The organism is Cyclobacterium sp. L-R (genome assembly GCF_056859355.1).
In genome coordinates, this window is record NZ_JBSXOH010000075.1 from 57,672 (window position 1) to 141,809 (window position 84,138).

An 84,138-nucleotide genomic window follows, 5' to 3' on the forward strand; every position below is an offset into this window, starting at 1 on the left:
CATAACCTCTCTTGGCTATGAACTGGATATGTTTCAGTCTAAATTAAAAGGGAGTGTTTTTGGGAAGCGTTACAACCAAGGTATAGCAAAAATGGATCCCTTGTTGGTAGAAGAAAATGGTACCACAACTCGCGTGGAGGACCGAGCCAATAGTAGTAGAAGTACGAGTGGCTACGGAGCTGCTTTTTCATACAGGATTATCAGACCTTTGACTTTGCTTGCTTCAGCAGAAAAGGCGGTAAGGATGCCTTCTGAAGGAGAAATTTTTGGTAGCCCAGGTGATAATATTGTTGAAAACCTTGGTATTCGACCTGAAATAAGCAATAACCTGAACCTAGGTTTTATACTTGGTGATTTTGAATATCAGGCTCATACTTTTTCTTTTTCAGGCACAGGCTTTATCAGAGATACCAAAGACAAAATTATCCAACAGATAAACCCTAGGATCAATGATGCTGTTCAGACCAATCCATTTGAAAATCTGGGCAAAACCAAATCCATTGGTTTTGAAGGACAAGTGAAATATGCCTATGGCAATTCATTTAGGGCCATAGTGAATGTTTCTAAATTCAACTCCCAATTCAATACCAAGCTTGACCCTAATGGAAATGTCTTTGCCAATTACGGACAGCAGATTCCAAACGAGCCCTTCTTTACTATAAATAGCTCATTGGACTATACTTTTAGAGATGTGGTGAAGCATGGTTCTTTGCTAAGGTTGTCCCATTATTTTGGGTTTGTTGATAGATTTTACACAACCTGGTTGGAAATTGAAGATTTCAGAACGCCAAGGCAATATATCAATGACATAGGTGCTACCTATACTTTTCCTGACAGGAGGATGGCAATAAGTGTGGATCTGCGCAATGTATTCGACAAGCAGGTTTATGACAATTTTGCGGTGCAAAAACCAGGAAGAGCATTATATGTCAAGTTCAATTATACAATAGGAGATTTCAAATAGATAATGTTATATAAAAGAAGTACTACAACGATGTTTAGAAAAATCAATACAAGCAACAGGTTCTTGGCTTTTAGTTTAGCAATTGCGATGATTTCAATGGGATCATGTGTTACAGATGAAAATGAAGTACCTAAGGAAGAGGAAGAATTAGAGGATGATCGATGGGTAACTCTCGTTGGCGCATTTATGGGAGATGCTCCTGGAGATGGTAACGGTGGTACCAATATATATGCGATTAGCTACGAAGATGCCATAGACCCTGATAAAGAATTTAATGTGTTTGATGATGGCACACCCGTAAAATCAAACCGTACTGCTAGATTACAGGTTTCTGAGGATGGAGGTACTTTGTTTAATATTGCCTATTCAGGTGAAAATGGAGGTGAATATGCCAAGTTTGACATCCGTGGAGGAAGCAATTATGTTCAGGAAGATGTTACGGTTAATATTTCTCAGTATGCAGGAACTTCTCCAAGGTGGAGTAAACTTTATAATGGGGATAAAAATGGTATCGCCGTAAATGTAGCCAATATAGTAGCAAACAATGCTGAGGATGCCACTGCTGATTTTCAGTATTACAGAGGTACCGCCACTGTATTGGATTTGGATTTACAAGAGACCCTTATCTCCAATTACAAAACTTACGAACTTCCTTTATCAGTGGAAGAAGAGCTAGCTGGTCATACCATCTTTAGACTAGATGCCCCTGTTTTAAACCAAGCAGGAAACAAATTACTTATTGGAACATGGATGAGGAAATACGATCCTGCTACAGGCTTGACTGAAAGTGATTTTGACAGATTGGGTACCAAAACTGTTGTTGTGGATTATCCTTCATTGGAAAACCCTACCATTATTACTTCCACACAGGCTGATGGCGATTGCTCAGGATATAGAAGCAATGTGAACCAACTTGCTGATGATGGTTACATTTATCAGGCTACCACCAGAAATAGCAATGGCTCTCATATTTTGAGAATTGGATCTAATAATGAATATGACAATACCTATGCTTTGAGTCTTGATGATGCTCTTGGGCTTACAGACACTTATGTAGATGCTTGGAAATATGTGAGCAATGGTATTGGGTATGCTTTGATCCGTCATGGTGAAGAAGACCAGGGATATGTTGTTCGTATGGACCTTAAACAAAAAACAGCTTCTATTGTACAGGGGGTTCCAAATGATCCTGATGTAAGGTTCAACCAGTTTCAGGGATTCTTGGTAAGTGGAGATGATTTGCTTTTGCCTATTTCACCACTTGGACAAGATGGAAACATTTACATCCTTCACAGTCAAACCAATGAGGTATCTATAGGTGCCAAAATAATCAACAAACCAGGAAATCACTTTATCGGTGTATTCTAGGAAAAACAGCACTATTTAGAAACCCCTGCATTTTCTTTAAGGAAGTGCAGGGGTTTTTTGTTTAAGCCAGATGCTAGTACTTCGGAAAAACCAACAAAAGGCAACGTACAGAATCACGATTTCTCATTCTTTACCTGATGTACACCAAGTCCTACACCAAGCCCTAAAGGGGCACAATAAATCAGCCAAGGGTGCCAGCCCTTGGTAAGGAAGATTATACACATCTTGATTTTGTCAGCATTGTTGCCATATTTCTGCAACAATGCCGACAAAATCTTCTTAGTTATACTTTCTTTACCTATGTAAATGTATGCCTGAATAAACTGTATTTTCTTTGTGCTATGCTATCACTAAAACTAAAGAAATGAAAAACGACAAAAATACTTTTATCAACCCAAAAGGCTTATTCAATCCATCAAATAACGGATTTTCCCATATCGTTAAGGTGGAGGAAGGAAAATCCCTATACTTTTTTTCCGGACAATGGGCATCTGACGAAAAGGGACAGCTTGTCTCCCAAGACTTTGAAGAACAGGTTCATAAAATGGTGTCCAATATTAAAACAGCAATGGAAGCAGCAGCTGTGACTATAGATGATGTCGTAAAACAAACCGTTTATATAGCAGATTTTACACAAGAAAAAAAGAACATTCTAATAGAAGTGACTTCTAAAGAATGGCAAACAGAGAATTTTCCTGCAAGTACCATTGTTCCTGTGCCACTATTAGCCACTGCCAAAGATTGTCTAATTGAGATTGAATTCATTGCTGCCAAGTAAAAATTTAAATTAGCCCAATTCAGGTTCACATTAATCTATATGGTAGTCAAGGGTGAACGATTATACACATCTTGATTTTGGCGGTATTGTTGCTCTTTTCTGAAACAATGCTGACAAAATCTCTTTTGTTATTTTAGTTGAGAGTAGAGGGGTAAGATGAAAAGTGTGCTTTATTTGAAGATTGTATCCTATTGGAAAACAGATAACTAACAATTGGGCAGTTGAATATCCCAATTTGGGATATTTAACTGTCTTTTGTATATTTGCACAATGAGAATCATCGCGTTTAGAACGATAAGAGCGTTTTTCGAAAACCCAGAATACGCTGACTCTGAGGTTTCCTTGAAAGCTTGGTATCACGATGCTAAAACTGCAGATTGGAAAAACTCAAATGAATTAAAAAAACAATATAAAAACGCAAGTATTGTTGGTGATGGAAGAGTAGTTTTTAATATAAAAGGCAATGATTACAGATTAGTAGTTGCAATTGATTATGAATTTCAGGTGATTTTCATAAGATTTATTGGGACACATAAGCAGTATGATAAAATTGATGCAAAAACGATTTGATTATGGAAATACGTCCAATTAAAACAGAGCAAGATTATGATTCTGCCATAGGTAGGATTGAAGAATTGTGGGGAGCAAAAAAAGACACTCCAGAAGGTGATGAGCTTGATTTATTGGTGACTTTAGTTGAATCATATGAGATGAAACATTATCCTATTGCTCCACCTGATCCAATTGATGCCATTAAATTTCGCATGGAGCAAATGGGAATGACAAATTCGGATATGGTGAAATATTTGGGCAGTCAAAGTAGAGTTAGTGAGGTGCTTAATAAAAAAAGAAAGTTGACCTTAGGAATGATTAAATCACTTTACAAGGAGTTAAAAATACCAGCAGAGATATTACTAGCTTAATATACCCTGAAAAATCCATTTTCCTGAAATAATTTTTACTGACAAATTCAGCGGTATTCGAAGAAGCCTATAGGGCTTCATAAATTATAACCGTGCGGTGTCAACCCACGGAAACTGGAATAAAAGTGAGTCGATTTTGGCGGTATTGTTGCTCTTTTCTGCAACAATGCTGACAAAATCACTACCAACCCATTCCCCATAGAAGACGCAAATAAAGTCTTATGATATCACCAAGCCCCACCGGGGCTCAATATCTCAGCCAAGGGTGTCAGCCCTTGGTAAGGAATATTATCCACATCTTGATTTTGGCGGTATTGTTGCTCTTTTCTGCAACAATGCTGACAAAATCTTCTCGATTAATTTATATCAGGATAGGCTTATCCTCCGTATTTAATCAATTAAAAGGTAAAAAAAACAACCTTTTCATGACATACCTACCTATTCACTTCTGAAATCATAAAAACTTAGTTATTTTTAGAGTGTGTTAGTCGAATAAAGCGCATAATGTGCATTGTTTGTAGGTTAGTGATAATATTAAATGAGACTCTTCGACAAAAATAAAAATATCATCAAAACCGATCCAAATCTTAAACCATCCGTAAGATTTGAAAAGGTTTTGTTACATACACTTGAAAAAGAAGGGTATCAGCATATTAAGTCAAAACATGAATTTGTTCAGGGATTTGAACATGGGAAAAGAATCATAAGTCTTACTTATAACAAATCATTCGGTTACATTTCAACTGTTCAGTACTTCATCCATATAATTTTCAATGATTTGGAAATGGCTTTTAAAAAAGTTTACCCAAACTATAATTGGACAAATTGGACAATTCATGAAAACTTACATTGGACTGAAAGTTCTTTGTATGACGTTATATCGGACAGCTACTCGGACAAGTCTATAAACAAATTAGCGGATGAGTTTTTTCATCATATTAAACCAAATATTGATGCTACTTTTTCAAAAATTAAAGATTACCAAAGCTTGAACGCAGTTTATAATTCAAATCCAAATGTGTTCAACGATTACCTTCCACATTCACGTCTTGAAAAGAGGGTGATTAATGGGCTTATTCTTGTCAAAAACACTGAACCCGAGAAATATGAAATCGTAAAAGACCAGTACTTAAATCTCTTAGATAAATACAAGGGTAATGATCTCGAAGAAATTAGAACTGAAGTAGAAATTGGATTGAATTTCTTAGATGAAAATGAATTAAAATTAAAAAATACGGTTAAAAATACCTAAGAAAACATGTAAAGGAAGTACTGAAAGCAAGCATAGGACTTCATAGTTTGTCAGGGTGTAAAAAACGTATTTTGAAATCCTCACTTATCTTAGCTAAACCGCTGACATTAATAATGACGAGATACATAGGAATTGCAATGCTTACTATCGGAGTTGGACTACTTGTATACTCTTCGACGTTTGACCCATTCGCGGACATGAACGGATTTTACGAAAAAATGGAGTCTGTAATGGGAGAGGAAAGCAGATCTCAGAAATTTCACGAAATAAGAGATTCCTACTTGACTCCAAAATTTGACTTGGAGGACTACGGACTTATTTGCGTTATTCTTGGTTTATACACGTTGGTTTTACTTCCAAAAAAATGGCAACACTTTAAAACACCAAAATATAAAGCGGTAATCATATTAATTGGCGCGTTAGCTGTTTTGTTAACCATTGGAGGTTATGTTGGTGATTTGTTTTTAGAAATGACTAGGGACAGATACCCTCCATGGGCTGACTCTTTAGTAATACCACTAATGGCAGTTCCAATGCTATTCCTCATTTTTTCAGGATGGTTTGCCATTAATCTTATAGGACTAAAAAATCCATTTAAGACTTCTGTTTCAATTATGGAATTGGATATAAAATCAATAAACTACTGGTATTTGGCTTTAGTTATTTTAACCATAATCCTAACGCTTATTATGATTTATGAAGGGGATTTTTGGTTGACTGCCGCAGGGGTTATGTGGGTGTACTTCTACATAATACTTTTGCTTGGACAACAGAAGAAAAAAATTAAAAATCATCCTAAAATAAAAACCACAAGGTTTCATTAAGAGCCACTATAGATAAGAAAATAGGTCCGACTTAATATCCCCAAACACCTATCCCCAAACCCCACAGGGGTACTTCAGAAGTACCCCCTTGCCCTTTTTAACTCCAATTTACTGACAGAGAACTGCTCCGGAGTACCTAAAACTGACAAGCTTGAATGTTTTTTATGGATCTTTGCAGGTAAAACCTTATATTTTCCACCTCCAACCTGATAATTTCGACCAAAAACTGACAATAAAAAGCCCAAAAAGTGGAAAATATGACAAAATTTCAGGAAAAGTCCGTAGATAGGCTCAAATTTTTGGTGTTCGGAAGTGGGCTGGGGTACTTCTGAACTCGATGATTTCAGCTTTTTTATTCAAGCTTCCACCTTTTTGCCGGAAATTATTAGGTTTTAACTGATAATTATTAGGTTTTTGCCGAAAAATTCCACCTTTTTGGCAGCTTTTTTTAAGTTTTAGCTGATCAATTCGACCAAAAACTGACAAGAATTGACCTTTTATTCAAAACATTTTACAAATAGTCCGAAATAAAAATGTTCAGAGGTCGGAATTAAATGATTTTCGGTGCAATTTTTCATGTTTCCGAATGTTTTAAATATCGTTCCGGTGAGCTTGAGATATACAATGATGCGCTTTTGCTTTAGCCGACTTTTATGCCCTCTATTAATTGGAGTAGAGTAAGATTATATTTCAAAATTTCACAACACTTCATCCGGGGTATCCGTAATTAGCTGAGCATAAACTTTTCTGTTAATGTTTAAAAGGAATTGTTTACCTTTTGTAACAATATCCCGCATCGTCCAAAAGGATTTTCGGGAGATAGCTAAAGGTTAGATAGTCAGGTTGCTTGAGGTGGTTTCAGCAAGAAAACCAAGCGTTTTTGCCTATATAGTGGTTAATCGGGGAAAGTAGTGTAGTCAAGCATAAATAGGATCCATGAAATTAAATTTTCGTAAGGCCGGTTCAGGAGACCTGGAATTTCTCCTGAACCTTGAGAGGGAATCATTTCCTGAATTCCAGCAAACCTCCGCTTCAAACCTCAAAAAAGGACTGAAAAGTTCTTTTCAGGAGCTGATTATTGCTGAGAATGCAGCGGACAATCAGCCTGTGGCTTCGGCTGTGCTGTTTAAGTACAAGCACATGCTTCGCTTGTATTCTATCAGTGTAGCACTTCAATACAGAAAGGAAGGTATAGGCAATGCAATTATGGAATACATCAAGGCTTTTGCGCTTTCTAATAACTTTAGGAGTATTACTTTGGAAGTGAGGGAAAGCCAAAGCAAGCTCACCGACTGGTATATGTCCAAGGGGTTTGAAGTGATCAAAACATTGAAGAACTATTATCAGAACGGTGAAGATGCCTTGAAGATGGGAATGAAAATTAGGACAGAAGCAATAGATAAGGGAAACAAAAACCTGATCGTGATCGACCAGCCCTACGTCTGGCAAAATACGGGGCTAAAAGCCACTATAGTATCTGTAAAAGAGTATATCAATAATCCTTTGTATCAAAACAATGCCAATTTCAGGATTTTTAATCTCTGTAGTTCTTACAAATACCAAAGTTATGGTTACTATGTCTCTCTTTTGGCGTCCGCTCGGGGACAAAGGGTGATACCAAGTACTTCTACCATCAAAGATGTGCAAATTGCCAATGTGGTGCAGGCACTTTCCTATGAGTTGAATGAACAGGTAAACCAAATCCTCAGCAAAGAAAAAGGCACTAGCCTGTCTCTTGATTTGTATTTTGGACAAACGCCGCTGAAGGCTTACAAGGTGTTGGCTGCCAGGTTATATCAGGTTTTTGAAGTGCCCTTATTTACCATTAACTTTATTAAGGTAGATAAATGGATCATAAAAAATATTAAGGTGCTGACCTTCAAAAACCTGGATGAGGCACAAAAGGAAACCTTGTTTTATGCTGCAGAGCGGCACTTCAACAAAAAACGGTACAATTTCCCCAGGCTTAATAATTACAGGTATGACCTGGCCATATTGATCAATCCCTTTGAAGCCAATCCGCCTTCAAATAAGGAAGCCCTTGAGAAATTCCGTAAGCTTGCCAATAAAAAAGGGGTGTACGTTACTTTTATCGGCAAAGAAGATATCAATAAAATCAACGAATTTGATGCTTTGTTTATCCGGGAAACCACCAATGTCAACCATTATACCTATGAACTCTCCCGCCTTGCTTTTGCTGAAGGCCTGGTGGTGATAGATGATCCCTGGTCTATACTGCGCTGCTCCAATAAAATTTACCAGCATGAATTGTTTAAGAAAAATAAAATCCGCACCCCTAAATCTTTCACTTTAACCAAGAACATGTTTGAAGACAAGCTGCTGGACAATATCAGGTACCCAGCAGTCCTCAAACAACCCGATAGCGCTTTTTCTCTCGGGGTGATAAAGGTAAACAATAAGGAGGAGGCAAAGCGTGAACTGAGCTTGCTCTTCAAGAAAACCGATATGGTAATTTGCCAGGAGTTTTTGTATTCTGCCTACGATTGGCGGATAGGGATACTGGACAATAAACCAATTTATGCCTGCAAATATTACATGACGCAGGATCACTGGCAGATCTATAACTGGAACAGTGATGCGGAAGATAAATCCGGCAACCATGAGACAATAGCCATAGATCAGGTGCCGGAGGAAATAGTAAGCCTGGCAGTGAAAGCTTCTTCCCTGATAGGTGACGGACTCTATGGAGTGGACCTCAAATTTGTGGAGGATAAAGTATATGTAATTGAAGTCAATGACAACCCCAATATTGACTATGGTGTGGAAGATCAGGTGCTGGGAGATAAACTATATCAGCTGATCATCGATTCCCTGATCAACCGCATAGAGATTATGAAAAATATCAGACACATCAACCTGATCAATAACAAACAGATCAATACCGGTAATCAGAATAAATAATGGATAAGCCAAACAGGCTGCGGTCTCAAAGCTTTCAACCGCAGCCTAAATAACTTTTGGGTGATACAAGCAACTTTTTTTTACTACCTCAAATCCGCAAACCTTACAGGTTTTGTCGAAAATAAACCGGACCTTAAAATTTGGCGGGTGAAACCTGTAAGGTTTTATCGCTATAAAAACCAATAGATTAAAGAAATAAGCTGCGGAATATAGGAGTTAGCCTTCGGCTTCACCGGATGTTCTGGATTTTTGAAAGCGCTGTTTGAGGTCTTCATAGATGATTTTGGCATCGGCCACATTTAGTTTGGAGGCGTATTTTACAGAATTATAATAACTCAGCGCACCCAAATAGGCTTCAGACCCAGCCACCATCACCGTGTCGTTGAGGTTGCTTTCTAATTGCTGTATATCCCTAAGCATAGGGACCAAGTGCTTAACCGCATTCCAGTCTTTATGGACTTCATCCAAATCAGTATAGGGAGGAAGAAACTGTGCGTCTTCCCGTGCATAGTCCATGGCTTTTTCCACAAAGGGAATGGTGCCATCACTCATTTTGGGTACCGCCTGCCGCTCTGCAGGAGTAATGGCAATCAAGTAAGGAGAGAGCTTGGTTTTTAGAGTAGCAATGGCATTATTAATTTCCGTTAGATCTTCTTCCGGAATGTCGATCGAAACTGAGTTCATAGAGCTCATATCAAATAAGTTTTTGGGTTATATATTAATGACTACAATGAAAATACTTTTTAGTTTTATAAAATGCAAATTTTATCATGTAAAAAACACTAAATACTTAATTATTGAACTGTATTGGTCGTTTTTGGCCAATTTTAAGGTGTTTTGTTGGTGTAAGTTGTTTATTGGGGTTTTGGTTGATGGATATGTATGCGAATACCTATAGTTTGATAGGTTATTTGTTGATTTGATAATTATTCAAAATATAATGTAGTGTTATTCTGTCAAACACTTTCTTAATCATAAAAAATTAGTTAGTTTTGGAGAATTATTGTAAATGATGTGTGAGGTGGGCTCTATTGATGTATTTTAAAAAATAAGATGAAAGAAGGAATTGATAGAATATACTCAAACCGTAATGACTTTTTAGTATTGGGTTTAACTGGTAGAACTGGTTCTGGTTGTTCCACAACTGCTCAGGAGTTATCGTTGGATAAAAATGAATTTAGGTTTCCTCCAATTAACTCTTTTAAGTTTGAAAATAAAAACGAAGAACGTAAATATAAAATAACTTTAAATTATGCTAAAAATAACTGGGAGCCATTTTACATAATACGAGTAAAAGATATTATTACTGCTTTTATTTTAGAACATACCTATAGTGATTTTTGTAAATATTTAAATACTTTAACCCCGGATTGTGATTACCTAAAAAGTTTATCAGAAATAAAAAATGAATTTGAAAAATTACATTTAGTAAGAATAGAATTAAAAAAAATAGATGATAAACATAATGATATTTATGATTTTCATTTTAGAAAAATTAATCTTTTTACGGAAAAATTAAAACTTCAATTGTCTAAATATAATAATTCTTATACAAGTATATATCAGATAATTGGGAATAATATCAGGTCATGTGGAAAAGCCATTTGTGGTAAGTTAGATAAAGGAAGTGATAATACAGACGCTTTGGTTAAAAAAGTTAATAAATTCATTAAGTTAATTAGAATTGTATCCAAAAATCAAGAAAGAAAAAGCTTTATAGTAATTGATGCTTTAAGAAATCCCTTTGAAATATCATATCTTAAAGAACGATATTCCGCTTTTTATATGTTGGCTATCAATGTGAATGATACAGACAGGAAAGAAAGACTTCAAAATAATAATTATACAAAAGAGCAAATTGAAAAATTAGATAATCAAGAATATCCTGATAAGCTACATGGTATTGATTTGTATATTTCTCAAAATATTCAACAGTGTATTGAACTGTCAGATATTCATATTCATAATTCAAGTACTAAGAATGAAAATTTTAGTGGTCTTATAAAACAATTAATTCATTATTATTCTTTAATATTAAAGCCAGGAATTGTTCCTCCAACGTCTATAGAACGAGTTATGCAACTTGCTTATACAGCTAAACTCAATTCAGGTTGTTTGTCTAGACAAGTTGGAGCGGCAATTACAGATAATGGTTTCTCAATTAAATCAATTGGGTGGAATAATAGTCCTCAAGGTCAAGTGCCATGTATACTAAGAAATACACAGGACTTAATAGATTCAGCTGATATGGATGCGTATAGTGATTATGAAAAAAATGATTCAAAATTTCGATCTTATTTTAAGTCAGTTTATGAAAATGATGAAATAAGAAAATTGAATAATTGTGGTCATAATAGCTCTTATTGTTTTAAAGAGATTCAAAATAATTTAGAAAATGAAAAAAATCAAGTTCACACTCGGTCACTTCATGCCGAAGAAAATGCATTTTTGCAATTGACTAAATACGGGAGTCAAGGTATAGAAAATGGTGTTTTATTTACAACTGCAAGTCCTTGCGAATTATGTTCTAAGAAAGCATATCAATTAGGGATTACCAAAATATATTTTATTGATCCTTACCCCGGTATTGCTACATCTCATATTCTAAAAGGAGGAGATAATAACCCGAACTTAATTTTGTTTACTGGTGTAATTGGGAAATCTTATTTTCAATTATATCAGCCATTATTATCATATAAAGATGAGATAAAGCAGCGAGTTGATTTGGTTTTTCCAAAAGTAAAAGAAAGTGAACTTGAAAAAGCTAAGTTAGAAATAGAACGATTGAAAAATAGGATTTTAGAAATAGAAAATGATAAATAAATTTTTCCACTTATGATTATAAGTGATGCATTTTTTTTGTTTTATGTTTACTTGTAGAGTTAAGTGCTATACTTATGCAATTACTAATATTCAAGACTAAGACTATTAATCTCATTAAATTAAACGAGTCAATATTTTACAATGCTTGTAACAAAAAGTAGTCTTTGGAACGCAGATCAATCAGATATTTCTAAATATTTCATTGAGCGAATTTTACAACTAACTGATTTTAATGAGATAATAACCAACAGACACAAAACAACCAATGGATATATCTTACTAGCTGAGATTAATGAAATTACTAGGCTTGTTTTAAACAGAGAAAAATCTATCCACAGATTCAATTCTATTTTTTCCGAAACCCTTTCTGTCACGCTTTCATCAAGTCTAATTAATGATGTTATATTGAAAAAATATCATAATGAAATTATTACCTATTATAAATCTCTTGATGTAAAAGAGATTTCAAAAAACGAAAAAAAAATTAAAAGCCTTCAAACTAGAACTAGAGTTTTTCTAAAAAAATTAAATCTTGATTACTACGATAATCTCAGATTTGAAATTGAATCTCTAATTAATAACGATAGTCTGAATTACCGGACTATTCAAAAGAAATTAGATCCATTAATAGGTATTTTAATACCGTTTTTAGTGTTCAAAGGTTACTCTGTAGAGAGTATATCAAAAGTTGCTCTAAGTATGACCTCAAAGAACACTACGACTTCCTTTAGATTTTTTTTTAGTGTACTTAATCTAAAACCTAGGAATTACGAGTTTATTCTCAATAAAAGTAATGATGTATTAACCAACTCCTATTTGACAAGGTATTTAGATGATAGACAAATTGAGTATACTACCATTTCTTCTAAAAATATATGTGATAATATTGATCAGTTTACTGTTTTATCTGATGAACTTATAATATTTGAAACTCAAACCCTTGATCCGAATAATTTCATAAGAGATACTTATGACACTTTTATAAAAGATTTTATTATTTCTAGAGAAAGAACATCTCTTGAATATTTTTTGGATTTCTTTGATAAAACGCATTGGCGATTAACTAATAGACGAGATGCTGGTTATAAAAAAAGTTCTGCTAAACATGATCCTATAAATGTTGTGTCGAGAGATAGTACATTAAGAGAAACACTTAAACAAGTGTCTGAAAACTATAAATTTGAATTTAATGATAGTACATTCCTGCATAAAATAGATGCAATTGCTGAATCTATTTACTTCTATAATTTAGCTTTAGGTTCCAAATCAATTGAGAATAGTCTAAATTTACTTTGGACAGCCCTCGAAACTTTAATCCCCTATGATAAGTTAGGTAATGATATTTCAAATATTCAATACTTTTTCCCAAAGTTTTTGTCTGCTGGTTCTATCGGTAGAGAATTATTATCGTTTATACTAAGATTTGATCAAGCTAATCACTCAAATGATTTTTGTTTAAATAGTATTAAAGTAAAAGTAGACTTCAACAGGCCTTTTGTTCAAACTAATTTGATTAAGTGGTTAAATTTTACTCTTGAAACACATGATGAGGCCAATGATCTTTTTGATGAATTAAAAAGATGCAGTGAGCTTTTGTGTACTCAGTATTGCAAAATAAATGAAAATTGGGGCGAAACTCTTGGTGATTTCCCCAAGCATGGTAAACTTTCATTATGGAAAAATAGAATTGAATCGTCAAACCTTGCTATAAAGCACCAACTTGACAGAATATATTTGCATAGAAACCAGATTGTACATACTGCAAAGTTCATTAATGAATACTCGAATCTCTGGGCACATTTAGAATGGTATGTAGGTAAAATACTTTCTTATTTCTATATTAAATCCTTTCAGGTACAAAAAGCACCAATTGATAAAAAAGACGTTTTATTGGAGTTAGAGGGTGAATGTGAAATGATAAACAAACTTATCGAACGTAACGTGTCAAAAAATATTAAAGATTTAACATTTGATGAAAAAATGAAAATTTTCTCGCAAGTTTGGCAGTTTTCATAAAGGAAGATATTATACTGAATATAATAATAATGGGTTGGTTGTATAAATGGAATTTTTTTGTTCTTACCTCCGGTTTATATGGGTGCATTCTTTTGAACTCTAACTTCACAGTTTTAAATAGGATATATTTTATAAGAGGAGAGTTAATGTGCCGTATATTTGATGTTATAAGTCATTAATTAACTTTGTATATTTAATTTTTTGCAAAAGTTTTTCCCTGAAGCCTTGTTTATTCATATTAAAAATTGATAATTCCATTAATTATTATAAAGAAGTGTATCGTGTTTTCCAATACTAACTTTTTCTAGATTTTATTCATTTCCACCTCCAAAAACATTTCACATTCCCCCTCCCTCCAACTAGTCATAAACACCTCTTTATGAGTAGTAAAAAGAAAAAGTTATGCAAAACAAGATATTTTCCAGCCTCTTTCTGGCATCGCTAATAATCATAAGTTCCTGTGGTCAAAAAAGTACTTCTGCTGAAGTACAACAAACCGAGGCCAAAACCCCGGCCAATTGGGCTGAAAGATTGGGTTATCCGGAAGGGAAGAAAGTAATTATGCTGCATGCAGATGACATTGGTATGAGTCCTGAAGCCAATACCGCAGCCATAGAAATGCTGATGGCCGGAGATATCCAATCTGCCGCAGCCATGCCTCCTTGTCCTAATTTTGAGGAAATCATTGCCTGGGCCATAGAACATCCCGAAATAGACCTTGGCTTGCACCTTGCCTTGACCAGTGAATGGAAAACCTGGCGTTGGTCTTCTGTTGCTCCGGCGGAGGAAGTACCCGGGCTTATTGACGATGAAGGGATGTTATGGCGCTCTGTAGAAGAGGTGGTTGCCCATGCTTCTGCCGAAGAAGTGGCCACAGAAGTTAGGGCGCAGATCGAAAAATCCCTTGCCTTGGGCTACCGTCCTGATCATATCGATACCCATATGGGCACCTTGTATGGCGATCCCAAATATGCCATCGTTTACCTTAAAATGGCCATGGAATACGGTATTCCTGCCAATGCCATTGACCTTTCAAACCCTGAGGTGGTGGAGATTTTTAGACAGGGAGGTTACCCCATCACCGATGAAGTGGTAGATTTTATGGCTACTTACACCTTGCCCAAATTGGATTTCTTTACCAGTGCACCAAAGGCAGATACCTATGAAGAGAAAAAGGAAGCTTTTAAAGAATTGATCCGCTCACTGAAACCCGGATTGACAGAAATCATTTTCCACCCTTCTGCAGATACCGAACAGTTGAAAACCATCACCGGCTCTTGGCAGCAAAGGATTTGGGAAGCGGAAATGTTTGCTGATCCGGATTTGAAACAATTCTTCGAAGAAGAAGGCATCATCTTCACCGATTGGAAAGAAATTATGAAGCGCTTTAATTCCTAAGTCAATTTGCCCTTCACATGGTACCAGTCCCTACCATTTTCAATTCGAGTCTCAAAACATGTACAACTATATTAAAATCAATGGGCTAGGTCTTCTTATGACTGTTATGGCCATGGGCTGTGGAAGAATCACTGAAGCAGACCATGTTCCTGAAAAGAAGGCGACAAGCCATACTGATACTGCCTTTGTACAGGAATACCATGAGGGATTTCTGGTGCATAAGGATATTGCCGCTGCCAATGATGTGCGTGCCATTCACCTTTCTCCAGATCAAAATGTTTGGATTGCTACCGGGCATGGTGTTTACAAAAAGTCCAAACCAGCGGGCGATTGGGAACAAATGCTTCCTGAAGAAAATATAGGACCTGCCTATGACTTGGATTCAGACGCTACAGGAAAGGTTTGGCTGGCCTCATGGGATGGGGTCTATGCTTTGGAGAACAATACACTGTTGCAAGTTCCCGGACCAAAACCTCCTATCGCCAAGGTGCTTAGTACGGACCAAGGTGTCTATGCATTTGGTCCTTATGGAATTTGGCTGTACAGCAATAATCAATGGGAGCCCAAGAATTTCACCAATGCCAGAAGTATTCGGGCAGTACTTTCGGACAAGAATGGAGGGCTTTGGTTGGGGACCGATATAGGATTGTACCATTGCAAAGAAGAGCAAACAATAGCCTATCAAAAAAATGAAGACCTAATCAGTGCCTATGTCAAGGGGCTGGATTTTGATGAGCAAGGTAACCTATGGGTTGCAGGACTCGGGGGTGTCACCATAAGAAATGGAGACAGGGTAATCGATAAAAAAGAGCCGGCCGATGGCATTACCAATATCCATGTGAATTTTGTGAAAAAAGCCCCTGACGGTAAAATGTGGGCAGGAACTGATTATGGGATTACCCGCTTTCAGCCGGGAGAAAGTGACTATTCTGTCCGTTTAAGCCAACGTTGGCTAAGGGCTGATGAGGTTAGAGACATTGATTTTGATGCCAAAGGAAATGCCTGGGTGGCAACTGCGGATGGGGTCAGTGTGATTCGGAGAAAGAAAATGAACCTGGCCGAAAAGGCGGATTATTTCTATGATCAGTTGATTACAAGACATGTTAGAGAACCCGGGATAGTGGCAAGGTTTAAACTGGAAGTGCCCGGAGATACCAGTAGTATAGTTGCTGATGATGACGACAATGACGGGGAATATACGGCCATGTACCTGGCCATGGAGTCTTTCCGCTATGCCGTCACCAAGTCTGAAGAGGCAAAAAAACGGGCAAAGAAAGCCTTTGACTTTTTGCATCTTTTGCGGGAGGTTACCGGCAGGGATGGCTTTTTTGCCCGGACAGTTGTTCCTATAGATTGGGAGAGGCCGATGCACGACATGAACAGAACCTATACGGAGAGGGAATTGACAGAAGCCATCATCGATAATCCAAGGACTAAGCCTGTTGAAGTTCGTTGGCATCCTTCAGCGGATGGCAAATGGTTGTGGAAGGGGGATACCAGTAGTGATGAATTTGCCGGACATTTTTTTGGGTATTACTGGTATTATTTTCTTGTGGCTGATGAGGCCGAAAAGAAAAGAATAGCAGCCCATGTGGAGCAAATCATGGATCATCTTTTGAGAAATGACTTCTATTTGGTTGGCGTAGATGGCAAGCCCACCAAATGGGGTGTTTGGTCACCAAAAAGCTTGAGCGATGACCCTGAATGGTTACCGGAGAAGCCCTTGAATTCACTGGAGATACTGTCCTTTCTTAAGTTTGCCCATGCTATTACCGGAAAAGCAGCCTTTCAAGAGGCTTATATAAAGTTAATCAAAGTGCATGGGTATTTGGAAAATGCCAAGCAATTGTATACGACCAATCCGGCGTTTGAAACCTATTTTGATATATACATGGCCCTGTATGTTTATCCACCACTAATTAACTTGGAAGAAGATCCTGAACTAAAGGCCGAATACCGCAAGCATTTGGACCAATGGTTTGCTAAATTTAAAGCTACCCAAAGTCCATTGCTTAATTTTACCTACAACCTTTTGACAGGGGAGACTGAGGAGCTGGGGGCTTCAGTATTTTTCCTTCAGGATGCCCCCTTGAGTTTGGTGGATTGGGCTATTGACAATGGCCGTAGAGAAGACCTGCATTTGGTAAGATCGCCGATTTTGGAAGAGATTCAGGTAAATGAATTGAGACCGCCCAGCGAATACCGCACCATGCGTTGGGATAGAAACCCCTATTTGGCAGTTTCAGGTGATCCTTCCCAAGAGAAAGAACCGGTTTACTGGCTTTTGCCCTATTGGATGGGAAGGTATCAGGGGCTAATCAAGTAGCCGTAATTGTTTCCATTTTTCCGCAAGAATGCTGACAAAATCCCAACGTCAATTGATTACCGAAAACGTGGATTAAATTTTGAGAATTGTTCAAGGACGGGGCGGAATAAATCAGCCAAGGGTGTCAGCCCTTGGTAAGGAAGATTATACCCATCTTGATTTTGGCGGCATTGTTGCTCTTTTTGGCCACAATGCTGACAAAATCTTCTAACTTTTAGTCGTGTTTATTCGGCATCGGGTTAATTTTATTATTGTGCTTTACAATGGTTTGTACCTGAAATAAATTACCTGTTTTAAAACGCAATTACTTTTATGTGCCAAATGTTAATAAATTATTAGTTAGTTTTAGCGTGTAAAATGCACTAGGAACGAATTTCTATGCTCTACACAATTTTATAAACGAGAAAGAATTTTATTCTAAGAGGAGTTTCGGTAAATGTGCAGGTCAGATGAAAGTAGACTGCTGAAATTACAAAGCAAAATAGGCAGTTTCAAAAATAATAAAAACACATGAAAAGTAGCGTATTGAGTTATTTACCAATGGTTCTCTTGTTAATAGGTTCCCTATCCATCTCTTCTTGTAGTCTATTCGAAAAAGATGCTTGCGCCGAGCTTACATGTCAAAACGGAGGCATATGCAATGATGGCATTTGTGACTGTCCAATCGGTTATCTCGGGTCAAGTTGTGATTCATTTGATCCGACTCAAGTCCAAACATTATTGGATGGAGGTCAAACGCCAAAGAAATTGTTTGATGGGGGAATTCTCTTAGATAGTCTGTACGGCAAGACTTATAAAGAGGGATTAATCTTCTACCTAAACACCACTGATGGAACGGGAATGGTAGCAGCTAAGACAGATCAGAGTGAGGCTTCAGAATGGGGATGTCACCGAATAGATTTTGAAGGGTTAAATAACGTAGAGAGCGAGCCTAAGGATAGCGATGCAGAAACAATAGAAGGAGCAAGAGTAGGTGATGGGATGGCTAACACAATGCAAATTAAATGCGATAATATGGAAGGTACCGCCACAGATGTATGTCGAGCCCTTGGCACCGAGTGGTTTTTACCATCACGGGCTGAGTTATATTTGATGTACACTAATCTTCATGTAAATGGATATGGTGGTTTTGCTGCTGATTATTACTGGAGTTCTACTGAGCAAAATGGCTATACTGCCTGGGCCCATGGCTTCGAAAATGGACATCAGGCAATTGGTAGCAAGTCCATCAAAACGTATATTCGTGCTGCTCGGGCTTTTTAACCAATTTCAATACAACCGTTTATTTCTGAAAGGATCGATTTTAATTTTACTATCATAAATTAACCTTTAAGGCTTTCTAAAAAATGGGCACGAGCTGCCAAATCACAAACGGATATTAATCACAACGGAACTGGTCTTTACCGAAAACACGTATTAATCCTTACGCCAACAGAAAACCCCTTCAAGGGTGATATTTTTGTAGCCAGTGGCATCAGCGACTGGATTGGCGAAATTAACGTCATAGATTATGGCGGTATTGTTGCCATTTTTCCGCAACAATGCTGACAAAAATCATAACGTCTATTTCTTATAAAAAAACGTACATTAAGTTCTAAAACACATCACCAAGCCCTAAAGGGGCGCAATATCTCAGTCAAGGGTGTCAGCCCTTGGTGAAGAAGATTATACACATCTTGATTATGGCGGTATTGTTGCTTTTTTCAGCAACAATGCTGACAAAATCATTCTGATGACTTTTTTCCATTTCATGAATTGGCCTTAATACCTAGGTTTTACGGAGATGGGGTGATTTTTCTGGATATCCACTGTTCATTTTTTTCTTGATAAAAAAACGAACCAAAAAAATCAAGGCTGTCAAATCTTATTTCAAATGATGGACAAGGTTTATGGAAAATATTTCATTTACATTACCATCATTTGATTTTTGGTGCTGGACTCTAGGCTAAAAATGAGTGGATCTCCTTTTTGGAGCTAACTCATTTTTTTAACGCCTTCCATCCAGCACCAAAAACCATAATCTTTGAAGGCCGAAAAATGTCTAAAATAACATGCTGTCGTAGATTTCAAGTCTACCGAACCAGCAATGTACTGACTGAACCCTTAAACCATAAATTACCAATTCTTAATCAAAAACGCGCACCAAGTCTTAGGATTACACCAAGCCGTAAAGGGGCGCAATATCTCAGCCAAGGGTGTCAGCCCTTGGTGAGGAAGATCATACACATCTTGATTATGGCGGTATTGTTGCTTTTTTCTGCAACAATGCTGACAAAATCTTTTTAATGCAGGCTATATATCTGATCAGGATAGTGCACGAATTGTCCGGTAGCAATTATTGTTGGCATTTGTGCTCCGGTCTCTTTCAATAACTTTGTCATCAATTCAGCCATTTCTTTGGTTTTAATCTTATTGGTATTGCTTAGCTCGGTGGATTCACCGATATCATCCTTTAAATTGAACAATTCAAATTTTTGATCCACATGGTAGTAGATCAGCTTCCAGTTTCCCTTTCTAACCACACTATAAGGTGGGCTAAAATAGGTGTTTGGGAAGTGCCATAGTAGTGCTCTGTCTGCGGATTTAGAAGGCTCCCCTTTTAAAATAGGAACAAAGCTTTGACCATCTATGCTTTTATTTACCAGGCTATTCAATCCTGCCATTTCTAAAAAGGTTGGGAAGATATCTTCAATGATAATACAATCCTCTGAAACTGTTCCCGGAATGGTTACAGTTGGCCACTTGACCAACAGGGGTACCCTGATACCTCCTTCATATGGACCTAATTTATGTCCTCTCAAGGGTAGGTTCTGAGGTACCTGCGGATGGGGTCCGTTGTCTGACATAAAAACGACAATTGTATTGTCATTCACACCGAGTTTTTCCAGATGATCCATAATGTCTCCCAAGGATTTGTCCATGCCTTCAATCATTGATGCATAAGTGGCCTCCAATTCATTTAGGCCTTGATCTATGTAATTTTGGTAAAAGCGTTCATCCTTTTCCCGAGGCGGGTGATTGGCATAATGTGATAGGTACAGGTAAAAAGGTTTGTCGTCTTCAACCGCCTTTGATACAGCTTTTAGCCCTTCTCTGGTCAGTGCTTCAGTTAGGTAAATGGCTTCACCATGGTAAGCTTCCAAGCCGGGTAAATCCAATAAAGGGTTGCCAGAACCTTTCCAGGCTGCGCTGAAATTATGAATACCTAAATAGCTCCCGGGGCCACCTGCCGCATTTCCACCAATGTTAAGGTCAAAACCCAAGTTTAATGGATCCTCTCCTGGAGTACCTATGGCCCCAAAATGTGCTTTCCCTATATGAATGGTCCTATACTCATTTTGACTCAATAGCAGGGGTAAATTTTCTGGATGAAAGAAGGTATGAGGAATATTTGGGACTGGGCTCAGGCCGTTTAGATTCCAATCGGGAGACTTTACCACTTCGTGATCATTATCAGGGGATTCATCTTTTATTAAGGTCCAGTTGGTAACCTTATGTCTGGCAGCATTTACCCCTGTCATTAAACTTACTCTGGAGGGAGTACAGACTGCACTGGCATAAGCTTGGGTGAATTTCATTCCCTCTCGGGCCAATCTCTCCAAATTCGGAGTATGATACCTTTCATTAAGTGCAGTCACCTCTTTATAAAATGGCACCGAAGTATCTTGCCAGCCCATGTCTCCTACAAAAAAGAAGACGATATTCGGTTGTTTTTTCTTTTCAGGAATATCCGATCCATGTAGTGCGCCGAAAGACACTACAAATAGAACGCCTAATAGGGTGATTTTTAATGGTAGTTTTATCATTGTTCAATAGCTATACGGTTGGTATAATAAGGATATGCAAGTTTTGGCCTTTCCTTCCATACCATGAAAGGTGTTGATTTTTGAATGGATACGCATCCAATGCTTATTTACCATCTCAGCCTTTTGAACTGGGCTCTGTTCGGTACTGGATACATTTAAGATTTCACTGAATTCAATGGATCCGTCATACCAATATAGAAAAGTTAACTATCCCAATACAATGTTTTTAAATACATTTTAATATTGAACATTTTCTATTACAGGAATGGTAACAATAAAGGATTCATTTTCCATCTTGCCGTCCAGGCCCAATACCTTTACGATCCCTTTTTCTTAGTACACAAAAGGCCTTTTCATCCTGTCGGGCTTCATATTTTCCCTTGCAGGGTAGGGATGGTTTTAGTCATAATCTCAAAATCTTCCATTTTTTACCAGTGAATACCATTCGTAGCGCTTACCAAACCTATAAAAATATGGGGCTTTTAGCTACTGCAATACCGGTATTTTGTTTTTGACGAAGAATTCCCCAGTTAGAGAGTAATTGAAAATTACTCCTAGATGAAGATCAAAATCCCAACTTCCATTCCTTACCAAAATCATACACCAAGTCCTATGATTACACCAAGCCCTGACGGGGCGCAATACCACAGCCAAGGGTGTCAGCCCTTGGTGAAAAAGATTATACACATCTTGATTTTGGCGGTATTGTTGCCATTTTATTGCAACAATGCTGACAAAATCCTAACGTTTATTTCTACCAAAAACACACATCAAATTTTTTGACATTACCAAGCCCTGACGGGGCGCAATATGGCAGCCAAGGGGGTCAGCCCTTGGTGAGGAAGATTATACACATCTTGATTTTGGCGGTATTGTTGCCATTTTTTTTGCAACAATGCTGACAAAATCTTCAAGACAAGAGCAAAGGGGATAATAACAATCCATCACTACGCGAACCCAATATGGGAACATTTGTTATATTTGTATTGTTTATGAGGGTAATTGCAGTAAATACAATACGAGAATATTGGGTGGAGTACCCAAATACTGAGCAAGCACTTAAATCTTGGTTACAAGAAATAGAACAATCCAATTGGGAAACACCTCAAGATTTAAAGGTAAAATACAGAAATGCATCAATAATAACTGGAAAGAGAACTGTCTTCAATATTAATGGCAATAAATATAGATTGATTGTAGACATAGAATATCGCTTGAAAATTGTATTTATTGTATGGTTTGGTACGCATGCTGAATATGATTTAATAAATTCAAAAACTGTAACATATGTTAAAGCCAATAAAGACCAGTAAAGATCATGACAATTACCTTGCTCGTGCATATGAGCTAATGCAATTGGACTTAAAACCTAATTCTAAAGAATCCGATGAATTGGAAGTTCTAAGTATTCTTATAGAAGCATATGAAAAAACAAAGTATCCGATTGAATCTCCAAATCCAATCGAAGCCATATTGTTTAGAATTGATCAATTAGGAATGTCGAAAAGTGAACTTAGTAAATTACTTGGTTCAAGAAGTAGAGCGAGTGAAGTATTAAAGGGAAAGCGGAAATTGAGTATTACAATGATCCGAAAGCTCAATCAAGAGCTTGGGATTTCAGCCCAAACACTAATTCAAGACTATGAAATGGTTGATGGTTGAGTAGCTAGTGGGCCCAACCACTGGTTTAGTGATCTAACGTGAATCGATTTCGGTGGTATTGTTGCCTTTTTTCGCAAAAATACTGACAAAATCTCCCTGATTATCTTTTATGTTAACCCTATTTTTAAACCCTTGTGTATTCATCCAAGCGGTTTGATTATATTTTGGAATAATGACCTGTGCGTAATAACTTTGTAATTACGCACAGGTTTTGAATTATGGAAATATCAGTGATAAAAATAGGTAATTCTAAAGGGATTAGACTTAGTAAAACGCTTTTAGAGCGCTATAATATTAAAGATAGGATTGATTTAATTCTTGAGAAAGATCAAATTGTTCTAAGGCCATTAGCTACTCCTAGAAAAGGCTGGGAAAAGTCTTTTAAAGAAATGAATGAAAATGGAGACGACAGCCTACTGATTAATGATGTCTTTGAAGACGACCACCTAGACGAATGAAAATAGAACAATATCAGATCATCTTGCTGAATCAAGATCCTACCATTGGGAGTGAAATAAAAAAGACCAGACCTTGTGTTATCATCTCTCCCAACGAGATGAATAAATACCTCAGGACCCTTGTTATTGCGCCTATGACAACGTGTTCCAAAAACTATCCCACCAGAATTGAGGTAAAACATGACAATAAAATTGGTTGGATTGTTCTTGACCAAATTAGAACAGTTGATAAAGGACGAATTGTAAGACCTTTGGGCCGGTTATCAAAAACAGAAATTAAAGAGTTGAAAGCCATTATCAAAGAGACTTTCGTTGACTAAAAGCAAACCAAGCCTACCAAAGTTAAAAATGGATCGAACTTCATTTAAGCTTAAAAGTATTTACTTCGTAGCAGTTGGATGCCATATCTGACCTTTGCTATATGCGAATTTCCCGTTGACTAATAGGGTATTTCCAATGCTAGCACAAGTAAGATTTTCTGAGATGATTTAGATTAGTCCATTACAAATGGCTTTTTAAAATGACTTTTCTAAAGTTCATAGCTATTGATATAATGGTGTAATTGCAAATTACACCTAGATGAAGATCAAAATCCCAACGTCCATTCCTTATCAAAATCATACACCAAGTCCTATGATTACACCAAGCCCTGACGGGGCGCAATACCACAGCCAAGGGTGTCAGCCCTTGGTGAAGAAGATTATACACATCTTGATTTTGGCGGTATTGTTGCCATTTTTTTTCCGCAACAATGCTGCCAAAATCTCCACAGAATTTAGCCTCCTATAAATTACCAACTTTCCCCTATGCCTCCTGATTCTTAATGAAAATCCACCCCTTGATGGAAATGTTTGCCCTATAATTGTAAATTGGCCTACCAAAGGAAAAGGACAATGAATCATATGAAAATTAGTAGTGCTATTGGATTATTATTGGTTTTTCTCATATATGTTACCCCCATGGCCTATGCAACAGCAAATCAGGTCAAGGAAAATGGGCGCACAATCTATGTGGCTCCAAATGGAGACGATAAGAGTGAAGGAACGATAGACCAACCATTGGCCAGCCTTATAGGTGCTCGTGATTGGATCAGAAAACACAAAAAGAACAATGTGGCTACTGGCCCGGTTACCATCCTGATAAGAGGTGGAGAATACGAGATGTTGGCACCTCTGGAATTGAATCCAGGGGATGGTGGTTCCGAAGAAGCTCCAGTGGTGTACAAAGCCTATCCAAATGAAAAACCAGTGTTCAGTGGGGGGAAAAAACTATCAGGATTTAAGGTAAATGAACTGGGCATTTGGGAACTTGAACTCCATGAAAGCCGGTATTACAAATGGCGATTTGACCAATTGTATGTCAATGGGAAAAGGGCAACTCTGGCGCGTACACCCAATGAAGGCTTTATGCACATAGGCGCAGTGAAGCAAAATGATTGGATAAAAGGTACAGGAAGGGCAGTAGAAAAAGCCCAGCATGTGTTCTCTTTCGACGAAGAGAATTTTTCCCATTTAAAAGGGATTGCCGATGAGGATTTGGAAAATGTTCGACTCAGGGCTTATCACAAGTGGAATTTCACCATGCGGTATCTTGATAAATTGGATAAGGACAGTGCACAGGTATATACTTCGGGTGGAGGAATGCCACCTTGGAACCCAATCAAAGAAGGAGGGCGGATTGTATTCGAAAATTTTGCAGCAGCATTGGATGAAGCAGGAGAGTGGTATTTAAATTCGAAAGGAATCTTGTATTATATTCCTCTTCCAGGAGAGCATCCAGAAAATGCGGAAGTAATTGCTCCGGTGCTGGATAATCTGGTGTTGGTCAAAGGGGATGCTGCCAATGGTAAACCGGTTGAACATGTTCGTTTTGAAGGCCTTTCTTTTATGCATTGCCATTATGCGGTTCCTCCTTCCGGTGCTGAACCCAGTCAGGCAGCAACAATGATCAATGCCGCGGTAATGCTCGAAGGGGCCAACCATGTTGATTTTGTGGATTGTGAAATTTCTAAAACTGGCCAGCATGCTCTTTGGTATGGCAAAGGCTGTCATAATTCTACGGTCGAGCGCAGTTATTTACATGATCTTGGAGGAGGGGGGATTTACCTTGGAGAGACCAAGGCGCATGAGGGTGCGAATCATACCTCTCACATCAAACTGCACAATAATATCATACAGACCGGAGGTTTGGAGTATCCTACAGCTGTGGGAGTCTGGGTAGGCCATAGTTCAGACAATGAAATCAGCAATAATGACATCGGTAATTTTTATTATACAGGAATTTCTGTTGGATGGGTTTGGGGATATGCCGAAAGCAATGCCAAAAGGAATAAAATCACCAATAACCATATCCACCATTTTGGCTGGACGCTACTTAGTGACATGGCAGCGGTTTATACCTTGGGAAAATCTGAGGGCACGGTGATCAGTAACAATAAGGTCCATCATGTGCATGCTTATTCCTATGGGGGCTGGGGTTTGTATACCGATGAAGGCTCTTCTGATATTGTGATGGAAAACAATTTGGTTTACAGTACCAAGACAGGCGGTTTTCACCAGCATTACGGTGCAAACAATACCATTCGAAATAATATCTTCGCCTATGCCAAAATGTACCAGGCCCAGTGTACAAGGGTGGAAGAGCACAGGTCTTTTGATTTCATGAACAATATTATCGTCTTCAATGAAGGCGCTGTATTGCAAGGGGCCTGGGAAAAAATTGACATTGCCATGGATAATAATATGTATTGGAATACGGGAGGAGAGAAATATGATTTCAATGGAAAAACCTTTGCAGAATGGCAAAAGATAGGGCATGATAAAAATAGTGTGATCAGAGATCCTCGATTTGTTGATGCAGAAAATTTCAACTTTAATTTTAAAAACAAGAGAGCTGTTAAGCGGATTGGTTTTGAGGTTTTTGACCTTGATAATATTGGTGTCTATGGAGACGCGAGTTGGAAACAAAAAGCCAAATTGCCTTCAGCTATATTGGAAGCATTTGATGCGCAGGTAGCGAAGAATATGGAAAAGGAATAGAAAACCTTTAAATAATTGTAAGCAATATCAATTTCTAATCCTAGCTTATTCAATTGGAATGATGTTAAGCCATAGGGTTTCCTGACCATACTGTGGGAGTGTTGCAATCGCAAGAAAATCAGAATTTATGGGGGTGGCATTGCATCGTTTTGGTGTGATTGGAAACTGCAACAAAGTGGCTAATTTTGGAGTGTTTTCATCTAATAAGTTGTCGATTGCTTGTTTTAGGTTAAACAACCTATGTCTTATGGAAGGGTGTTGAATAAACTGAAATTAATTATTGAATTGAGCCCCTTCATCAACCCGGAACTACTTTCTGGTCATAATGTGGGACAAGTTTTTTTTACAAAAATTCCTTTTCGACCTCAGTCTATATAAAATAGTGTCGTGAAATTGAAAAATACCGGTTTATATTTGCGGGCTGTTTGCCATTAGCTTAATGTACTTACATTATCGTAAGTAGATTTTTAAAGGCTTCACTACTATTAAAAAACCTAACAATAACCCTTTTGTAATAATGCATTCAATACACTGTAAATCACTGTTTTTAATTTTAGCAACAATTTTTCTTGCCTCTTATTCTTTTATTCAAGAACCTGCCTTGTATTTAAGTGATGGGAATTACCGGTTAAAAGTGGAGCTTATCGGTATGAAAATGGAAATTCAGGACCGATTAGGGACAGTTAAGGTTCCTAAGGATCAAGAATCAGGACTTTTTCTCAATGGCCATCCGGTCATTTCGTCAGAGGTATTAAAAAGCAGTTCAAAAAGTGCAAAGCTAAATGTGAGCTTGTCCAATGGAGCTTACGCACAGGTTGACTTGATTTTTAAAGAGGGGCGAATTACTTTAAATGTGTCTCCCCAAAATGATAAAATAAATACAACTTCTATAAGGTTTGGAGGGATGCCTGTGGCTTATGGTTTAGGGGATGCCGGAGGTTGGAACAAGACCTTTAACCTTATTGCTGAAAATGAAAAACGCTTTCGGCTCATCAATGATGGCGCGAGGAATAGGTGGGTGAGCTCATTTTGTATCTTTCCGAAAAACGATTTTGCCGGCGTTTTCTTCTCTCAAGGGAAAAAATCGGTGACTTTGTCAACAAATTCCTATCACCAGGAAATAGAGGGCAAAGGGGCTTCATCCTTCTATCTGTTCGTTGGTAAAGTGCCTGAGCTTTACAAGCATTATAAAGATGTCCGGGAGGACAATGGCTATTCAGAAGTAAAGCCAAAGTTTACTTTGTTTGAATTAGGCTGGGAATCCTGGGACGCTCTGGGATGGAATACCAATGAAGAAATAGTGAAAGGAATTTTGGCAAAGTTTCTAAAAGAAGGATACCCCATTAAATGGGCAGTAACTGGATCCGGCTTTTGGGATCAAGGAGGCACCACTACTAGTTTTGGTCGTTGGGGAGAAAAATTCCCGGAGCCTCAATCCCTAAAAAATTGGATGGGTGATAATGATATTCACTGGATGATAGGGTTAAGGACCAACTTTATACCTCAAGGAGGACCCTATTTCCCAAAAACGACCAAGAGAGATAAGAACTTGAAAGTGAATTCATTTTATGGTAATGAACTCTCAGAGGTTGGCTTAAACAAGGGGTATTTTGTTAAAGATAAAGAGGGAGTTCCTTTTAGTATAACTTCCTCTATTTTCCCCATAGTTCCAAGTTATTTGCTTGATGGCAGGAATAAAAAGGCTGCAAAATGGTATGGGGCTTTGTATAAAAAATGGGAAGTAGCGGGAATAAAAGAAGACACCATGATGGATCTTGATTCTTTAATTGGGATCTTCAACCAACCGATAAAAAACATAAGTGATGATCGTGGTCTGGTAATGGCTAGAAATGGAGCTTTTGTTTCGCCGGGAACCTTATTGAGGATCAATGATTCTGGGGTAGGAGAAAAAAATTCAAGGATACCGATCAACTATTTCCAGTACGCTGCCTCAGGTTTTCCCAATGTTTATTCAGATGTGGCAGGTGTCCATAATATGCATAACCTTGCCCAGGTTTCATCAAATATCAAACATGCCTGGCTATTGGCCTTAACGGCTGGAATGGCAATAGGAGCATTTCCGGAGGGTTGGCCGGAAGAAGCTAGGAATACCTTTAAAAAACTTGTTAACTTTCACTATCAATTAGGCCCCTATTTGTATAGTTCTGCAATAAAGGCTTATCATTCAGGGTTTCCTTATACCCTTACCCCTTTACCTTTAGCCTTTCCCGGAGATGATAAAGTTTACCAGCAACAAAGGTTTGAGTGGATGATCGGTGAATCAATTTTAGCAGCACCCTTGCTCTCTGAGGAAAGCATAGAAAAGGTAGCTGTTTATTTACCGGGTGGAATATGGTATGATTTTGAAAGTGGGGAAAAATTTGTTGGCCCAAAACTTCTGGATAATTATCCACATGATTTAAATAAGGTACCTGTATTTATCGGCGGAAAGGGGGTAATAATATTAAGGAAGGATGCTTCCCAAAATATAGCCCATGTATATCCTACTTCTAGTTTGCCGGTCAGTTATGTCCACCATTTTGGTGAAAATAAAAGGGATGCACAAATTAATGTGATTAACAAGGGTATAGGGACTCCTAAGGTGCTAGGAAAAAGTGGTCAAGAGATAGACTTTCATCAGGATAATATTAGCGGTAAAGTAAGCTTTAGGATTAGCCCAGGTTCAGACTATAAAGTGATTTTTTAGATATAAGGCAAGAAAACCTGATAGCATGCTATTGGAGAATAAAAACTCAAGATTAAAAATTTGTGTCATTTTGTGAGGCTCACGGGAGTCGAACCCACGTCTGAGTAGAGAAACACAGTAACATCATCATTTTAAGGCACCGTTTGGATTTGCGATAGTTTGTCGGGTGATACAACGGACAACAGCTTAGCTGTGATTGTAACTTCTTTTTTAACCTCGCAGGGAGTAGCATGATCAAGTCGATACCCCAAATCTTCCAATCCGGTTGAAAAATTGAAGTTCAGAAACTTCAGGGAATTGATTTAATTTTTTCAATCGATATTATCGTGATCACAGGTACAGACATTAGAAAAATAGGCACATCATTTGGAGCTGGTTGAAAGATGTCTTCCTTGTTATCCAGGATCTGAAATTTGATGTTTACAGGTATGGGTTCCTGAGATACCACCCTAAATTCTTCTGGTAAGTTTTCAGGAAAATAAAGGTCGCCGTCGAATTCGATGAGAAACTGATACCCTCCCCTTGAAGCTACAGAGATGACCACCTCGGCGGTACCCTCTCTATTTGGGCCAACGTTGTTTTCGCAGGAGAAAATCGGCAAGAGAAAAAATAGTAAGGGTTTAACTTTATAAATCTTCATACTTTTAAGACGAATGGTACCGAGAAAATGCTACAGTTTTCTCAATTTATTTAATCCCCTGCAGAGACGGTGATGAAGATAACTGGCCATGCCGATTACAAAAGTTTTCAACGGTATGTTAAAGTTACTGAAGAAAGAAAAAGAAACGAGATGCAGAAAGCTTGGGGAGCTCCTGAATGAATCAATTAAACAGGTGAATTGAAAAAGTTCGAACCAACACCCTTGTAACTTTTAAAAGATCCAAAAATACTTGCCAATGTTTGTTCTTAAAAGGTATGAAAAAATGGAACCATAACTTTTAAAAAAGAAACTAATGTGCAAAAAGAGTGCTATTATGTGATATTTAAACCATGGTAAAATACTCCCTATCCTAAACAATCTCTTCTAATGCTGATTTCCATATTATAAATCCTTTTTTGTTATCTGAATAATCGTGCATAATTCTAGTAAATTTTTCAGGATTATTTTCCAAAAATGCCTGTCTTCCTTTTTTTCTAATAGTGCTTAATTGGCTGTCAATTTGTTTTACTTCTTCAATTAATGACGATTTATTTTTAGGGGCATGCCAAATGTAAGTTGCCTCTTCTGTGTCCAAGGTTTCCAAAACAATAAAATAACTTTGGTCTCCTGCAAGCAAAAATACAAATGAAAATGGATTGAGGACAAAACGAATTTTCATTATTGAACTCTCGTGTCTTTCTGCTAAATATTGAATGTGTTGAGAATGTTTGTATTGCTTATTTTTAAGAATTTCAGTCAATACCTCTTCTGCGTTTGAATAAATTTTATCCTGCTCTTGTAATTCATCAGAAGTCAAAATGTTTTGATTTTTGGTACTGAATTGTTTGAGCAAGCTTTTATTCAAAAATTGAAATTTCACTCCCTCAACCACTTCTTTATTGATGCGGTCAATATCAGTTGATAGTGCTAATTGAGAAACCAATTTTCCGTTTTCAAACTCGGCTAACAATTCTACGGTAATATTTTTTGACTTCAATCTTTTGATGAAATAGGGTTTAAGTACCTCAAATTCTGGTCTAATTTCAATGTTTTCAACCTGAAATTGAAGTTCGGTATTCATCTCAACAACTGCATATTTGAAGCCTAGACTTCCATAATGAAACTCCAATTCCTCAATTGGAACTTTAATTTTCTTTTCTATAGTTAAAACGTGTTTTGAAGTTGTGATTTCGTCCTTTGGTTCATCAAATAAGGTTGCCTGCTTGTCAATTTTTCGATAATAAGTATTTCGCTTTAAGAAAAGTTTATTGAGATAATCAATCTTATAATCTCGATAATCATAAATGGTCGGATTTGTTTCCGAGCGTTGCACCCTGCCGATATATTGGAGTAGTTTTCCTTCAAAAGAAAACGGATAGACCAAAAACAAACAGCTAATATTTTGTAAATCTGTTCCTTCGCCAAAATATTGTCCTGTTGTAATTAAAACCTGAAAGTTCCCTTCTTGTAATGTTTTCCATTTGGCTTTCTTAGACGTTTCTGAATCTTCTCCGCTCAGCGTAATAGCTTCATACGATTGTTTTAAAAATAAATACAGCGTATCAATATGCTCTTTTCGTTCGGTGATGATAACCGCTTTCTTACCCTGATTCAGTTCTGTTTTTACATCTTCCCATATCAGTTTGTTTCGAGCAGTATCGTGAACTAAAATTTTTGACAATGTTTCAAAACTATCTGTCTTAGAATTATATGGAACATTTAATGCAGTGTTGCGGATGATGATTTTCGCCTGTTTATAATTTTCAATTTCAGTGGGTTGAATATTGGCAATAATTTCTCCCAAATGGGTGAAAATCATTTTCCCATCATTGTACTTTCTGAAAGGGGTAGCAGTCAATCCATACAGATAATATGCTTGTAGTTTTTCAATTGTTTTCCTGAAAGTTTCGGCAGGAACGTGGTGGCATTCGTCCACTATGATAGTTCCAAATTGATTTTCAACAGATTCTATTTGTTTTGGCAAACTTTGAATTGTTGCCACGGTAATTTGTTTGCCTATTTTAGATTTTCCTTGACCGATAACGCCAATATCTCTTTTCGGAATACCCAAAAATGCTTCAATCCGTTCCGTCCATTGCTCCAATAACTGTTTTCGGTGAACAATAATGAGTGCAGGTTGTCCTTTATCCCCAATTATTTTTAATCCCATCACTGTTTTTCCTGAACCTGGTGGTGCAACTATCACTCCGTAGTCCTTTTTAGAAACCGCTTCTATTACTCCAAGTTGATGATTTCGCAAGGCAACATTAAACACAAAAGGAATAGTTGGTTTTAGCTTTCTTTCATCAACAAACCCAAATCCGATTTGTGATTTCTTGCAAAAGCGCAGTAGTCTTCCGATAAATCCCCGAGGAATGAAGATTTCACTTTCTGATTCCTCAATCAGTTTAAAATAACGGACTGTTTCAAAGGTGTTTCTTCCTGATTTTTTTTTGATGAAAAATTCAGAGTTTGCAAAATTTAATTCTTCTTTCAGAAAATGAGTAAGCGTTGGCGTTAATCCATTTCTGCTGATTCGTATCGTATTGTTTAAAGAAATGCTAAGTTTTCCATTTATTGGCTGCGATTTTATTTTCGGAACATCAGGTGATAATGTCTTGCATTGCTCGTCTAAAAAATCTGTGGAAACCCTTTGAATATTTTTCAGGAAATCCCATTGGTCTGTAAATTGTTCAAATGTTTCTGGATCAATAAAGCAGTTATTTCCCTTTTCAATAGTTGGCTTAAAAAGCGGCAATGCAATCAAGTTTCCAAAACCTTTGCCTGAAAGAAAATCCTGATTGGGAAACAATCTATCAAAACTGGAGCTTTTATCAAACATTGAAAACGCTCCCGAGTGTTCTAAAATTGAAATGAATATTTTGCGACTTCTTATGGCGGGATATGGTTTATCAAAAAATATCCAAACGTGTCCGCCATTTCCTGAACGAGAACGCTCCAAGTAGGCTGGAATTTCTTTTTCTTTACAAGCATTAAGAAAAATAACGGCTTCATCTTGCCAATTCGCTTTATCAAAATCTGCTACTAAAAACCAAGTGGTATTGTCTTGTAATAGAGGGTAAATTCCAATATGATGAAAGCCGTCCAAATGCTTTTGGATTTGTTCTTCTGTATATTTCAGAAAAGACTTTTCGGTAAAATTCTGAAATGTCCCTCCATTCATTTTGTGCGCCCTTAAACGAAATGGGTCATAAAAATAGGCTGGCATATAGCCCGATTTGTTTCCTTTCTCCCAACGAACGGCAAATAGGTCTTCACGCCCTTTGAAGAGGGAGCGTAAAAGGTTGATATTTTCGTGATTGGAAACCATTTTATTGATAATACCTATTCCCAATCTTCAAATTCCCGTTGTTTCATTGGTGTTTTTCTGATTTCAGCAATATTGAATAGGATTATGTTTAAAGTTTTTCTGAACGCATTTTCATTTACTTTTTGCCCAAAGAAAATACCATCAATAATATCTTCAAAATCATTCACTTGAAGCCAATCTTTTATTAAGGCATCCGCTTGATTCAAATAGTCGTCATCATCTTTACAACTGGCCGCCAGAACACCAAATGGCAAAGTCAACTCGTGATTGAATTTTTCGGCTTCTTAAATGATTCCTTTATAAGTTGGTATTGATAAATCGTCTGTATCCATAGTTGATTATTATATGTCCCAAAATGTCCCACGTTTTTATAACGTGTCCTAAAAACGTATAAATTGTCTCACGTTTTCAGGACGTGTCCCAAAATGTCCCACGTTATTTTTAGCCATTTTTCAGGAAATTATACAGTTTTTCATTTACGTATATAACCTCTTTTCCCTTTGAAAGTGACTTTAAAACGTCTATTTCTTTTAAATTATTCAAATGTCTGGAAGCTGCTTTACGTTCTAAGTTTAAATTTTTCACCAAAAACTCTATTTTACAATAAGGATGAACGAAAAGCTGCTCTATCAAATCTTTCGAATAGATTCTAGGTAATTTCTCCTGCACCAATTTTTGTGTTTCGTTGAACAGTTGATTGATTTTATTTATTTGCTCAATTGTACTCAGCGCTGTCTGCTCAATACCTTTGAGTTTAAACAAAATCCAATCTTCCCAGTTATTTTTAGTCCGAACCTCCTGAAATAATCTATAGTAATCTCCCTTGTTATGGATAATATAAGAACTCAAATACAATACAGGTTCGTTTAATAAACCTTTCAAAATTAAATACAAGACATTGATAATCCTTCCAGTTCTACCATTACCATCATAAAAAGGATGGATGCTTTCAAATTGATAGTGTTGAATGGCTAACTTGATTAATGGAGAAACATCATCTTCATCAATGTTGATATATTCTTCAAGATTTTTCATTAAGCCACTAATCGAATCAAAATTATCAGGCGGAGTATATATCACTTCATTAGTCAAGTCGTTGATTAATGCCGTTCCAGGAAGTTTTCTGAGTCCAGCATTATTTTCTTCCAATTCTTTCTGAATGGTATTTATTCCGTTTGTATTAAGAAATCTTTTTTCTTTGATTAAAAGCGTACCCATCAGAAGTGCTTCTCTGTATCGTAAAACCTCTTTTGTTGCAACATCTGGTTTTGCTGATTTGGCGTATAACGCCTGATAAAGTTTGTCTTGGGTTGTAATCACGTTCTCAATTCCTGAACTCGCTTGAGCTTCTTTTAAAATAACAGCATTGATGAGAATATTTGGATTCGGTAATGTATTTGTAAGACCTTTTAATTCTGCCAGTGCAACTGCAGATTTACTTTCCTGTTTGAGAATAGCAATTGTCTCTACCAAAGATTGTTTTGGAGGAAGAAGAGGTAAATCGTTAAATGCTTTATGTGATTTTGTTGCCATAGCCTAAAATTAAAATGCGTATTTCTATAAATTACAACTCATTGATCTCCTTTTCAATTAGCCGGTATTCATCCTTTCAGTCTTCTCCTGAATAAAAGTCTCGCAAGTCCTTTTTGGTTAATTTTCATTATAGGATTTATTTTTCCAATTGTTTTAAAATTTCTTTGTTATTATCAAATATCTTTGTCGATTTTGACTTCCTTTGTATTTAAAGCAATATTAGTTCATTTACTATTGTAATTATACCTTTTCTTGATTTCATTCAAATAGTAACTTTCCTTTGCTGCTGAACTTACCAACTCTTCAAATACCCTTTCCGGTAAATCAAAATACTGATAAACAGCCCATGGTTAAATTTTATTTCTAAAACCTTCTTTCCTGCATCATAGCCTACCGAGGCAATATTGGAAGACACTAGGGGAATGCATCCTGTTTTTCCTGTATTATCTTCCTCTAAAATTAATAACAATTGCTTACCAAGTTCAGTGCTAAGATATTGCTGGTCTCTACTCGTGATTTTCTCAGGAAGTGTGAGTTTAAGCCAACCTGCATCTATCAACGGGTTGACATGGTTTCGAAAATTTTTGGTGTTATTGAACATCCCAATTTTATCGAAAATTGCCTTCCTAGACTTTGGTTTTATACAAAATTTGAGCAGCCGTTTGGCTTTCGTGGCAATACGATTTCTTATGTATTCTTTGTCTCTGTCTCCAATTTCAGAGACAGAGAGCCTAAGATAAGGATTGGTATCACTTAAGTTTTGAATTTACGTATGGATATAATCTTTGCTGACATATTGTGTCTAAAGTAGGAAATGATTTTTGATATGTCATCACTTATTTTCTGTTCTTTTACACAACAGTTGCCCTAACGTTTTGTTGTTATCGTCCTCCCCGAGATATCGGTTCTTGATGGCATCGGAGGAATTGATACTTGTTACCGTTTTCAAGGCTTTTTTGCAGGAACAAATTCTACTAGTAAAGGTAGGTTTTCTTTGCCAACCTTTCTCTGGAAAAAGGGATCCCTGTAGAGACGGTGATGAAGATTACCGGGCATGCCGATTACAATAATTTTCAACGGTATGTTAAAGTTACTGAAGAAAAAAAAAGAAACGAGATGCAGAAAGCTTGGGGAGCTCCTGAATGAATTAAGTAACCATGTGTTTGAAAAGTTCGACACCAATACCATTGTGACTTTAAAAAATCCAAAAATACCTGCCAATGTTTGTAGGCGGTTCCTAAGAAAGATGACCAATGAAATTAATAGATGCTTATTTTCTTCCCGAAAAAAAGGATATTAAATCAAAGAATTAACTGATACCTATTTAAAGTGCTTTTTTTAGAGGGTATTCCCTTATGAGCCATTCTGCCGGTATTTTCAGTAACTGACTGAATTTTCTGATCATTGTCAAAGACAGGGACTGCTTATAATTCAACACCTTGCTGATGGTCCCCCTGTCACCGTAGACCTTTGCCAGGGTGGCAGCATTATAACCAAAATCGGCCATGCGGATTTTGATCATTTCGACAGGGTCCACTTCCGGCAAATCCCAAAGCTTTTTTTCGTATTGGGCAATCAGATGGACCAAAAGCATTTTTTCCTTATGTGCTCCCGAACCTTTTTCTGCATCTTTCAACTGCTCATACCTTTTGCTAGCAGCCTCAAAATCAGCTTCTGACTCCAGTAAGAACCAATTATTATTTTTAAGCGTTTTCATTTTTGCTAATGTTTAAATGGTTGTGGCATCTATCTTATCATATTGATCATGGGTTCCGATAAATCGAACTTCTACCGTTTTATCCTTAAAATTCACTTCGATGATCAAACGGTATTTATTTCCCACAATTTTAAAGCGTGCCCTATTGCCTTTAATGATTTTAGCAGTTGGGAAACTCTCCAAAATATCCTGGGTTTTTTTCCAATTGGCATTTTCTACAATCACCTTCCAGGTGGTCAGACTTTTGGCCGAATCGGAATGCTTCTTTGCAAAAACAATCAACTTGGTCAAGTAGATAATTACCATTTTTTTTATTTTACTGTAAAATTACAAATATGTTGGCAAAATACCAACATATTAAATACAGCTCTTCACTTTTTTTTCTAATGCCATTGACAAGGTTTCTCTAAACCTTTCGTCAATTTTTTCTTATCAAATCCAACCTGAGAGAAAAATACTTAAACCTAAAATCGTTTTATTGAAATCTTTTGATGGTCGAAATTATGGAAAAATTAAAAAACCTTAGCCAAACCGTTAAAAACTGAAACATTCCGCCCCATAATCCGCCCCAGATCTAAAAATAAAAACCCTAAATTACTATATTTCAAGTATTTAGGGTTTTAGTTTGTGGAGCTGGCGGGAGTCGAACCCGCGTCCAGATAGGGAAACACCGTACCGTCTACATGCTTAGTCAACTATTGAATTGTCGACCGAAAGCCGCTGGCTGACACACCTACTTTCGGCTTATCTGCTTAATTTCGCACCTGATTAGCAGTATCACAAGCACTAGTCCTTCCTTATCGACACCCCAGTATCAACCCCGAAAAGACACAGGGTTGCGGGATGTGGCCGGGGAGCATCTATCGAAGCTCAACCCTTTAAGCATTATCTAGTCCCCGAAGGGTAAGATTAGGCAGCCATGGCGTAATTAGATTCGCCAATTATGGTTTGTATGAATCGTTCAAGGCAGTACATACTCCAGCCTGCATGCGAGCCCAATCTTTACTCCTACTGTCAAAACCGGTCAGCCCCATGTGAATTAAGTTGACAAAGCTAACACAAATTTGGTTCCAAAACCTAAATATTTTTAGTGGAAAATATAGACCTGTCCATAATAGGCCTTCTTAGGTTTTTACTTTGGTTATGGAAAATTGTAGGTAGTTCTAAAACAAAATAGACTTCCAATTTTAAAAGTTTATTTCAAAAAAAAGGCCATGGAGTCGTAACCATGGCCCTTAAACTAAATAAGATTAAAAAATTACTTTCTCAAATATTGCTTAAAACGGATAAAAAACTGTTAATTTTTTTATTTCAGCTTTAATTTTGATCTCATAAGCAATTACGAAGAAATAACTTTTATTGGATTTACTCAGGGGAAATATTTTAACTTCCCTTTTAATATTTTTACTATTGTATCAAGAATTGACCATTTATTAATTTACTCTCTCAGCCACGAGTGTAAGGAACTGTAATGGCTGTTAAAGGTATCTAATTCAATAAATGTGCCAAGGGTGGCTTCTTACCTTCCATTGTTTTACTCTTTTCTGACAAAAATATACCATTGCTTTATTACAAGATCTTTATAATGATTGCAGAATTTAAGGACTAAATCTTTCAAAAAAGAGTTAAATTGCTTCATGGTTGGCTGTTATAAATCCCTAGTCCAACCAGAGTCACTTGACTAAGTGATAGTATTCTAATTTTTACCTTTAAAGTCAATGGTGCATGTTCGATGCAGATTCCAGAACTGGAGCGCGTATTCTCTATAGGAAACTCAAATTAAACTGGATTTTCAGTACTTCTTCTTTTATTGGGAATTTTCTGATTGCTTTATTGGTGACCTATTTTTTTAGTAAAATAGGTTATGACCCTCCTGTTAATTTTGTGTTTTTTATCAGCATATTGGCTATTGGTTTATGGATATCTGAAGCCTTGCCCCCTTTTGCTGTAGGGATTTTTATCATTGCTACCCTCTTGCTGGGTTTTAGTACGGATTTCTTTTTTGATAAAACCATGCCGCCGGAGCTCTATGTGAGTACTTGGACCAGTAATGTAATCTGGCTACTACTGGGCGGCTTTTTCCTGGCCAAAGCCATGAGCTTGGTTGAGTTGGATCAACAGTTGTTTCAATTTACAGTCAAAAAATTTGGGCACAAACCTGAGGGCTTGTTGCTGGGAATGATGATGACGACCGCTGTTGCAAGCATGGTCATGTCCAATACTGCTACCACGGCCATGATGATTTCTTCCATTATTCCGTTGGTACGTTTAATCGGAAAAGACTCTCCCTATGGTAAATCTTTGCTGATAGCCATCCCTGCTGCCGCATCTGTAGGAGGAATAGGTACCATCATTGGTAGCACTCCCAATGCGATTGCCGTAGGAGCCCTTCAGGAGAAGGGGATAAGCATTACCTTTATAGACTGGATGGTGGTTGGCTTTCCCACAGGATTGCTGTTGGTTTGGTTGTTTTGGAAATTTCTTTGCAAAACCCGGGATTTCTCTGATGTAAAGTTGGATTTGTCTCTTTTGCCAAAGGGAAAGGGGAATGTGGGCCGTTTTGAAAAAAATGCTGTCATTTTCACCTTGTTCTTTACCGTGATGATGTGGTTGACTGAATCCTTGCATGGGATCCCTGTGGCTGCTACTTCTGCCATACCTATAGTGTTGCTTACCATGACCCAAGTGATCCACTCCGAGCATGTGCGAAGTCTTCCCTGGGACACGCTTATGTTGGTGGCAGGAGGCTTGGCTTTAGGTATCGCTCTTGTGGAGGTGGGCTTAGCGGAAATTGTAATGGGGAAAATCAATGCCTTGCCATTGCCTAAAGTGTTTATAGCGATTATCTTCTGCCTTATAGCCGTACTACTTTCCAATGTAATGAGCAATACGGCAGCAGCTTCCATATTGGTCCCCCTCAGTCTTGCCCTACCGGGGATTTATGGAATTGCAGGACCAGTGATGGTTGCGATTAGTTGCTCATGTTCCTTATTGCTTCCTGTTTCTACTCCTGCCAATGCCATTGCTTTTGCAACAGGCATGGTGGAACAAAAAGATTTTCGGACCGGGGGCATTTTCTTTATCGTGTTGGGCCCGATATTGGCTTTTTTGGCCGTTATGGCCTGGGTACTTGTATTACTTTAATCCAAAGATCACATGAAAGGACAACTTATATTATTTTTACTTCTGCTACTTTCTTGTACTCCTTCCAAGGAGGACAATCAACTTAAACAGCTTGAGAATGAAATTCGCAACCTAATGGATTCAGTAGAAGGGGATTTTGGTCTTGCCTTTAGGTTGTTGGATGAATCGGATAAGGAATTGTTTATAAATGAAAAAGAGTTGTTTCATGCGGCCAGTACCATGAAAACTCCTGTGATGATCGAACTTTTTAAGCAGGAGAAGGCTGGTAATTTCTCATTACAGGATTCCATATTGATTCGAAATGAGTTTAAGAGCATTTTGGATGGCAGTAGTTTTAGCATGGATCTGAGTGTAGACAGCCAAGAAGCTTTGTACAGTAGAATTGGTGAAAAAGGCAGTATCTATGAGTTGATGTATGAAATGATAGTCAACAGTAGCAATCTGGCCACAAACCTATTGATTGAAATGGTAGCTGCGGAAAATGTAAACCAAACCATGCGGGATTTGGGAGCAAATGACATACAAGTTCTCCGTGGAGTGGAGGATTTGAAAGCTTATGATGCAGGATTAAGCAACACCACAACCGCACTGGACATGATGTTGGTCATGGAGGCCATAGCGGAAAATAAAGTCATTGGGGCAAAGAACATGATGGAGATTCTTTCCGACCAGCATTTCAATGGTTTGATTCCTAAATACCTGCCCAAAACGGCAAAGGTGGCGCATAAAACTGGATCCATAACCGGAGTACAGCATGATGCTGCAATTGTGGATTTGGAAGATGGTTCTCGTTATGTTTTGGTTGTTTTGAGTAAAAATCTCCAGGATGAAGAGGCAGGGAAAGCCTGCATTGCAAGGGTCAGCCAGTTGATTTATGCTTATGTGACAGAACATTAAAGGAAGCGCTATCGGGCTTGCTTTCAGTTTATTCCTTTCCTAAAAAACCAAATATTATTTTAATTAAATATATTTTTGGTATCTTTGCGCCTTATTTCCTAAGTGGAAATTGCTCAAATGCCCAATTTTTTAAATTCATTAATCATTCATTTAAAATTTCACCTATAATTCAGACCCATGACACAGGCCTTTTACAACTTATTCAAACCCAAAGAAGCCAATTTAAAAGATGAGGTTCTTTCTGGTTTAACTGTTGCCCTGGCTTTGGTTCCAGAGGCGGTAGCCTTTTCCTTAATTGCTGGGGTGAGTCCTTTAGTTGGCTTGTATACCGCTTTTATTATTGGTTTGATCACCTCTATATTAGGAGGTAGACCTGGAATGATATCTGGAGCTACAGGAGCCATTGCAGTAGTCGTGGTAGCTTTGGTTGTAGACAAAGGAGTGGAATATCTTTTTGCTGCAGTAGTATTAATGGGTTTAATTCAGATCCTTGTAGGCGTGTTGAAACTGGGTAAGCTTATCAGATTGGTTCCTCACCCTGTAATGTTTGGCTTTGTTAACGGATTGGCGATCATCATTTTCACAGCGCAATTTTCACAATTTAAAACTGTCAATTCACAAGGTGTTGAAGAATGGATGACTGGTACACCATTGTACCTAATGTTAGGCTTGGTGCTTGTGACCATGGTCATTATCAAATACCTTCCCAAGTTGACAAAAGTAGTACCTTCGGCCTTGGCTGCTATATTGACCGTAACCCTAATTGTTATTTTTGGAGGGCTCGATACACGGACGGTTGGAGATATGGCCTCCATCTCAGGTGGTTTGCCAAAATTTCATATTCCACTAGTATCCCTTTCAATGGAGACTTTTTGGATTATTTTACCCTATTCAGCGATAATGGCAGGAGTAGGTTTGATAGAAAGTTTATTGACATTAACCCTTGTGGATGAGATCACCGAAACCAGGGGAAGTGGCAATAAAGAATGTATTGCTCAGGGTGTAGCAAACGTTACTACTGGTTTCTTTGGTGGAATGGGTGGATGTGCCATGATTGGGCAATCACTTATCAATGTAAACGCAGGTGGGCGAAATAGACTTTCGGGGATAGTAGCTGCACTAGGTTTACTGACCTTTATATTGTTTTTCTCTTCTTATATTGAAATGGTGCCAATGGCAGCCTTGGTTGGCTTGATGTTTATGGTAGCCATAGGAACGTTTGAGTGGGCTTCATTAAGGGTTTTTAGAAAAGTACCCAAATCAGATGTTTTGGTAATGATCCTTGTTACGCTGGTAACTGTATTTTTACATAATCTTGCCCTTGCCGTATTGATCGGAGTGATCATCGCAGCATTGGTATTTGCCTGGAAAAATTCTAAAATGATTCGTGCTAGAAAGAGGATTGACGAAAAAGGTGTCAAACATTATGATATTTTCGGTCCTCTGTTTTTTGCATCAGTAACTGCTTTTGGTGAGAAATTTGATCCATTAAATGATCCCGATGAAATCATCATTGACTTTGAAGAAAGTAGAATAGTTGATCATTCTGGATTGGAGGCTGTGCATAAAGTGACCGAGAGGTACAATAAACTAGGAAAAACGGTCTATATTAGACACCTTGATACTTCTAGTAAGGCATTGCTACACAAGGCCAGTCCTATAATTCATGTGAATTACACAGAAGATGACCCTGAATTTGTACATTCAGATGAAAAGACATTGAAATAAGATTTTTGATTTTAAGATTACAAAACCGGGTTGAATTATTCAATCTGGTTTTTTTATTTTTCAGAGAGTAAGTTTTACATAATTGGATCACCTTGGCAAGATCTGTAATTTTGAGCTGATTAGGAGTCAAAGAAAAGAGTAAATCCTATCCAACATTTATCTGACTTTACTTTTTTTATAGAGCTAGATCTGATTTTTGTACTGTCGATATCTTGCTTATCAAGTGGATAGCTATGGATTCTAGAAATTAGGGAAAATCATCAATTTGGGTTTTAACAATCGTTTTTAACAAAAAATAAAAGAGATTGTTTGCATGAGATTTAAAATTTTAGTTAATTATATTCTTCTATAATTCCAAAAGAATATATTAACCCATTAGTCAAATACAGACATGAACAAAACACTCTTATTTTGTTCCTTAATTTTCTTTTTCTCCTGTGGTGAAGAAACCCAGGAGATAGAGGAAATTCCCATGGAAACTTTTCGTGATGAAGTTAAGGCCACCCCAGTGAAGGTAGGGCAATCACAAAGAAAGTCCTTTGATTACCTGATCAATGCTTCAGGGAAAATAGAAGCGGAAAATCAAGTAATGTCCATAGTCGAAAGAAGTGGTTACCTAATAGAACTCAAAGTAGAGGAAGGGCAGCAGGTGAAGAAAGGGGATATTATCGCATTACTCGATAAAACAGACAGCGAGCTTGAGTGGGAGAAAGCACAAGTGAGCCTTCGTACTGCCAGTGCAGAGTATGAAAGTTTAAAAATAGTTTCCTCGGTAGAAACCACCTTTTCCGAAAACCTGGACAAAAATGCCAGAGATGAATTTTGGAGAGCTTCCAGTGGATTGTTGGCTGCTCAGATTGCTGTAAGGGAAGCTGAAAATAATCTCGCTAAAACAGAAGTCAAAGCGCCTATTACTGGAGCAATAGCCGACTTGAAAATTAAAAAAGGCAGTCTAGTCAATGCTGGAGATGAAATTTGTTTGGTATTAAGTACCCGTTCACTGGAAATGAAAGTTAAAGTTTTGGAGTCGGACATCTCCTATGTGAAAAAAGGGCAAAAGACGGAGGTTTATCCAGTATCAGGAACAATCGATAGTGAAAGAGAAAAAATTACTGGCACCGTCACAAGCATCAATCCTAAGGTGGATGAGAATGGATTGGTGCAGGTGACCATAAAATTAAGTGCAAGTGGAAGTCTTTTGTCAGGGATGAATGCGAGGGCAGTGATTAGAGCGCCACAAAACAATAACCTTGTGGTCCCTAAAGAAGCAGTGGTTTATCGATCCGGTCGCCCGGTGGTCTTTACCATTGATAATAATGAAGCCATTTGGAATTATATAGAAGTAGGGAAGGACAACGGAAGAGAGATTGAAGTATTGGATGGATTGGAAGCTGATAAAACAGTTATTGTAAGTAATAACGTGCAGCTAGGACATCAGGCAGCAGTGCAGATAACAACTGATTAAGCTATGGTAAAATTTTTACTTTCAAGGCCGATTGCAGTTGGAATGACCTTTCTGGCATTGCTTATTTTTAGTATCATTTTGTTTCGAACATTGCCAATTTCATTGTTGCCTCCTATAGATGTTCCACAAATTGTCATAAAAGTAAACTATCCCAATTCCTCCCCAGAGTCCATTGAGCAAAATGTGCTCAGTCCTATCCGGGAAGGCATGGTTACCTTAAATGGCCTACAAGACTTAGAGAGCAAAGCAGGTTCCGAAGTAGGGGATGTTCGTTTGACCTTTGATTTTCAGACAAGGATGGAATTGGCTTATATTGAAGTCAATGAAAAAATTGACAGACTGACCAACAACCTTCCACAGGATATGCCAAGACCACAAGTGGTTCGGATCAATTCCAATGATATTCCTATTGTTCGCTTGCAGGTAATTCCAAAAGAAGGTGTTGACTTCGCTGAAGTATCCTTGCTCACAGAGAATGTGATCAAAAAGAGGCTGGAACAATTGGAAGGTGTGGCCCTTGTGGATATTAATGGTAGACAAGAAAAGGTGATTACTGTCACACCCAATAAGCCCTTGATGAGTGGTTTGGGGCTTAGAGAAGCAGATTTAATTAGGGCCATCAATGATGGGAATAGTGAATTACCTGGCATAAGTGTGGAGGATGGACAGTTTAGGTATTTTTTACGTTTGGCTAGTAAACTTGAAACGGCTGAAGATGTGGGGAATCTTCCAGTACATGGACCCTCAGGAAATATTGTCACCCTCTCAAAAGTAGCAACCGTTGAACATGCACTTTCAAAACCTACTGGTTTTCACTTGTTTCAAGACAAAGAAGGACTGGTAGTTACTGTTCACAAACAAACCTCTGCCAAAATGAATGAAACCATGCCGCTGATCTATGAGGCAGTGGAATTGTTCAAGGTGGATTATCCACAGGTAGATTTTGAATTGACACAGGACCAATCTTCCTTGTTAAATGCAGGGATTAATAACCTTCAAACCAGTTTGCTTTTTGGGGGATTGTTTGCCTTCGCTATTTTGTTTGTCTTTATGGGCAATTACCGGACGCCTATCATCATTGGAATAAGCCTTCCTTCTTCCCTTGTGATTAGTTTTATGGTCTTTTATTTCTTCGATATTTCCATAAATGTTATCTCATTGAGTGGGCTTGCCTTAGGGCTGGGAATGCTAATTGACAATGCCATTATCGTTTTGGACAATATCAATCGAAAGCGTGAGGAGGGTTTGCCCTTGTTTGAGGCTTGTGTAAGTGGAGTAAATGAAGTTCAATCTGCGCTGATAAGTTCTGTTTTAACCACATTGGCCGTATTTGTTCCCTTGGTGTTTTTAAGTGGTGTGGCAGGAGCCTTGTTTTATGATCAGGCGGTCTCAGTGGCAGCTATACTATGCGTTTCTTTACTGGTAGCATTTATTTTGCTTCCATTATTGTATTTTCTATTGTTTAAAAACAAGGAAAAAAGTGCTGCAAAAGAAGACAGTCGCCTGTTCAAAGGACTGCTAAAAGGATACAAGAAAGTTTTCCAGGGATTGTTTGCTCATCCGGGCTGGTCTTTGATGTTTTTGTTTTTGTTGATTCCACTTCTATTGGGTACTGTCAAATTCTTAAAAGTTGAAGGTTTGCCGCCTATCGAAAAATTTGATGTGCTGATCTCTTTGGATTGGAATGAGCCAATTGATGCAAGCCAAAATAAAGACCGAATTCAAAGTCTATTGGCTCAGTTGGAGGGTAATTTCACAGTTGCTGAAAGCGATTTGGGCTTAAGGCAATTTATCTTGTATGAAGGAGAAAATGCCATTCAGCAAGCGGATCTTTACCTGATGTTTGCTGATGATGAAGCCAAAGAAAGTGTCAGCAGACAACTTAAGCGTTTTTTTCGTCAAAATTACCCTCAGGCCAGTTTAGCAATAAATGATGCGCCCAATGCATTTGACCAGCTTTTCAATTCAAACCGGCCTTATTATGAGGTTAGGTTGAAGAATTTAGAGTCCAAAAGACCTATAAAAGCAAGTCAAATGAATCAATGGATGGAGCAATTTCCAGTTGAGACTTGGACCAAAGGCCCAGGTTTGCAGGAAGGATCTTCTGTAATTTTTAAAACAGATCTTGAGAAGTTGGCATTGTATGGTCTGGAAGTAAATCAATTGATCACAAGCATAGAACAATTATTTGGAAATTATCTGATTACCGATATCCGGCAATTTGGTGAAATTATTCCCATTCAATTAAGAAATGACCAATTGGATTTTCAGACCCTTCTGAAAAGTAATTATATCTACGGTGAAGAAGGCATAGCCTACTCCTTAAATGAGTTCATTACTTATTCCTACGATTCACATTACAAATATGTAACTTCTGACAGGTATGGGATCTACCAATCCCTAAACCTCGATGTCTCGGAGCCTACAAAGCATGAGGCGGATATTCGTTCTTGGGGTACGGAAAGAGACCTTGCTGTTGATTTTGCAGGGCAGTACTTTCAGGATCAGGAAACCATCAAACAGTTAATGGGTATCTTAATGATATCCATTCTATTGCTGTATTTCATTCTTGCCGCTCAGTTTGAAAGCTTCTTACAACCCCTTATTGTTGTTTTCACTCTTCCTTTGGGAGTAGGAGGGGCGTTTTTGGTGCTGTGGCTTACAGGTACTTCCCTAAATGTAATGTCAGCCATAGGGTTAGTAGTAATGCTTGGGATTATGGTCAATGATGCAATTCTCAAGATAGATACCATTAATCGGCTTAGGATCATTTATCAGACCAAAGATGGAATGGAGACCAGAGTAGCACTTACCAAGGCCCTGTACCATGCAGGGGAGATAAGGTTGAAGCCTATTGTAATGACATCAATCACTACTATTCTTGCCCTTATTCCGGTGGTTTTTAGTGCGGGATTAGGTGCTGATTTGCAAAGGCCATTGGTTTTCTCCGTAATCGGTGGATTGACCATAGGAACATTTACCGCTTTGTATTTTGTGCCATTGGCCTATTGGTTTCTGTCAGGACAGCGAGGGGCAATAAAGTTTTAATCCGCGTTTGAAGGCATTGAAAAGTAACGCTGCTTAGCCATCATAAATGCTTATTTTGGCGGTATATTGATTGTATTTGCCACGGGGAAAATAACCCGTGGCATCAAAAAAATCACGATTTAACCCGGATTATGTAATAGGATTTCCTGGCCCTGACGATAGTCAGGGGTGATGCATGTCCCGTGTTTACGGGAAGTGTTGCAATCGCAAGAAAATAGCACCGCTATGGTGAAATTGAAAACAGCAACGAAGTGGCTGATATTAAAGCGATTTCAGCACGTAATAGAATGTCTATTGCATATTTCGGGGTTAATCGAATAGGTGTTGCCTTTTTTGAGATATAGGTTTACCCTTTTTTCAATTCTATAACCGTAATCTCAGGCCAGATTCCCACTCTACCGGCAAAGGCATGGAAGCCAAAACCTCTGTTTACATAAAGGTATTTGCCTGCCTGTTCAGCTATTCCTGCCCAGTTGGTGTAGCGGTATTGTGCAGGGCTCCAGCGGATAAAAGGCGTCTCTATACCGATCTGCATGCCATGGGTATGGCCGCTAAGGGTAAGGTGAATATTTTTAGGGTGGTTTTTGACTTGTTCATCCCAGTGGGTAGGGTCATGAGAAAGCAATACTTTAAAAGCGTCGTCAGGGACATCTACAAGTGATTTCTCAAGATCCCCTTTGGACTGGAAGCCCAGGCCCCAGTTTTCTACACCAAGTAAACTTATCCTTTGACCATCTTTTTCGATAATTCTGTTTTCATCCAGCAAAAGATCGAAACCCATCATTTTGTGCTTGCCCTTAAGGGATTGAAGGTTTAGAGCTTTGGCTTCTGGACTTGGCCAGGAGGTATAGTCTCCATAATCATGGTTGCCCAATATGGAAAACTGCCCGTAGGGAGCTTTTATCTGAGAGAAAATATCAATCATGGGGTCAATTTCATCTGCCTTATGATTGACAAGGTCACCTGTAAATACAAAAAGGTCAGACTGCTGGGCTGCTGCCATGTCAGCCCCTTTTTTCACTGCAGCATAATCCTTAAAACTGCCAGCATGAATGTCTGACAGTTGTGTTATGGTAAAACCATCAAATGCCTCAGGAAGATCTTTAAAATAAAGGGTTTTTTTGATGGTTCTGAAATCGTATTTGCCTTTTATGATGCCATAGATAAATCCAGTCATAGGAATGGCTGCTACGGCAAAAGCAATCTGGCTTATGAATTTTCTTCTAGAAGCCATTACTGAACCATCCTCGTTTGTAGTGCCTGTCGCATAACTGTATACAGTACCAATTACCCTGATCAAATCTTCCCCAAATAGGAAAACAATGACGGTTAGTTGAGTGACAAGGATGACCAAAAACAAGTTCAAGGATTGCTGAGAAGAAGGAGATATTTTCCCCTCTTGCATGATAGTATAGAAAGTAAAACCTAACCATACAGCTATTGCTCCAGTTAAAATCCAATAAGTTGTTTTTCCTAGTGTTAAATAATCTGCAGGTAAAATCGCTTTAATTCCCTGGAAAACGTACCAATCTAAAAAAATCACAATTGATAGTAGAGTAATAATAAATAAGGTGCCTCCCACTTTTTTCATAAATAGTTTAAGTTATCCTATTAAACTGAAAATCATGTGAAAAGGTTAATAAAATTTTGTTTTGCTTATTTGGTTTTAGGGCAACAGGGGATTCTTTCTAAAATGGGTGAATGCTAAGAGTGGTGTGTAAGGTGGAGGGTTTGAGGTTTTCTCCACCAAAGGAGCCATGTACAGGAAGCGTGTTTTCTGGAAGAAAACTTGCGGCAAGGGGGATATAGTGCTCGTCGGCCATTAGTCCAAGACTTGGATCCAATCCTACCCACCCGGCACCTGGTAGGTAAGTTTCCACCCAAGCATGGAGCTCATGGCCTGCCTCCAATTCTGGATTGAAGGCGTAACCACTGACAAATCTAGCTGCTAGGCCTACATGTCTTAACATTTCTATTAACATGAATGAGAGGTCTCTACAGGATCCTTTTCCTGCAGCAAAGGTCCTGGCTGCTGACCATAGGTTTTCTTCTTCTCGTATAATATGGTGCCAATCTGCATGAATGGCAGCATTCAATTGTGTCAGAAACTGGATAGGATCCTTGGTCCTCAGTTTTTCAAGCGCATAGCTTTTTAATAAATTATTATTGCTATGAGCCAGGTAAGGTTGGAGGATAGGCAAGTTTTTTTGTTGGTAGGAAAAAGGAATGTCAGCTTCCGGATTGAAATTTTGCAGGAACCATTGGTCAATAAGGAAGAGGAAGGGGTTAAAATGACTCGTGTTTACCTCAAAATCGACTTTAATCACCATGTTTTCCGTCTCCCCTGTAAACCAGGCTTGGTAATAGGGGTTTCCTTCAATGCTGTACCTTTCATTCATTCCCTCTGGCTTAGGGTCGATATCCAGTTTATAGGCATTGATTTCCAGGTAATTTCTCTGAAGTGGTTTGAGATAAAAATGATGCGGGTTTAACCTTACAGATTTTTGGTATTCATAAGTTGTGGTGTGTTGTATTTTCAGACGCATAATTGCAGTTTGTTTAAATTAGAAAAAACAACATTATTCAAGCTCACTCACTTTTTTCAAATTCTTTTGGTGAGAAAGCTTTTTCTAAGACTTCTGTTGGAAGGTTATGGATCGCTTCTTTTAATGAGTCGTTCCAGAATTCAGATAAATGATTTAACTCATGCTGCTCAAATCGGTTTTCTACAACATTGTAGGTGTCATTTTCTAAAATTACAGTGTCTATAGGGTAGTCAACATCATTAGCACTTATTCTAGTTGCATCGAAAGCCAAAAATGCACTTTTTAAAGCGAGCAAAAGTGGCTCATCGTACTTTAGAGACCTTCTTAATACCGGGTTGCCAAATCCAGTGTTGCCAATAATGACAAAAGGTGTTCCCGTTCTGATTTCTATCCAATTTCCCTGGGGGTAAAGTAAATAGAGTTTGGGTTCCTTGTCTTCTTCAAGCTGTCCGCCGATAATTGAGAACAAATTGAAAGTAAAGCCTGAATTTTCCAATGAGGCCATGTCTTCACCAGCCACACGCTTTACCTGATCTGCAAAACCATTAACAGCCTTATAGAGCTTGTCATAGCTAGCGTCATTTTTCTCAATCAATTCTCCAAAATAGGTAATGGCTTTGTCTCTTACAGAGCGAAGACCAGAGGTCATTATAAAGAAAGAGTGGTTTTTTCTGTTTACAGTATATACTTTTTTTGAGGTAGTGGTTTCATTACCTGAAGTGATTCGAGTGTCTGATAAACCTACAATTCCGTGTTTCGTTTTTATTCCAATGCAGAAAGTCATTCTTGATCCATAGTTTGGCTGGCAAAGTTATCTTTTATTTGGAAATAATTGTCGTTTATTTTATTGGAGACATTATTAATTTTTATTTGAAGCTGTTCGATGTATTCGTGTAATCCACTGGAAATAATATCGTTGACATCATCGAATTCCAGTTTTGATCGTAATTCTCCCATTGCTTTCTCAGCACTATTGGAATATCCCTCTCCATTTGACTTGGAAATCTTATAGAGACATTGTTCGGCTTCTTTCAAACAAAAAAAGACGGACCTAGGGAAGAATTTATTTAATACCAGAAATTCCACCACGCCTGAAGGAGAGATATTGCCATAGAGTCTTCTATAAGTATTGAAAGCAGTAACAGACTTTAGCAAAGCCATCCAATGAAGGAAATCCAGTGGAGAGCCTACTTCTTCAGCAGAAGGGAGTAAGATATGGTATTTGACATCCAGTATACGTGAAGTTTTGTCTGCCCTTTCCAGGTACTGTCCCAGTTGTCGGAAATACCAGCCCTCTGTGCGTGCTACGGTATTGTCTGCAAGTCCATACAATAGTAAGATCTTAGATTTTACTTCTTCGAAAAAATCTCTTGGATCTTCTTTTTTCCAGACTTTCGACTCAGAGGCCTTGTTTACAAAATGGTAGGTTTCATTTAATTTTTCCCAGGTTTCCTTGGTGAGATTTTCCCTAATCATCCTTGCATTTTCTCTTGCTTGGGACACAGAGGAAATGATAGAATTAGGATTGCTATGATCAAAGGCCAAGAAATAGATTACCTCCTTCATCTTGTAGGAATTGTTTCGGGAAGTATAAAGTTCATGATCACCGGTCGCCATAATTAGTGGCTCCCATTGTTCTTTTAAATCAGGAGGTAAATCCAACATTAAGTTGAAATTAACATTAATGAATCGGGCGTAGTTTTCAGCGCGCTCCATGTACCTGCCTAGCCAATAAATTGAATTTGCAACTCTACTTAACATATCGTTTGTTTATTTTAATACAATACCCAGGTGTCTTTGCTTCCGCCACCTTGAGAACTATTGACTACAAGTGAACCTTTCTTTAATGCTACCCTTGTAAGGGCTCCGGGAATAACTTCTACTTCATTTCCATACAAGACATAAGGCCTTAAGTCCACATGCCGACCTTCAATGGTTTTGTTGTCTACAATTGAGGGAACAGTAGAAAGTGAAAGTGTTGGTTGGGCAATGTAATTGGTAGGATTGGACTTGATCAACTGCCGGAATTTTTCATGTTCTTTAGCATCTGCTTTTGGTCCTATCATCATGCCATATCCTCCCGCTGCATTTGTTTCTTTTACTACCAAGTCTGAAATGTTTTCTAAAACATGCTTTCTATCCTTTTCTTCCCTACAAAGGAAGGTTGGTACATTGTGAAGTATAGGGTCCTGATCTAGGTAATATTTTATTATTTTAGGTACATAGGCATAAACAGCCTTGTCATCTGCAACACCTGTTCCAGGCGCATTGGCCATGGCAATATTGCCAGCCTTGTAGGCTTCAAAAAGCCCGGGGATTCCCAGCATAGAGTTGGGATTGAAAACCTGTGGATCCAGAAAAGTGTCATCTATCCTTCTGTACAATACATCTATTTGTTCTAAACCTTGTGTGGTTTGCATGTATACCTTCTTGTCTTTTACAATTAGGTCCATTCCGGATACAAGCTCTGCCCCCATTTGCTGGGCAAGGTAAGAATGTTCGAAGTAGGCGGAATTGTAAACACCTGGTGTCAATACTCCTATAACTGGCTTGGGTTTGTCAGAAAGAAACTGAAGCATGTCCAGGAGTTTGGTAGGGTAATCTGAAACAGGTCGAACTCCGAGTTTGTTGAATAAGTCAGGATAGGCACGTTTGATGATTTCACGGCTTTCCAGCATATAGGATACACCTGATGGACAGCGAAGGTTGTCTTCCAAAATGTAAAACTCCCCATTGTTATCCCTTACTAAGTCTGTACCCGTAATATGGCACCATATGCCTTTAGGTGGCGTAAGACCCATACATGGCTTTAGAAAATCCTTACTTCCTAAAATTAAGTCCGCGGGGACGATCTTGTCTTTAAGGATTTTTTGGTCGTTATATATGTCTTGTAAAAATAAGTTCAAGGCCGTAATCCTTTGTTTGAGGCCTTCATTGATGGTGTGCCATTCTTTTCCCGGAATAATTCGTGGAATAATGTCCAGGTGGAGGATTTTTTCTAAACCTTCTTTATCATGATAAACATTGAAGGTCATTCCCATGGCCATCTGGGCCTTGTCTGCCGAGAATTGCAATTGGTTAAGCTTTTTTGCCGAGGTATTCTCTATGAACGCTCCGAGACTGGAATAATGTTCACGCAATGTCTGATGTTCATCATACATTTCATCATAAAAAGAATGTTGGGGTTCGTGGTTTACGTTCATTTTGCCTAATTAAAACAGTTGGATCAATGACTTAAAAATTATAGAAGTTATAAAAATTAGGTATAAAATTTTAATTATGCAAATAATTGGAGGCCGTTATTAATTTTTAAGAAAAATGTACTGTGGTTGTGGATCACTACTGGTTAAATGTTCTGTTAGCTGCTTAGCTTAAAGTCCGAGTCTAGTTCCAGGTTGACCTTCTTCCTCTTGGGAAGCTGATCGATTACCAAATTGAGTAGCTATTGGAAGCTATAAATTTAATGCTTAGGTAAAGTTGTAAATCCAAACGATATGTACTAAATTATCAGTTATATAAAATGGTAAGTGTGCCTTATATTGTTCCTGTATTACAATTTCAATGCCTTCAAGTAGGGACATCTTAAAGTAAGCTTAATAGCTGTTTTTTTTTAGCAAAAAGGGCAAAACCAGAAAATAGCACCATCAAATTCATTAAAAGGCTAACATGAGCAGCAGACAAAAAATAATTGGCAAGAATAACCTTTACAAAATCTCTGGATTCATACTGCTTTTGGTATTTGTTTCTGCTTGTAATAAAGGTGAAAACCTGGGCAAAGCAGATGCGTCTGTGGTATCAAAAGAATTAGTTAAATCTTCAAAATCTTTAATAATACCTATTGATTCATTAACGGTAAATAGAAGTACACAACTGGTCCATTACCAAGATTCTAAGGATTGGTTGTTTAACCTTAACATGAGTACCAATGAGATACAGATGTATGATTTGAAAGACAAATCCCTTCATAAAAGATTAAAATTCCCAGTTGAAGGGAACAATGGCGTTGGTCGGATTTTTTCGTTTCCTATTCACAATCTGGACAGTATATTTCTCTTTCAGCAGTTTAGTACTGATATATATTTAACCGACACAAGTCAGTCGATCAAAAATAAAATTACAGTTCAGGTACCAGAAATGCATACCCCTCCATTTGTACACTCAACTTACTTTTCATCTCAAGTAGTGGTTATAGACGACGCGTTAGTGGTGAAAACTCGTCCTGCTGATGATTATAAAGAAATTACAAATGATGTGCTGTCTAAAAGACATTTGACTTATAGCATCAACCTCAACAAAGGGGAGACGGAACTCTTGAATCATAAATACCCCAATGGCTATTTGGAAGATGGGTATAAACTTTTTGACTTCAGTTTTGCAAAGGGATTAGACAAATGGGTTTATTCCTTTCATTCTGATCATAACCTGTACTATTCAGATTCGATGCAGGCAGGGTTAACAGCAGCACTTTCAAAAAGTAAATACATCAATGGATTCCAGAGCATGGACGTGTTTGGTTCGCGAGAGCAACATTACAAATACTATGCAAGTGCGGCGAATTATAAAAGTATCCTTTACGATAAATTCAAAAACGTCTATTATAGATTTTGCTATCCGGAAATTGAGCTGAGCAGTGAGGAGGAAATAATGAAGTATAGATTTCTGCCTAAACTTTTCTCCATATTAATTTTAGACAGTGAGTTGAATGTTATTGGTGAAACCTTATTTGATAAAGATAAATTTTTGTCAGACAATGCTTTTATAACAGAAGAGGGGATATACCTATCCAAAAACCATCCGGATAACCCTGAACTTAAAGAAGACTACCTGTCTTTTGCCTTATTTGAGCTAATTGACATTGATTAAACCCAAAATAAGCAAGACAATCAACTGTGTGCTGAGACCGCTTCAAAATTAGTCATTTCGCTACTGTTTGGAGATTGTAATACTTTCTGATTGAGTCGAGAATTATTATTGGATAATTCCAACTATCTCTTTTAGCCAATTCAGTAATCCTCATAGAGTTATGGGAGTTCAACCCGCTTTATCCATTAGGAATCGTAATGAGAACTGAAACTGCAAGAAAATCAGGCTGTTTGGAGATTTAATCATAGCATCGCTATGGTGAAATCGAAAACAGCAGCGTAGCGACTGATTTTGAAGTAGATTCAGGTCGTAATAGATAGGCTAATGCATAATGTTGGTTCAATCGTTCCGAATTCCCCAGCCCCAATGGGGCGAAATAAAATAGCCAAGGGTGTCAGCCCTTGGCAAATATATTAAGAGCACATCCAGATTTTGGCGGCATTGTTGCTTTTTTCTGCAACAATGCTGACAAAATCTCAAGCTATGTTAGCGTCATTACGTCTCAATTTCATATGTCTTCTGATCTGAGTTATAAGAGACAATGCTTTTTACGTTTAATTCTCTGCCAGGAACAAAATAAAGGCGTATTCCATGGCCAATTCTTTTAAGGCATTGAATCTGCCAGAGGCGCCTCCATGTCCTGCTTCCATATTGGTATGGAGTAGTAACAAGTTTTTGTTGGTGCGCAAGGCCCTGAGTTTTGCTACCCATTTGGTTGGCTCCCAATACTGAACCTGACTGTCATGTAAGCCAGAGGTAACCAAGAGGTGAGGGTAATCCTGTTTTTTCACATTGTCATAGGGAGAATACGAAAGCATATAGTCGTAGTAGTCCTTTTCTTTGGGATTGCCCCATTCGTTAAATTCTCCGGTAGTTAAGGGGATGCTTTCATCCAACATTGTAGTGACAACGTCCACAAATGGTACTGCTGCCACAACGCCATGGAAAAGATAAGGTCGTTGGTTGATCACAGCGCCTACCAAAAGCCCTCCAGCACTTCCTCCCATTGCGAAAAGCTTTTTCGGGTGAGAATACTTTTCCTGAATTAGGTACTCTCCACAGGCAATAAAGTCATCAAAGGTGTTTTTTTTCTTTAACATTTTGCCCTCTTCATACCAATATCGTCCCATTTCCTGACCACCTCTGGTATGGGCGATGGCAAATACAAAACCCCTGTCTAATAAGCTCAGTCTACTGGAACTAAAATAGGGGTCTGAACTTAGCCCATAGGAGCCATAGCCATAAAGTAAAACCGGGTTTTGACCGTTTTGATTGAAAAGGTCTTTTTTGTATACCAAGGACATAGGGATTTCTGTTCCATCGGCCGAGGTTGCCCACACACGCTCAGAATGGTAGTCTTGAGGTGTATGGCCACCCACCACTTCTTGACGCTTCATTAAGGTTTTCTCTCTAGATTCCATATGGTAGTCATAGATAGTAGCCGGAGTGGTCAATGAGTTGTAGCCATATCTTAGCACCTCCGTATAAAATTCCGGATTGTTACCAATCCAAACCGTATAGGCAGGATCCTCCATTTTTATGGTGTGTTTTTTTTCTCCATCCCAGGATCTTATTTCGAGCCTTTGCAGTCCATCAAATCGATTGGCTATTACCAAATGATGTTTGAAAACTTCAAACTCCTCTAAAAATACATTTTCCCTAACTGGAATGAGGTCTTCCCAATTCTCTTTCTCAGGTTTCTCTATTGGTGTTTTTACCAACTTGAAATTTGTAGCCTTGTCGGCATTGGTAAGTATGATAAAGTGCTTGTCATAATGATCAACCCCGTACTCTAAGTCTTCTTGTCGACCTTGAATGACTTTCCATTTTGCATCAGGCTGATCCAAAGGAAGAAACCTGTACTCTGTAGAAATTGTGCTTTGGCTGGCAATAAATAAGAATTTCCTTGACTTGGATTTTCTTATTCCAACCGTAAAAGTTTCATCTTTTTCCTCGTATACCAACTCATCTGACTCCTGAGCTGTACCCAGAACATGGCGGAATATTTTATTTGGCCTTAAGGTCAATGGGTCTTGTTGGGTATAGAAAATTGTGGAATTATCTGCCGACCAAGCCATATTACCAGTGACAGATATTAATTGATCCTCCAACACTTCCCCACTAGTCAAATCTTTGAAATGAATAGCGTAAATACGCCTACCCATATTGTCAAAGGAATAAGCGAGCAATTGGTTGTTTTCAGCTACTGACAGTGCGTTGACATTCATGTATTCATTTCCTTCTGCCATTATATTGATGTCCAATAAGGTCTGTTCATCCCCTTCTAGATTTCCTTCCTTTCTACAATAAATTGGGTATTCTTTGCTTTTTTCGAAGCGATTGTAATAATAAAAACCGTTTTTGAAGTAAGGGACACTGGCATCATCTTCCTTTATTCTCCCCTTCATTTCTTCGAAGAGTGTTTTTTGCAGGGCTTCTGTATTCTTTAGGCAATGATTTTTATATTCATTTTCCTTTTCCAAATATTTCACAACCTCTGGATGCTCTCTCTCATTCATCCAAAAGTAGTTGTCAGTCCTGGTAGAGTCATGAAAACTAAGTTTTTTGGGTTTTATCTGCGCTATTGGTTGATCTATATGTTTTGTTTTGGACATGTTTTGTCTGATGTGATAATGTTTGGAATATAATTATTTTGCAATAATCATAGAATTTTTCATATATTGAATGGCTTATTAAATTTATATTAAAAACCATTAACCAACAAAAGTATGGGATTGATTAAAGAATTCAAGGATTTTGCCGTAAAAGGTAATGTTGTCGATTTAGCTGTTGCGGTGATCATCGGCGCTGCATTTGGGAAGGTAGTATCCTCACTGGTAAAGGATATAATTATGCCTCCAATTGGACTATTGGTCGGAGGAGTTGATTTTACTGATTTAGTAGTTGTTCTCAAGGATGCCTATATAGATCCTGCAGGGGAAGAAATCGCTGCGGTAACAATTAATTACGGTACATTCATTCAATTTACCGTTGATTTCGCTATTGTCGCCTTTGCAGTATTTATGATTGTTAAAGTAATTACAAAATTGAAAAAGAAGGAAGAAGCTGCCCCAACACCACCACCACCTACTGTTAATAAAACAGAAGTGTTATTGGAAGAAATCAGGGACTTACTTAAAACAAAATAATTTCTGATTGAATTAAATTTTCCGGTAAGGGTTAACCCAGATCCCTTACCGGTTAAATAGATACCTAAGCTGAAAAGTAGTTTCTGTCAATTCATTACCTTTTATTTCCTGCAAGCCTGAACCTATGCTTTCCCTATTGGTATAGGTAGTTTTTGCCCATCTCCCCCAAAAGGTCAGTCGCTTATTGAGCTTATACTGTGCCAAAAAATAGACACGCATTCCCTGATTATAAAAATTCGGAATAGAGAAGGCCCATAGCACATTTTTTTCATATAAGTATTGCCTGTTTTCATAATCTTCGGTGTCAAATAGTGCCACTCTTCCCGATAACCTCCATGGACCCATTTCTGTTGATATATCCTGAGAGATTGAAAAACCTTTGGACTTCTGTCTATCAATGAGATAAAAGCTTTGCTGTACTCGTGTTTTAACCTGCCACCAGCGGCTTGGTTGATAAGTTAGGTTCCACACCATGTTTTGTCTTTTTCCGCGTGCCAGTAAGTATTGGCTGCTGGTTTGATTTTCTGAAAGTACGTTTCTGCTTTTGATCTCTTCCCGAAATTGGAAAAACAGGATCAATTGTTTGTTTGGTTGATATTTTATCCTGCTAAGCCATTCGTAGCCTGTGGAAGGTGCATACATCCTAAAACGCAACCAGGGGAAACTGAAATAATCATAGTAGACAGACCAGCTGATTTTTCTGTTAGGTTTGAAGTGGAGACCTAAATACACCCCTTCTTCATTGATTGGACGAGAACCTTCGGAAAAAGCATTTCCATAAAAAGAATGAAATTCCCGGTCGTATTTTCTCCAAACTATAGAGAAATCCAGTTTACTGTTCAGGCTACTCATTATCCCCGCTACATGACCCAGTCCCCCGCTTTTGGATACTGCGGTTTCACCAAACAAATAGTGGTTTCGGAAATTGTAGGTGAAGTACAAGCTGGTTGTAAAGTTGGTCTTTCCTCGAAATTCAAATTGATTGTAAATTCTTTCTAAGGGGATTAGGGCTTGACTGTATTGGCTGTAAAGGGCATTTGCGCCTAGCCGTAACGCTTTGTTAGGAAAGTTATAATTTATATTTAACCCTGCATTTTGTTCTGTAGCTTGGGCTTTTTTCTGTACTTCACTTTCCGTTCTGTGCAATCCAGATAGGACCAATGATGACAGGTAAGAAGACTCGTTGGCAAGACTATCTTGTATTAGCTGTAAATTAGCATCTCTGGAAGATCGGGAGAGCATGCCTGTAACTTCTATATTCCCTAAGGAGTAGGTGCCTGCTAGCCCCCTGAAAAAGCCTGCTTCCATTACAGAAGTGTAGGGCCTTAGTCCAGTAGAGCTTCGTTTAACAGTGGTGATGGTCTCAGCACCTTTTCCCACAGAAAATCCCGATCCAAAAACCAATCCCTGTCCAAATTGTAATTGATAATCGCCAAGAGAAAGTGCCTTTAGTTTCCCTTTATTGTACAAGGTATAATGAAAAGAGAGATAATTGAAGCCATAGCGTTTGCTTTTAGGATCCCAGGTGAATTTTTCTCCTGAATCTTTATCTAAAGTCAAACCCAAACTGAAATCTGCAGGTTGCTGTAAGCGGAATCTCAAATAAAGGTCGTTGGGGTCTCCCAAATACCTATTGCTTAGGTCTCCATTGCTTAGCGTATCTGGAGGACTGAAACCTTTCCTTGTTTGCCAGACCTTTCTTTGACGAAAAAGTAAATAGGCATTTTCGGCCTTCTTAATACGCTTTAGGCTGGGGAGAGCATCGGTAGTATTTGAGGAATTTATAACGACAAATGGCAATATATTTTGGATGGTTTCTAAAGTCCATTCTGGAATAGCCTGAAGCTCATAAATGGAAGCAAACTTACCAAATTGATTTCTGTAATTAATGAATGATTGGATTTGTATAGGGCTAAGAATATACAAGGATTGAAGTTCAGAACTTGTGGCCACCTGTAAGTCTAAAGGTTGAAAATACAATTGAAGGAGGCTTTCATAGAGGTCTTCATATGGCACATCTTCTTCTTGCATGGCAAAGCGCTCTTCTACGAATGCCTCTATGTCGAGTTCTCTTGGAGGGGCCTGCTGTGCAAGGAGACCAAAAGAAGTCAGAAATAAACCTACACCGCTGACAATAATTGGTTTCAAGGGGCCGAGAGATTATAATTTAGAGAAAAGTGATGGGTAAAACCCAATAAGTAATTGCGACTCATCGCATAATCCACTTGGAACCGTCTGGGCTTAAAACCTATTCCGAAATACAGATTGTTTGGCTGACTGCTTATGCCTGTCCGCGCCCATAGTTTATCTTCAAAGCTATAGGCGATACCTGCTTTAAACTGAGGTGGGGATTGTAGTTCTTTTTCAGTTTCAATATTGACCATCAGGTTTTGAGAGGGTCTGTAAGAAATGCCCGCCTTAACGACTGCCGGTAAATAGTCTAAACTTGCCTTGCTAATCGAAGAGCGGGAAATATTGTACACATGGGCAGCGAAAAACAAATCAGGAATGAGTTCGGCGGTTCCCCCAAGTTCAATAATAGGTCTGGCGCTTCTCCCAAAACCTTCAATATTAGTCTGGAAATAATTGATTTTTATCCCTAAACTAGCCAAACCTAATTGTTTGGCCAGGCCCAGGCCAATTTGCTGCTGATTGAAGAGCTTTCCACCATAATTGGAAATACCGATACCTATTGTCCCTAATTTTTCAGAAGGAAGGATAATTCCAGCAGCCAAAGTGGTGAGTTCATTTAGCCCAAGCCTATGGTCGTATCCTGCTATGGCTACTATTTCAGATGGTGCCTTACCTAGAGCCCCAATATTGTTAAAGATTGCCCAAGGTTCGCTTAGGGTGACACTTGCATTGCCCATCCCTATACTTTGTGCCCCTTTTGGAAAATGGTCCATGCTGTTTTGCGTCCAGCAAAGACTGGGGAATAGCAATAAAAAACCAGATAGTACCCATTTCTCCATAACCAAAAAATAAGGGGAAAAAGAAAGTATTACTGGAATATACTATAAAAAAATGTAATGTAGAAACAAAAAACGAATTATATAGGAGCTTTAACGTTGATAAAGAAACTCCCTGCCCCCATGTTGTTGACCGAATATTCAAACCTGAATACAGCATCATACATACCTATGAGGTCCAATCCAAAGCCATAGCCTGCCAGGTATTTGTTGGTATATTGTGAATTTAAAGGCAATCGATTTGCATCTCTTACATAGCCATGGTCGAAGTTACCACTAAGATATAGGCGAAGCGGAAAAACAGAGAACTCCTCTATAGGCATAAAGCTAGAAATGTCAAAAGCCACATTTAGCAACTCATAGCGTAAGCTGTTTTTATGAGCAATTAATTGTTGCCCTTCAATGACATTGAGCTCAAAACCCCTGATAAAATTTGGTTTATAACCGATTCCACGGACCAAGGTGTAAGGTTGGTGATCGCTAAAAAAAGCTGAGCCAGAAATGCCTGTAGCAAAGTGGAATTTGCTTCCAAGCCTATTGTACTTGCTGGCCATAATGCTAAATTCTAGCTCATTGATGTCATCATTCCCAAATATACCATATTTGGTGAGAGAGGCATCCAATAAGGTTCCTTGAGTAGCATAGGCCACATTGTCCCGGTTGTCATGACGGTACCGGTAAGAAACCAAAAAGTACTGCAACTTTTGGCCCTCATGCGTAAAATAATTTGGGTTTTCAAGTATTACATCCTCATGAATTCGGGTGTCGTTGTACCCTGCTGTGAAATAATGAAAATTATAAAAACTACCTCTAAAGCTATAGGTCAGTGAGGCATTAAGTGATTGTAGTAAAATATCTTCATTCGCATTTTTAAAAAAGTATTGCTTGTTGCCAATTGACCTTACAGGGATGTTTTTATTCGTGTAATAATTGAACCTTGCAGCCAGACCATGAAGCTGATTTTTGTCAAAATAGGGGATTGTATAATTCAATAGAAGGGCTTGGGTAAAACCGATCTGTCCGACCACCCTAAGTTTTTCATTTCTCCCGCCAATATTATTATGGTCCAATTTTACCCCATAGTTAACCCTGGAAAAATCTCGATTTTGATTAGAATACCATTCAGAGAAGTTCCTGTCAGCCAAATTAAAGATAATGCTGGGTAAAATGTACCATCTTTCTTTTAGAGACACCAAAAGCTCAACCTGCTCATCCCCTACGAAAAGGGGGGTCACAGTGGCGGTTGTAAAAAGTTGAAGGTTGTATATCTTTTTTTGGTCAGCTGCTACAAGAGCTACAAACTCATCCCAATTGTAGGTCATGTTTTCAGCAATGTCCATTTCCCGTAAAATAATGTTTTTACGGGTTTTTTCGTTTCCAACGATAAAGATGTTATTGACAGTGACTTGCTTTGGCGTTTCGACTTCCTCTGAAGTGACATATAGTGAATCGCTATCTTGGGCATACAGGGCTTTGCCAACACCTGTTCCCAGGATGCAAATAAGGATTAGAAGCCGGTAAAATAGCGGTTTTATGTTCAATTGAATCTGAATTTTGATTTTAGAGACAGAACTTTATTTTCAAAAATATGCTTGTTTAATGTAAATACGAAAAAGTGAAGAAAATAGTAAAGAATATTGCTGTATTTCCCATTTTGATTTATCAATATGCTATTTCTCCTTTGATTCCGAGGTCCTGCAGGTACTATCCTACTTGTAGCCAATACGCCAAAGAAGCCATTTTGAAACATGGTGTCTTAAAAGGGGGATGGATGGGAATCAAGCGAATAGGTCGGTGCCACCCATGGGGAGGACAGGGCCATGACCCTGTCCCGTAAGCTAGTTTTTAATGGATTGTTTTCTTTTGTTATTTAAAGAATAAAAGATAAGGCCAAAGCCTATCACTACCAATGGGATACTTAGTGCTTGCCCCATATTGAAAGTGAGACTGTCCTCAAAGTCCACTTGATTCTCTTTGAAAAATTCCCAAACGAATCGCATACCGAATACCGATATAAGGAACAATCCAAGATATAATCCTTCGGGAATTTCTGATTTGTATTTTTTCCAGCCAAGAAATAGCAATATGAAAATCAATAAATAAGTGAGCGATTCATAAATTTGGGTAGGGTATTTGGCTTGACCAAAAGTTTTTATCACTGCCAGATAATGATCTCCTTGGTCTCTGATTTCCAAGTTAAGCGGGGTTTCAGGATCCTCCGCCATGTATTTCTTTGAACTATTGAATCGAGTCAATGCATACTTGACATCTCGCTCTAGAACAGATTTTAAATTTGCCTCATCAAAACTCCCCTTCTCGATTTCAATGTCAAAATTAACAGGGACACGTCCGGTTCCGGTTAGTTCAGCCTGCCGGTCCGAAGGTTTATAAGCTTTAATAGAAGTTATTGGAAGCTTCATGGTATTCAAAATCTCCTCTGTTTCTCGAGCAAAGACAAAGCCACTGTCTGTGCCTGTTGCTTTCCCGCCGATTTCTGAATTCATCAGATTACCAAAACGAATCAAAGCCCCCGTCAAGGCCACGACAATTACAATTCTGTCTACAACCCATAAATAGGATTGCCCCGGAGTTCTTCTGGCATATAGCCACAAAGCAATAAGGATAGAGATAGCTGCCCCATGGCTCGCTAGCCCCCCTTCCCAAACCTTTAATATGTCTATTGGATTACTTAAGTAACGCTCTGGTTCATAAAACAATACATGGCCCAATCTGGCGCCGATAATGGTTGCAAGGACCATGTAGATGGTTAATTTGTCTACTAAATTTTCATCATGACCTTCTTTTTTGAAAAAGTGAATCATGAATTGTTGGGAGATAATAAAGCCCATTGCAAAGAGCAGGCTATACCAGCGTAACCTGTCAAATCCTGAAAAAATCGAAGGGTTTGGACTCCAAACGACGTAATACAAAATACTATTGATCATGGTTTATTATATTTTTTATGATTGTCGTTGATTTATTCTTCAAGGGTTTCCATTAATGCCAACTCTTCCCGGTAACCTCCCGATAGTACAGGGAAACGGTACCAGGTCTTTGGATCCACATTAAATTCATCCAAATGGAAGGAGACGGCTAGTCGTTCTCTTTTCCACTGATTGATGGACCATAACCTAAAGAATTTGGCAATGTAAGCTTTTAAAAGAGATGGTTCAAGAGAAATTTCTTCTTTCAAAATAAGGTACACATCCATAGGAGATCTCCTATCCCTTATGGCCAGTTTCTCTATAGCAGAAATGATAGGGTAGGGCATAAGGTCGTCCTCATCAGTTTGACTTTGCTCCTGAGGCCTCAACTCGGCAGTAGGTTGTAGAGCGTTGACGGACTGTAATCCATGATAGCCTTTTTCCTTCTCAGCCCAACGCAACCACTGAAGGATGAAATCTTTACTAACTGCCGCAATGGGAGAAATGCTACCACTTGTGTCTCCATCCATGGTCGCGTAGCCCAAGTCACCTTCGCTTCGGTTGGAAGTGCTTAGGAGAAGGTGGTTTTTGATGTTGGCCAGCATCCAGATGATTGGAGAACGAGTTCTTGCCTGAATGTTTTGAAGTGCGATGTCATCCTGTTCCCAGGTTAGCTTTCTGCCTAGAGCTGTTTCAATTTTTTTTGTATAGGAATCTACTTCTTCATCTATGGTCCAATGATGGAAAGTAGCACCTAAACTCTTTGCGAGGTTGTGGGCGCTATTTAGGGTTGCTTCAGAGGAGTTTTTCGTTCCTTGATAGGCAGTAGTGAATATTTTCCCGATAATTTCTGGAATGCTACTTTCTGGAGCAATATCGGATGCACGATTGATTTTTTTCAAAAATAAGGCTGTTCCTAGTTCCTCTACCCCTCTTTTTACCATGTCAGCTACTAGTATGGCTATGGTAGATGAATCTGCTCCACCGCTTAGCGAGAGGACAAAACCCCTGCTTCGGCTTTTCCTAAGATAGTCAAAGAGGGCCAATGTGGAGGCAGCCATGAATTCCTCATTTTTGGTATCTAAACTGTGGTTAAGTTCCAGAGGTTGAGTCTGCTGAACAGGGTAAGCAACCGTAACCAACTCGTAATCCTGGTAGGATAGCAATTTGTTTTTTACCAAACAATGGCCATTTTCGGAGAAAAGTATTTCTCCGTCAAAGATCATTCTTCCACTTTCATTGCCAAGCAGGTTGACGTACAAGTAAGCAACACCAAGGTCCGTAGAGCTTTCTTTAACCAAAATTTCTCTCTGCTCGCTTTTGCCCATGGCAAAGTGGCTGGCACTAGGGTTGAAAATGATGTCTACTCCACGTTTTTTTAGGCGGTATCCAGGCCTGTCAGTGCTTCTCCATGCATCTTCACAGATTTCAAAACCATATTTATGGCCGTTTTTCTCAAAGATGATGTCTCCAAATGGGTATTTGGTGTCAAAACACTCAAGTGTGATTTCTTCGCCGGATTTCCAGGGAGTAAACCACCTTGCTTCATAATGTACGCCGTCTATTGCTAAAAACTGTTTGGGTACAAAGCCTAGAATCTCCTCGTTTTCTAGGATGGCCATGCAGTTGTAGACTTTGGTATTTATTCTGATAGGTAGCCCCACAAACACCGTAATTCCACTTGTATGAGGAAGGATTGTTTGAAGGCTTTGCAGTGCTTTTTTAGGATACCAATAACTCAGGAACAAATCTTCACTACCGTATCCGGTAATGCACAACTCTGGAAAACACAAAAGGTCAACCTTTTTTTCTTTTGCCAGGGAAATTGCCTGAATGATATTGTTCAGATTTCCTTCCCAATCCAGAGGAGTTTGGTTGAGTGTGGCGCCAGCCAGAAGTAATGGAGACATGTTATTGATTTTTTAGAGACCTAAATGGGAATGCGTGGATTAAGGGATTATTTGAAGTTTTTCGCAGGCTATTCTAGCTGCTTCTTGTTCGGCTTTTTTCTTTGTGGCACCTTTTCCTTCAGCATAAGGAGAGCCATTGATGTTTAATTCTACTTTAAACTCTTTGAACCTTTGGCTACCTTCTACGGATTTTAGGTTAAAGTCGACTTCTTTATTGTCCTTTTGCGACCATTCTATGATCTTACTTTTGAAATTAGTAGTGGTGGTAATGATATTGTCCAAATCAAAAAATGGAGTGATCAACCTACTATTGATAAATTTTCTGCAAAAGTAATACCCTCTATCTAGGTAAATGGCTCCAATAAGAGCTTCTAGCGTGTCACCATATAGCGATTTGAAGCTATAGGGGACTTTGGTACCCATTTCGGACTCCACTATTTTAGGTAAGCCAATTTTCTGCCCAACCTGATTCAACGCTTCTCTGTTTACAATTCTGGACCTGGTTTCGGTCAAAAAGCCTTCGTCCCGGTAGGGGAATTTTTGGAAGAGGTATTCGGCCACAATTGTGCCCAATACCGCATCACCCAGGTATTCCAGGCGTTCATTGCTTATTTTTACACCGGCTTTTATTTCCTTCGATGCAGAAACATGTCTGAACGCTAGTCTATAGAGAGATAAATTTAAAGGCTTGCTACCCACTATGTTTTTTATAGCGATAGCAAGCCTTTTATCTTTCTTATTATAAGTTAGCTCTTGTATTCTGAGCAACCGAAGTAATTTCAAATTTATTCTGCTATTTTTTTGAAGATGATAGAGCAGTTATGCCCACCAAAACCAAAAGTGTTACTCAGTGCTACATTGACTTCTTTTTTCTGAGCTTTATTAAAGGTGAGGTTTAATTTCTCATCCACCTCTTCATCATCAGTAAAGTGATTGATGGTAGGAGGAATAAGGCTGTTTCTCATCGCTAATATTGATGCTATAGCTTCTATAGCTCCAGCAGCTCCCAGAAGATGACCTGTCATGGATTTTGTACTACTGATATTAATTTTATACGCGTGATCGCCAAAGATATTTTTAATGGCTTTTACTTCACTTAAGTCTCCAAGGGGAGTAGAAGTACCGTGCACATTAATGTAATCAATAGCCTCAGGTTCTAAACCGGCGTCTTCAAGTGCGAATTTCATCACATTGGCAGCTCCTCTTCCTTCCGGATGAGGTGCAGTAATGTGGTAAGCATCACCTGTCATTCCACCACCGATTAATTCAGCATAAATTTTGGCTCCACGTGCTTTCGCATGTTCGTACTCTTCCAAAATCAATGCACCGGCTCCTTCCCCAAGAACGAAACCATCCCTGTCCTTATCAAAAGGCCTAGAGGCAGTTTTTGGGTCATCGTTTCTTTGAGATAATGCCTTCAAAGCATTAAACCCTCCTACACCTGCTTCAGTTACTGCAGCTTCCGACCCTCCAGAAATGAAGATATTGGCTTTTCCCAATCGGATATAATTGAATGCATCCAATAGGGCGTTAGTAGCTGAGGCACAAGCTGAAACAGTAGCAAAATTTGGCCCCTGAAATCCATATTTAATGGAAATAAACCCTGCAGCGATATCAGCTATCATTTTAGGGATGAAAAAGGGGTTAAATCTTGGTGTTCCGTCTCCACCTGCAAAATCAGTGACTTCGTCTTGAAAAGTTCTCAATCCACCAATACCAGATCCCCAGATTACTCCAGCCCTGGTAAGGTCAATTTTTTCAAGGTCAAGTCCAGAATCTTCCATGGCTTCCGCTACGGCTACCATTGCATATTGAGCATATGGATCAATCTTCCTGGACTCTTTCCTGTCCATAAATTGAAGTATATCCAAATTCTTTACTTCGCAGGCAAATTGGGTTTTGAAATTTGAGGCATCAAAACGGGTAATAGGTGCAGCGCCGCTTACACCATTCGACAAGCCGTCCCAGAATTCTGGAACGGTATTGCCGATTGGTGTAAGAGCACCTAAACCTGTTACTACAACTCTTCTTAAATTCATAAATGATTTTAAGTATGGGTTATTTTACGTTAGCTTCCAAATAGCTAACAGCCTGACCAACCGTACCGATCTGCTCAGCCTGGTCATCCGGAATAGAAATGTTGAATTCTTTTTCGAATTCCATGATAAGCTCTACAGTATCTAAAGAATCGGCACCAAGGTCATTGGTAAAGCTCGCTTCTGGAGTAACTTCAGATTCTTCGACGCCTAACTTATCAACGATAATGGCTTTTACTTTTTGTGCAATTTCAGACATTTTGTGATCAGTTTAGTTTAAACACACCGCAAAGAAAATTATTTAATACCTTAATGTCAAAAAAAATGACAAACTAAATCAAGAACTTTCGCACAAAGTTAGAAGTTGGAATAAAATTTTTACCTTTGAGCTTTTAAATTCTTCCTGAATGAAGAAAAGCAAGCTTCTTTTTGAAACCACCTTCGATTTTGATCTTTTAGGCCTTGTAGCCCCTTTAAAGGACTATAAATTGGCTTGGCTGATCAATTCTACTTTGGGAATAAATTTAAAAAAAGCAGAAGATTATCATATGGAATTCTTAAATCAACCAGATTTAATTATTTCTCAATTTATGTTAAAAAAAGAACATGGATTCATCCAATTGTTGAAAAATAAGTCATATCCGGTGGGAGGGCACTCAAGATACTTGATACCTGAGCTCCAAAGTATGGATTACTTTTTACTCTGTCAGGACTTTACGGATGAAGTGGATTTAAATACGTATATTGACGGCCTTTCGGTAGTAAAAGGGATTCATAGTATTGTTAAAATTGATACTATTAAGTTAAAATCAAAAGAAAACCTGTTAACATATTAAATAAGTAGAAAATGAGAGTACCTATTTTTAATAAAACCAAAATATTAGCCACTATTGGTCCTGCCAGTAATAATAAGGAAACAATAACAGAGCTTGTAATGGCTGGGGCTGATGTTTTCAGGTTGAATTTCTCCCATGGCGACCATAGTATTCACGCAGAGGTGATCAAAACCATCCGTGAAATCAATGCAAGCATGAATAATAATTCAGGTATTTTGCAGGACCTTCAGGGTCCGAAAATTAGAGTAGGTGAGGTGGAAAATAATGGAGTACTAATTAATCCTGGTGATTCCATAACCATAACCAACGATCCTGTGATGGGTAATGCCAGCTTGGTAAGCACTGTTTATCAAAATTTACCAAATGACGTTGTCAAAGGAGATCGAATTCTAATTGATGATGGAAATTTGGAATTGGTAGTCCTTAATACGGATGGTAAAAATGTTGATTGTACAGTAGTACATGGGGGCATACTTAAATCTAGAAAAGGTATCAACCTTCCAAATACTAAAATTAGCGCACCTTCTCTTACGGAGAAAGATCTTATTGATCTTGAATTCGGTCTTGAAAATGAAGTAGATTGGATAGCCCTATCCTTTGTACGTAGCGCTGACGATATTCTTGATCTAAGAGAAAGAATTCAAAAAGCTGGTAAAGCTTGTAAAATTGTTGCCAAAATAGAGAAACCTGAAGCTCTTGATAATATTGATGAAATCATCGAAGCTACTGATGCAATTATGGTGGCTAGAGGAGATCTTGGTGTAGAGGTTCCTATGGAGATTGTTCCACTTTGGCAAAAACGAATGGTGGAAAAATGTAAAATCGCCTGCAAACCCGTGATCATTGCTACCCAAATGATGGAAAGCATGATTGTTAACCCTAGACCAACAAGAGCTGAAACCAATGATGTAGCTACAGCCGTTCTGGATGGTGCAGATGCTGTTATGCTTTCCGCTGAAACTGCATCAGGTAAATTCCCTATTGCGGCCGTTAAAGCAATGAGCAGTATCATTGACCATATAGAAGTCAATGCAGACATCTATCACAACCTTTATAAGATCCCTGAAGATACAGAGAGCTACATGAGCAATAACTTATTGCTTATGGCAAGTAGGCTTTCTAGAAATGTGAAAGCCAAAGCAATTGTTGGTATTACCAGTTCCGGATTTACAGCATTCAGAATTTCTTCACACCGTCCTTCGGCAGATATTTTTGTTTTCACAAGAAATAAAAACCTACTTACTCAGTTAAGTCTAGTCTGGGGGGTAAGGGCTTATTATTATGATAGCCAAGTGTCCACAGATGGTACTTTCCAAGATATTCAGGATAGGCTAAAAGCGGAGAAACATGTAGCTGTAGGGGATATTGTAATCAATACTGCTAGCATGCCTCTAAAAGCTAAAGGAAGAACAAATATGTTGAAAATTCACGTAGTGGATTAATTGATGCCTTCTGAGATCGAATTGTTTGTAAGTGATTCGGTTGTAGAAAAAACTTATAAATGGCAACTCGATAAATTGGGTTGCCATTTTTTTTATCCCAAGGGCTAATATATTTCTAATAATCGTATTTACTTTTTTCAGGATGGAACCTCGATTTTTAGATATCAAAGTGACAAGCAAGCCCTTTCTGAGCTGTGTATTTGCTTATATTTCTTCGGGCCCCTCAGGTTTTATTAAAATTACCTTCTCCCTGTCCACCATCACAGCCCCAGGTGGAGAACCTTTCACCTTTCGGACGTATTTGCATGGGGTGTACATAACGGCTGCAAGGGACGATGTTTTGTTTTTTGAATAATGGGCGGCTAGTGCAGCAGCTCGTTCTAGAACGCTCTTGGTTGGCGTCATGCCTGATTGGGTCTTGATGATTACATGTGATCCAGCTACATCCTTCGCATGAAGCCATAGATCGTCTTTCCAAGTGTACCTTCTTAGTAACTCATCATTTGCTTTAGCAGATTTTCCAACCCAAATCTCAAACCCTTCTGTTTCAAATCGCTTGTAAGGTAATTGTAGCTGGGCTTGGTTTTTGGATGATCTGTTTTCAGATTTGATGAGTGATTTAATTGATTTGAAGTCTTCAGATTGGTTCAAAACTTCCTCTTCCTTGACAATCTCCTTTAGATCTTTTTCTTTTTGGGCCAGGTTTTTACGTAATTGCTCGAATTCAATTTTCTTGTTTTTGCTTTTTTTGTAAAGTTGCTCCGCAAACTTTTGGGGACTTTGGCCTCTTTTTAAAGTAATTTCTCGTGTTTCATTGGTGTAAAAATCATAAAGGCTCACTTTTTCTGCCCCGTTGGGGATTTGGTGAAGGTTGGCCATGATGATGTCTGCCGTTTGGCTAGGAGGAGAGTCGTTCTCCATTTCTTCCAGTTTTTGACTGGTCTTATTGATGTAATTTACTGTTTTTTTGCGTCTATCGAGAAGGTTTCGAAGCAATTGGTTTTTGACATTCTCAAAGTTTTTTCTGACTACTGCTTTCTGGAAGTAAATATTGCAGGCCTCTAAAGGGTCAGTGGTGCTGGCAATTGAAGAGGAACAAGGTAAAAGGGTGAGGAAATAATTGTCGTTTTTATGGAGAATTGAGAAAAATGGACTGTCAAGCAAGTCCATAATTTCCACCATCAGCTTGTACCGGGTGTTTATGTCCGCTTCCAGATAGCCGGCTTCCTTGAGCCAAGCTCTGGGTAGTTTGCCCAGTGTAGGGAGAAATTGTGAGGCATTTCCTTTTAGTTCTTTGAATCTTGCCTCAGTTAATTCTAAGGATTTTTCAAGCTCTTGAATTTTAAGGCCCATGTCCTCTTTAAGTTCTTTTCTAAAGATGGTATAGGGAGTAGCCTCCTTGTCTTTGTATAAGACAATATTAGACCTACTGCCATGCATTTTAAATAGTAGGACATGGGTGTCGTTAAGGCAGATGTAGAAAGCCCTTTCAAAATTCAGTAGCTGAATATCCGTGACTTTTTCTCCAATTATTTCAGGGAAGAGATCAACATTGTTTTTTTTACTTCTTTTAAAGTCTTTAGGGAAACTTATACTTGTATTAGCAGGTAAAAGTAAAGCCCGAATAAAGAAAGGATTGCCATCGGTTTTCTTTAGTTCAATGATAAGCTCCTCTTTGTTTTGAGAAAAGCAGGAAGTAATAGTGCCACCTAGAATTTCAGCTTTTAAAGCGGGGCATAAAAATTTAAAGAAGTGATAATTAAGGTGCATGTTAAAGTTGGATTTTTAAGCCATCATAGGCTATCTCAACATTGCGAGGCAGCTGTTCGGTCACTTCCTGATGTGGGCCCATTGTATGGCTTATATGGGTCAGGTATGCTTTTTCAGGAGCAATTATGGAGATGAGTTCTAGTGCTTCAGAAAGGGTGAAATGGGAAATATGAGGCTTTATTTGCAAGGCATTAATTACCAAAACCTTACTGCCTTTTATTTTTTCAATCTCTTCAGGTGAAATATAATTTGCATCTGTGATATAAGTGAAATTCCCGAACCTGTATCCAAAAACAGGTAGCTTATGGTGCATGACCTGGATAGGATTGATTTTATTGCCCTGAATTACAAATGGAGTGTTGGATATTTCATTCAATAATACCCTTGGAACTCCTGGGTACTTGGTCTTGGCAAAGATATAGGAAAACTCACTTTTAATTTGCTCTAAAACCTGAACAGTGCCATATAGCGGTATGTCCATTTGTTGCTTGAAATTAAATGGACGTATGTCATCAAGTCCTGCAGTATGGTCTTTGTGTTCATGGGTAAAAAGAACCGCGTCAAGGTGGGTTACAGCCTCTCTAAGCATTTGTGTGCGAAAGTCCGGGCCAGTGTCGATAACAATGCTAAGTCCGTTAATTTCCAGGTGTAATGAGGTTCTAAGGCGTTTGTTTCTAAAATCCAAAGAGGTGCATACATTGCAGTTACAGCCTATTACCGGAACACCCTGAGATGTTCCAGTTCCTAAAAATTTGATTTTCAAAGCTTCAATTCTGTTTGTTTAAGTTCAATAAGAAAATCTTGTTGCTTTTGATCTTCGAAGGATTGAGGGTTAAAATCAAGCTCTTTTAGAATGTCCAACAAGGCATTGATTTTACCTTCAAGGGTGAAATATTTATTTATAATTACAATTTTTGTTTCCTTTAAAATACAAAAACCAGATTTAAAATTGCCTTTCTCATAACGTAGGTGATACGCTGATGAGGCAAAGATATTTTCTAATTTATCCAAAAAGTTTTTGGTGTATTTGACGGTCATTTTACTTGTAAATATGTTTTTTAACGGTAACCAATAGCAAATCGTAATCCAGGGGTTTTTGAACATAATCGTCCAATCCCGCTTTTTTGAAATCATCCAAAGTGAAATTTTTGTAATTCCCAGTGATGGCGATGATTGGAATTTTAGATTTTACTGGGTCTGGGAGTTTTCTAATGGCTTTTGTACAAGCCACACCGTCCATTACCGGCATATTGATGTCCATTAGGATCAAATCAAAATCTTCTTTTTCAAGTTTATCTAAAACTTGTTGGCCATTCTTAACAGCAGTTATTGAAAAATTCTCAAAGGATAGAACATTCTTTGTTAGATTGATAATAACTGAGCTGTCTTCGGCTACCAATACTCTTTTTGCATCACTCATATTTTATAAAAATTTTATCGTTTTCAAGTAATTGTTTGAATTTGCTCAGGCTGGACTTTAATTGATCGATGTCATCAGCTATTCCATCCGTGGATGAATTTTTGATTTTTTGTTCAAATAAAGAAGTAACCTTAAACATTACATTAATACCAAGTGTTCCTGAATTACCTTTCAATATGTGAAGTTTTTCTCCAATTTCTTCAAATTTATTAAATTCCGCTAATATTTTTATTTCTTGAGTAAGGTTTTCAGCCTCCTCTAAAAAATCACCATATACGGATTTAATGTTTTCCAAGCTGTGGTATTTCAATAGTTGTTGGATTACTGATTCATTAATGTCTCCATTAATGGATTGTTCCTTTTCAGGGATGTTTTTTCTGTTTGGGCTTTGATTAAGGTGAAAATGGATGGCCTCCAACAGATCCTTGGGTTTTACAGGCTTGGCAATAAAATCATCAAAGCCGGTCGATAAAAAATATTCTCGATCTCCTTGATTGGAGTAGGCAGAAATAGCAATGACTGGAATGTCAGTTATTTCTTCCTCCTTGATTATTTTTAAACAACTTATACCGTCTAGTTTCGGCATTTGAATATCCATCAATATGATGTCATATTTGTTGTTTTTTAATAATTCTATAGCTTCTAGCCCGTCTGATGCAGATTCAAAAAAATAATTGTGTCCGATTACATTTTCAAATACCCTTCTATTCAGCGCATTGTCGTCTACTATCAAGACTTTTTTGTTTTTCATGTTCGAATTTTCTTAAATTCGGAGCTTTAAAATAGCTAAATTGAATCTTGACTCCATTAAATAAAATAATCCTGGTGATTGCAGGTCCAACCGCTGTTGGAAAAACTGATTTGTGCATAAATTTAGCCAAAAAATTTAATACTGTCATAATATCCTCCGATAGTAGACAATTTTTCCAAGAAATTAATATAGGGACAGCCAAGCCTACTGCGGGTGAATTGGCCAAGGTACCTCACTATTTCATTGGCAATAAATCTATTCACGATGCCTATGATGTCAAAATGTATGAATCAGAAGCGTTGAATTGTATAAACGATTTGTTTAGAGAAAAAGATTTATTGATTTTGACGGGTGGCTCTGGTTTATATACCGATGCGGTAGTTGAAGGCCTGGATTATATTCCTGAAGTAGATCAGGAGATACGTGAAAAATTGAATGCCCTTTATGCAAAAGAAGGGATTCAGCCCCTTCAAGAATTATTATCAAAATTAGATCCTGATTATTTCAATATTGTAGATAAGCAAAACCCGCAACGTTTGATTAGGGCTTTAGAGGTGTGTCAAGGTACTGGATTACCTTTTAGTAGCTTTAGGGTTAAAAAGAAGGTTTTCCGTCCATTCAAGACAATCAAATTAGCCTTGATTCGTGATAGAGAGGAATTGTACCAAAGAATAGATCAAAGGATGGATAGTATGATTCGCAATGGTCTTTTTGAAGAAGCAAAGGAAATGTACCCCTATAGGGATTTAAATGCACTTAATACCGTCGGTTATAAAGAGATTTTTGCCTGTCTAGATGGTGAATATGACAAGGAAGAAGCGATAAGGCTTTTGAAAAGAAACTCTCGACGCTATGCCAAAAGACAGGTTACCTGGCTGAAAAGAGACAAGGCATACCATTGGTTTCATCCGGATGAAATCAATAGTATGCTCTCCCTAATAAAAGATCAAATGGAATGATGTCCCATTAGTGTGGCTACAAAACTATAAGGTTTTGTTTTGATTAGTTTGTTGTAATTGTGCCTAAGCATTCGGATTTCTCCTAATTTTTTCTGGGCTGTGACTGCTTCGCTATGTGTTTTTTCATTGCTTTTTAGAGTATGATAAAGTGCTTCTGCTTCCTTAATGCTTTTTACAACTGAAATGTGCTCATTCCCATTGCTTGATTTAAAAAGGCTTTTAGTCGTTGAGCTGAACTGAGTTAATTCAGTCTCAAATAGCTGTTTTTTTTGCTTTAAATTATGATTGACAACCATCATAAATAAAAAAACAAATCCGCCTAGGGTAATGAAAATTGGAATAAAGCCCATATTTAAATGCTTAAGATCTCTTGAAGCCTAAGGTAATCTTTATTCAATGGTTTACTTTTGTTGATGCAATCATCAAAAGGAGTGTATACAACCTGGTCATTTATGATACCCGCCATACAGTTGAATTTACCATTAATCAAGCCTTCTACCGCGGCTAACCCGCTTCTGCTGCCCAAGAGCCTGTCTTTGGCTGTAGGGCTTCCCCCACGCTGTATATGGCCTAATGTGGTTACTTTGAATTTTTTCTCATCACCAATGAATTCGGCTTTTACCTTCTCCATGATGGTAGCTGCGTCTCCTTCTTCATCACCTTCAGCTACAACCACAATACTGGAAGTTTTTGTTTTCCTTAAATTTTTAAGGTAATCTGAGACTTCACTGGCTGTAGTGATGGTTTCAGGTACCATTACCATTTCTGCACCACCTCCTATGGCACATTCAATAGCAATGTATCCACTGTCTCTACCCATTACTTCTACAAAAAACACACGGTCGTGAGCTGCGGCAGTATCTCTGATCTTATCAATAGCCTCCAAAGCGGTATTGACAGCCGTGTCAAAACCTATGGTATAATCTGTTCCATAAATGTCATTGTCGATGGTTCCTGGGCAACCTACAATAGGAATTCCGAATTCCTCGTAAAAAACTTTTGCCCCAGTGAAAGTACCATCTCCACCAATTGCAACCAATCCTTCTATTCCGTGCTTACTTAGTTGGTCAAAGGCCTTTTGTCTCCCTTCTTTGGTGCGAAACTCATTGCTTCGGGCAGATTTAAGTATAGTACCTCCTCTTTGAAGAATATTACTTACAGAGTGAGACTGCATTTTTTTAATGTTTCCATTAATAATTCCATCATAACCGTATTTGATACTATAAACATCCAGGTCATGATAAATCCCTGTCCTTACTACTGCTCTAACGCATGCATTCATTCCTGGTGAATCCCCACCAGAGGTATATACTGCAATTTTTTTCATAATTGTATCTCATTTAAAACGTCACTTGGTATTTGGGGATTAATTGACTGCCTGCCAAATATCGAGTTAATCTGAAATGTAAAATTAACTAATTAACAGTATCTGCTTAATGTTTGAGTAAAAAAAAAGGATGGAAAATTTTTCCATCCTTTTTTCTATTATGAATTCTGCGCTTTGGCAGCTCTATTTCTTTCATTTTCTTCCAGATAGATTTTTCTCATCCGTATACTTTTTGGAGTAATTTCGAGATATTCATCTTTTTGGATATATTCCATAGATTCTTCTAATGAGAATTTTTTGGCTGGAGCAATTTTTGCATTGTTATCCGATCCTGATGCACGCATATTGGTAAGTTGCTTACCTTTCTGCACGTTTACCACGATATCGTTGTCTCTTGAGTGTTCGCCAATAACCATACCAGTGTAAAGGTCATCTCCTGGATCCACAAAAAAGTTTCCTCTATCTTGTAATTTATCAATGGCATAAGCCGTACACTGACCTGAGTCCATAGAGATCAACGAACCATTGATTCTTCCTGGGATAGGGCCTTTAAATGGCTCGTAGGAAGCAAACCGGTGATTCATGATCGCTTCACCTTGGGTAGCAGTCAATACATTGTTTCTCAATCCAATTAATCCTCTGGATGGAATGCTAAACTCTAGGTGTTGTAAATCACCTTTAGGTTCCATTACCAAAAGTTCTCCTTTTCTCTGGGTGGCTAGTTCGATTACTTTTCCTGCAGAAGTTTCAGGTACATCTACTACCAAGGTCTCAATAGGCTCATGCTTAACGCCGTCTATTGTTTTATAGATAACCTGAGGCTGACCTACTTGTAATTCGTAACCTTCTCTTCGCATTGTTTCGATAAGTACTGACAAATGGAGAATACCTCTACCATATACCAAGAATTTATCTTCACTATCCGTAGGGTCTACTCTTAGTGCAAGGTTTTTCTCTGTTTCTTTCATCAACCTCTCTCTCAAATGGCGAGAAGTAACAAACTTGCCTTCTCTTCCAAAGAAAGGTGAGTTATTGATCGTGAAAAGCATGTTCATAGTAGGCTCATCAATTGAGATCCTTTCTAATGCTTCTGGATTTTCAAGATCTGCAATTGTATCTCCAATGTCAAAACCTTCTACACCTGTGATGGCACAAATGTCTCCAGCTTGAACTTCGGTTACTTTATTTTTACCTAATCCTTCGAATACGTGAAGTTCTTTTACTTTAACTCTCTTTATAACGCCGTCTTCTTTGCAGAGTGCGTATTGTTGTCCTTCTTTAATGTTTCCTCTTTTTATCCTTCCAATGGCGATACGGCCAACGAAATTTGAATAATCTAAAGAAGTGATTTGCATCTGAGTAGTACCTTCATCAATTTTAGGCTCTGGAATGTATTTAACTACCGCATCCAAAAGTGGAAAAATGGTGTCGTTAGGATTTTTCCAGTCTTCACCCATCCAGTTGTTTTTGGCTGAACCGTACAAGGTGTGAAATTCCAACTGCTCTTCAGTTGCATCCAAGTTGAACATTAGATCAAAGACTGCTTCATGAACTTCATCAGGACGACAGTTCTCTTTATCCACTTTGTTGATCACTACTATAGGTGTAAGACCAAGCTCAAGTGCTTTGCCCAATACAAATCGTGTTTGGGGCATAGGTCCTTCAAAAGCGTCAACCAAAAGAATAACACCATCTGCCATTTTCAAAACCCTTTCAACTTCTCCGCCGAAATCAGCGTGACCAGGGGTGTCAATAATGTTTATCTTGGTATCTTTGTACCTTACTGAAACATTTTTTGAAAGAATGGTAATGCCTCTTTCCCTCTCTAGATCATTACTGTCTAGTATTAGGTCATCAAATTGCTGATTTTCCCTAAAAAGTTTTGAGGCGTGTATTATCTTATCTACCAAGGTTGTTTTTCCGTGGTCAACGTGTGCAATAATTGCAATATTTCGAATACTCTGCATGTGTAATATTATTAAGACGCAAAAGTAAGAATTAAATTTCGGAAAAGTATTTAAATCTCTTATTGATAATTATAAAATAATATATTTTATCAAATAAGATAGCCTTTGTTCCAAATGTTATTTTACTTTAAAGGGTTTGCTTTTTAACACTACATTAGATCCTGGGTAGGTAATATCCATGCTGTTTTCTGCCGTAATCAAAATCATTGTAGGCTTGTACATGGTCTCTGCTTCAAAGGATGCTTTGCCTTTATTACTGAAAACACCTCGGTTGTTTGAGATCTCTCCAAGTTTAGTAATTCCCTGTCCTGAAGCCTCTATCCATACCATATAGTGCTTTTTTGGAGGAGACAGTCGTTCTGGCAGTGCCAAATTATTGATGTTTATTTTTACTTCATAAGCCCCCTCCTTGTTTTTGCTGATGCTAGCAGTTGGTTCTGCTGCTGGTACAATATTAGAAACAGGGAAAGTAACTTTAGTAGAACAAGCTGAAAAAGCCAAGGCCACTGCAAATACAGTGAAATAGGCAAAACAGCTTTTTTTAGTAAGTAGGTATTTTTTCATCGTTTTTTTGTTTTAGGCTTGTGTTTTATTTTAATAAATTGCTGCTTCTAACTTAAAGCAGCTCGAAATGTTCCTCTATTGGTAGAGAATAAATATTTTATTTCCAAAAGAGATGGTTGCAAAAATTAGTTGATTATGTGCTATAGTTTTATGGTAAAAGTATGGGTAGGCGTCTGTTTATGCGTTAACTTTAACCCGGATTATGTAATAGAATGTCTATTGCATATTTCGGGTTTAAACCCTTAGGGGAAGGTCTAAATTCCTTCCTTTATTTTAGTGGAGTTTGTCCTTCTTGCTCGGACATAAATACCCAAGTCACTTTTCCAATATTGTTTGGCTTTTGATCGCCAACAGCTGAAATGGAGCCTTTCCATTTCCCGTTGGATTCTTTTATTACATTTATATCTCTCCAAGAATAGTGCCCATTTTCATAATCATAGGATATTCCATCATCGTCATACAATGTGAAATGGCCGGGTGATTCACCATAGTGGAGTATTTTCAAATCATAACTTTGGTTTTTACCGGGAGCATGGAGCATGGGGTCCATTAATGGGACTATTCCACCATCTTTGACAAAAACGGGAATTTGGTCTAAGCGAGCGTTAACTGTAATGACCTCACCATTGCCAACGTATTTTCCTGTGTAAAAGTCATACCATTTTCCTTTTGGTAATACCACCTTCCGTTCACTTTCACCTGCAAAGACAGGTGCTACCAATAAATTAGGACCAGCCATGTATTGATCCTTTAATTCTTTTTTGATGGCTTCGTTGTAAGGATTCTTCTCAAGGTTTGCTAGGCCATTGCTTTCCTTTTCCTCTTTTATAGTAAATCCATTCTCAAATTGCATGGCCCTAAAGGGAGGGATTCCTTCAAAATGATAAAGGGCAAAGCTACTGTACCAATAAGGCATCATTTTCATTCTTAATAGCGCCATTTCTTTAATTTCTTCTTCTACTTCAGGGTAGGACCATGGCTTTGTACCGCTTGCCCAGGCATTGATCATGGCCATAGGAGAAAAAACAACGGTCTGGAATCTTCTCAACCATTCTTCGGCAGTTTTTGATGCCCGTGCTTCAGGAGTCCACAAAAGGCCTGAAAAGCCACTATTAACCAATGCGGTAATAAAATCTCTATGATCGTAGTAATCATTGTAAATTACATAGGGAAAGGAAACACCACCTCCGTTTGAGGCCCTTACCAAGCCATAGGTTCGACGGTTCTCTTCTCGAAAAAGTTGACTGGATTGACGTTGAACAAGTAGGCCGTAGGTTTGTCGGAGTTGTTCGGCGGCTAGTCCAGAAGGGAATTCGGCCACATCTGGCCAAAGCCACCTGTCATAGCCATCCACCTCATCAATCTTGTACCCACCTATTCCAGGTTCAATATGTGATTCTTTAAAGGTTTTCCAGTAAATTTTTTGAGCTGCAGGAATACTTAAGTCAGGAACGGCTCCTGCCCAAACTGTATGGCTTCCATAATAGGGCTTAAGCTCATTATAAAAACTGGCTTCTGGAGAAACATAAGGGTTGATCCATAGATTTAAACTGATGTGTTTTTCTTTCAGGTTTTGAATAAGTTTTTCCGGATTGGGGAAACGTTCTTTATCCCAGGCAAATGTGTTGGGATAAGATTTACTTTGCCAACCTGGTTCCAAGCCTATAAAATCCAAAGGAAACCCTTTTTTTTCAAATTCATTGACCTCGGCCAATACTTGATCTTGATTAAATAGCCTGTGCACTCTTTGTGTAAAACCCAATCCCCATCTGGGTGGGATAGGGCCACCGCCGTTAAATAAATTAAAACGTTGTACAGCTTCCAGAATAGATGGTCCAGCAAAAACATAGAATTCTACTCCCTTAGCAGGAACGAGAATCTCAACTGCATCAGAATAGGGACTGGCTGTCCATTCTGGGTCGGTGTTTCTGTCCAAGGCTTTCGCTGGGTTTTTACTGTCCAACCTAGACCCTGTGCCTGCATAAACATCCAAATACCTGGAGGAATTGATAAAAACACCATATCCTTTACTGCTTACATAGAAAGGAACAGGTGCATGCGTCCTGCCATTGTCTTGGTTTCCATAATGGTCCATGTGAAGCCGCATAATTCTGCCACGTTGGTGAACGGTTTTGAAATTTAAGCCGAAGCCAAAAATCTCTTCATTCTCATCAAGTGGTAATTGTAAATAAGTTTTCCCATCCAATAACTTGGCATTAACCTCTTCCTTATTTAATGGGAAAATGACCTGCCCTAATCGGGATAAAGCAGGTAAATTAGGCTTTGACCCCGAAGCAGAAAGCAGATCGTATTCTTCTACTTCCCCCACAGTGCCTCTCCATACACCTGGAGCTATGCTTTCCCAGTCAATTTGTTGGGCGCTGACAGGGTGAAAAAAGTAAGTGAAAAAACAAATTATTATTAAATACTTCATGGTTTTAAAATTAATGTCAATCAAATAGAAATATTAATAAAATAAGTTAGATAAAAAAGGGACTATGCCTTTAGAAGGCATAAAATAATGGTACAAATTGGTCTTTCTGACGTATATTAGAAATCTTAATTTGATTATTTGAAGCAAATGACCCTTAATAAACTAAATAACTGGCTTTTACCCGTATTATTAATCATGAGTACCTCAACACTCTTTTCTCAGGAAATATGGAAGGTTAAGCAATTGACCAATCAAGCCAAGAACCATGCGATGGACAATAACCAGAATTTTTCTCCGGATGATGCCTGGATAGTCTATGATACTAGACCCAATGAAGGGGGGATTGGAGAAAATGCCATTATTGAAAAGGTAAATGTTGCATCAGGTAACACCAAAGTCGTTTATAAGACCAAGAATGCCAATGATTTTGGTCCAGGTGTAGGGGCGGTGAGTTATCATCCAACAGAAAATGAGCTTGTTTTTATTCATGGTTTGCCTCCAGCAAGTAAAGATAAGCCCTATGCCATGCATAGACGTGTTGGGAGAATCGTCAATGAATCAAATAATAGCTCCTACTGGATGGATAGCCGGGATGTAGTGGCGCCCTATACTGCTGGTGCTTTACGCGGAGGTACCCATAGGCACCAATGGAGTGGGGATGGTGACTGGTTAGGTTATACCTACAATGATGCCATTATGGTAGAATTGGAAGAGAAAACCGGAGAGACCTATAATTTAAGGACTGTAGGGGTGTCCAAAAGAAATAAAAAAAGCCCAAAGATTAAATCTGGTCAAGGTGAAAATTTTCAGGGAGAATGGTATTCCGTGCTGGTAGTAAAAGTAGTGGCTAACCCCAAGCCTGGAAGTGAAGAAATCAGCAAGGCTTATAGTGATTGGTGGGTAGGTAATAATGGCTATCAGAAACCAGATGGAAGTTGGCAAAGGGCAAGGGCATTTCTTGGTGACCTTGTGACCAAAGATGGAAAGAAACTTACAGAGGTCTTTATAGTGGATGTGCCAGAGGATTTAGACGTAGAAGGACCGGAAGGTCCTTTAGCGGGAACTTCCACGACCATGCCCATGCCTCCAGCCGGTGCCATAACAAGAAGAGTTACTTTCACTGAAGAGGAAAAATATCCGGGAGTTACTACGGAATTCAGACACTGGGTAAGCTCTTCAATGGATGGAGCGCTTTTAAGCTATCTGGCCAAAGATGAGAATGGGATTGACCAGGTGTTTTTAATATCCGTTAATGGGGGGCAACCCAAGCAGGTCTCCTTTCATTCAACTCCCGTTCAGAGTACTGTAAGGTGGAATCCTAAAACCAGAGAGTTTGCCTATGTTTGCGATAATCAGGTTTATGTCAATACCGTAGACAAGAAGGGAAATGCTGGAGAAGCCTACGCTATTAGCCCCAAGTTTGAAACTAAACCGTATGCGATAAACTATTCAAATACAGGTAAAAAAATAGCCTTCAACAAAGATGTTGAAGGCTATGCGCAAATATTTGTGGCTGAAAGACCATAAATTAGTTTTTCAGTTCATACCATTCTATGTCCATCAGAGGTGCTCTTCTTCCCATATTGCTTTGGGTGGAGCTTTCTGGGGCATAGTTTTTAGACAGGTAATCAAGGATGACCTCTTCTTGTGTTCCCAAATCCCAAAGGTTTTGGGAACTTTGCATCCACCTGATCATTTTTTTCCATCCCTCCCTGTTGGCATGATTCTGTGTAACCAGTTTTGCAGAGTGGCATGCCGTGCAATTGGCTATTACAAGATTTAACCCTTCATCTGCAATCAAACCAGTGGGTAGGTGTATGCCATTTTCTATCTCAGAGTCCAAAGGATTCGCCTCAATTGGCGCATCAGCTTTAACAAACTCCCCATCTGCTAGAGAAGGATCTTTGGCGGACCAAAGGTAAGCTCCAATAGCAATTAGGACAATTAGAATTGTTGCAGCGATGGCTTTAAATTTTCCAGTTAATTGTCCCATATTATGATACTTTTATAGCAATTCTATGACAAGCATTGTTAAGGTATCCTTTAGGGTTCCAACCTGGTGTAACCATCGGTTGGCTAAGTCCTGTGTTGTCCGTAGCTTTTGCCCAAACTTCATAGTAACCTTCCTGAGGGAAATTTATTTTGGCTTTAAAATGTTGCCAAGAATAACGGTTTGCTGCTTTCTCAAGATTGCAAGCATGCCAGGTGGCTCCAAAGTCAATGCTGTACTCCACCTTAGTGATATGCTCAGCACCTGTCCATGCATGACCTCTGATTTCTAGGGCCTGATTTGGTTTTATTATTGCCCCTGATTTAGGGTAGGAAACCAGAGATTTTACAGGCATGCTTTCAATGATTTTCATGTCCTCGTTTTTCACCTCAGCACCAGGTTCTACTGGTAATTTGGGGATTGAATAGGAGGGAGCTGCCATTTTCTCACCATCATGAACTTTGTCTCTTATGGATAAGCCTTCCAGCCATTTTCCTGAAACAGAAGCAGGGAACCCAGATGCAATTAATCGCAGAGGATGTCCATGAGCTATAGGTATATCTTCTCCATTCATAGCAAATGCTATAATGGTGTAATCGTCCATGGCTTTGCTAATGGGTATTCCTCTTGATATTGGCTGCTTGTTTGGGTCACGACTGATGTGTTTGTCAGCACCATGGTAGCCTACATAAACGGCATTGTCATTTATGCCAGCATCTTTCAATAAGTCTTTCAGCCTAATACCTGTCCATTTGGCACAAGATACAGCTCCCAATGACCATTGATTTCCTTTGGCAGGTGGATAATACTCTTTTCTGCCATTTCCCCCACATTCGAGGACGAGTTGATAGGTGTGGACGGGAAATTTTGTCTTAAGCTCTTGAAGGGTGTAGGTTTTTTCTCCTTCCATGGCCTCACCTTTTATAGTTAGGGCCCAGTTGTCTACATCGATTTTATCAGGAATCAAACCGTTATTTCTGATAAACATTTTATCTGCAGGGGTGACATCATCGTCCAATAAGTGGGCTCTGGATTCCACATTCCAGGGCTTGTTATTTAATACAATCATGTCCTTATGCTTCCCAAAAAGTTTGCCAGGATCATTGTCCTGTTCAAGTGCCACAGGGGTGTAGTTTTCAGGAAGTGCATAGACGATTTTGGTGCCCAATAGCGCAGCCATTGAGCCCAAGGCTGTCTTTTTTATGAAGTTTCTCCTATTGGGATTATCTGTTGTTGCCATAGGTTTTCTGGTTTCAATTGAAAGCGTAAATTAAACCAATTTAACCGAAAATAGGCAAAGGCAATTCTATAATCTTACTATAAAGAGAGTATAGCTTTACTACTGAGGCCTTTTCGCTGAAACAAATTGACCAACCCCTAGGGTCAGAGAGCCGCTTATTGCTTCAATTAACTATGGATAACAAAAGATAATTTTTAAACCCGGATTATGTAATAGGATTCGTAATAGCCTGTCCCGTGTTTACGGGAAGTGTTACAATCGCAAGAAAATCAG

67 protein-coding genes, 1 other RNA gene and 1 pseudogene (1 of these 69 cut by a window edge) are annotated in these 84,138 nt (G+C 38.3%); 33 read left to right on the forward strand and 36 right to left on the reverse strand.

The window, feature by feature from the left end; genetic code table 11:
• The 8 genes from AC13EX_RS13720 to AC13EX_RS13755 form a co-directional block, all read left to right on the forward strand.
• Positions 1-964: the end of a TonB-dependent receptor gene (locus AC13EX_RS13720; protein ID WP_482893117.1), read on the forward strand. 1,487 nt of this gene lie to the left of the window's left edge; only the last 964 of its 2,451 coding nucleotides appear in the window; the start codon falls outside the window, past its left edge; the stop codon is at positions 962-964.
• A 3-nt stretch (positions 965-967) separates the two neighbouring features.
• Complete coding sequence (locus tag AC13EX_RS13725; protein ID WP_482893118.1) at positions 968-2,332, forward strand: hypothetical protein; 1,365 nt, start codon at positions 968-970, stop codon at positions 2,330-2,332.
• 364 nt (positions 2,333-2,696) lie between these two features.
• Positions 2,697-3,110, forward strand: coding sequence for a RidA family protein (locus AC13EX_RS13730; protein ID WP_482893119.1), 414 nt, complete (start codon positions 2,697-2,699; stop codon positions 3,108-3,110).
• Between the two features lie 270 nt (positions 3,111-3,380).
• Positions 3,381-3,680, forward strand: coding sequence for a type II toxin-antitoxin system HigB family toxin (locus AC13EX_RS13735; RefSeq protein WP_482893120.1), 300 nt, complete (start codon positions 3,381-3,383; stop codon positions 3,678-3,680).
• A 2-nt stretch (positions 3,681-3,682) separates the two neighbouring features.
• Complete coding sequence (locus tag AC13EX_RS13740; RefSeq protein ID WP_482893121.1) at positions 3,683-4,033, forward strand: helix-turn-helix domain-containing protein; 351 nt, start codon at positions 3,683-3,685, stop codon at positions 4,031-4,033.
• 538 nt (positions 4,034-4,571) lie between these two features.
• A complete protein-coding gene (locus tag AC13EX_RS13745; protein WP_482893122.1) occupies positions 4,572-5,285 on the forward strand; it encodes a hypothetical protein in 714 nt (237 codons plus the stop codon).
• Positions 5,286-5,398: 113 nt separating this feature from the next.
• On the forward strand, positions 5,399-6,109 hold the full coding sequence (locus AC13EX_RS13750; protein WP_482893123.1) for a hypothetical protein: 711 nt from the start codon (positions 5,399-5,401) through the stop codon (positions 6,107-6,109).
• Between the two features lie 936 nt (positions 6,110-7,045).
• The gene (locus AC13EX_RS13755) at positions 7,046-9,031 is read left to right on the forward strand and encodes a GNAT family N-acetyltransferase (protein ID WP_482893124.1); all 1,986 of its coding nucleotides are present in this window, start codon (positions 7,046-7,048) and stop codon (positions 9,029-9,031) included.
• A 216-nt stretch (positions 9,032-9,247) separates the two neighbouring features.
• Here the strand turns inward: AC13EX_RS13755 and AC13EX_RS13760 are convergent, their stop codons facing one another.
• Positions 9,248-9,724: a hypothetical protein gene (locus AC13EX_RS13760; RefSeq protein WP_482893125.1), complete on the reverse strand. Its 477-nt coding sequence runs from the start codon at positions 9,722-9,724 to the stop codon at positions 9,248-9,250.
• Positions 9,725-10,084: 360 nt separating this feature from the next.
• Here AC13EX_RS13760 and AC13EX_RS13765 point away from each other — a divergent pair, with 360 nt between their 5' ends.
• The 5 genes from AC13EX_RS13765 (at position 10,085) to AC13EX_RS13785 (ending at position 18,857) form a co-directional block, all read left to right on the forward strand.
• A complete protein-coding gene (locus AC13EX_RS13765; RefSeq protein WP_482893126.1) occupies positions 10,085-11,854 on the forward strand; it encodes a hypothetical protein in 1,770 nt (589 codons plus the stop codon).
• A 141-nt stretch (positions 11,855-11,995) separates the two neighbouring features.
• Positions 11,996-13,870 (forward strand): hypothetical protein, encoded by a 1,875-nt coding sequence (locus AC13EX_RS13770; protein WP_482893127.1) that lies wholly within the window; start codon positions 11,996-11,998, stop codon positions 13,868-13,870.
• Between the two features lie 402 nt (positions 13,871-14,272).
• Positions 14,273-15,268 carry a polysaccharide deacetylase family protein gene (locus AC13EX_RS13775; RefSeq protein ID WP_482893128.1) on the forward strand — a complete coding sequence of 332 codons (996 nt, stop codon included), beginning with the start codon at positions 14,273-14,275 and terminating at the stop codon, positions 15,266-15,268.
• 58 nt (positions 15,269-15,326) lie between these two features.
• Complete coding sequence (locus AC13EX_RS13780) at positions 15,327-17,594, forward strand: ligand-binding sensor domain-containing protein (protein ID WP_482893129.1); 2,268 nt, start codon at positions 15,327-15,329, stop codon at positions 17,592-17,594.
• A 510-nt stretch (positions 17,595-18,104) separates the two neighbouring features.
• The gene (locus tag AC13EX_RS13785; RefSeq protein ID WP_482893130.1) at positions 18,105-18,857 is read left to right on the forward strand and encodes a hypothetical protein; all 753 of its coding nucleotides are present in this window, start codon (positions 18,105-18,107) and stop codon (positions 18,855-18,857) included.
• A 1,019-nt stretch (positions 18,858-19,876) separates the two neighbouring features.
• Here the strand turns inward: AC13EX_RS13785 and AC13EX_RS13790 are convergent.
• The gene (locus tag AC13EX_RS13790; protein ID WP_482893131.1) at positions 19,877-21,400 is read right to left on the reverse strand and encodes a sulfatase; all 1,524 of its coding nucleotides are present in this window, start codon (positions 21,398-21,400) and stop codon (positions 19,877-19,879) included.
• A 558-nt stretch (positions 21,401-21,958) separates the two neighbouring features.
• Between AC13EX_RS13790 and AC13EX_RS13795 the strand changes: the two genes are divergently transcribed.
• The 8 genes from AC13EX_RS13795 (at position 21,959) to AC13EX_RS13830 (ending at position 29,265) form a co-directional block, all read left to right on the forward strand.
• Positions 21,959-22,183: a hypothetical protein gene (locus tag AC13EX_RS13795; protein WP_482893132.1), complete on the forward strand. Its 225-nt coding sequence runs from the start codon at positions 21,959-21,961 to the stop codon at positions 22,181-22,183.
• A gap of 179 nt (positions 22,184-22,362) precedes the next feature.
• The gene (locus tag AC13EX_RS13800) at positions 22,363-22,713 is read left to right on the forward strand and encodes a type II toxin-antitoxin system HigB family toxin (protein ID WP_482893133.1); all 351 of its coding nucleotides are present in this window, start codon (positions 22,363-22,365) and stop codon (positions 22,711-22,713) included.
• Complete coding sequence (locus AC13EX_RS13805) at positions 22,688-23,062, forward strand: helix-turn-helix domain-containing protein (RefSeq protein WP_482893134.1); 375 nt, start codon at positions 22,688-22,690, stop codon at positions 23,060-23,062. The genes AC13EX_RS13800 and AC13EX_RS13805 overlap by 26 nt, the downstream gene beginning before the upstream one ends.
• Positions 23,063-23,280: 218 nt before the next feature.
• Positions 23,281-23,520, forward strand: a complete 240-nt coding sequence (locus AC13EX_RS13810) for an AbrB/MazE/SpoVT family DNA-binding domain-containing protein (protein WP_482893135.1) — start codon at positions 23,281-23,283, stop codon at positions 23,518-23,520.
• Positions 23,517-23,840: a type II toxin-antitoxin system PemK/MazF family toxin gene (locus AC13EX_RS13815; RefSeq protein ID WP_482893136.1), complete on the forward strand. Its 324-nt coding sequence runs from the start codon at positions 23,517-23,519 to the stop codon at positions 23,838-23,840. Before AC13EX_RS13810 ends, AC13EX_RS13815 begins: the two co-directional genes overlap by 4 nt.
• Positions 23,841-24,099: 259 nt before the next feature.
• A complete protein-coding gene (locus AC13EX_RS13820) occupies positions 24,100-24,309 on the forward strand; it encodes a hypothetical protein (protein WP_482893137.1) in 210 nt (69 codons plus the stop codon).
• A gap of 104 nt (positions 24,310-24,413) precedes the next feature.
• On the forward strand, positions 24,414-26,558 hold the full coding sequence (locus AC13EX_RS13825) for a right-handed parallel beta-helix repeat-containing protein (protein ID WP_482893138.1): 2,145 nt from the start codon (positions 24,414-24,416) through the stop codon (positions 26,556-26,558).
• 517 nt (positions 26,559-27,075) lie between these two features.
• Complete coding sequence (locus AC13EX_RS13830; protein WP_482893139.1) at positions 27,076-29,265, forward strand: TIM-barrel domain-containing protein; 2,190 nt, start codon at positions 27,076-27,078, stop codon at positions 29,263-29,265.
• Positions 29,266-29,554: 289 nt separating this feature from the next.
• Here the strand turns inward: AC13EX_RS13830 and AC13EX_RS13835 are convergent, their stop codons facing one another.
• The 8 genes and pseudogenes from AC13EX_RS13835 to ssrA form a co-directional block, all read right to left on the reverse strand.
• Positions 29,555-29,905 carry a hypothetical protein gene (locus tag AC13EX_RS13835; RefSeq protein ID WP_482893140.1) on the reverse strand — a complete coding sequence of 117 codons (351 nt, stop codon included), beginning with the start codon at positions 29,903-29,905 and terminating at the stop codon, positions 29,555-29,557.
• 370 nt (positions 29,906-30,275) lie between these two features.
• Positions 30,276-33,236 (reverse strand): TOTE conflict system archaeo-eukaryotic primase domain-containing protein, encoded by a 2,961-nt coding sequence (locus AC13EX_RS13840; RefSeq protein WP_482893141.1) that lies wholly within the window; start codon positions 33,234-33,236, stop codon positions 30,276-30,278.
• Between the two features lie 14 nt (positions 33,237-33,250).
• Positions 33,251-33,496: a hypothetical protein gene (locus AC13EX_RS13845; protein ID WP_482893142.1), complete on the reverse strand. Its 246-nt coding sequence runs from the start codon at positions 33,494-33,496 to the stop codon at positions 33,251-33,253.
• Positions 33,497-33,677: 181 nt separating this feature from the next.
• On the reverse strand, positions 33,678-34,769 hold the full coding sequence (locus AC13EX_RS13850; protein ID WP_482893143.1) for a Fic family protein: 1,092 nt from the start codon (positions 34,767-34,769) through the stop codon (positions 33,678-33,680).
• Positions 34,770-34,993: 224 nt separating this feature from the next.
• Positions 34,994-35,370, reverse strand: a pseudogene (locus AC13EX_RS13855) (KTSC domain-containing protein).
• A gap of 723 nt (positions 35,371-36,093) precedes the next feature.
• Complete coding sequence (locus AC13EX_RS13860) at positions 36,094-36,486, reverse strand: helix-turn-helix domain-containing protein (RefSeq protein WP_482893144.1); 393 nt, start codon at positions 36,484-36,486, stop codon at positions 36,094-36,096.
• 12 nt (positions 36,487-36,498) lie between these two features.
• Positions 36,499-36,792: a type II toxin-antitoxin system HigB family toxin gene (locus AC13EX_RS13865; RefSeq protein ID WP_482893145.1), complete on the reverse strand. Its 294-nt coding sequence runs from the start codon at positions 36,790-36,792 to the stop codon at positions 36,499-36,501.
• A 319-nt stretch (positions 36,793-37,111) separates the two neighbouring features.
• Positions 37,112-37,518, reverse strand: a transfer-messenger RNA (tmRNA) gene (gene ssrA / locus AC13EX_RS13870).
• 693 nt (positions 37,519-38,211) lie between these two features.
• On the opposite strand from ssrA, the gene AC13EX_RS13875 reads away from it, so the two are divergent.
• From AC13EX_RS13875 to AC13EX_RS13895, 5 genes are all read left to right on the forward strand, one after another.
• Entirely contained in the window at positions 38,212-39,630 is a 1,419-nt protein-coding gene (locus AC13EX_RS13875) for an SLC13 family permease (RefSeq protein ID WP_482893146.1), read from the forward strand.
• A gap of 12 nt (positions 39,631-39,642) precedes the next feature.
• Positions 39,643-40,527 carry a serine hydrolase gene (locus AC13EX_RS13880; protein ID WP_482893147.1) on the forward strand — a complete coding sequence of 295 codons (885 nt, stop codon included), beginning with the start codon at positions 39,643-39,645 and terminating at the stop codon, positions 40,525-40,527.
• A gap of 177 nt (positions 40,528-40,704) precedes the next feature.
• Positions 40,705-42,255: a SulP family inorganic anion transporter gene (locus AC13EX_RS13885; RefSeq protein WP_048640455.1), complete on the forward strand. Its 1,551-nt coding sequence runs from the start codon at positions 40,705-40,707 to the stop codon at positions 42,253-42,255.
• Positions 42,256-42,646: 391 nt separating this feature from the next.
• The gene (locus tag AC13EX_RS13890; RefSeq protein WP_482893148.1) at positions 42,647-43,720 is read left to right on the forward strand and encodes an efflux RND transporter periplasmic adaptor subunit; all 1,074 of its coding nucleotides are present in this window, start codon (positions 42,647-42,649) and stop codon (positions 43,718-43,720) included.
• Positions 43,721-43,723: 3 nt separating this feature from the next.
• On the forward strand, positions 43,724-46,768 hold the full coding sequence (locus tag AC13EX_RS13895) for an efflux RND transporter permease subunit (RefSeq protein ID WP_482893149.1): 3,045 nt from the start codon (positions 43,724-43,726) through the stop codon (positions 46,766-46,768).
• A gap of 346 nt (positions 46,769-47,114) precedes the next feature.
• Here AC13EX_RS13895 and AC13EX_RS13900 read toward each other — a convergent pair whose 3' ends face one another.
• The 5 genes from AC13EX_RS13900 to AC13EX_RS13920 all read right to left on the reverse strand — a co-directional run bounded on the left by AC13EX_RS13900 (position 47,115) and on the right by AC13EX_RS13920 (position 52,517).
• The gene (locus AC13EX_RS13900; RefSeq protein WP_482893150.1) at positions 47,115-48,359 is read right to left on the reverse strand and encodes a metallophosphoesterase; all 1,245 of its coding nucleotides are present in this window, start codon (positions 48,357-48,359) and stop codon (positions 47,115-47,117) included.
• A gap of 97 nt (positions 48,360-48,456) precedes the next feature.
• A complete protein-coding gene (locus tag AC13EX_RS13905) occupies positions 48,457-49,314 on the reverse strand; it encodes a transglutaminase family protein (RefSeq protein ID WP_482893151.1) in 858 nt (285 codons plus the stop codon).
• Positions 49,315-49,357: 43 nt separating this feature from the next.
• Positions 49,358-50,098 (reverse strand): proteasome-type protease, encoded by a 741-nt coding sequence (locus AC13EX_RS13910; protein WP_048640450.1) that lies wholly within the window; start codon positions 50,096-50,098, stop codon positions 49,358-49,360.
• Complete coding sequence (locus AC13EX_RS13915; protein ID WP_048640449.1) at positions 50,095-51,075, reverse strand: alpha-E domain-containing protein; 981 nt, start codon at positions 51,073-51,075, stop codon at positions 50,095-50,097. Before AC13EX_RS13915 ends, AC13EX_RS13910 begins: the two co-directional genes overlap by 4 nt.
• A 14-nt stretch (positions 51,076-51,089) precedes the next feature.
• Positions 51,090-52,517: a circularly permuted type 2 ATP-grasp protein gene (locus AC13EX_RS13920; protein WP_482893152.1), complete on the reverse strand. Its 1,428-nt coding sequence runs from the start codon at positions 52,515-52,517 to the stop codon at positions 51,090-51,092.
• A gap of 463 nt (positions 52,518-52,980) precedes the next feature.
• On the opposite strand from AC13EX_RS13920, the gene AC13EX_RS13925 reads away from it, so the two are divergent.
• Positions 52,981-54,177: a DUF4221 family protein gene (locus AC13EX_RS13925; RefSeq protein ID WP_482893153.1), complete on the forward strand. Its 1,197-nt coding sequence runs from the start codon at positions 52,981-52,983 to the stop codon at positions 54,175-54,177.
• Positions 54,178-54,731: 554 nt separating this feature from the next.
• On the opposite strand, the gene AC13EX_RS13930 is transcribed toward AC13EX_RS13925, so the two are convergent.
• Positions 54,732-56,792, reverse strand: a complete 2,061-nt coding sequence (locus tag AC13EX_RS13930; RefSeq protein WP_482893154.1) for a S9 family peptidase — start codon at positions 56,790-56,792, stop codon at positions 54,732-54,734.
• A gap of 114 nt (positions 56,793-56,906) precedes the next feature.
• Between AC13EX_RS13930 and mscL the strand changes: the two genes are divergently transcribed.
• Positions 56,907-57,326 carry a large-conductance mechanosensitive channel protein MscL gene (gene mscL / locus AC13EX_RS13935; RefSeq protein WP_048640445.1) on the forward strand — a complete coding sequence of 140 codons (420 nt, stop codon included), beginning with the start codon at positions 56,907-56,909 and terminating at the stop codon, positions 57,324-57,326.
• 45 nt (positions 57,327-57,371) lie between these two features.
• Here the strand turns inward: mscL and AC13EX_RS13940 are convergent, their stop codons facing one another.
• The 3 genes from AC13EX_RS13940 to AC13EX_RS13950 form a co-directional block, all read right to left on the reverse strand.
• Entirely contained in the window at positions 57,372-59,474 is a 2,103-nt protein-coding gene (locus AC13EX_RS13940) for a ComEA family DNA-binding protein (RefSeq protein ID WP_482893155.1), read from the reverse strand.
• On the reverse strand, positions 59,471-60,298 hold the full coding sequence (locus tag AC13EX_RS13945) for a PorV/PorQ family protein (RefSeq protein WP_482893156.1): 828 nt from the start codon (positions 60,296-60,298) through the stop codon (positions 59,471-59,473). Before AC13EX_RS13945 ends, AC13EX_RS13940 begins: the two co-directional genes overlap by 4 nt.
• A gap of 77 nt (positions 60,299-60,375) precedes the next feature.
• Positions 60,376-61,836 (reverse strand): BamA/TamA family outer membrane protein, encoded by a 1,461-nt coding sequence (locus AC13EX_RS13950; protein WP_482893157.1) that lies wholly within the window; start codon positions 61,834-61,836, stop codon positions 60,376-60,378.
• 74 nt (positions 61,837-61,910) lie between these two features.
• On the opposite strand from AC13EX_RS13950, the gene yidD reads away from it, so the two are divergent.
• Positions 61,911-62,132 carry a membrane protein insertion efficiency factor YidD gene (yidD, locus tag AC13EX_RS13955; RefSeq protein WP_084011602.1) on the forward strand — a complete coding sequence of 74 codons (222 nt, stop codon included), beginning with the start codon at positions 61,911-61,913 and terminating at the stop codon, positions 62,130-62,132.
• 1 nt (position 62,133) lies between these two features.
• Here the strand turns inward: yidD and AC13EX_RS13960 are convergent, their stop codons facing one another.
• From AC13EX_RS13960 to AC13EX_RS13980, 5 genes are read right to left on the reverse strand one after another with little or no spacing between them, the layout of a single operon-like run.
• Positions 62,134-63,240 (reverse strand): prolipoprotein diacylglyceryl transferase, encoded by a 1,107-nt coding sequence (locus AC13EX_RS13960; protein WP_482893158.1) that lies wholly within the window; start codon positions 63,238-63,240, stop codon positions 62,134-62,136.
• Between the two features lie 32 nt (positions 63,241-63,272).
• The gene (gene nadE / locus AC13EX_RS13965) at positions 63,273-65,129 is read right to left on the reverse strand and encodes an NAD(+) synthase (RefSeq protein WP_482893159.1); all 1,857 of its coding nucleotides are present in this window, start codon (positions 65,127-65,129) and stop codon (positions 63,273-63,275) included.
• 39 nt (positions 65,130-65,168) lie between these two features.
• The gene (gene rnc, locus AC13EX_RS13970; RefSeq protein ID WP_482893160.1) at positions 65,169-65,912 is read right to left on the reverse strand and encodes a ribonuclease III; all 744 of its coding nucleotides are present in this window, start codon (positions 65,910-65,912) and stop codon (positions 65,169-65,171) included.
• Positions 65,913-65,914: 2 nt separating this feature from the next.
• Positions 65,915-67,168 carry a beta-ketoacyl-ACP synthase II gene (gene fabF, locus AC13EX_RS13975; RefSeq protein WP_048640438.1) on the reverse strand — a complete coding sequence of 418 codons (1,254 nt, stop codon included), beginning with the start codon at positions 67,166-67,168 and terminating at the stop codon, positions 65,915-65,917.
• Between the two features lie 19 nt (positions 67,169-67,187).
• Positions 67,188-67,424, reverse strand: coding sequence for an acyl carrier protein (locus tag AC13EX_RS13980; RefSeq protein WP_010855324.1), 237 nt, complete (start codon positions 67,422-67,424; stop codon positions 67,188-67,190).
• A 148-nt stretch (positions 67,425-67,572) separates the two neighbouring features.
• Here AC13EX_RS13980 and AC13EX_RS13985 point away from each other — a divergent pair, with 148 nt between their 5' ends.
• Both AC13EX_RS13985 and pyk read left to right on the forward strand, forming a co-directional pair.
• Positions 67,573-68,001 (forward strand): IPExxxVDY family protein, encoded by a 429-nt coding sequence (locus tag AC13EX_RS13985; RefSeq protein ID WP_048640437.1) that lies wholly within the window; start codon positions 67,573-67,575, stop codon positions 67,999-68,001.
• Between the two features lie 11 nt (positions 68,002-68,012).
• Complete coding sequence (gene pyk, locus AC13EX_RS13990; protein ID WP_048640436.1) at positions 68,013-69,443, forward strand: pyruvate kinase; 1,431 nt, start codon at positions 68,013-68,015, stop codon at positions 69,441-69,443.
• 204 nt (positions 69,444-69,647) lie between these two features.
• Here the strand turns inward: pyk and AC13EX_RS13995 are convergent, their stop codons facing one another.
• From AC13EX_RS13995 to AC13EX_RS14015, 5 genes are read right to left on the reverse strand one after another with little or no spacing between them, the layout of a single operon-like run.
• Positions 69,648-71,213, reverse strand: coding sequence for an NFACT RNA binding domain-containing protein (locus tag AC13EX_RS13995; protein ID WP_482893162.1), 1,566 nt, complete (start codon positions 71,211-71,213; stop codon positions 69,648-69,650).
• A gap of 1 nt (position 71,214) precedes the next feature.
• Positions 71,215-71,976, reverse strand: a complete 762-nt coding sequence (locus AC13EX_RS14000) for an MBL fold metallo-hydrolase (protein WP_482893163.1) — start codon at positions 71,974-71,976, stop codon at positions 71,215-71,217.
• Positions 71,973-72,251, reverse strand: coding sequence for a hypothetical protein (locus tag AC13EX_RS14005; RefSeq protein WP_048640433.1), 279 nt, complete (start codon positions 72,249-72,251; stop codon positions 71,973-71,975). Before AC13EX_RS14005 ends, AC13EX_RS14000 begins: the two co-directional genes overlap by 4 nt.
• A gap of 1 nt (position 72,252) precedes the next feature.
• Entirely contained in the window at positions 72,253-72,633 is a 381-nt protein-coding gene (locus AC13EX_RS14010) for a response regulator (RefSeq protein ID WP_048640432.1), read from the reverse strand.
• The gene (locus AC13EX_RS14015; protein WP_048640431.1) at positions 72,626-73,384 is read right to left on the reverse strand and encodes an Hpt domain-containing response regulator; all 759 of its coding nucleotides are present in this window, start codon (positions 73,382-73,384) and stop codon (positions 72,626-72,628) included. The genes AC13EX_RS14010 and AC13EX_RS14015 overlap by 8 nt, the downstream gene beginning before the upstream one ends.
• A 47-nt stretch (positions 73,385-73,431) precedes the next feature.
• Between AC13EX_RS14015 and miaA the strand changes: the two genes are divergently transcribed.
• Positions 73,432-74,343: a tRNA (adenosine(37)-N6)-dimethylallyltransferase MiaA gene (gene miaA, locus AC13EX_RS14020; RefSeq protein WP_482893164.1), complete on the forward strand. Its 912-nt coding sequence runs from the start codon at positions 73,432-73,434 to the stop codon at positions 74,341-74,343.
• Here the strand turns inward: miaA and AC13EX_RS14025 are convergent.
• The 5 genes from AC13EX_RS14025 to AC13EX_RS14045 all read right to left on the reverse strand — a co-directional run bounded on the left by AC13EX_RS14025 (position 74,331) and on the right by AC13EX_RS14045 (position 80,635).
• The gene (locus AC13EX_RS14025) at positions 74,331-74,693 is read right to left on the reverse strand and encodes a hypothetical protein (protein ID WP_482893165.1); all 363 of its coding nucleotides are present in this window, start codon (positions 74,691-74,693) and stop codon (positions 74,331-74,333) included. The genes miaA and AC13EX_RS14025 overlap by 13 nt on opposite strands.
• Before the next feature lie 2 nt (positions 74,694-74,695).
• Positions 74,696-75,670 carry a 6-phosphofructokinase gene (gene pfkA, locus AC13EX_RS14030; protein ID WP_048640428.1) on the reverse strand — a complete coding sequence of 325 codons (975 nt, stop codon included), beginning with the start codon at positions 75,668-75,670 and terminating at the stop codon, positions 74,696-74,698.
• 158 nt (positions 75,671-75,828) lie between these two features.
• A complete protein-coding gene (gene typA, locus AC13EX_RS14035; RefSeq protein WP_048640427.1) occupies positions 75,829-77,637 on the reverse strand; it encodes a translational GTPase TypA in 1,809 nt (602 codons plus the stop codon).
• A gap of 117 nt (positions 77,638-77,754) precedes the next feature.
• Positions 77,755-78,201 carry a hypothetical protein gene (locus tag AC13EX_RS14040; protein ID WP_482893166.1) on the reverse strand — a complete coding sequence of 149 codons (447 nt, stop codon included), beginning with the start codon at positions 78,199-78,201 and terminating at the stop codon, positions 77,755-77,757.
• A gap of 268 nt (positions 78,202-78,469) precedes the next feature.
• Entirely contained in the window at positions 78,470-80,635 is a 2,166-nt protein-coding gene (locus tag AC13EX_RS14045; RefSeq protein WP_482893167.1) for a glycoside hydrolase family 31 protein, read from the reverse strand.
• Between the two features lie 195 nt (positions 80,636-80,830).
• Here AC13EX_RS14045 and AC13EX_RS14050 point away from each other — a divergent pair, with 195 nt between their 5' ends.
• Positions 80,831-82,162 (forward strand): DUF3748 domain-containing protein, encoded by a 1,332-nt coding sequence (locus AC13EX_RS14050; protein WP_482893168.1) that lies wholly within the window; start codon positions 80,831-80,833, stop codon positions 82,160-82,162.
• A gap of 1 nt (position 82,163) precedes the next feature.
• Here the strand turns inward: AC13EX_RS14050 and AC13EX_RS14055 are convergent, their stop codons facing one another.
• On the reverse strand, positions 82,164-82,628 hold the full coding sequence (locus AC13EX_RS14055) for a hypothetical protein (protein ID WP_048640424.1): 465 nt from the start codon (positions 82,626-82,628) through the stop codon (positions 82,164-82,166).
• A 1-nt stretch (position 82,629) separates the two neighbouring features.
• Positions 82,630-83,865, reverse strand: coding sequence for a sulfite oxidase (locus AC13EX_RS14060; protein ID WP_482893169.1), 1,236 nt, complete (start codon positions 83,863-83,865; stop codon positions 82,630-82,632).
• Between the last annotated feature and the right edge of the window lie 273 nt (positions 83,866-84,138).

What these genes read in the sequence shown, in the direction of transcription:
- AC13EX_RS13765 (WP_482893126.1), top strand. Translation starts at nt 10,085, where the DNA reads ATGAAAGAAGGAATTGATAGAATATACTCAAACCGTAATGACTTTTTA.
- AC13EX_RS13835 (WP_482893140.1), bottom strand. Translation starts at nt 29,905, where the DNA reads ATGAAGATTTATAAAGTTAAACCCTTACTATTTTTTCTCTTGCCGATT.
- AC13EX_RS13755 (WP_482893124.1), top strand. Translation starts at nt 7,046, where the DNA reads ATGAAATTAAATTTTCGTAAGGCCGGTTCAGGAGACCTGGAATTTCTC.
- AC13EX_RS13740 (WP_482893121.1), top strand. Translation starts at nt 3,683, where the DNA reads ATGGAAATACGTCCAATTAAAACAGAGCAAGATTATGATTCTGCCATA.
- AC13EX_RS13960 (WP_482893158.1), bottom strand. Translation starts at nt 63,240, where the DNA reads ATGATCAATAGTATTTTGTATTACGTCGTTTGGAGTCCAAACCCTTCG.
- AC13EX_RS13860 (WP_482893144.1), bottom strand. Translation starts at nt 36,486, where the DNA reads ATGAAAACGCTTAAAAATAATAATTGGTTCTTACTGGAGTCAGAAGCT.
- AC13EX_RS13800 (WP_482893133.1), top strand. Translation starts at nt 22,363, where the DNA reads ATGGGAACATTTGTTATATTTGTATTGTTTATGAGGGTAATTGCAGTA.
- AC13EX_RS13915 (WP_048640449.1), bottom strand. Translation starts at nt 51,075, where the DNA reads ATGTTAAGTAGAGTTGCAAATTCAATTTATTGGCTAGGCAGGTACATG.
- AC13EX_RS14060 (WP_482893169.1), bottom strand. Translation starts at nt 83,865, where the DNA reads ATGGCAACAACAGATAATCCCAATAGGAGAAACTTCATAAAAAAGACA.
- AC13EX_RS13735 (WP_482893120.1), top strand. Translation starts at nt 3,381, where the DNA reads ATGAGAATCATCGCGTTTAGAACGATAAGAGCGTTTTTCGAAAACCCA.
- AC13EX_RS13785 (WP_482893130.1), top strand. Translation starts at nt 18,105, where the DNA reads ATGAAAAGTAGCGTATTGAGTTATTTACCAATGGTTCTCTTGTTAATA.
- AC13EX_RS14015 (WP_048640431.1), bottom strand. Translation starts at nt 73,384, where the DNA reads ATGAAAAACAAAAAAGTCTTGATAGTAGACGACAATGCGCTGAATAGA.
- AC13EX_RS13890 (WP_482893148.1), top strand. Translation starts at nt 42,647, where the DNA reads ATGAACAAAACACTCTTATTTTGTTCCTTAATTTTCTTTTTCTCCTGT.
- AC13EX_RS13900 (WP_482893150.1), bottom strand. Translation starts at nt 48,359, where the DNA reads ATGAAAAAAGTGGGAGGCACCTTATTTATTATTACTCTACTATCAATT.
- AC13EX_RS13920 (WP_482893152.1), bottom strand. Translation starts at nt 52,517, where the DNA reads ATGAACGTAAACCACGAACCCCAACATTCTTTTTATGATGAAATGTAT.
- fabF (WP_048640438.1), bottom strand. Translation starts at nt 67,168, where the DNA reads ATGAATTTAAGAAGAGTTGTAGTAACAGGTTTAGGTGCTCTTACACCA.
- mscL (WP_048640445.1), top strand. Translation starts at nt 56,907, where the DNA reads ATGGGATTGATTAAAGAATTCAAGGATTTTGCCGTAAAAGGTAATGTT.
- pyk (WP_048640436.1), top strand. Translation starts at nt 68,013, where the DNA reads ATGAGAGTACCTATTTTTAATAAAACCAAAATATTAGCCACTATTGGT.
- AC13EX_RS13820 (WP_482893137.1), top strand. Translation starts at nt 24,100, where the DNA reads ATGAAGATCAAAATCCCAACGTCCATTCCTTATCAAAATCATACACCA.
- AC13EX_RS13775 (WP_482893128.1), top strand. Translation starts at nt 14,273, where the DNA reads ATGCAAAACAAGATATTTTCCAGCCTCTTTCTGGCATCGCTAATAATC.
- AC13EX_RS13830 (WP_482893139.1), top strand. Translation starts at nt 27,076, where the DNA reads ATGCATTCAATACACTGTAAATCACTGTTTTTAATTTTAGCAACAATT.
- AC13EX_RS13930 (WP_482893154.1), bottom strand. Translation starts at nt 56,792, where the DNA reads ATGTCCAAAACAAAACATATAGATCAACCAATAGCGCAGATAAAACCC.
- AC13EX_RS13865 (WP_482893145.1), bottom strand. Translation starts at nt 36,792, where the DNA reads ATGGTAATTATCTACTTGACCAAGTTGATTGTTTTTGCAAAGAAGCAT.
- AC13EX_RS14010 (WP_048640432.1), bottom strand. Translation starts at nt 72,633, where the DNA reads ATGAGTGATGCAAAAAGAGTATTGGTAGCCGAAGACAGCTCAGTTATT.
- AC13EX_RS14040 (WP_482893166.1), bottom strand. Translation starts at nt 78,201, where the DNA reads ATGAAAAAATACCTACTTACTAAAAAAAGCTGTTTTGCCTATTTCACT.
- AC13EX_RS13905 (WP_482893151.1), bottom strand. Translation starts at nt 49,314, where the DNA reads ATGCGTCTGAAAATACAACACACCACAACTTATGAATACCAAAAATCT.
- AC13EX_RS14005 (WP_048640433.1), bottom strand. Translation starts at nt 72,251, where the DNA reads ATGACCGTCAAATACACCAAAAACTTTTTGGATAAATTAGAAAATATC.
- AC13EX_RS13985 (WP_048640437.1), top strand. Translation starts at nt 67,573, where the DNA reads ATGAAGAAAAGCAAGCTTCTTTTTGAAACCACCTTCGATTTTGATCTT.
- AC13EX_RS13910 (WP_048640450.1), bottom strand. Translation starts at nt 50,098, where the DNA reads ATGACTTTCTGCATTGGAATAAAAACGAAACACGGAATTGTAGGTTTA.
- AC13EX_RS13780 (WP_482893129.1), top strand. Translation starts at nt 15,327, where the DNA reads ATGTACAACTATATTAAAATCAATGGGCTAGGTCTTCTTATGACTGTT.
- AC13EX_RS13760 (WP_482893125.1), bottom strand. Translation starts at nt 9,724, where the DNA reads ATGAGCTCTATGAACTCAGTTTCGATCGACATTCCGGAAGAAGATCTA.
- AC13EX_RS13925 (WP_482893153.1), top strand. Translation starts at nt 52,981, where the DNA reads ATGAGCAGCAGACAAAAAATAATTGGCAAGAATAACCTTTACAAAATC.
- AC13EX_RS13810 (WP_482893135.1), top strand. Translation starts at nt 23,281, where the DNA reads ATGGAAATATCAGTGATAAAAATAGGTAATTCTAAAGGGATTAGACTT.
- pfkA (WP_048640428.1), bottom strand. Translation starts at nt 75,670, where the DNA reads ATGAAAAAAATTGCAGTATATACCTCTGGTGGGGATTCACCAGGAATG.
- AC13EX_RS13885 (WP_048640455.1), top strand. Translation starts at nt 40,705, where the DNA reads ATGACACAGGCCTTTTACAACTTATTCAAACCCAAAGAAGCCAATTTA.
- AC13EX_RS14050 (WP_482893168.1), top strand. Translation starts at nt 80,831, where the DNA reads ATGAGTACCTCAACACTCTTTTCTCAGGAAATATGGAAGGTTAAGCAA.
- AC13EX_RS13895 (WP_482893149.1), top strand. Translation starts at nt 43,724, where the DNA reads ATGGTAAAATTTTTACTTTCAAGGCCGATTGCAGTTGGAATGACCTTT.
- AC13EX_RS13795 (WP_482893132.1), top strand. Translation starts at nt 21,959, where the DNA reads ATGAAGATCAAAATCCCAACTTCCATTCCTTACCAAAATCATACACCA.
- AC13EX_RS13770 (WP_482893127.1), top strand. Translation starts at nt 11,996, where the DNA reads ATGCTTGTAACAAAAAGTAGTCTTTGGAACGCAGATCAATCAGATATT.
- AC13EX_RS13750 (WP_482893123.1), top strand. Translation starts at nt 5,399, where the DNA reads ATGACGAGATACATAGGAATTGCAATGCTTACTATCGGAGTTGGACTA.
- nadE (WP_482893159.1), bottom strand. Translation starts at nt 65,129, where the DNA reads ATGTCTCCATTACTTCTGGCTGGCGCCACACTCAACCAAACTCCTCTG.
- AC13EX_RS13790 (WP_482893131.1), bottom strand. Translation starts at nt 21,400, where the DNA reads ATGATAAAACTACCATTAAAAATCACCCTATTAGGCGTTCTATTTGTA.
- AC13EX_RS13850 (WP_482893143.1), bottom strand. Translation starts at nt 34,769, where the DNA reads ATGGCAACAAAATCACATAAAGCATTTAACGATTTACCTCTTCTTCCT.
- AC13EX_RS14025 (WP_482893165.1), bottom strand. Translation starts at nt 74,693, where the DNA reads ATGGGCTTTATTCCAATTTTCATTACCCTAGGCGGATTTGTTTTTTTA.
- AC13EX_RS13825 (WP_482893138.1), top strand. Translation starts at nt 24,414, where the DNA reads ATGAATCATATGAAAATTAGTAGTGCTATTGGATTATTATTGGTTTTT.
- AC13EX_RS13840 (WP_482893141.1), bottom strand. Translation starts at nt 33,236, where the DNA reads ATGGTTTCCAATCACGAAAATATCAACCTTTTACGCTCCCTCTTCAAA.
- AC13EX_RS13725 (WP_482893118.1), top strand. Translation starts at nt 968, where the DNA reads ATGTTATATAAAAGAAGTACTACAACGATGTTTAGAAAAATCAATACA.
- AC13EX_RS13980 (WP_010855324.1), bottom strand. Translation starts at nt 67,424, where the DNA reads ATGTCTGAAATTGCACAAAAAGTAAAAGCCATTATCGTTGATAAGTTA.
- AC13EX_RS13815 (WP_482893136.1), top strand. Translation starts at nt 23,517, where the DNA reads ATGAAAATAGAACAATATCAGATCATCTTGCTGAATCAAGATCCTACC.
- AC13EX_RS13805 (WP_482893134.1), top strand. Translation starts at nt 22,688, where the DNA reads ATGTTAAAGCCAATAAAGACCAGTAAAGATCATGACAATTACCTTGCT.
- AC13EX_RS13995 (WP_482893162.1), bottom strand. Translation starts at nt 71,213, where the DNA reads ATGCACCTTAATTATCACTTCTTTAAATTTTTATGCCCCGCTTTAAAA.
- AC13EX_RS13945 (WP_482893156.1), bottom strand. Translation starts at nt 60,298, where the DNA reads ATGGAGAAATGGGTACTATCTGGTTTTTTATTGCTATTCCCCAGTCTT.
- AC13EX_RS13745 (WP_482893122.1), top strand. Translation starts at nt 4,572, where the DNA reads ATGAGACTCTTCGACAAAAATAAAAATATCATCAAAACCGATCCAAAT.
- typA (WP_048640427.1), bottom strand. Translation starts at nt 77,637, where the DNA reads ATGCAGAGTATTCGAAATATTGCAATTATTGCACACGTTGACCACGGA.
- AC13EX_RS13880 (WP_482893147.1), top strand. Translation starts at nt 39,643, where the DNA reads ATGAAAGGACAACTTATATTATTTTTACTTCTGCTACTTTCTTGTACT.
- AC13EX_RS14055 (WP_048640424.1), bottom strand. Translation starts at nt 82,628, where the DNA reads ATGGGACAATTAACTGGAAAATTTAAAGCCATCGCTGCAACAATTCTA.
- AC13EX_RS13730 (WP_482893119.1), top strand. Translation starts at nt 2,697, where the DNA reads ATGAAAAACGACAAAAATACTTTTATCAACCCAAAAGGCTTATTCAAT.
- AC13EX_RS14045 (WP_482893167.1), bottom strand. Translation starts at nt 80,635, where the DNA reads ATGAAGTATTTAATAATAATTTGTTTTTTCACTTACTTTTTTCACCCT.
- AC13EX_RS13875 (WP_482893146.1), top strand. Translation starts at nt 38,212, where the DNA reads ATGTTCGATGCAGATTCCAGAACTGGAGCGCGTATTCTCTATAGGAAA.